Origin of the sequence: Autumnicola psychrophila, assembly GCF_031846645.1 — a bacterium.
Classification (GTDB): Bacteria; Bacteroidota; Bacteroidia; order Flavobacteriales; family Flavobacteriaceae; genus Autumnicola; species Autumnicola psychrophila.
Map to the genome: position 1 here is coordinate 173,015 of NZ_JAVRHN010000001.1, position 115,343 is coordinate 288,357.

A 115,343-nucleotide genomic window follows, 5' to 3' on the forward strand; every position below is an offset into this window, starting at 1 on the left:
ATCCCTTAGATATAGAATTTGCAGTTAAAGAGAAAGAATTGTTTATTCTGCAGGCACGCCCAATAACGCAGGAAATTCCGGAAGTAGTGGTTTATGATAATTCTAATATACAGGAGAGTTATTGTGGGGTGACCACTCCTCTAACTTTTAGCTTCGCCTCGCGTGCCTACGAAACTGTCTACAGGCAAACAATGCAAGTGCTGGGGTTATCCTCCCAAGAGATTGCGAAACACGATAAGGTGCTGTCCAATTTGTTGGGGCTGGTGAAGGGAAGGATTTACTACAACATAAATAACTGGTACCGCGGACTTCAACTCCTCCCCTCTTTTAAACAGAATAAGGCCGATATGGAATTGATGATGGGTCTCCAGGAACCGGTTGATTTTATTGGGGATGTGGAGAAACCTCTCAGGGAAAAGATAAGGCTTCTGCCGGGGCTCGTAAAGAATTATTACCGGCTTTGGCGAAAGTTCAGCAAACTGCATATTCTGGTACCGGAATTTCAGCAGAAATTCCAAAAACATTATTCCGGATTTTATAAGGAACTGTCACCTGTTTTAGAACCCTCAGAATTTCTTCAGAAGAAAAAAGCCCTGGATGAAAATCTTCTTAATTCCTGGTCAATTCCTATCATTAATGATTTTAATGTGATGATGCTCAATGGATCGGTGATCCGAAATTTGAAGAAAGCAGGTATAAATGAACCGGAAGAATTCCTTGGTAGGTACCTTTCGGGAGACCAGGAAATTGAAAGCACCCAACCTACTATTGCCATGATAGAACTGGCAGAGCAGGCGGCAAAAGTAGAAACCATCAAAAAAGTAATTCTGGCTCTTCACCCGGATTTGCATCAAAGCATAGAAAAGGATCATTTTAAATTTTTCCTTAAGGTGAAAAATTTTATTCATCACTATGGTGACCGTACTGTAGGAGAATTAAAGCTGGAGACCACTACTATGAGAGTAGATCCGCAGATATTTTACAAGTACCTGCGTAATTTTTTAGGTCGAGAAAATCCGGCAAAGATCAATTTGCAACAAATTTCTGAAGAGGCCAAAGCGGAGCTGGATAAGGCTCTAACCGGGAAATCCTTTTTCTTTAAAAGGAAATTGAGAAAAAAACTGAAAAAATTACAAATGGCGATAAGGTACCGTGAACGCATACGCCTGGAAAGAACGCGGCTTTTCGGCATGTACCGCTCCATCTACCGCGCTTATGGAAGTTACCTGGTGGAAAATAGTTTTCTGGAAAAGGTGGAAGACGTGTTTTACCTTGCAGAAGAAGAATTGCTGCATACTAAATTCAACGGTGAATTAAAAAGGAATATTACTGACAGACAAGCAGAATATGAAAGTTATCGAAAACAGGAAGTTCCTTCCCGCGTAACTATTCCCTCACCTCCTGTGGAAGAAGAGAAACGAGTGGAAGATCCATTTGTTTTACAAGGCCAGGGGTGCTATCCCGGGCAAATAAGTGGGGAGGTTGTGGTGATAAAAGATCCCGGAGATAACCTTGATGTGAACAACAAGATCATCTGCGCCCTTCGTACAGATCCCGGATGGGCAGCATTGTTGCCTACCAGTAAAGGAGTTCTCATTGAAAAAGGATCTGCCTTATCCCATTCTGTAATTTTACTCAGGGAATTGGGAATTCCAACAATCATTAACATTCCCAATCTTTGTAACAGATTAATATCTGGTGAGAAGGTCACAATGGATGGCGGTACCGGGGAGATCCTAAAGGAAAATGTAGACAAAGAAGCTTTGTAAAGGGAGACTCTATCAGATTTCCCAGAACATATTTAAAGGATAAAATGCCAAAAATCGAGAAAATAATATATCAAAGTAAAAAATCCCTCCCCAAAAGTTTTTTTTCGATCCCTTCGAAAATCTATTCTGGTCTGGGATTTACTCCGGAAGAAACCCGGGAGGAGGTGGAAGATCTTTTTGAACTGAAAAGTAAGGATCACGATATGGTTCTATATACAGATCATCAAAACCTTCGGCTGGTGGGGATTTTCCCAAAAGTAGGAGCCACTGCCCTATTTGGATACTGGGAAACTGTAGAAGCAGCAACAGAATTAAACAAAGAGGCCTTTTGGCTACTCCAAGCCGATGCAATAGCCTACGAGAAAACCTCACTTACCGGCCCCTTACACTTCAATACCTTTCACCGCTACAGGCTGCGCCTGGGAGAAACTCCTTCCTGGAAAATTTTTGACCGGGAACCTGTGAACCCCATCTATTATCCCCAAATCCTTGGAGATCTTGATTTCAGGAAAACCCTTACCTATGAAAGCCGCCGGATCCCTGCTTCAGAAATCAGAAATATTTATAGGGATAAAAAAAAGTTTGTACAGGGAATTGAAGAATTACCTTTTACTATCATCCCCTTGAACCCGGAGAATTGGAAAAATTATGAAGAAGAGATCTATGAACTTGTAGAGTCAATATTCAATGCAAATCCCGGGTACAAAACTATTGATCCGGCAGAATTTAAATTACTTTACAACCTTCAGTTTTCAGAAAAACTCTGTCCCTACACCGCAAGTTTATTTAAGGACAGCACAACCGGAAAACTTGTTGCACTTACTTTTTGCCACCCAAATTATAAGAGCATACAGGAAGAGATCACCGGCACCCCTTCATTCAAAAGGGATTTTCCTAAACTAAAAAATCCTACCATGCTTGCTAAATCATCGGGGGTTCACCCTGATTACCGCAAGATGAATTTAATGAACTACTCCGGTGCCTATGTAATGCTTTCTTTCCGGGAGCTATACGAGGATACCATTTTCTGCCTTATGAAAACAGATAATTATTCCAGGCATTTTACTGATGGAATAGCGTGTGAAAAAGCGTTTTATGGTTTATTTGAAAAACACTTAGGGCAGTAGGTATTTCAGCTGTTTTAATGTATCAAAATAACTGTGGATCACCCGCGGTAAAAATGGATATGGGCTTATACTATGTGCCATCATATACATTCCAAGCCGGTGTAATCCAAAATCCAGGGCGGCGTAGGCGAATATCCTCTGGAAGTCTTCCCCGTCTTCATATCTTCCGGTAAGTCGGTTCAGTTCCTCACGATAATACTCCATATACTTCAACCTTTGATCATAGTTTTCCGGAATTAAAACAAAGGATAAAAATTCAACAACATCATAGTGGGGCACGTGAAAAGTGGCCAACTCCCAATCGTAAAGACATAACTGAGGTGAACCACCGGTATTTTTAAAGCAAATGTTCCGTGGATTAAAATCGTTATGGATCAAAGTTTTTGGCTGCTGCTCCAGCACATCCCAATATGTTGGGATCTTTTCAATGGCATCTTCAAGTAACCCTGTATTCTCCTTCGTATAAACTTCCGGCAGATTCCTTGCAGCGCTTTTGAGCAGTGCCAACCAAAGAGGCTGCAACTTCATCATGTATTTCTTTGAAGGGACATCCCGGCTCCAGTAGTGTTTGTTTAAAGTGTTGTTATTATCTATATGAGCCACGTGCCACTGCGCAATTTTTAAAAGCGCTTCTTCAATATATTCTTCTGTCCATTTTCCCGGCTTCATAACGGAATTGAGCAAGTCTACCTCTTCCAGGGCTTCCATAAGTACCAGGAAAATATTGTTGGGCCGATCTTCCATTAACCCAAAAATCTCCGGCTGCAGCGAGGCCGGGAGTTTTTTATAAACTTTTAGTTCCCGCATATGGGTATTTTGAAATCCTGTGAGTTTGGTAAAGGGAGCGTAAATAGAAGTTAAAGGCTCTCCATTCATTTCGGCGAGTCCCCGGAGCATGCCGGAGGTTACGTCTCCATGAGGTTTCACCTTCATTACCATCCTCCGGGAGCAGGTTTTTCCATCTTTTAAAAAATTCACCTCCAGACCGAAATGACCAATTTCCTGTCCTGTAGTTCCTGCATTTAATGTGGAGAGTATGCTGGCCGAATTATCTACTGGAAATTGATTTACGCTTTGGACTTTTATCTCACTCTCCGGCGCCTGTTCCCGCATAAGCTTCTCAAGAAAATCCGGCTTAAAATAGTCTGAGGTTCTCATATTTATTTTCGGTTATTCGTTAAAACCGTATCCATTACCCTTACGTTCTGGAAATAAAAACAACCTTCGTTTGCTGTAAGATCTTCTGATAGTTTTTCTAAACGGTGTTCTTTGCAGTGTTTGTCCCCCTGGGATTGCAACAAATTCCAAAAGATGAACCTTAAAGGATTCTCCCTAAAGTTTAAAAGGTTTTGGCAAACTTCAGCAAATTGTTCTTCGGCAACGTATTCAAAGATATTTGAAAGTCCGGCTTTATTGATGTCATCTCCCTCCTGCGACAAAAGGTATTCTATGGCCTCTCCGGCAACAATTTCCAGTTTATGTAGTTGCTCCTTTAATATCTGGAAATTTTCTTTGCGATAGCAGGGCGGTAAAATTTCTTCCGGCATATTCTGCGGACCAAACATAAAGAACCGGAAATAGAAGTTATCCTTTAAAAGTTGCTTCCCTATAAATTTTTTAAGGCGGGAGTAAAAGATTTCCCCACCAGATTCTTTTACGTGTTTAAATAATTTGGGATCCCGGCCCTTACTCAAATTCTGTTGATCAAAATAATCAATAAATATTTTTTCAAACTCGGTGCTATTAAGTTCTTTCTGAAAAAAATCCTGCTGTTCCTGTATAGTTCCGAATGATATAAGCTGCCTTAATTTTTGCTGAAATTTTTCAGATAAACCAAGATAAAATCCGTGGATATAGGTTTCCAATTTTCCGGAAGAGAGAATACCATCAGGATTTTTCAGGAAAAAATCTACTCCATGTTCTTGCAGTACCGGCTCTAGGGAATTTACCACCTTCTCCCAGGCTTCTTTTACTGCACTCCTTCCGAAAAAACCTAAAAGAGCAGAAAAAATTTCGTGATCGTAATTCTCTATAACGTGTATTTTGAATAACAACAACCTGTTTTGCTCAGGGTTGAGATCAATAGCCGTAATGGCAGCGGGTTTTTTGAGCAGGGCATTAAGCACATTACATCCCGCAGAGGTGATCATGAGCAGGCGATCTTTTTCATCGATTTCAAGTCCGTTGTACAATGTATTAGCATCCTCCCATACAAGAGAATAACGTATGAGGTCAAGATCTACATTTTCAAATTCTGAGTGCATAGTTTCTGGTAGAGAATTTTAGAGTGATGCCGGTTGTCCATTGGCATTTTTTCGATAGGCTTAATTAAATTAAATACAGATTGCGGAAAAACTTCCAGGATTTTCCTGATCTTTTCCGGATCTACATCTCCTTCGTAATAAATATCAAAAGAATCCTTGTTTGCAATAGCAGCAACCTGTTTTGCATCGGTTAAAGTAGTCAAAAGATTTTCAATTTGATAGTGGCTGTAGCCCTGGATTAAAGTATTATTTCCCTGCCGACCTGTCAAAAATAGTTCTCCATTTTCGTTTAAATAACCATAATCCCCCGTCTTCAACCATTCTTCATCCTTTTGAAGGACAACATGCTTACCCTTTACTTCAATATGTCCTGCAGAATAAATTTTACTTCTCGCTTTTATTTTTTCTGAAGAAGTTAGCCTTAATGAAATATCCGGATGAATAGTTCCGACAAAATAGCCTAAAGCAGGTTCTTTACGTTCCTTAACCTCTCTTATTGCAATAGGTTCCGCCTGTGTTGACCCATAGATAAGATAAATAGTAGCGTTTATAAAATATTGCTTTAGTAGATGCGGAAGATATTCGGGTACAGGAGAACCTCCTATTCCCAATTCCTTAACATCGGGTAAAAGCACGTCGTTTTGTTGCAGGTAATTCAACAGCTTTTTAAAATAGAAAACGTTCCCGGTTAAACTGTCCACTTTTTCATTCAAGATCTGTTTCAGCAGCCTTTCCGGTTCCAGTTGTCTAACATCTAATTTCGGAATATCGGGAATGATCGTAGTAATCCCAAGAGCTAAATTGTGTAAGAGGATATTAGGAAATAGGGGAAAATCATTTTGATTGGGCACCGGAGGAAAACTTTCCTTTAAAGCTAAATGCTGGGACTGGAGAATTTTGTGTGTCCTGTAAACTGCCTTGGGTTTTCCGGTAGAACCTGAACTAAAAGAAATTAAAGCAGCCTGATCTTGTGCAACTTCCCGCGGCTGAAAATTTGGAAGATCTTTATTGCCGGAGACAGGGCAAATTATTTTTATACCAAAGATAACCAGCAATAACCGGATTCCAGTTGGAATATTACTATATACACCTTTTATTTTTTCCCGGTGGAGTAGCCTCAATAAACTTACCCGCGTACCGGCTACGGGAGGAAGAACAGGAATAGCTCCATAAGCCATTACACCTAAAACGGCAAAAATAAAATCAGGTGAAAAAGGAATGCCTATTACTACCTTTTCCTCTTCTTTGAGATTTTTTTGTTGTAAAGAGTTACCTACCGAAGCCACTTTATTAAGGATCACCTGCCCCGAAAAAGTGGAATTAGACTGCCCCTGGTTTGACCACTTTAAAAATTCCTTATTAGGATTATTAGAAAGATTTTTATGAATTGCTGAATAAAAGTTAGAAGTCATAACTAAAGGCAAAGGTGGCAAGAGCTAATTTATCGTTTTAATAATCATAAGCTCAAAAAATATTACTTTTTATAAAACATAGAGGTTTAGTGAATGATTCAGTAAATATATCCACTGGATAAAAAATGAAGTGGATGGCGACCGGCTTTTGAGGAGCTGCGAATTTGCTGCCAGCCCTAAGGACCTGAAAAAAATTATGGTATTACTAATCACTTCGGCTTCAGTTTTTTTCTCTTTACCCCCATCATATTAGCGGGTTCCGGAAGAGGATTGTGATCCCTCCGGGGAGCCAGTCTTAGATATCCTGCTAAATGTTTTAGACTGCTGAAGACTCTTGATCCCCAACTCTGGAATAATACTAAACTCCATATAAGAGCGCAACTGCATTATATGAGAATATTAATTTTGACTTTCAATTTATAAATGAGATAGCCAAATATCCCGTAAAATTAAATTTTTCAAAGCCCATTTTGTATGTGATTCTTTATTTTTGCTATGCATGAAAAAGCATCCCCATCATTAAGGTTCTAATTCAAAGCGAAATTTTTGAAACTCTCAATGAGAATGAAGTTTAAAAAACACTTTTTAATAATACTTTTTATTACTTACCAAATCAATGCTCAAAAAGATGCATCAACTGACGGAATAGAACTTAATTTAAGGCCACAATTTTCAGCAATATTTGTTCCTGTACAGGATTACTATAGTGGTATACTTCCGGATTATGAAATTGGAAATAATTCCATGATTTACGGCCGGGAAATATCCGCCTCCGTTAATTTTATTTATTTTGGGGTAGGAGCCGGAATTGGCACAGAAACCCTTCATTTGAAAAATGAAAAGATTGATTATTTTCCTGTTTATCTGGAATTGACTCCATTTCCTTCTAAAAACCCTAAGAACGGATTTGCTTCTTTCTCTGGAAGGATAGGTACACATTTTGGAAATTTAGATAGAAATGGATTTTATTCAAGAATAGAAATTGGATATTACATTCCAATATTCAACCATTTCTCTTTATTTATAAAGGGAATTTATACTCATCAAAGGCTATATAAAGCATTTCCAGAGTCCCATGAACCCGTTAATGTATACACTTTTGACGGTGCTGGTTTTGGCTTCGGAATAGAAATATATTAGCTTGTGCCAAAAAAAGACATTGTATATCATTTGCTGAAAAATCAAATTGAATGAAAAAATTTTTATTAAGCTTAACCCTTTGTGGGTTGACCTTTATCGTATCATCACAAAATGCAAGCGTGGAAGAATCTACTTACGGGATCCAAACTGGATTTTTAGGAATTTGGGTACATAATGAAACGAAACTATCTAATCAGATAGCTTTACGAAGCGAAATCGGATTTGATTCAGGATTTTGGGGCGGAGCTTTTTATGAAAAAACTGGCTATGCATTTGCACCAGTAATTACTTTAGAACCAAGATGGTATTATAATTTGAACAAAAGAGTTAAAAAAGACAGACGAATTGACGGAAATAGCGGAAATTCTATTTCTTTAAAAACAAGTTACCATCCAGATTGGTTCGTAATTTCTAACTATGACAACCTGAGCCTAGTAAGTGATATTTCAATTGTTCCAACTTGGGGTATTAGACGAAATTTAGGAAACCACTTTACTTACGAAACTGGAATTGGAATTGGATATGTGTATTATTTTGCAAAGAGTGCCGGATACTTAGAAAATGAAAGTGATGTTGCTGTCAACTTACATTTAAGAATTGGCTACAGATTTTAAAATAAAAAATGTGCTTCTTCGGGAGACAATAAAAGATTCTCTAGAGTATTTAAACGGATGCAAGTATTGCCATTGATTTTGTGGGTTTACAGTGCAAAAAAATTGAGCATCTTCATCCTTCCCAACATTAGCTGAGCAATGCATAGATAGGGCGTCACTTTCCACTGGTAGGATATTATTAAATACTGAAAAAATTCCTTTCTTGATCTCACCAGTATATATCCCCACCAATTAAATAGCTATTCTGTAAATTTATTTGGGAAGTTTGATTGCCTCATACCATGTACCTCTGAATCGGCTAAAAAGCCTAGAGCATCTATAACTACCCATTGCTTTTAAAAAATCTTAAGGAATGGATGAATTTTGAATTTCAATTACTCTGACTTTGAAATCACGAATTTCGCGCTCAGCAATTTCCCTAGAATAAGAAACCTTATCCTTTTTCAATTTTAAAGTGTACCTCATAATTAACTTTTTAAGCGAATGGTTTTTAATTTAGTCTTTGCTAATATTGATGACCACTTAAAAAATCATTCTTTTTAATATGATAAGAATTCTGACAAGTGGAATCTGGCTCCTGCTTATGACCTCACCTACCCATTAAACGTAGATTTGAATTATCATAAAGTCAGTCGTACGCTTTCCATAAATAATAAACATGAGAATATACAGTTGCAGGATTTGCTTAGCCTAGCAGAAGAATTTTCTGTAAAAAACCCGAAAGGAATAATAGAGAAAGTTCAGGAGCAAATTTCTAAATGGCCAGTGATCAAAAAGGAACTCAATATTTCTGAAAACGTAGTAGAAAAAATCTCCAGAGACTTCAAAATCTTTAATTAACTACAGGTTTCTCCATGTTTTTTGTAGGAAATTGTAATTATTTTTAGTAATTATGTTAATCTCTTTTGGCCTACCCTGCTACTCCAAAAAATAAAAGCGACCCGTTAAGGCCGCTTTAAATGTTTTCACAACGGAATAATCCTTATTGTGAATTGCTTCAAAATTGTCTAACAAGTATAAAACAAATATTTGAATTGTACAATGTGGATTTCCGTATAAAGATAACACTTACATTAATTAAGTTACCGAAAATCATAGTATATGAAACGAATATTAGGCCTGGACTTGGGTACGAATTCCATTGGGTGGGCACTTACAGAACAAGATTTTGAGAATAAAGCAGGTAGAATTCTAGGAATGGGCACCCGGGTAATTCCGATGAGCCAAGATATTTTAGGTAAGTTTGACAGTGGAAACTCTATTTCTCAAACTGCTGAAAGAACTGGATATCGAGGAATGCGTAGGCTAAATGAACGCTATCTTTTACGCCGCCAGCGTTTACATCGGATTTTGAACATCTTAGGTTTTCTTCCCAATCATTATTCAAAAGCTATTGATTTTCATAATAAATTAGGGCAATTTCTTCCTGAAAAAGAAGTAAAGCTCAATTACAGGTTAAACGGTGGCCCGAAACATCATTTTATTTTTCTGGATTCTTTTGAAGAAATGGCGAAGGAATTTGAAGCTAAACACCCTGACCTAAAAATTCCTTACGACTGGACTTTATATTATCTACGTCAAAAAGCATTGAAAGATAAAATATCGAAGGAAGAGTTAGCTTGGGTGCTTCTTAATTTTAATCAGAAACGAGGATACTATCAACTACGAGGAGAGGAAGAGGAAACAGATAAAAACCAGGAATACGTTTCGCTGAAAGTGAAAGAACTAATTAGTACCGGCGAAGCTATAAAAGGAAAAACCCTGTATAAAGTGATTTTTGAAAATGATTGGGAATACGATCGCGATATTACCAAAACTGAAGATTGGGAGAACCAGGAGCGGGAATTTATTGTTACTACAAAAACAAATAAAGATGGAAGTACCAAACGCACTTTTAAAAAAGTGGATTCTGAACAAGATTGGATCGCAATAAAAAAGAAAACCGAACAGAATATCGATGAATCCGATAAAACAGTAGGATCCTTTATTTATAAAAACTTACTCGAAAAACCTAATCAAAAAATTCGAGGGAGTTTGGTAAAAACTATCGAGCGGAAGTACTATAAAAAGGAACTGACAAAAATATTGGAAGCGCAAAAAGAGTTTCACCCAGAATTACGAAATAAAGACCTATACCAAAAGTGCTTAAATGAATTATACCCAAGAAATGAAGCACATCAATCTAATATAACAAACAAGGATTTTACATATTTAATTGTAGATGATATAATATTCTACCAACGTCCACTGAAAACAAAAAAGTCCACTATTTCCAATTGTGCGTATGAAAAAAGGTTTTTCAAAAAAGATGGGGAAATTCAGGAAAAACCTTTGAAAGGGATTCCAAAATCTAATCCATTTTATCAAGAATTTCGATTATGGCAGTTTATTCAAAACCTCAGAATTTATAAAAAAATTGCTTTAGATAAGGAAAAGGCCAAGATTGATGAAGATATTACAAACCAATTATTCCCCGACACTGAATCTATGGTTAAGCTATTTGATTTTTTGAACAATAAAAAAGAAATAGACCAAAACCAATTATTAAAATATTTCTCAGATTTAAAGTTAATCCCTAAACAAAAGAAAGACGCCTTATCATATCGATGGAATTATGTGGAAGACAGAAAGTACCCCTGCAATACAACGCGAGCCGAGTTTTTGTCAAGATTAAAAAAACTTAAAGATATACAAGAAAATTTCCTTGATGAAAAGACTGAAAAAGAATTATGGCATATTGTTTACTCCGTAAAAGACAAAAAAGATTTTGAAAAAGCTTTAGACACTTTTGCTAGCAAAAAGGAAATCTCAAAATCAGAATTTGTCGAAAATTTCAAGAAAATAGCTCCTTATCCAAATGAATACGGAGCTTATTCAGAAAAAGCTATTAAAAAACTTCTACCGCTAATGCGGATGGGAAAATATTGGAATGAGGAATCTTTAAAACCTGAAATTAAAAACCGGATAAAAGATATTCAGGAACGATTAAGGGCTATTAAGTTTAATAAAGATAAAATTGAAACGGTCGCCGATGATGCTTATAAAAAGCAAGTACTAAAAAGCTTTATCAAATTTGAAAATAAAAAAAATCCTTTTGAAGGCTTAAATACTTATCAAGCCTGTTATGCAGTTTACGAGCGGCATTCAGAAGTTTCTGAAATAATCAATTGGCAATCACCAAGAGACATTGAATTCTACTTAAACGAAACCTTTAAGCAACATCAACTTAAAAATCCGATTGTAGAGCAAGTAGTTACTGAAACTTTAAGAATTGTCAGGGATATTTGGAAGTATTACGGGAATAGTAAACCTAATTTTTTCTCTGAAATTCATCTGGAATTAGGGCGAGAAATGAGAAATTCAGCTGAAAAAAGGCAACGTCTAAGCAATCAAAATAGCGAACGTGAGAACACGAACCTGCGTATAAAAGCGGTTCTAGAAGAACTACAAGATGAAGGTCTTAAAGAAGTAAAGCCTTATTCGCCCAACCAACAAGAAATTCTAAAATTATATGAGGAAGGTGTTTATTTTAATGCCAAATATGATCAGGTAAGTGAAGATGAAATTGAAGCTATAAGAAAAAAGAACTCGCCAACTAAGAAAGATATTTTGCGTTATAAATTGTGGTTAGAACAGGGGTATCGTTCACCATATACGGGAAATATAATTCCAATGAGTAAACTATTCACTACAGATTATCAAATTGAACACATTATTCCACAATCACGCTTCTTTGATGACTCTTTTAATAATAAAGTTATTTGCGAAAGTGCTATTAACCCCTACCCTTATAAGGATAACCAGACGGCATTTGAATTTATAAATAACAGCCGAGGATGTGTCGTGCCGGAATTAGGGCTAAACGGCAAGGAATGCACAATTTTCACGGTGGAAGAATATGAAGCCCATTGCAAAAGCTACTATAGCAAAAATCGGACAAAGTTAAAATATCTATTAAGCGAGGATATTCCAGAAGGTTTCATCCACCGGCAATTAAATGATAGCCGATATATAAGCAAATTCATAAAAGGTCTATTAAGCAATATTTTAAGGGAATCCAATGAAAGGGAAGCTACAGTAAAAAATCTAGTACCGGTAAATGGAGCTATAACCAGTCAACTTAAGCAAGATTGGGGGCTAAACGATAAATGGAATGAAATTATCGCTCCACGTTTTAAACGTATGAACGAAATAACAAAATCTAATGACTACGGCTACTGGGATAATAAAATTAATGCTTTTAGAACACAAGTTCCTAAAGATATTGAAACAGGTTTCAGCAAAAAACGCATAGATCACCGCCACCACGCCTTAGACGCCTTAGTAATTGCCTGTACCACTAAAGATCATATTCATTATATCACCTCAATTAACACCGAACGTAAGAACCACAGTTTAGTAAAAAAATTACGCAAAACTAAAGATATAGAATTGGGTGGTAAAAAACGAACTGTGGCAAAATCTTACAAACAGCCCTGGGATGGTTTTACTATAGATGCTAAAAATGCTTTGGAAGAAATTGTCATTAGCTTTAAGAAAAATATTCGGGTAATAAATCGAACCAACAATAAAACATGGCATTGGGAAAAGAAAAATGGGCAATGGAAAAAAGCTTTACAATTACAAAAAGGACATAATTTTGCTGTTAGAAAGCCACTTCACAAAGAAACTGTTTCCGGATTAATAGATATCACCACTCCCAAAGGAAAAGTGGCTACTGCCACACGGGCGAATGTTTCAGATATAAAAAACCACAAACATATCGATAAAATTACTGACAAGAGCATACAAAAAATTCTAAGGAGCCATGTCAAAAACTATCTGGATCACAATGGAAAGGAAGATTTCGCAGAAGCATTCAGTCCCAAAGGAATGACTGATTTAAATCAAAATATAAAAGAATTAAACAACGGTAAAAATCACCAACCCATTTATAAGGTAAGACAATATGAAGTAGGTAGTAAATTTAGTGTAGGAGAACGAGGTAATAAAACAGATAAGTATGTAGAAGCTGCAAAAGGAACAAATCTTTACTTTGCGGTGTATTGGGACGATAAGAAGAAAAAGCGAAACTTTGAAACCATTCCTTTAAACGAGGTTGTAGAGCATCAAAAACAAATGGCTCACATCCCGATGAAAGACAAAGAACCAATACCTATAAATCATAATAAAGGCAAATTTTTATTCTTTCTCTCGCCAAATGATCTGGTTTATATTCCTGATAGAGAAGACATAGATTCTGACATCATTCCTGAGAATCTAAAAAAGGAGAACATCTATAAGATGGTGAGTAGTTCTGGTACCGAGTGCTACTTTGTTCAGCAGCATATTGCTTCACTGATTAAAAAATATGATACCAAATCTGGAATAGGAGAGTTTGCAAGCAAAAATAAACTTGAAGTGACAATCTGGGAAGACAGTCCACAAAGGATAAAAGAGACATGCTATAAACTAAAAGTTGACCGCTTGGGTAATATTCAAAAAAAAACTAAATGATAAAACGCAGCCTCTTTTTCTCCAATCCTGCCTACCTCAGCACCAAAAATGAACAGTTAGTGATTTCTTTTCCAGGAGAAGGAAAAGAAGATAAAACAGTTCCCATTGAGGATATTGGAATGTTAGTTTTGGAAAACCCTCAAATAACTATTACCAACGGGTTAATTACAAAACTCATTCAAAATAAAGCGGCGGTGGTAAATTGCGATAAACAGCACCTGCCCTGCTCTATTCTGCAACCCCTTGTGGGGCATACCGAACAAACCGAACGTTTTTCGACTCAACTCAGTGCCAGTTTACCTTTAAAGAAGAATTTATGGCAGCAAACCATTAGTGCTAAAATTAGTAATCAGGCGCAGCACCTTTTCCGCAGAAATAAAAACCATAAAAAACTGGTGCGTTGGGCAGGAGAGGTAAAAAGTGGCGATACCGAAAATCATGAAGCCGTTGCAGCCGCCCATTATTGGCAAAACCTTTTTAATATAGAAGGCTTTACAAGATATAGACATGGAGATCCACCAAACAACCTGCTTAACTACGGCTATGCTATTCTACGGGCAATAACCGCAAGAGCCCTTATAAGTTCCGGCTTATTACCGGGAGTGGGAATTTTCCACCATAACAAATATAATGCATTCGCCCTGGCCGATGATATTATGGAACCTTATCGCATTTATGTAGATGATTTAGTTTATGAAATGGTTGTTGCGGAAGAGAATATAGATGAGTTGACTATAGACCTGAAATCACAACTTCTAAGAATTCCTGCTTTAGATGTTTTTATTGATGGAAAATGGAGCCCATTAATGGTAGCCCTCAGTAGGACGACTAATTCACTTTACGAGTGTTTTGCAAATCTAAGCCGAAAGGTTCTTTATCCGGTTTACCAGTAATATTATGTATGAAGTAGGGAATTCAACATTAATAATATGGATGAAAAATTTTCACGCCTAAATCAATATCGAAGCATGTGGGTATTAGTTTTTTTTGATCTTCCAACTGAAACCAGGATAGAACGAAAAGCGGCAGCCCGTTTTAGAAAAGACCTTCTTGATGATGGTTTCGGGATGTTTCAGTTTTCAATTTATACCAGGTTCTGCGCGAGCCGTGAAAACGCCGATGTACATACCAAACGGACCAAAGGAAACCTTCCAAAAAAAGGAAAAGTTTGCATCATGCAAATAACTGATAAGCAGTTCGGAATGATCGAACTTTTTCACGGAAGAAAAGAAACCGCCCCGGAAACTCTTACCCAGCAACTCGAACTTTTCTAGGAATTTAAAATTCCGCTTGAGTTCAAACTTGATGTTTCAAAACCATTTGAATTTTAAATCCTAAATTAACACATAAAAAACAGGATACCAGCACTTTATAGCGGGTATCCTGTGAATCCTGATTAAAAATACAATTCTGAAAGCAATTCACAACGACCAAGTTTGATAGAATCGCCAGAAGCTTCCTGTGAATCCTGATTAAAAATACAATTCTGAAAGCAATTCACAACAAAGCGGTTCTGATTTGGTCTTATACTCAGCCTGTGAATCCTGATTAAAAATACAATTCTGAAAGCAATTCACAACACCAACTACCTTGAATTGCTTTCCAGCGTCCTGTGAATCCTGATTAAAAATACAATTCTGAAAGCAATTCACAACAGGTTGTACAGCCCAAATGATAATACTGAACCTGTGAATCCTGATTAAAAATACAATTCTGAAAGCAATTCACAACTTGGATAAGCCTTAAAATAACACTCTCTACCCTGTGAATCCTGATTAAAAATACAATTCTGAAAGCAATTCACAACAAACTTTTGCCCTACCTCTGGCGGCTCTTTCCTGTGAATCCTGATTAAAAATACAATTCTGAAAGCAATTCACAACATAGCGCTTATTCGGCCTTTTCTTCGCTACCCTGTGAATCCTGATTAAAAATACAATTCTGAAAGCAATTCACAACGATCTTCAGCATGTTAGAAGTATCAGTAAGCCTGTGAATCCTGATTAAAAATACAATTCTGAAAGCAATTCACAACCACCGACACAAAAAACTCTAACGATCACACCCTGTGAATCCTGATTAAAAATACAATTCTGAAAGCAATTCACAACACCTTGCGCACTTAGTCTTTCTTCATGGTACCTGTGAATCCTGATTAAAAATACAATTCTGAAAGCAATTCACAACATTGGCCGCCGGGACAGGAATGTACTTTTCCTGTGAATCCTGATTAAAAATACAATTCTGAAAGCAATTCACAACTTGGTTTGTACCAATACCCGTACACACAACCCTGTGAATCCTGATTAAAAATACAATTCTGAAAGCAATTCACAACCATATTTCATAGTAACATTTCCGCCCGCAGCCTGTGAATCCTGATTAAAAATACAATTCTGAAAGCAATTCACAACAATACCGTCTTTGAGCATATTGTAATTGTCCTGTGAATCCTGATTAAAAATACAATTCTGAAAGCAATTCACAACGCATCCGTATAGAGAGATCAATTGTAAAGCCCTGTGAATCCTGATTAAAAATACAATTCTGAAAGCAATTCACAACCAAGTACCTCAAGGTTAGATGTGGCGATGACCTGTGAATCCTGATTAAAAATACAATTCTGAAAGCAATTCACAACGCTTTTTACTGCAGAGGATCCTGCATAAACCTGTGAATCCTGATTAAAAATACAATTCTGAAAGCAATTCACAACACACCTTGTCTTATAAATCAAGTTCATTAACCTGTGAATCCTGATTAAAAATACAATTCTGAAAGCAATTCACAACGCCGGGAAGGCGATGGTATGTCTATTTCTACCTGTGAATCCTGATTAAAAATACAATTCTGAAAGCAATTCACAACACTATCCTTTCTTTGCTATGTTCTGGGATACCTGTGAATCCTGATTAAAAATACAATTCTGAAAGCAATTCACAACGCCGCGGGCGTTTACCCGTTCCAAACTTTACCTGTGAATCCTGATTAAAAATACAATTCTGAAAGCAATTCACAACGATAGATCCGTTTTACATTTTTACTGATTGCCTGTGAATCCTGATTAAAAATACAATTCTGAAAGCAATTCACAACACTTGCTCACTTAATAGGAAAGATTTACTTCCTGTGAATCCTGATTAAAAATACAATTCTGAAAGCAATTCACAACGAGGTTTTGACAGACGTTACGGGCGGGCTTCCTGTGAATCCTGATTAAAAATACAATTCTGAAAGCAATTCACAACCCTCGGTAAGGGAAACTCCATAGGCAGAAACCTGTGAATCCTGATTAAAAATACAATTCTGAAAGCAATTCACAACTTGTGTGTAATGCTTATGTATTGCTTTGATCCTGTGAATCCTGATTAAAAATACAATTCTGAAAGCAATTCACAACTTCCAGGTAGAAGATGCCAACGGAAATGTACCTGTGAATCCTGATTAAAAATACAATTCTGAAAGCAATTCACAACTATCAAAGTCTCTTTGTGCCAGTCAAGTTTCCTGTGAATCCTGATTAAAAATACAATTCTGAAAGCAATTCACAACACTTGGACTAAACGGGTTTCGGGACTAAATCCTGTGAATCCTGATTAAAAATACAATTCTGAAAGCAATTCACAACCAGCTTTTAAATCCGTTAGTTATCCCATACTCCTGTGAATCCTGATTAAAAATACAATTCTGAAAGCAATTCACAACGTCCCAAAACCTCGTTAGTCCTTATTTCCTCCTGTGAATCCTGATTAAAAATACAATTCTGAAAGCAATTCACAACGGTATAGCTTGCATATAACATACAAATAAACCTGTGAATCCTGATTAAAAATACAATTCTGAAAGCAATTCACAACCAGGTTTTCGACTTAAAAGATATTGAGAACCTGTGAATCCTGATTAAAAATACAATTCTGAAAGCAATTCACAACTCTTTACGTAGTTAAACGTAACTCTGTCCACCTGTGAATCCTGATTAAAAATACAATTCTGAAAGCAATTCACAACACAAGGCGCAATTATTACAAAGGCCACGCACCTGTGAATCCTGATTAAAAATACAATTCTGAAAGCAATTCGCAACCTCACTAACGCAAAGAATAGAATGAAGTAAAATCACGAATTATTTAAATTCGTCTATCACTATATGTTTTTATTTATTGTAATATAATGTTCTTTGGCAGTATTTATAGGATAACTTAAATTAAAAGAAGCTTTAGGTCAATCTCACAAGAGAAACGTAATAGTAAATCTGGTATTTAACTTATGGCTTGCGTACAATTTAGCGTACAAATCTGATGTCTAAAACCAAAAAAGCCTTGATAATCAAATGATTAACAAGGCCTTAAGTACTCGGGACGGGACTTGAACCCGTACGGACGCATTGTCCATTGGATTTTAAGTCCAACGTGTCTACCAATTCCACCACCCGAGCGTGGAAATGTGGATGAAGAGCGAAAAACGGGATTCGAACCCGCGACCTCCACCTTGGCAAGGTGGCGCTCTACCAACTGAGCTATTTTCGCGTTTTATTTAAGAACATTCCTTGTTTTCACAAGGCTACAACTGTTTATTGCGGATGCAAATTTAATACAATTCCAATAATAGCAAAGAACTTTTTCAGAAAAATGACCAAAAAAAGTTAAGCCCCGAATTGGACAATTTTCGTCCCTAAGATAACCACCTTCTGCTCAACAAATTGTTGTTATTATTTCTTGATCACCGTCAACTGTTCAGGCTTTGGTTTTCTGCTTGCTACTCAGCATCCTTTTTATCTCAGCCAGTTTCATTAAAGCTTCAACAGGCGTGAGTGTGTCAATATCTATATGTAAAAGCTCTTCTTTTAGCTCTTCCAGTAAAGGATCATCCAGATTGAAAAAACTCAGTTGCATTTCATCTTCTGCAGATTTCTTCAGGATTTCACCGGAATCTTCCATAGAATGGGATTTCTCCAGTTTCTTCAGGATTTTATTTGCCCGGTGCAATACCTGCTGTGGCATTCCGGCCATTTTGGCTACATGAATTCCAAAACTGTGCTCACTGCCTCCAGGCACCAGTTTCCGAAGAAAAAGGACGTTGTCTTTTAATTCCTTTACCGAAACATTGAAATTCTTGATCCTGGTAAAGGTTTCGCACATTTCATTTAGTTCATGATAATGCGTCGCAAATAAGGTCTTAGGCCTTGCTGGATGTTCGTGCAAATATTCGCTAATGGCCCAGGCAATGGAAATCCCGTCATAGGTACTGGTTCCGCGGCCAATTTCATCCAGAAGCACCAGGCTTCGCTTGGAAATATTATTCAGGATATTCGCCGTTTCATTCATCTCCACCATAAAAGTAGATTCGCCCATAGAAATATTATCGCTCGCTCCTACCCTGGTGAAAATCTTATCTACAAGCCCGATATTAGCAGCTTTTGCGGGTACAAAACTTCCCATTTGTGCCATAAGAACAATAAGTGCCGTCTGTCGCAAAATAGCCGATTTACCACTCATATTAGGCCCGGTAATCATAATAATCTGCTGATTTCCCCTATCCAGCTGCACATTATTCGTGACATAATTTTCACCGATTGGCAGCTGCTTTTCAATTACAGGATGCCTGCCTTCCTGGATGTCCAGCTCAAATTCCTCTTCAATCACCGGCCTGCAATACTGCTCTACCTTTGCCTGTTGCGCGAAAGAGCATAAACAGTCCAGATGCGCCACCAGTTGCGCATTTTGCTGTACCGGCTGAATATATTCGCTCATCCACAACACTAGCTTCCCAAAAAGTTCCTGCTCTAACTGAAGGATTTTTTCTTCAGCTCCAAGAATTTTTGCTTCGTATTCCTTTAGCTCTTCGGTAATATACCTTTCGGCATTTACCAGCGTTTGCTTACGCACCCAGGATTCCGGAACTTTATCTTTATGCGAATTGCGGACTTCAATATAATAGCCAAACACGTTATTGCTGGCAATTTTAAGCGAAGTAATGCCCGTGGCTTTAGTCTCGCGCTCCAGCATATTGTTTAAATAATCTTTATCCGAAAATGCCAAATTTCGCAGTTCATCCAATTCTTCGGAAAAACCTTCAGCAATAACATTTCCTTTCTGAATATTTACCGGCGCGTTTTCTGATAGACTTTCTTTAATTTTGGACCGAAGTAGATCGCAGCTCTGCAGGTTATCACCAATAATTTTCAGCGCCTCATTATCACAGTTCGTCGCCAGTTTTTTAATCGGAATTACGGCATCCAGGGAATGCTTTAACTGGTTTACTTCCCGTGGCGAAACTTTTCCTGTCGCCACTTTGGAAATCAACCTTTCCAGATCACTAATCTCTTTGATATGCTGCTGAACTTCAGCTAAAACTGTAGAATTCTGAATAAAAAACTCCACCACTTCGTGACGTTTCCTAATTTTTTCGGCATTTTTAAGCGGAAGGGCCAGCCAACGCTTCAGGAGTCTTCCTCCCATAGGAGAAATTGTTTTATCGATCACGTCCAGCAAAGTCACCGCGTTCATGGCGGTAGAATGGTATAACTCCAGGTTTCGGATAGTAAAACGGTCCATCCAAACATATTCTTCTTCAGCAATACGGCTAATGGCGGTTATATGCTGAAGTTTATGATGCTGGGTTTCGGCTAAATAATGCAAAATGGCTCCGGCAGAAATCACGCCTTCTTCCAAATGTTCCACCCCAAAGCCTTTTAAAGATTTGGTCTGAAAATGGGAATTGAGTGTTTCCAAAGCGAAATCCTGCTTAAAAAGCCAGTCTTCCATATAGAAACAATGATAATCTTCACCAAATTCCTTCGCAAAATCTTTTCTAAATTTCTTCTGAATAAGCACCTCACTCGGCCCAAAATTCTGAAGCAATTTATCTATATATTCTGAAGTTCCCTGGGCGGTAAGAAATTCCCCCGTTGAAACATCCAGAAAAGAAATCCCGATAGTTTTTTTTCCGAAGTGGATCGCGCAGAGAAAATTATTTGATTTGCTGCTCAGCACCTCATCGCTTAGTGCCACGCCGGGAGTCACCAATTCTGTCACTCCGCGCTTCACTATTTTTTTGGTCAATTTAGGATCTTCCAACTGGTCGCAAATCGCCACCCGCTGCCCCGCTTTTACCAACTTTGGCAGGTAATTATTCAGGGAATGGTGCGGGAAACCGGCAAGTTCTGTACGTTCCCCGCCGTTGTTACGGTTAGTAAGCACGATATTTAAAATGCGTGCAGCTTTTACCGCGTCTTCGCCAAAAGTCTCGTAGAAATCCCCCACGCGAAACAACAACAAAGCATCAGGGTATTTTGCCTTTATGGCATTATACTGCTTCATTAAAGGGGTAACTTGCTGTGCTTTTTTGGCTGCCAAAATCGGGAATTTTAATTTCAGCTAAAATAAAGAATCGCAGGATTGATTAGAAAAGAATGCTTTGGAAGTTATTTATTTTTATTCACAGTTACCGACCAGTTATTTTAAATGAAAAATTTAAAATATTGAATTTCTGTGAACGACGAACCACAGACTAAGAACTAACAGAAACTTTTCCAACAGAGCCATTTTCTGAAGGAATCAGCTTAAATTCAAATTCCGGTTTTAAGCCCTTTTCCTTTCTGTGCGATACATAAACCACTGCGGTTTCCGTTTCAGCTGAAATAATATTGATAAGATTAGTGAATTTAAGAGCACTCTTATCGTCCAATGCTGAAGTTGGTTCATCCAGAATAAGCAACGGCGGATGCTTGATCATTGCCCTTGCAATAAGCAGCATACGTTGTTGCAGCAAAGGTAAATCTAAAAACACTTTTTTTTCCTGATGCTCCAGTTGAAGCGTTTTTATCCACTCCTTCGCCAATGCCAATTGCTTAAAACCCGGTCTTTGGTAAAGTCCGATGCTGTCCATTAATCCGGAAACTACCATTTCCAGTACTGTATTTCTCCTATTGAACAATTCGGTTAATGCCGGGGAGAAATAGCCAATTTTCTTCTTGATTTCCCAAACACTTTCCCCGCTGCCCTTTTTATTTCCGAATAAATACACATTTTCACCATAAGCCTTTGGATTGTCTCCGTAGATCATGCTCAAAATGGTGGTTTTTCCAGACCCGTTTGGGCCGGTAAGTTTCCAGAACTGCCCTTTTTTAATCTCCCAGCTGATATTTGCCAAAATTGGTCGCTCTTCATAATTAACGGAAACCTTCTCCAGTTTCACCAGGACTTCAAGAATATTCTCAAATTCTGAAGGCGCTTCCGGAATGCTCTTTATCTTCGGAAATCTTTCTTCGGAAGGTTTTTCAGCTAAGAATTCATCTAATGTTATCGTTTTTTGCACTTTTCCGCCTTTCATAAGCAGAATTTCATCTATAAATGGTAAAATATCCTCTTTCCGCTTAAAGATCTGGATGATTTGAATAGTTTCAGATACTTTTTGGAGTCTGATCTTCAATTCTGCGACCGATTCCTTATCTAGATTATCAAACGGACTATCCAAAATGAGAAATTCGGGGTTTTGCTTCAGCAGAAAGTTAAGCAAAGCCTTGCGTTTTTCTCCGCTGGAAAACGTGCGCAAAGACCGACATTTAAAAATGGCAATTTTCGACCTCCCGTGTTTGTAGTCTTCCTCTATGAACTTATCCAGGACAGCTTCAGAAAAAACCACGCCGTTTGTAGAGTTTAAGTTAGGCAGGATCGCTTCAGCGTCTCCACTTAACAACTTCTGAAACCATTTTTGATTCCCTGAATCCTCCCCGCCATAAAGGGCGTAGTGTTTTATGCGCTTCATATTATTTATTCTCCAAATTCTCTTCATTTAAAGCCTGCAGCCAATCGGCAAGCCTGTCTGTCCAGGATGACAAATAGCCTTTGCCAAGACCAAAAGAAAATCCGTGGCCACCTTCAGGATAAATATGCATTTCCACCGGAATATTTTTCGCTTTTAATGCTTCATAAAATCTCAGGCTGTTCTCCACCGGCACTGATTCATCATCTGTGGCATGAAGCAAAAAAGTTGGCGGCGTATTGGGTTTTACCTGTAATTCATTTGAAAAATTCTCAACTAAATCTTCGGAAGGATTTTCTCCGAGCAGCGCGTTTTTAGAACCCTGATGTGTAAACTTTTCATCCATCGTAATTACCGGATAAATAAGCGCCATAAAATCTGGGCGTGCGCTTAAAGCGTCTACGGAATCTTTGTCAAAAGAATCCTCGTGGTCAAAATGAGTCCCCAAAGTTGAAGCAAGATGTCCGCCGGCCGAAAACCCCATAATACCGACTTTATTTTGATCGATGTTCCAATTATTAGCATGGGAACGCACCAGCCGCATTGCCCGTTGCACATCCTGCAAAGGAGCTTCGTGTCCAACTTTAACCGATTTTGAGCCGGGCAGCCTGTATTTTAGAACAATCCCGGCAATGCCTTTGGAATTTAGCCATTTCGCAAAATCTGTACCTTCCCAGTCGTAGGCCAGGCCGGCATATCCACCGCCGGGAGCAATGACCACAGCCTGCCCGGTGGCTGTTTGCTTTGCAGGCAAATACACCGCAATATTTGGCTCCTGAACCTTAGTAACCCAGTTAAAGCCTTCTTTTTCAGATTTTTCCTTTTCTTCAGACTTCTGACTGTTAGGAATATTATTCGGCCATAAAGGAAGTATTACATCTTGCGCCATAACAGAGGTTGTTGTTAAAATTAAAATTAATAAAAGAATATTTTTTTTCATATTTTTTGGTTGTTTGTTGTCTGTTGTTTGTTGTCTGTTGTTTGTTGTCTGTTGTTTGTTGTCTGTTGTCTGTTGTTTGTTGTCTGTTGTTTGTTGTCTGTTGTTTGTTGTCTGTTGTCTGTTGTTTGTTGTCTGTTGTTTGTTGCGCCAGAGGCTCACAAATTTGAATTAAAAAAGATATTCAAACTCCCTCAAATCTTTCCTCTTTTTTTGAACTCTTCACTTTCCACTCTCCACTTCCTTTACACTTTTAAACTTTAAAACCTTGAACTCTTTTCGGACTTAAAGATTTTCAAAAAATGTCCAGATAAAGAGTAAAGACCAGAGGCCGGTTCGCCACCAATTTTTGGAAACAAGATTATTAGTAATTCTTTCGCATGATTTATCAGGCCCAATAGCATTATGCAATGGCACAAAAATCAGGAAAGTGAGTAGCCAAATAATTATGATGAAAATAATACTGCCCGCGGTATAAATATCTATCCGATTAAAAAATTGAACCACCGAAACCAGCACCTGGACGATCATTAAAGGTGCTACAATTACTGCAATGCGCTTTGTGTAGATCTTATGCCAGCTATTTAAATCTTCAGTTTTGTAGTGGCACATCCCCGGATACACTACCAACTGCACCATCCAAATGAGCACTAACATTCCAAAGTCTACCAATAGCCTTATCAGGTCAATATTCATTAAATTTTGTCTTTACTTGAGATAGGGCCGCCTTTATTGATATCCCGCTGCCTGTAAATTAAACAATTCCGCATATAGTTTATCGTTTTTCATCAGTTCCTGGTGCGTTCCAATTTCCAGCACGGCGCCATCTTTTAAAACCATAATCCTATCGGCGATCCTTACGGTACTAAACCTGTGGGAAATAATTACGGCGGTTTTTCCTTCGGTTAATTTAATAAATCTATCAAAAGCTTCAGTTTCTGCACGGGCATCTAAAGCTGACGTTGGTTCATCCAGGATTAAAACCTCAGCGTCTTTCATGTACGCCCTGGCGATAGCGATTTTTTGCCACTGCCCTCCGGAAAGGTCTTTTCCGTTCTTAAATCGTTTCCCAAGCTGCTGATTGTAACCCATAGGAAATTCTGAGACCACCTCTAGGGCCAGGCTTTTTTCTGCGGCGCCATCTAATCTTTCCTGGTTATGGATTTCTTCAATAGCACCCATGGCGATATTTTCCCGCAGGGTTAATTCAAACTTTACAAAATCCTGAAAGATCACTCCAAAATACTGCTGATATTCGCTCTGTATATATTGTTTCACCGGAATGCCATCCAGCAGGATTTCTCCTTCGGTAGGTTCATAAAACCTCAACAGTAACTTAATAAGCGTTGTTTTTCCGGCGCCGTTTTCCCCGACAAAAGCAAGTTTTTCGCCAGCCTTCAGTTGAAAATTAATATTTCGGACCACCCACATTTCAGATTTAGGATATTTGAAGCCGACATTTTTAAATTCGAATCCGTTGTTGATTTTCTTCGGCAAAGGCAGTTTCCCTTCCGGAGAATTTTCCGCATAAGTAAGATCAAGAAATTCAAAGTAATCCTGAAGGTATAAAGCGCTCTCGGTAATTGCCGTAAAGCGGGTGAAAAACCCCTGTAGTTTGGAACGCAGCCGGTTAAATGATCCGGAAAGGAAAGTAAGGTCGCCGAGCGTAAACACACCTGCCACCGTTCTAAAAATGATAAAAATATAAGCTCCATAATAGGCAGAAGTGCCGATAACATTAAAAAAAGAACCCCAGCCGGCACGTTCTTTTGCCAGTTTTTTACTCTGTGTATAATACGTATCAGATAAGTTTTTAAACCGGTTCGCGAGATAATCTGAAAGTCCGAACAACTTCACCTCTTTCGCGGTAACATCGCTGGCACCGGCATAGCGCAGGTAATCCAGCTCCCGCCGCTCCTGCGTCCAGCTGCGGGCAAGGGAATAGCTGGTGCCACTAAACTTAATTTCGTTAATAATAGTGGGAATAATGGAAACGACCAGCAAAATAATCAGCCAGGGCTCAAAGGCCACCACTCCGCCAAGCAAAGACAGAATTACAACCACATCTTCGCCTTGTGTAAGAATGTTAGACATCAAGCCAACGCGGCCGGTGGTTTGCTGCCTCGCCCGCTCCAGTTTGTCGTAAAATTCTGAATCTTCGAGCTGGTCAAGATTTAATTCCGAAGTTTTTTTGATGATTTTAACCGAAGTATTAATGGAATATTGATCTCCCAGAAGTCCGTCACTCAAACTTATTCCGCGACTGATCAAATCTGAAATTACCGCCAGTCCGAATTCGACTGCGACCAAAATCCACAGCTGGTCGAGATCCTTTTCTTCCGCAGCGATCTGCAGTACAACTTCATCTATAATAAGTTTCCCAACATAGAGAATAAGTACCGGCAAAAAGGCATTAACCACGCGACATAGCAGGTTTGCATAGAAAAGCGCCGGATTCACTTTCCTGATTTCTTTAAAAAACCTGGGAACGAATTTTAAGGAAGCAAAACTCTCCCTGAAATTAATTTTGTTAGGTTCTAATGATTTTTTCTTTGGCGGCAAAAGCTGATTTTTATTTGCAAGTTAAGGAGGAAAAATGATTTTTTGCAGGTGGTGAAGGTGCCTTCAAATTAAAAAGCTGAAAATAATAATTCTTATTTTCGCAAAATGGAAAACCGAAAGCTTAAGAATAGCGAACTGGATCGCAAATCTGTTGAAGAATTTAAAGAGGCCTCCAAAACGCCAATTATCGTCATCCTGGACAATATAAGAAGCCTTAACAACATTGGTTCTGTGTTTAGAACTGCAGATGCTTTTTTGATTCAGAAGATTTATCTCTGTGGAATTACCGCTCAGCCACCTCATAAAGATATCCAAAAAACCGCTTTAGGCGCTACGGAAACTGTTGCGTGGGAATATGCGGAAGATGTTTTGGAGTTGGTGGAGCAACTGCAAAAAGACAATATTAAAATCTTTTCTATTGAACAGGCTGAAGGCTCGATAATGCTAAACGATTTCCAGCCACAACAGGAAGAAACTATGGCCGTAGTCTTTGGAAATGAAGTAAAAGGTGTACAGCAGTCGGTTGTTTCTGCAAGCGACGGGATTATTGAAATTCCGCAGCTGGGTAGCAAGCATTCTTTAAATATTGCAGTGAGTACAGGGGTTGTTCTTTGGGACTTATTTGTAAAAATTTCTTCTATTAGAGAATGATTTGTGTATCTAAAACCTACAAGGTTGTAAAAACCTTGCAGGAGAGAATCTTTTATTCCCCCTTTGGGGGTTAGGGGCTTTAGGAGAATTCAATTTCATCTAAAAGGGTCAGGTAATCTTTCCGGTTATTCACAAAATCCTTATCGGAAATGTCAATGATCTGCACCTTCATTCCCGTCTGCGATTTAATAAACGAGAGGTAAGATTTATTGATTTCCAGTAAATATTCTGGCTGGATATTCTGTTCGTAATCGCGGCCACGTTTTTTAATGTTTTCAAGCAACCTGTCGGTATTCTGATATAGATAAATATATAATTCCGGCTTTACCAGTTCCTTGTACATGAGATGAAACAGCTTGTTGTAAAGAGAATACTCATCTTCCTGAAGCGTGATTTTGGCAAATATCAGCGATTTAAATACATCGTAGTCTGAAATTACAAAATCTTTAAAAAGGTCGTACTGCGAAATATCATCAGAAAGTTGCTGGTAGCGATCAGCCAAAAACGACATTTCCAGCGAAAAAGCATAACGCTCCTTATCTTCGTAAAATTTTGGTAAAAACGGATTGTCTTTAAAACGTTCCAGAATCAATTTTGCATTAAAATCCTGGGAGATCATTGTGGAAAAACTGGTTTTTCCTGCCCCAATATTTCCTTCTACCGCGATATACCTGTAGTTTTTAAAGCTGTAATTCTTCTGCGGAAGTTTTAATCCTTCAGAAATCTGGTTAATTTCAGTTTTGTCGCTTGTTTGCTCAAGTAGTTCACCAATCGTTTTCTTCAGAAGCGGATGCACCTCTTTGCCCGCAATGTCTTGTAAAGGCTGAAGTACAAATTTACGGTTCTGCATTTCAGGATGCGGAATCTTCAAGTTTTCAGTTTCCACAACCTCACCCTCAAAAAGCAAAATATCGAGATCCAGCGTACGATTCTGGTAATTCTTAGAGTCTGTTCTGCTACGGCCGGCTTCAGTTTCTATCTGCAGTAATTTTTGCAGCACTTCTTCCGAAGAAAAACGTGTTGCAACAGTAACACAGGCATTAAGAAAAGAATTTCCGCTAAAACCCCAGGCCGGAGTTTCATATACTTTAGAAACATCTTTGACCTCCCCTACTTCTTCAAAAAGACGATCTACAGCATCCTGTAAAAAGAGAAAACGCTCGCCAACGTTGCTTCCCAGCGCGATATATACTAATTTAGGGGAATTCAATTGAGAAAAAATTTAATAAGACCCGGTGAAAAATTTCACGGCAAATTAAGCAAAACAAAATCACATCTCCTTAATTTCGCCTCAAGTCTTTAAAAAAATAATGTGACGCAACTTTATATTAAGGACCAGCTTTCAGCACAAAAGATCTATCTTATTTTAGGGGCTTTGTTTATCGCTTCCCTGGTGGTTTCGAACCTTATTTTTCAGAAATTTTTTTACTGGGATTTCTTCGGAATCTACACTTTTGAAATTTCTGTAGGAATTTTACCTTATCCTGTCACGTTTCTTATAACTGACATTATTAGTGAAATCTATGGACAACGCAAAGCCAACCAGATTGTTACTGCCGGAATTTTCGCTTCCTTTTTCTCGCTGCTTATCGTCTTTTTAGCAGACGCTGTTCCTGCCACAGCATGGTCTCCTGTTGGCGACAAACTTTTTAAAACTGTCTTTGGCGCCACCACCATCGCGGTTTTTGCTTCTATGTTGGCCTATCTACTCGCCCAATACATCGACATACAATTGTTCCATTTCTGGAAAAAACTAACTAAAGGAAAACATTTATGGCTGCGGAACAATTTCTCCACTTTCCTGTCACAATTTGTAGATACGTTTTCGGTCTTATTTTTGCTCTGTAGTTTCAATAGAATTGAATGGGACCTATTTGGCGGATTATTGCTTAGCGGATTCCTTTTCAAGTTTATAGTTGCCGCGATAGACACTCCGTTTTTGTACCTGGGTGTCTATGCGCTTAGAAGAAAGTTTGGCCTGAAGCAAGGCGAAGAATTAAAAGATCCCGGACAGGATTTAAAAGTATAGTTTATGAAAAAAGCACTTAAGATATTCGGAATTTTCATTTTAGTGGTGGTTATTATTTTAATCGCCGCTCCCTTTGTTTTTGAAACACAGATTGAAAATTTTGTGAAAAAGACAATTAACAAAAATGTAAATGCGCAGGTTGAATTCAGTGAAATTGATCTGAGTTTTTTCAGAAGTTTCCCGCAGGCCACTGTGGTTCTAAAAGATGTGAGCGTACTTAATAATGCTCCTTTTCAAGGAGATACGCTGGCGTTAAGCGAAGAAGTGCTACTGGAAATGTCTGTAAAAGAACTTTTTAAAGGCAGTGAAGAACCAAAAAGTATAGATGAATTCCGCCTGAATAATGCTTATGTAAACATAAAAGTGGACTCCCTTGGAAATGCCAATTATGATATTGCTATTGAAGATAGCACGGCTACTACCGCTACAGACACTACTACTTCGAGCGGTTTTAGTTTTGACCTGAAGCATTACGAAATAAACAATTCCCGGTTAAAATATTTAGATGAAGGTTCTAAAATGGCCCTTCACCTGGAAGACCTTAATCACAATGGAACCGGAGACTTCTCTTTGGACGAAAGTGAGTTGGATACTGAAACCACGGCCCTGGTAACTTTCGATTTTGACGGCACTAATTATTTAAACCGAAACAAAGTGGCCCTGGATGCTGTGATACAGATAGACCTTGAAAATATGAGGTACACTTTCCTGGAAAACGAGGCGATGATCAACCAGTTACAGCTAACTTTTGATGGTTATGTTCAGGTAAATGAAGACAACAATGAAATTGACCTCAGTTTTAAAACGCCATCTTCAGATTTTAAAAATTTTCTTGCTGTTATTCCTGAAGAGTACGCAAAGAACATAGAAAATGTTGAAACTAATGGAGATTTTGTGGTAAACGGAATAATCCGTGGGGTTGTTGACGAAACCTATATCCCAAAGATGGATATCAAAGTAAGTTCAAATAATGCATCCTTCAAATATCCAGATTTACCAAAAAGTGTTCAGGATATTAACATTGATCTAAAGATTATCAATGAAACCGGACTTGTAGATGACACCTATATCACATTTGACAATGTCACCTTCCAGATCGATCAGGACAGGTTTGCCGCCAACGGAAGTGTGCGCAATCTGATGGAAAATATGCTGGTAAACATGAACGTAGACGGCACCATAAATTTGGCAAATATCGAGCAGGCGTATCCGCTGGACATGGATTTAGACCTCAACGGAATTTTAACCGCCGATCTTACTACCAGTTTTGATATGAATTCCATTGAAAAGGAACAATATCAAAATGTAAACAGTAAGGGTACTGCCAGCATCAGGAATTTTAGCTACAGCTCTCCTGAAATCCCCAACGAAGTGCAAATATCCAGCGCAAACCTCAACTTTAATCAGGGAAATGTGACAGTGCCGGAATTAAAAATGACTACGGGACAAACCGATATTACTGCTTCGGGAAATATTCAGAATTTGATGGGTTATCTTTTTACAGATCAGGCTTTAAAAGGAAACTTTCAGGTGAATTCAAACACTTTTGCTGTAAACGATTTTATGGTTGCTGAAACTGAAGAATCTGCTACAGAAAATTCTGAAGTGACTTCAGAAGAAAACACTCCTGTTCAAACAGGCGAAGAAGCTGTAAAAATTCCTTCTTTCCTTGATGTGGTAATTGCATTTAACGCTAACCGGGTTTTATATGACAATCTGGAGCTGAAAAATACCACAGGAACAATTATTCTGAAGGATGAAACTGCAACACTTCAAAACGTTACCAGTTCAATTTTCGACGGAACAATAGCGCTGGAAGGAAATGTTTCTACAAAAGATCCTACATCTACATTCCAGATGGACCTGAACCTGAATGCCCTGAATATCGCCCAATCTTTTAACAGCATGGAAATGTTGCAGGCGCTTGCTCCAATTGCCAATGCTTTGGAGGGAAAGCTACAAACCACTCTTAATCTTCAGGGAGATTTAAATAATGACCTTACTCCGCAACTACAGAGCCTTGCCGGTACTGCTTTGGCACAGATTTTAACTGCGGAAGTAAATCCTGACAATATGCCGTTATTAAGCAAACTGGATGAGCAGCTAAATTTTATAAACCTGGAAAATATTAACCTGGATAATCTAAAAACCAATCTTACTTTCAATAACGGAAATGTGGAAATTTCACCTTTTAATTTTGATGTGGAAGGCGTGAATGTAGAAGTTTCAGGTTCACACGGCTTTGATATGAACATGAATTATAATTTAAACCTGAATGTACCGGCGAGATACCTGGGAAGTCAGGTTGGAGGCGCACTTGGGCAGTTAAGCGGAGAGAATCTTCAGAATATGATGGTAGCTCTTCCGGTAGGTCTAAGCGGAACATTTAATAATCCGCAGATCAACCTAAACATGCAGCAGGCTGTTACCAATTTGACGCAGAAAATCGCACAGCAACAAAAGGAGAAACTGCAGCAAAAAGGTCTGGATGCAATTAATGACATTTTAAAAGGCAACAGAAATCCTAATACGCCAACGCCACAAGATACAACCGCAGTAGATACAACAGGAACTCCGCAACAAACTCCTCCAAAAAGCAACGAGAAAAAGGTAGAGGAAGCGGCACGAAATATCCTTGGCGGAATTTTAAACAACAGGAATAAAAAACAGGATACTACTGGGAATTAGTGACTGGTGAGTAGTAAAGGGTGAAAGAGTGAAGGGTCAAAAAAAATTAAAAGTGAAGAGATCCTGCAAGGTTTTTGAAACCTTGTAGGTGTAAATTGAAAAATGGAGTTGTGAGTTTTGGATTACTGAAACTTTAATTATCCACTTTCCACTGAAAAGTCTTCTTCAAAAAAAGGTAATTTTCATCCTGTAGTTTAAATAATGTTTGGTAATTAAAAGAATACAGGTACGGTTATAAATCAAACCACACAGGTTCTGAGAACCTGTGTGGTTTTACTTCCGTTAAAATAATTTCTAAGCCTAAATTTGCCAATTATCGACCTTTATTTCACTCTGGAAAGCTAATGAAGAGTTTAAAAAAAGAATTTTCCTCTCTCCCCTCTCCACTAAAAAATTACGAAACATTCAACTCTACCACATAACCTTCATGCGCTCGCACGTTAAAAGCGGTTCCATCTTCGAAGATCAGGTATTGTCCTTTTATTCCCTTCAGAATTCCTTCATAAAACGGACTTTTTTTAAGGCTGAGCGTTTTAATTTTCTTCGGGAATTCCAGTACGGGGAATTGGATTTCAGTTTCTTTGTTACTGGACAGGAAATATTGTTTGGCTTCTTCAGGAATAAAATCCTTCAGCTTTTCTCTTTCTTCAGCTAAATCCAGATCCAGAATATCGTTAGTGAGCATTTTGCGCCAGTTGGTTTTATCTGAAACATGGTTTTTTAAAGCTACTTCAGTAATTCCTGCAAGGTACCTGTTGGGCACTTCAACAATTTCTATAGCCTCGTGCGCTCCCTGATCGATCCAGCGGGTAAGCACCTGGCTCCTGCGCGTCACTCCTACCTTCACATTGCTGGAATTAGCGAGATAAACAACGTGAGGCTGGAGTTGTGATTGCTTTTCATACTCCAGGTCACGATCTTCTTCATCTAAATGCGCTTTACTTAATTCCGGACGCATAATCCAGTCGCCTGCCTGGGGAATACTGCTCCAGCAGTCATAGCAAAAGCCGCTTCGAAATACCTTTTTCTGTTTTGAACAATTAATACATTGAAATCGCAGAAAATTTATACTTAATTTCTTATTTAGAACCTGGTTTAAATTAAGAAAGTCCGATTCAAAAAGCAGGTAATATTGTACGGTATCTGTAAGTTCCGTTTTCATTTTGGTGAGCACACCTTCATACTTCATAAAAATTGGTATTATTTTTTGATGAAATGATTTTTTTTGCAGGCTGTAAAGTTTAGTTTATTTTTAGCCAACCAACCATTTTATGCCCCTACAAATATGGCGCATAAAGTTAAAAATAAATAATGCCAATTCCATTAGTAAATTCTGTTGCCTCCTGGTTCCTGAAAAAGCGGATCCACCAGATGGAGTTATTTATAAAATATCCTCACGAGGTTCAACACGAACTTTTAAAAAATCTCATTTCCACAGCAAAGAATACGGAAGTTGGCAGGAAGTACGATTTTGCTTCCATGCAAAATTATCAGGCTTTTGCAGATCGCATTCCTGTGCAAAAATATGAAGATTACGAGCCTGACATTGAAAGAAGCAGGCGTGGTGAAAATAACATTTTCTGGCCCACTCCTATTAAATGGTTTGCAAAATCCAGCGGAACCACTAACGCCAAAAGTAAATTTATACCCGTAAGCGACGATTCCCTTGAAAATTGCCATTATGCGGCGGGCAAGGATATGTTGTGCATGTATTTGAATAATAATCCGCAGTCGCAAATGTTTGCCGGCAAAAATTTAAGACTTGGAGGAAGTAAGGAAATCTACAGGGATAACGGAACGGCATATGGAGATTTGTCGGCAATTTTAATAGATAATATGCCTTTTTGGGCAGAATTTAGCAGCACTCCCAGCAATGAAGTTTCTTTGATGAACAACTGGGAAGTGAAAATGCAGGCTATTGTAGATGAAACTATTAAGGAGAGAGTTACCAGCCTTGCCGGAGTGCCTTCGTGGATGCTGGTTTTACTGAATAATGTCCTGGAAACTACCGGAAAAAACAACTTATTTGAAGTCTGGCCGCACCTGGAGGTCTATTTTCACGGGGGGGTGAGCTTTAACCCTTATGCATCGCAATATCAGAAAATCCTGCCTAAAGAAGACTTCCGGTTCTACGAAATTTATAATGCGAGCGAGGGATTTTTTGCGTGTCAGGATCAAAATGATTCCAAAGAATTATTGCTGATGCTGGACTACGGAATTTTCTATGAATTTATTCCGATGGATACTTATAACACTTCAGAAGAGAAGATTATTCCGTTAAGTGAGGTCGAAATTGGTAAAAATTACGCGGTGGTTATAACTACAAATGCCGGGTTATGGCGTTATAAAATAGGTGATACTGTTCGCTTTACTTCAGTAAATCCTTACAGAATAAAAGTTTCCGGCAGGACAAAACATCATATTAACGTGTTTGGAGAAGAGTTGATCATTGAAAATGCCGAAGAAGCATTGAAAAAAGTTTCCCTTGTCACAAATTGCGAAATTATGGACTACACCGTGGCACCCATTTTTATGGAAGGCAAAGAAAAAGGGTCCCATGAATGGATCATTGAATTTATCACGCCTCCACGGGATCTGGAAACATTTAAAATTCAGCTGGACAAAGCCCTTCAGGAAATAAACAGCGATTACGAAGCGAAACGCTTTAATAATATGACCTTGAATATGCCAACTATTCATGAAGCGCGTAAGAATCTGTTTTACGACTGGCTGAAAAAGAATGACAAACTGGGCGGGCAGCATAAAATTCCAAGACTTTCTAATTCGAGACAGTATGTTGAAGAGTTGCTTAGCATGATGTAAAAAGAGCCAGCCGAAATTTGGCAATTATCGTGCTTTATATTCCTTCTCTTTGCCAGGAATAAAGTTTGAAGATTTCCGTTTATACGTATCTTTGGCCTCTATGAGCACCCTGGTACAAATTTCAGTTTTACCCAACCAACAGGAAGACGAATCTGTTATTCTCCCATTGGCATTGGAAAAAGCCAAAATTAAAAAGAAAGATATTCGGGAGTGGCGGATTCGGAAACGATCTATTGATGCCCGAAGAAAGCCGGTCAAGATTAATCTTCAGGTGGAATTCTGGAAGAAGGATGAGGTGCGCAAAGCCATTCCGGCATTTATTCCGCAGCAGGTTTCAGGTTCTAAAGAAATTGCCATTATTGGTGCCGGCCCGGCAGGTTTATATGCTGCACTGCGCGCCATTGAAGCCGGACTAAAACCAATTGTTTTTGAACGCGGAAAAGATGTTCGCGCACGCAGGCACGATCTCGCGAAGATCAATAAAGAGCAAATCGTAAATCCCGAATCGAATTACTGTTTTGGAGAAGGCGGCGCCGGAACCTATTCTGACGGAAAACTCTACACACGTTCTAAAAAGCGCGGCAATGTACTAAAGGCGCTGGAGTGGTTTGTTCATTTTGGTGCAGATCCTGAAATTCTCGTGGATGCACATCCACATATCGGGACCAATAAACTTCCAAAGATTATTACTTCCATGCGGGAAGCAATAGTCGAAGCCGGCGGGGAAGTTCATTTCAACTCTAAACTCACCGACCTAAAGCTTAAAAACAACAAGATTGAAGCAATTCAAATTAATGAAAATCAGTGGCTTTCTTTTGATGAAGTAATTCTTGCAACGGGTCATTCTGCCAGGGATATTTTTTACCTCCTGCACGAGAAAAACATTAAAATTGAAGCAAAACCCTTTGCGCTGGGCGTTAGAATAGAGCATCAGCAAAAACTAATAGACACCATTCAGTATCATGGGGATGATGAAAATCCTTATTTACCCCCTGCATCCTACAGCCTTGTGGAGCAGGTGGAGGGTCTTGGCGTTTATTCCTTCTGTATGTGCCCCGGTGGTATTATTGCCCCTTGCGCCACAGCTCAGGAAGAAGTAGTTACTAACGGCTGGAGCCCCAGCAAACGGAATAATCCTTACGCAAACTCCGGAATTGTGGTAAGCGTTAACCCTGAAGATTTGCCTAATTTCGACCCTAATGATCCATTTGTGTCGCTGAATTTTCAGAAAAATGTAGAACATGCATGCTGGGAAGCAGCCGGAAAAACTCAGCAGGTCCCTGCGCAGCGAATGAAAGATTTTGTTGAAGGAAAAGTCTCTGTGGATTTTCCAAAAACGTCCTATCAACCCGGAATTGTAAGTGTGGATTTAAACAAGGTTTTGCCTCCGTTAATTGCCACCCGATTGCGAAAAGCATTTGTTCTCTTCGGAAAAAAACTAAAAGGATATTATACGAATGAAGCAGTTTTACATGCGCCGGAAAGTAGAACCTCCTCCCCCGTTTCGATTCCGCGTCATCCCGAAAGTCTGGAACATATCGAAGTGAGCGGACTTTATCCCTGCGGGGAAGGAGCCGGTTATGCGGGAGGAATAATCTCTGCCGCCATAGACGGGATTAATTGTGTGGATGCTATTGCTAAAAAATATGTTGAAAGCAATTCTTAGAAACCGGTTCGGTTTCATACAAAGGTCGATAATTGCCATTTTTGAGTCATCATCATAAAAAACTGGCAAACCCTTGAGGTTTCAGTCTCTCCCGATGGAGCAAAAATAAACAACAAAAAACCCTAGCATTTCTGAAGGGGTGCGTTTTGAGCGGGAGACCGGGTTCCCTTCGATTCGTTTTTTTTAAAGCTCACTCAGGACAGGCTTCTCACCGATTAATTTTCAGCAAAATTTGGGACAACAAAAACCCCCAACATTTCTGAAGGGGTTCGTTTTGAGCGGGAGACCGGGTTCCCTTCGATTCGCTTTTTTCAAAGCTCACTCAGGACAAGCTTCTCACCCGGTGGTTTTTCAGCAAAAGTTGGGACAACAAAAAACCCCAACATTTCTGAAGGGGTTCGTTTTGAGCGGGAGACCGGGTTCGAACCGGCGACATTCAGCTTGGAAGGCTGACGCTCTACCAACTGAGCTACTCCCGCAATAGCACTGCAAATATAATCTTTAAGTTTTTCAACTTCCAAAAAAATTTAGAGCTTTTTTAGAAAATGATATCCCTTAATCACGTAACCTTCGTTCATATAAAACTTGTGAGAACGGTAATTCTGGACGTAACTATTTAATTCTGAAGTTTCACAGCCTTTTTCCCTAGCATAATCATAGATGAATTCGAATAATTTTTTCCCTATTCCTTTCCCCTGAACTTCTTCAGAAATATAAATATGATCGGGCTCGCAACTCCTTCCGGCGTAATGTCTCGTCATAAACCAGAGTCCAAAAACTCCAATTATCTTACCATCGTGAAAAATTCCGAAGCATTCATAATTCTGATCCAGCATTTCAGTAAATCTCTCCAAAAGAATTTCATCAGAAAATTCAGCTTTCGACAGCTTCTGAATGAACGGAATTATGGTTTCTATATCTTCTTTTAAAATCTTGTTAAATGCAGGTTCCATACGGGAGTTTTCTGCTAAAATAATCATATTTTTAGCCTTAACTAGATTAGATAATTTTTACAAGCAATATGAAAGATAAAACCGGAAAAATACAGGATTTAATAGATGCAAAATTTCTCAAAGAACGTAAAGTTTTTCTTTGGGGAATGGTGAACGACAAAACTGCTAAACATGTCATTGACCGGTTGTTGTATCTTGATCTTGACGGCGACGAAGAAATACAATTTTTTATAAATAGCCCAGGTGGTTATGTGACAGACGGTTTTGCGATTTATGATACCATACAATCCCTTAACAGCCCTGTTTCTACAATCTGTACCGGTCTCGCAGCTTCTATGGGCTCTATTTTACTTTCTGTAGGAACAAAAGGAAGAAGATTTATACAGCCTCACGCCAAGGTAATGATTCATCAACCAAGCGGTGGTGCCCGTGGTCAGGCTTCCAATATTGAAATCCAGGCAAAAGAAATTTTAAAAACAAAAGAGTTAAGTGCCAAAATTTTAGCGGAAAACTGTGGTCAGGACTTTGACAGGGTGATGAAAGATTTTAATCGTGACTATTGGATGGATGCCAACGAATCTATAGATTACGGTATTGTGGATGGAGTTTTAAAAAAATAGCTTATGAACATCAAACATAAAGAAAGCGAGACACGCGGAATGTTTTATATAGAGGGTGACAAAGGTATTATTGCTGAACTCACCTATAAAAGACAGGACAATAATATAATCCTTATAGATCATACTAAAGTAGATCGAAAGTTCGAAGGCCAGGGTCTGGCTACAGAACTTTTAAAAAAGAGCGTTGAACACGCCCGGGAGAACAATTTGAAAATTGATCCCCTCTGTCCCTTTGCAGAGGTTCAATTTGAGAGAAATAAATCTTATGAAGATGTAAGAGCCACACGATAGACTAAAAAGCCCTGCTCTCAGGGCTTTTTCTTTTTTAGTGCTCATGATCTGCATCAACTCAAAATCTTAAATATTGCTTTCTATGTTGAAATTGAAAGCTCAAATCTTTTGCTTTTTTTTATTTTTCACGCTGATTTTCACATCATGTCGAGATAATAAGGAACAATCAGGAATTGAAACATCAAACAATTCAGAAACAACAGGAATTTTAACTGATTCTGAAACCATTTCGGAGTTTTTTGCGGATTCTATTGCTGCCAAAGATTTATTCCTGCAACGTTCAGAAGAAGTTGCAGCCTTTTACAGTAAACGGAAATTTGAGCCGGTTTGGGTAAATCCTAAACTGCGGGAAAGTTTGTTTGAAAATATTCAAAATATCGACAAAGAGGGACTGGATCCTGAAGACTACAACATTAAGTATTTTGAAGAGTCCTTATCCAACCTTGAGAATTTGAATCAGGAAGATAAATCCAGACTTGAAATTTCGCTAACAGATAATTTCCTTCAGCTTGCACATCATCTCTATTACGGAAAGCTGGATCCAATTAAAATTTTCGAAATCTGGGATCTTAAAAAGGATGATGTGGACCTGGTGAGGCTTTTGGACAAAGCCATAAATCAGGATGATATTGATAAAACCTTGAATTCTATTAAACCAGATCATCCGGTTTACCTTGGTTTAAAAAAATCTCTTGCTGAATACGCTAAACTTAGTACTGAGGAAGAAAATATTGCGACCATAACCTCAGGAAGAACTATAAAGCCAGATGAAAATGACCCAAGAATTCCAGCTATCGCAAAGCGCCTGGAAGAACTCGGTTTTTCTATAAAGTACGACTCTCTAGCAAACAAAAATAATAAAGAGATACAGGAAACTATAAAAGAATTTCAACTTCAATATGGAATTCATGTAGACGGCGTTATTGGTCCCGGCACTATTTCCAGTCTTAATAAAGGCAGTAAAGACCGTTATCATCAAATTTTGGCAAATATGGAACGTTGGCGATGGTTTCCAAGGGATTTTGGAGATCATTACATCCTCGTAAATATTCCTAATTACAAGCTCACGGTTGTAAAGAATAAAGACACAATTTCTACTCACAAAGTAATGGTTGGCACCCAGGCACGAAAAACTCCTGTCTTTTCTGATGAAATTCAATACGTGGTATATAATCCCACCTGGACTATCCCTCCTACCATTAAGAAAAAAGATGTTATTCCCGGGGCAGCCAGTAATATTTCCTATTTAAAAAACAGAAATTTAACTGTTTATGATGCCAATGGAAATGAGGTAGACCCATCTACCATTAACTTTGGTTCTGGCGAAGGAATGAATTATACATACCGGCAGAAAGCAGGAAGTTCCAACCCTTTGGGACAGGTTAAAATAATTTATCCTAACAAATATTTGATTTATCTTCACGACACTCCTTCCAAAGCTTTATTCGAAAGAAATTCCAGAGCAGAAAGCTCAGGCTGCGTAAGGGTGCAGGATGCTATTGAATTATCTAAGTATCTTTTAAAGAACAGGTCAGAATACTCTCCTGAAAGAATAGATGAAATCATCGCTTCGGGTAAAACGAAGCAGATTGAGGTAACTCAGAAGGTAAAAGTTCATCATTTATACTGGACCGCATGGCGGGAAAACGGAGAAGCACGTTTTACTGCAGATATTTACGGAACCGATAAAAAAATCTACGATTTACTTAACGAGTAGAGCCTTGATAAAAAAAAATCCCACTTTCGACGGGATTTTTTTTTATTCTGTTTCTGTTTTACTAGGCTGTAGGATAATTAAGGTAAGAAGACTTTTTTAGGTAATCTGAAGAATTCTTATGAATGTAAACCACAGATTCCCCTTTTATAGTATTTATAAGTTCCTTAGCCAAAGAATTAGGAACCGCAGGACAACCATAACTTCTGCCCAGTCTTCCATGTTTTTTTATAAAATTGGGAGTTGCATAATCTGCACCGTGAATTACCACATAACGCTTTCTGGCATTGCTGTTAAATCCTTTTTCCTTTCCGTCGATAAATAAAGAAAGTCCGTTTCTACCATAATATGTTTCTCCGGTAACATAAAAACCAAGTGAACTTTGAAGGGAGTTTAAAGTATTAGAGAATTTTTTTGCGAATTCACCTCCGGTGTTTTTTCCATGTGAGGTATACGTGTGGAATAGCACTTCTTTATTCTCCATATCCAGAATCCACATTCTTTTTTTACTGGAAGATAGATTAAAATCTACTATAGTCAGTATTTTTTTGGTTACTGCACCTTCTTCTTTAAGTTTGTAGTACCCCTTCATCCCCTTCTCAAAAACATCGAGAGTTGGAAGGTTGAGATTATTTTTCGAAAAATTTTCATAGGTAATTGCTACTTCCTCTTTAAAACTTAAAGCTTCAGTAACCACAAGTTCATTTATCGTATTATTTTTTTCATTTTCATTTAGATTTTCCGTGCTCTTAAAAGCAAAAGAAAACACCATTACCGCCATCACAGTCAAAATTCTATACGTCATATTTTAATCTCGATTTTTAAAGTACTGTTAATATATTCCAAACGCTATGCCAACATACAAAATAATCTCCTTATTTGCTTTTGATAAGGTTTAAATCCCAAACTTTAACACTTTTAGCCTATTTATTTAGTATTAAAGCAATTAGCAGCTTTAGCGAGTTGTAAAAATAACTTCGAAACAGGTTCTTTAGTATTCAGATCTTTATAGAAAAAGTTAAAATTTGAATAAACAAATTTTGAAGAATCAGAGTTTCCTATTTCAGATTTCTCTTGAGCGAAGTAATTTTCCGGATCTGATTTCTAAAAGGAATAAGATATATTGAGATTTAGGAAAACATTTTTGCGCCTTATTTAGCAGGCGAAAATATTGTTTTTTATATTTGAAATTAAATCTAAAATACAAGATGGATAAAAAAGTCTTACTAATGATTCTGGATGGCTGGGGTATAACCCAGGATTCGGAAGTATCGGCAATCGCAAAAGCAAAAACACCATTCGTAGATTCCATTCTAAAGAAGTATCCAAATGCTCAACTCAGGACAGATGGGCTAAATGTTGGACTTCCAGAAGGGCAAATGGGCAACAGCGAAGTAGGACATATGAACTTGGGTGCAGGTCGCATTGTTTACCAGGATCTGGTAAAAATCAACATGGCTGTAGAAAATAATTCTCTTATTCAGGAACCTGTCCTTGAACAGGCTTTCAATTATGCTATAAAAAATAACAAGCCAATCCATTTTATGGGACTGCTAAGTGACGGAGGAGTTCACTCCCATATCAACCATTTAAAAGGTTTGTTGACTGCAGCAGAAGAATTTGGGGTTAAAGATAAATATGTACACGCATTTACTGATGGACGTGATGTAGATCCTCACTCCGGAAAAGATTTCTTAAGTGATCTGGAGGAGCATCTGACAAAGACAAACGCCAAACTTGCATCGGTCATTGGCCGTTATTTTGCAATGGACCGTGATAACAGGTGGGAAAGGGTTAAGAAAGCTTATGATCTTATTACTGAAGGTAAAGGCATGAAAACGACAAATGCGGTTGAAGCTCTTCAGAAAAGCTATAATAATGATATTAGTGACGAATTTATAGAGCCTATTCTAATGACAGATGCTGCAGGAAATCCTGTAGCCACTCTTAAAGAAAAAGAAGTAGTTATTTTCTTTAATTTTAGAACAGACCGGGGACGCCAGCTTACAGAAGCCCTAACGCAAAAGGATTTTCCTGAGTACAACATGAAAAAGCTTCCGCTTTATTATGTTACCCTTACTAAATATGACGACAATTTCACTAATGTAAACGTGGTCTTTAAAAAGGACAATATCAGCACTACACTGGGTGAAGTACTGGAATACACTGGCAAGAAACAGATTAGAATTGCAGAGACAGAAAAATATCCTCATGTAACATTTTTCTTTTCAGGAGGTCGGGAAAAGCCATTTAGAGGAGAAAGCAGGATTATGTGCAACTCTCCCAAAGTAGCTACTTATGATCTTCAACCAGAAATGAGTGCTTACGAAATTCGGGATAAAATAATTCCTGAGCTTAAAAGTGAATCGGCAGATTTTATATGCCTTAACTTTGCGAACCCCGATATGGTAGGTCACACAGGTGTCTTTGATGCCGCGGTTAAAGCCGTTGAAACTGTTGATTCCTGTGCCAAAGATGTGGCTGAAACCGCCTTGGAAAATGGCTATTCTGTATTGGTTATTGCAGATCACGGAAATAGTGAGACTATGATAAATCCAGATGGCAGTCCAAATACTGCGCATACCACAAACCCCGTTCCTTTGGTTCTTCTGGACAAAGACATCAAATCGATAAAGAGCGGTAATTTAGGAAACATTGCACCCACGATTTTGAAGTTAATGGGAATAGAGAAACCAGATTTAATGACTCAGGATTCCCTTATTTAAAAATTATAATGAATAAATTTCTCGGTGTTATTATAGTCATTTTTTTTAGTTGCGGAAGCAGTCATTCTGTTGCTAAAAATGAAAAATCATCAGAGAATACACCATCTTTCTCTCTAGGTCCCCACAGAGAACCTCCCACCGGAGTTTATCAGAAGGATATGTTGTTGGGAGAATTCCAAAGAGAGGAACTTGAGAAAGAACCTTTTTTGAGCTGGTTTGAATCTGGCTACTCAGATTATGATCCGAAGGAAAAGGCAATGCAAATCATAAAAGAGAATATTTCAGATTATGAAATAACTCTTGTAATGGTAACCTGGTGCAGAGACAGTAAAAGAGAAACTCCAAAGTTTTTCAAGATATTAGATATGGCTAACTACAACGTAGAAAAGTTAACTACCATCGCTGTAGACACGAATAAAAAAAATCCCGGAAATATCCAGGAAGGTTTAAATGTTGAAATGGTACCTACCATTATTTTTTATAAAGACGGAAAAGAGGTTAACAGGTTTGTAGAGTATCCGCAGGAGAGTATAGAAGAAGATATTGCAAAAATTGTTAGTGGTGAGGAATATAATCATCCTTACGCACAATAAATTCAGATAATCTGGGTTAGGACTTATTGAAATTTTCATGTTACAATCATTAATAATTGCGGTAGATTTTGACGGAACAATTGTCGAGAACCGGTATCCGGAAATAGGAAAACCTATGTTGTTTGCTTTTGAAACCCTTAAAAAGTTTCAGGAGGAAGGCCACCGGCTTATTTTATGGACCTATCGATATGGAGATAAACTTGATGAGGCTGTAGATTTCTGTAAATCAAGGGGTATCGAATTTTATGCAGTAAATAAGAGCTATCCGGAAGAAGAATTTGATAATAAGATTAGCAGAAAAATACTTGCAGATATTTTTATAGATGATCGTAATTTGGGTGGTATGATTGGATGGGGAGAAATTTACCAGAAATTATCTACTAAGAAACCTACGAAAACAAAGGAAAAAAAGAAAAAACCTGGTCTTTTTGACCGGCTGAAAAACAAGTCATGATAATACCTAAAACAAGAGAAGAGATTGAATTAATGCGTGAAAGCGCGCTTATTGTTTCTAAAACTCTTGGAATACTTGCCCCGGAAATTAAACCGGGAGTCACCACTTTACAACTGGACAAAATAGCGGAAGAATTTATTCGTGATCATGGAGCAGAACCCGGTTTCCTGGGAATGTACGACTTTCCGAATTCTCTTTGTATGAGTCCTAATGCGCAGGTAGTACATGGTATTCCTAATGAAACTCCGCTACAGGACGGAGATATTATTTCTATTGATTGTGGAGCGTTGAAAAATGGTTTCTATGGAGACCATGCTTACACTTTTGAAGTGGGAGAAGTTGCTCCAGAGACTAAGAAATTGCTTCAGGTTACCAAAGAATCTCTTTATGAAGGTATTCGGGAGTTTAAAATCGGAAATCGTGTGGGTGATGTTGCTTTTGCTATTCAAAATTACACTGAAAATCACGGTTATGGTGTAGTGCGGGAATTGGTAGGCCACGGCCTTGGAAAGAAGATGCACGAAGATCCAGAAATGCCAAACTATGGCAAACGCGGGAAGGGAAAGAAATTTGTAGAAGGTATGGTTGTGGCAATTGAGCCAATGATAAATCTTGGTACTAAAAGAATCAAACAATTACCGGATGGCTGGACGATATTGACGGCAGACGATAAACCAAGCGCACATTTTGAACATGATGTTGCTCTATTGGACGGGAGACCGGAATTGCTTTCTACTTTTAAATATATTTATGAAGCTTTAGGTATAGAAAGTACAGAAGAAGACGAATTTAGATCAAAGATATGATCAAGAACTATAGGAACGAGAAATGGTTAGACCTGCACAAAGAAGAATGGCAGGAAAGATTTGTTTACCGGCTTTCCAACTTTGGAAGGATTGTTAGCTTTCTGAAAAATCCGGAAGGAGAATTAATGAAAGGTGGCCGGGTTGGTGGATATCTTAATTTTGCCGTGAAGCTCAAAACCGGAAAGCATAAAACCTATTACATTCATAGAATGGTCGCCGAACTTTTTCTGAAGAAAAATGAGGACGACAAGTACGTAATCCACAAGAATTTTGAAAAGGACGACAACAGGGCAGAAAATCTGGCCTGGGCAACAAAAGAAGAGTGGGTGCAACATCAATACAATAGTCCTAAAGTCAAAGAAAACAAGCACAAGAGAAAGCTACGTAAAGTAGTCTCATACTCCAAGCTTTCTTATGCGCAGGCGGTTATCCTTAAAAAGAAATTGCTTGATCCGGATAGAAAGACCAGGATCAAAGTTCTCGCCAAGCAATTCGGCGTTTCAGAAATGCAGTTGTACAGAATCAAATCCGGAGAAAACTGGGGAGACATTGAAGTATAGAAATCTGTCTTCAAAAAAAGCAACCTTCAGCTAAAATCTTAACTTCCAAAGTGAATGAAAAGAGTTTTTAAGTTCTTCCTCAACACCATTCCACGTCCTCTTCTTATTCGTTTCAGTTATTTAATTCGTCCGGCATTAAGAACTGCTCTACGCGGCACCCGCTATACAGATCCTATAGACGGCAGGAGTTTTTCTAAGTTTTTGCCTTATGGTTACGGCAAGCAGAGAGAAAACGTTCTTTCTCCCTCTACGCTATCTTTAGAGCGTCACCGGCTCCTTTGGATATATTTGGAGCGAAAAACGTCATTTTTTACTGAAGACTTAAAAGTACTTCACTTCGCCCCGGAGCAGGCTTTTTACAGCCGCTTCCGAAAATTGGCAAATATCGACTATACCACTACAGATTTAAATTCTCCACTGGCTGATGTAAAAGCAGATATCAATAATTTGCCTTTTGATGATAATGCTTATGATTTTATCTTCTGTAATCACGTTTTGGAGCATATTCCAGACGATACACAGGCCATGAAGGAGCTTTACAGAGTTTTAAAGCCCGGCGGAACCGCTATTCTACAAATTCCGCAGGATTTAAATCGAAAAAATACCTTTGAAGACGATTCTATTACTGACCGAAAAGAGCGGGCACGTATTTTTGGCCAATATGATCATGTTAGAATCTACGGAAGGGATTATTTTGACAAATTAAGAAATATCGGGTTCAAAGTTGAAGAAGTAGATATGACCGCAAATCTGTCACCTTCTGAAATTGACAAATATCGACTTGCTAAGGGAGAGATTATCCCAGTGTGCACCAAATGATCTCACTTCTGAAGTTGTTCTTTGAAACCCTCAGAAGCATAGACAGCCATTTCATTATTATTTTCAGCATAAATAAAATATACATCCACACCTTCTATTCTCTCCAGCATCTCTTGTGACTTTTCCAATCCAAGTGCCATAAAAGCAGTGGCGTAACCATCTGCAAGCGTACAATTTTCTGCCAGGACAGAGGCACTGAGCAAATTACTCTGCTGAGCCTTTCCTGTTAAAGGGTTTATAGTATGCACATAAGCCTCACCTGTAAGCGTATCTTCCCTAAACTTCCTATAATTACCCGAAGTTGCCAGAGCACGATTTTCCAGTGCCAAAACGGTCTGAAAAGTACGCTCTCCCTTTTCCTGCCCAGGATCATCTATTGCAACCCTCCAGGGGTTGTTGCTCTCGATATTACGACCTTTTGCTACCAGTTCACCACCCAATTCAATAAGATAGTTATCAATATTCTTATTATCGAAATAAAGAGCAATAACATCTATAGCATAGCCTTTGGCAATTGCATTAAAATCCAGATAAACTTCGGGATGTTCTTTTTCGATCCTGTGGCCCGGTGTAAGCTTTAGTTTATTAAAGCCAACATATTGCATGATGGAATCAATTTCGCTGTCCTGAAGATCCTCTAAATAACCTTCCGGGCCAAAACCATATGCATTCACAAGAAGCCCGACAGTTGGATCGAAATAGCCTTTACTTTCTCTAAATATTTTTTTTGAAGAATTAAACACTTCCACAAAATTGCTATCTACAACAATTGAAGTCACCCCATCATTAATTCGTGAAATATCAGAATCCTCCTGATACGTACTCATGGATTTATTTATAACCCGAAAAATGGAATCGAGAGAAGTCTCTACATAGAGCTCTTCATCTGAAAAAAAGGAAATATGAAATGTTGTCCCGAGTGCAGCTCCTGAAGCAGTATACATTTCGGGATGATCTTCAGAACAACTAACAAAGCCAACAATAAGGAACAGAAAAAGAAAGCTTCTTTTTATAATACTAGACTTCCTGCCATCCTTGATAATTAACAACATAATCTTCTTCACTGGTAATAGGTTTTTCATAATCTGCTGAATTTGCCAATCCTACGCCTGCATAGAAGGTGCGCGCATTAAATTTGAGTGCATGTTCTTTGATAGTCTCCATAAAGATCCGATCAAAGTTTTTCGGATCATCGGGATATTGTATGGCACGGACAATTACAAAATGTAACTTAGTATTTTTAAGCGCTACAAACTGCGGATTTCTCTTAAGCTTAGAATTCACCCCGAGAAAATCATATCCATTATCCTCAAGATCTTTTCCCACAATATTCATTGCCAGGTTATGTAATTCCTGTTCATTTAATTTAGGCATAGCTAAAGATAAAAAAATCCCGCCGAAGCGGGATTATATTTTAACCTCCAAAGTCATCAAATCTAATATTCTCTGGTGGCATTCCGAAGTCTTCACCCATTTTCTGAACAGCTTTGTTCATTAATGGAGGACCACAGAAGTATAACTCAATTTCTTCCGGTTCTTCGTGGTGTGACAAATAATTATCGATTACCACCTGGTGAATAAATCCTACAAAGCCATCTCCTTCATCATCAAGACTTTCTTTTACTTTCCAGTTATCTTCTTCAGCTGGTTCAGAAAGCGCCAGGTAGAATTTAAAATTAGGGAAATCTCGCTCTAATGCCCTAAAGTGTTCTGTATAAAATAATTCTCTTTTAGACCTACCTCCATACCAGTAAGTTACTTTTCTACCGGTTTTTAATGTTCTGAAAAGGTGGTAAAGATGTGATCGCATTGGCGCCATTCCGGCTCCACCACCTACATATAACATTTCAGATTCACTCTCATTAATAAAGAATTCACCATAAGGTCCTGAAATAACAACCTTGTCACCTTTCTTTAAACTAAAAATATATGAAGAAGCAACTCCGGGATTTACATCCATCCAACCTTCTTTTGCACGATCAAACGGTGGCGTGGCAATACGTACGTTTAGCATGATCTCACGTCCTTCAGCAGGGTAAGAAGCCATTGAATAGGCTCTTTCCACTGTCTCCGGGTTCTTCATGACTAATGGCCATAATTTAAATTTATCCCACTCATCTTTAAACTTATCCGGAGTTTCATGTTCTTCAGGGTGAGCTGTAATATCCATATCTTCAAATTTCACTTCCGTCTTAGGAATTTCTATTTGAATATATCCACCAGCTTTATAATCCATCACTTCAGGAATTTCAACAACGAATTCCTTAATGAAAGAAGCAACATTATAATTTCTTACAACTGTAGCATCCCATTTTTTAATTCCGAAAACTTCTTCAGGAATGGTAATCTTCATGTCGTTCTTCACCTTTACCTGGCAACCAAGCCGCCAACCGTCGGCAATTTCTTTCCTGGTAAAGTGGGGTTCTTCAGTAGGAAGAATCGCCCCGCCCCCTTCTTTGACAATACATTTACACTGGATACAGGTTCCGCCACCACCACAGGCAGAAGGAAGGAACAGTTTACTTTCTCCCAAAGTAGACAGCAGCGTACCACCTGAGCCTACTTCTATGTCCTTTTCATTATTTACATTAATACTAACAGGACCGGAAGGCATTAATTTGGCCTTAGCGCCCAATAAAACGGAAACCAGTAAAAGTATTAATACTAAAAATACAACTACACTTGCGATTATAACTGTCATTGTCCTTGTTTTGCGATTATAATTTAATTCCCATAAAGCTCATAAAGCCTATAGCCATTAATCCCGTAATAATAAATGTAATCCCGAGGCCTTTAAGCGGTGCAGGTACGTTTGAATAGGCAATTTTCTCACGAATAGCAGCGATAGCAAGGATTGCCAAAAACCAACCAATTCCACTTCCGAAGCCATACGTTATTGCCTCTGTTACGTAGCTAAATTCTTTTTGCTGCATAAAAAGAGCTCCTCCCAAAATTGCACAGTTTACAGCAATTAGCGGAAGGAAAATACCTAAAGCACCATATAATGCCGGAGCGAATTTCTCAACTATCATCTCCACAAGCTGAACCATAGATGCGATTACCGCGATAAACATAATAAAACTAAGGAAACTTAGGTCTACACTTATAAAATCATCTCCAAGCCATTTTAAAGCTCCAGCCTGAAGCAGGTAATTATCAAGTAAGTAGTTAATAGGCACTGTAATAGTTAAAACAAAAATTACCGCTGCACCTAATCCAACAGCTGTTTTTACCGTTTTCGATACTGCCAGATAGGAACACATCCCAAGGAAGTAGGCGAAAATCATATTTTCTATGAAAATACTTCGTACAAATAAATTTACATATTCCATAATATCTTTCTTTAAGCTCTAGCGCTCTGATTTTACTCTTCAATAAGTTTACGGTTACGTGCTCTCTGAACCCAGATTATAAGCCCCACAACAATTAAAGCCATAGGTGAAAGCAACATCAATCCATTATTCTCATAACCCATTGCATAAAGCCCTGTGGAATCTGCCGCACTTGTTCCCTGGTGTCCCAGAATTTCGTATCCAAAGAGTTTCCCAGAACCAAGCAACTCCCTGAAGAAAGCAACAATAATAAGAATTAATCCATATCCAGCAGCGTTACCAATACCATCAAGAAAAGATTTATAAACTCCGTTTCCAAGTGCAAACGCCTCGAGACGTCCCATTACAATACAGTTTGTAATAATTAAACCGATAAATACGGATAATTGTTTACTAACATCATAGGCATATGCACGTAAGACCTGGTCTACAAGCGCCACAAGAGATGCCACAACTACCAGCTGAACAATAATCCTGATCCGGCTGGGAATCATATTACGCAGCATCGATATTATGATGTTACTAAATGCCATTACTGCCATTACTGCAATAGCCATAACCACCGCCGGCTCCAATTGCACCGTAATCGCCAATGCTGAACATATACCAAGTACCTGTACGGTAATTGGATTATCATCATCCAGAGGATCGGTTAATAATTTTCTGTTGTTTTTAGACAAGAAACTTTCTTTCTCCTCAGAATCTGACAGGAATAAGATCATTTCTTGTTTTTTCGCTTCCTTCTCTTCGGAAGTAAGGTTATTGTCTTTAGCCATAATTACTCTGTAATATTAATGTCTCTCTGCTCTTCGAAAAATGGTAAATAGTGCTCTAACCTTTCGGAAATCATATCAGAAACCCCATCTCCTGTAATTGTCGCACCTGAGATAGCATCTACCTCATGATCTGTAGAAGCACCTCCTTTTACTACCGAAACTCCTTCTAGCATTCCCGCTTCATTATAAATTTTCTTTCCTGCGAAGCTTTCCCTAAACCAGGCTTTGGTAATTTGAGCTCCTAATCCCGGAGTTTCCCCAAGGTGATCAAAAGTTGCACCTTTTATAGTATTTATATCATCCTGTAATGAGATGTACCCAAAAATTGCATTCCACAATCCATTCCCTCTTAAAGGTATGATGTAATACTTCTCTCCTTCATAATTTGCAATATAAAGCGGAAAAACCTGCTCTGATCCGTCTTTTTTAATCTCTTTAGCAAGATCTACGGCAAAAGCATCCACCCCTTCATCTATGGAACCATCCGGCTGTAGCGCGACGGTTTCTGTAATATACTGGTTATACAATTCCTCGGCTCCGGCGCGGTCTGTTTCCACACCAATGGTGTTAAGGATACTTTGCATTTTTTCCTGGCGCACATTTTCGTATTGCGTAGGCTGTAACGAGGTGGCAGTAAAGGCCAGAACCGATGCCACAACCAATACCATTATTATAGCAAAAAGAAAGGTATAGCCGTTACTATTCGTTTTATTTACTGATTTTTCTTCCATAACTAAACTGCTGTTTCAACTTGAGCGTTAGTAGTATTTATTCTTTTCTTTCGTCGCTTCACATTAGATTGAATTACATAGTGGTCTATTGTAGGAGCAAAAACGTTCATCAATAAAATCCCCAACATCACCCCTTCAGGATAAGCAGGGTTGAACACCCGTATCATGATGGAGAGAAAACCAATCAGGAATCCGTAAATCCACATCCCTTTCAGAGTTTGCGCACCAGAAACCGGATCTGTCGCCATAAAAACAATTCCGAAGGCAAGTCCACCTACAATAAGATGTTGATACCATGGAAAGTTAGTCAGTTCATTTCCTTCCAGTCCCATAGCAGGCAAGGCATTAAATATTATTCCCATTATTGCAGCTCCTATAAAAGCACTGAGGATAATCCTCCAGCTTCCCACTTTCGTCAACACAAGAAGCAAAGCTCCGGCCAGGATACAGAGCGTAGAAGTCTCTGCAATAGAACCTGGGATCACACCGGTAAACATACTCATTGCATTATAAGCAACCTCTTCACCTGCCGCAAGTGTCCCAAGAATAGTTTCTCCTGAAATAGCATCTATTGTATAAGCATCACTAACCCAAACTTCGTTACCAGACATATATGTGGGATAAGCAAAGAATGCAAATGCTCTCGCTGTAAGTGCGGGATTAAGAATATTCATCCCTGTCCCACCAAACGCTTCTTTCCCAATCAAAACTGCAAAAATAACAGACAATGCAACCATCCAAAGCGGAATATCCACAGGCATGATCATTGGTATTAAAAGTCCCGTAACCAGATAACCCTCGTTAACTTCGTGGCCTCTAAAAACTGCAAAAGCAAATTCAATTCCCAGTCCTACACCGTAAGATACAGCCACCATAGGTAGAACTTTTAAAGCACCATGACCCAAAGCTTCCCAGAAGGTGAAGTCCGCGATCACACCTGCCTCTACCAGTTGATAATAATGCTGGTAACCTGTATTCCACATTCCGAAAATTAATGCAGGAATAAGTGCCAGCACCACTGTGATCATTATCCTCTTTAAGTCTACAGCATCCCTTATATGAGCCCCTTTTTGAGTAGTGTGATTAGGTGTAAAAAGAAAAGTGTCCAGCGCATTAATTGCAGGAGCAAACTTCTCATATTTACGACCTTTTGCAAATGGTTCTTTAATCTTATCTAATCTCTGTCTAATCCATTCCATAGTTGAAATTCTTTTTATCCTACTTCCGTAATCATTAAATCTAACCCTAAACGAATAACTTCCTGAATCTCAATTTTGGAAGTATTAACATATTCCACAAGAGCGAAATCTTCAGGAGCGACTTCGTATATCCCAAGCGTTTCCATTTTTTCAATATCACCTGCAAGACAGGCTTTCACTAACTGCATAGGAAAAATATCCATAGGAAGAACTTTTTCCATTTCACCGGTAACTACCAGCGCACGCTCTTCTCCGTTTAAATTGGTGGTAGGCTCAAATTTCTTACTACTTAACCACGAAAGGGATGTACGGGAATTGGAATGGATACTATTATAAGTAAATGGAAGCCATCCAAACATCCTGTAATTGTTACCTTCAGGAATCAAGGTAACTTCATTATCATAAAAACCAATGTATTGATGATTTGACAGCTTTTGACCTGTGAGTACGTCTCCGGAAATAATCCTGACACCATCAGGAACCTCTCCAATAAGGTCGGCAACATTAGCCCCGATTTTGGTTTTGAAGTACTTCCTGTTTTCAGCTTCACTCCCGGTAACAGCTATAGTACGGTCTGCAATATATCTTCCTGTAAGAAAAACGTTTCCTATTATAGCAACATCCTCTGGAGAAACCGTCCACACCCTTTCACCTATGTTTATAGGATCTATTTTATGGATTTGAACACCCACATTACCGGCGGGATGAGGACCTTTTACATGATGCAATTCAACACCTTTTATATCTTTGAGATAAGCAGCAGAGCTCTCATCTACCGAAAGATGAACAACACCGTTTGTTAATTTCGCAAGCGCATTGACACCTTCCTGAAAAGCAGCCACCTTGTCTTTAATTATAAAGCCTTTGTCGGCAGCTAAAGGAGCAGTAGAAACTGCTGAAATAAACACAGCTTTTGGTGTATCCTTAGGATCAGCGATTATATCATAAGGTCTCTGATTAATAAAGGCGCCGCAACCGCTTCCAAGAATTCTCTCTCTCACATCGTCGGCACTAGCTGAAGAAGCATCCATCTTACCGAACTCCCTATAAGAATCCTGTGAATCTGCTTCTATGATGACCTCCATAATCTTCCGTTTAGCACCACGTTTAATTTCTTTGATGGTACCACTAACCGGACTGGTAAAGCGAACTTCGCCGGTATACTTCGAGAAGAAAATTTCGTCACCAGCTAGAAGTTTAGCCCCTTCTTTTACAACCGTTTTTGGTACAACTGTGTGAAAATCTGGTGGCTTAATAGCGTAGGTCTTCGACCTTGGAGCCTCTAAAAGTTCCTTTTCCGCCTCTCCTACTAATTTAAGAGATAAACCTCTTTTAATTCGAATGTCTTTTGACATAGGATGGGGTGTATGTTAAAAAATTTTGTTTTTAAGTGGTGCAAATTTAGGAATTTTAACCTCACTTTTCCCAACAAATAAAAGATTTTTACCGCGAGTAACTGTTAAAAAAGATGCCGAAAAACTTCCTGATCATCAGTTGCAAATTTGTCTTTATATTTAAACCATGAAAATTTTTCTTATTCTATACCTTTTTTTTGGCCTTAACTGCTATTTGTATTCCCAGGAAGCGCTGGAAATCCTCCCGCCAAACTACATTCGAAGTATCCGTTTAAGCGGCAGCAATGGCATCCAGAGTGGTAATCCTATTTTGCAGCTGGGAGAAGAACTCCACCTCAGTTTTGACGATATAATTGGGGATGAGGCAGATTACTATTATATAATAGAACATTATAATTACGACTGGACCTTATCACAACTTACCAAATCTGAGTATCTGGAAGGTTTTGACGATATTAGGATTTTTAATTATCAAAATTCTCTGAACACCCTTCAGCCTTTCTCTCATTACGAATTACAAATCCCTAACAGTGACACCGGGAATTTTAAGGTTACCGGAAACTACATGATCAAAATTTTTAGCGCTGAAAGGGAACTGGTTTTCTCCAGGAAGTTTATAGTGTACCAGCCTATTGCGCAGGTGGAAGTCGCCATTAAAAGGTCCAGAAACATAAAATTTATTGATCAAAAGCAGGTGGTTAACTTTAGCATCAATTCTCCAGATCTGCTGCTCAAGAATCCGGAGCAGAATGTAAAAGTACTAATTCTCCAAAATCAAAATCTAAAAACAGCCATTAAAAATGTACCTCCGCAATACACCATAGGAAATGAACTGGTATACAAATATGATGAGGAAACTTCTTTTTGGGGCGGTAATGAATATATTCAGTTTGATAATAAAGAATTAAGAGCAACCACAGCCGACATTAATTTTGTTGAAGTTAACGAACTATATCACCATTATTTATTTCCGGATTTTACAAGGGCTGGTGAACCCTACACCTTTAATCCAGACATTAACGGAGGTTTTGTTATTAGAAATCTCAGGGGAAACAATTCAGATATCGAAGCGGAATACGTTTGGGTACATTTTCAGCTAAAAAATTATGACGCGCTGGACGATGGTGAAATACATCTCTACGGAAAATTTAATAATTTCGTTTTAGATGAGACTACAAGGCTTAGTTTTAATGAAGAAACAGGTTTGTATGAAGGAGTGCGTTTGTTTAAGCAGGGTTTTTACAATTATAAGTATGTTCTACTTGAACCCAATGGGATTTTAAATGAAGGATTTATTAGCGGAAATTTTGATGAAACAGAAAATGAATATCAGGTAATTGTTTATTACCGGATGCCCGGGGCACGATACGACCGGGTTATAGGCCTGGGCACTGCAAATTCAGTAAATATCAGCAACTAATTTTTTAGCAATACATGAAAAATAATCGTGCTCTGCGGAAGTATCGCGGTGAAGAATGCCTTAACTGCAGTCAACCTCTGGACCTTAGTGATGTTTACTGTTCTAACTGCGGACAACTAAATAGCACGAAAAAACTAAACTTCGACGATTTCTTTTCTGAATTTTTCTCCGGAATATTTGCCTACGACTCAAGATTCCAACGCACACTGAAGGCCTTGCTTTTTCAGCCCGGTAAAATTTCCAAGGATTACATCCAGGGCAAAAGAGTACGCTACGCCAATCCTTTCCGGTTTTACCTGAGTGCTTCTATTATTTTCTTCCTGATTATGAGTTTTACAAGCTCCCTGGAAGACATGGATTTTAATAATAACAAAACAGATCTACAGGAAGAGCTGGCACGTGTGCCGCAGGACAGTCTTAATAAGATTAATGAAAACTTCAGAAAAATTCCTGGTTTAAAAGATCAAAAGCTAAATACAGATTCTCTTGCCGTAGCCTTACAAAGAGCACCATCTTATAAAGAAGTTTACGTTTCACAGGAAGTACTCGACACGATGAGTCTGAATAACTCCAGTTCAAAAAAGTTCAATATTTTTTCAGAATTCTATAAAGAAACAAATATTGCTAATGCTACAAGAGCAATGGACAGCCTTAATTACGTTCATTCAAATTACAATCAGTGGCTTTACAAAAAAGCTGTAGACTGGAACCTATTAACGGACAATCCACAGGTTTTTATCACTTATTTTATTAATAAGTTACCTTTTATAATTTTCTTCTACCTGCCGATATTTGCCCTTTTTATCTGGCTGCTTTATATACGAAGACCTTTTAACTATATGGAGCATCTTATTTTTGCTTTTCATGTACAAACCACCTTTTTCGTCTTATATTCCCTTGCATTATTTTTCGATTATTTAATTTCCGGAGACTGGGGAACCACTATTGCCGGAATCACTTTTGTTATCTACCTCTACAAAGCTTTAAGAAAATTTTATAACCAGGGACGTGTTAAAACCGTTCTAAAGTTCGTATTGCTAACTACAATATTCTTTATTTTAGCGTTAGTAACAACAGGATTAGCTTTGCTTGCATCTTTTGCTATCTATTAGATATGACCCAACAGGTAACACGTGGTATAAAAATTTCGGTTGAAACAGACTTCGAAGGAGTATTCTTTAAGGAGTACAAAATGCGTTTTGCCTTTGGTTATCGTATTACTATTGAAAATCAAAGCAATGATTCTGTGCAGCTCACTTCCCGTTTCTGGAAAATTAAGGATGCTTTAAATAAAACCGAAATTGTGCAGGGTGAAGGAGTAATTGGTGAAAAACCTATCTTAAAACCCGGAGAAAGCCATTCTTACCAAAGCGGATGCCTCCTTAATGGCCCTTTTGGAGCCATGAGCGGACATTACAACATGGTAAATTTCACTTCTACCCGAAATTTTAGAGTAAAAATTCCTATATTCAAGCTAAGCGCTCCTTTTGCCTTAAATTAATTGGAAATCTACTTCCTTTTCGGTTATTAGTGATTCACTTAAATCTTTGTACCAGAAGCGTGCCTTAAAATGGCAATTTTCGACCTGCATAGACTCAGAAAAATTCTGATGACTCAAAAAATTTTTCTATTATCCTATTTCTTTGCAGTAAATTGTAGCTTAAAAAGTTGTAGGTACTTTCCACATTGAGCTCTTCTTTGTCCCGAAATTCTATTAGTTATTCGGGAAGTTTCCGGGTTACAGCCACTGAATTTCAACTAAAGAATAGAGATCAAGTAATCTTTACTCGTGGGGAAATCGAAAAACGACTGTTAAGCTTACGAAATTAAAGATGTACTAACATAAATGAAGGTGAAACTAATTAATCCTTACATTTCCAGTAAGTCTAGAATACCCTTTACTTTTTCCTTATTAATTGGCTTCATGAGAAGTGCCTTCACATAAGGATGCTTTGCTGCTGCTGCCCTCTCTGTCGGATCTTTGGAAAAAGTAAGTATAAAAATAACAGGAGGTTGATTGAAGTTTATTTTATCAATTTCATCAAGCACATCCAATGCAGACATTACAGGCATGTTCAGGTCCAGGAAGATCAACAATTTTTCATTATTTTCATTTTTTTCCTTAATAATACGAATAGCTTCTTCAGGGAAATCAAATTTCATCATTTCGGTATCTGGAAAATACTCTTTTACAGAAGCCGTTTGGATAGCATTTATAAACGTTTCATCATCAATCATTAATATTTTATCAAATCCCATGTAAACTTTGTTTTAATTTACCACTTCTTCAAGAAGCCTTTTCAGGGTTTTCATTGTCACCGGCTTGACGATGTAATTACTTACCTCTTTATACTTCTTAGCACGCTCCATATCTCTTTTATCAATACTACTGGTAAGAATAAAAATCGTGATTTTTTTATCAACAGGAATTGTGGTGAATTCATCCAAAAATTGCCACCCGTCCCAAATAGGCATATTTAAATCCAGCAGTACAACTTCAGGCAAAGACTGACCCGATAAAAAGATAGCTTTAAATTTCTCATAAGCTTCTTTACCATCCCGAAGAATCATAATATTCTCTATTAATCCGCTCATTTTAAGGTAATTTTCACAAAGAAATACCTGTATGGGATCATCGTCTACTATGCAGGCAAGATTAATTTTTTTCATCAGGCAGAAATACTTTAAAAATGGTTCCTTTGTTTACTTCACTTTCCACCTCTACAGAACCATTCATAGCTTCTATTTGATTTTTAGTGATGAACAGACCAATTCCACGGGCATCTTCATGTTTATGAAATGTCTTGTACATTTTAAAGAGGCGATCCTTGTGACGCTCCAGGTCAATTCCAAGACCGTTGTCCTTAAAAGTGAGCACCGTAAATTTACCAACTTTCTTCCCGGTAATTTTCACAAAACTCTTACGGTCCAAGGAACTGTATTTTATACCATTCGTCAGGAAATTAAGAATAATACTCTCCAGGTAAGGCCTTACTCCCACCACTTTTAAATCTGGTTCAAGATCAATAATTATTGAAGTCTTATTTGTTTTAGCCAGAGCATGAACACTTTCAATGGTCTTTTTTACTACCGCCTCTACGCTGATCGTGGTGACATTCGTACCTTCTGATAAATTTATTTCAACAATTTCATTCAAATCCCTGATTGTTCCTTCCAAATTTAGAGAAGCGTTTTGAAGATGCGTAAAAGTTTCATTTTCTTTAAGTAAGACATGCTCATTTTCTAAAAAGCCTACTAATAAACCTATTGCGCTGGAATGCGATCTAAGGTTATGAGAAACAATATGGGCAAAATTTTTCAGCCTTTCATTTTGTCCATTCGTCACACTTAAAAGCTCTTCAATACGTTTAAGCCAGTTAGCTTTTATCTGCTCATCCTGTTTACGTTCAGAAATGTCTTCTACAAAACTCCAGATCCTTTTATTCCCGTCAATATCTTTTACTAAAATTCCATTTAAGAGAACAGGATACCGCTCCCCGTTCTTCTTTATGTATTCTTTTTCGTAAGGGCCATAGAAGCCTACTTGATTGAGGGAGCTGATTTGCTCGCTCTCTTTCACCTCGTAATCTTTAGGAGTCACGTCCCAATAGCTAAGATCTAAGAATTCTTCCCTGGAATAACCTGTAGGCTCCAACAGTTTATTATTTACCTCGAGGAAGGCTCCAGTTTCAAAATCATTAAGCGCCAGGCCTATAGGAGATAACTCATAAAGAGCATCTAAAAGCTTTTTTCTATAAAATATTTCATATTCTTTCTTCTTATTTTCGGTAATTTCTTGTAAAATCCCGTACATACGGGCAGGCTTTTCAAGATCTTTATGTGAAAAAAAACGACCCTTTATGTTAATCCAGATGTAATGACCTTTTAAATGTTTTAATCTAAATTGAAATTTGAACCGTTTCCTGCTTTCAAAATGCTGCGCAAGGTGATTGTAAAAATTTTCAAGGTCATCATGGTGAACCAGATTTTTCCAAAAATTCAATTTTTTTTCCTCGGTACTATCGGAATATCCTGTTATCTTCCACCACTCCTTATTGAAGCTAACTTCATCGCTACGGGTATCCCATTCGAAAATACCTGTTTCTGTTCCCTCTGTAACATATCGAAAACGGTTATTAATAGTATTTAGGCTTCTATTAGCATCCTCAAGAGTGCGGGATTTCCTACGCAATTCAAGCAATTTCATGACTTGCCTGCTGAGCATCTGTAATTTTCCCTCTTGATCTTTGCTCAAATTTTTCGACTTACTATCTATAGCACAAATTGTACCCAGTGCATAACCATTGCTGTTTACTAAAGGAACTCCCGCGTAAAAGATAACCGGCTCTTCACCAGTCACAAAAGGATTATTTTTAAAACGATCATCCTTACTCGCATCGGGAACAACAGTAACTTTATTGGGATTATTTATAGTATGTGCGCAAAAGGTGAACTCCCTGGGGAACTCCCGTACTTCCAGCTCTATTCCATAAGAAGATTTAATCCATTGTTTATCCCTCGCAATAAGCGTAATAAGTGCAGTGTTAGTATTGCAAATTTCGGCTGCCATAGCACTTAGAAAGTCCAGATCTGATTCCTCTAACGTATTATTGGGATCATATTTATAGACTTCATGAACACGCTCCAGATCGTTTACCGGAATACTAGGCTTTATCATTTCAAAAGGATTTGGATTGTAAAATACCATCAAATTTTATTTTGAACAAGTTTAAGTTCGAGTTAAAATCGTACTCTGGACTTTTTAAATTATTCTTGATCCCTTACCCGAAAGAATAATAAAGCTACTCTATATAACGAGGCATACCCGCAGAGCATCTTAATAATAAACGTTTCCAAACTTTATAGTATTTATTAAAGAGACCAGCCTTGGGGTATCACCTTTTAGAACAAAAAAAGCCAACTCGTAAAAGTCAGCTTTTGCTTTTGGTTATCGTATTACTATTGAAAATCAAAGCAATGATTCTGTCCAGCTCACTTCCCGTTTCTGGAAAATTAAGGATGCTTTAAATAAAACCGAAATTGTGCAGGGTGAAGGAGTAATTGGTGAAAAACCTATCTTGAAACCCGGAGAAAGCCATTCTTACCAAAGCGGATGCCTCCTTAATGGCCCTTTTGGAGCCATGAGCGGACATTACAACATGGTAAATTTCACTTCTACCCGAAATTTTAGAGTAAAAATTCCCATATTCAAGCTAAGCGCTCCTTTTGCCTTAAATTAATTGAAAATCTACTTCCTTTTCGGTTATTAGTGATTCACTTAAATCTTCGTACCAGAAGCGTGCCTTAAAATGGCAATTTCGACCTGTGTGATGCTCTGCGTCTTCAGAAAACCTCTATCCATTATAAGATCTACGTTTTTATCACCAATCCCGGCGGTGTGATGCCACTTCAGCAGCTTTTCTGCGCTTAAATCTCCATTATCTTGAATTTTAGAAAACCACTGCTGCCTTAAAGCTTTCATTTCTTCAGAATAAAGCGGCGAAGAGGACCAGATATGGGCTGTCAACGGCAAATCCCTGAAATGTTTATGATTTCCATCCCACACAAATTCCAGAAACTTCAATTTCTCATTCCAGTCTGTAATAATCATCGTAAAAGGCTCAATACCTTCAAAATTGTTATTTTTAATAGTAGATTCTACATCTTCAGCAGCAAGAAAATCTTTGACCACTACTCCCCTGCTTTTGCGGTACGATTCTTTCCTGATGTGAGTACGAAAACCGCCATTTATAAGACATACTGACCTTTTCCTTTCACTTAATCCAATCCAGGTTCCACCGGCAACAGCATCTTTCGGAAAAAACAGCTTAACATCTTCATAAATTTCCCAATCGGGAGCGAGGGTTTCTCTTTTCACGACCTCATCCCTGTTTGAGGTCAAAATAAAACCACTGGTTATTTCAGGATTAGCAACAAGAGTAACCGTGCACATTTTTCTTTAATTTTCATTTTTCAAAACTACATAAAAAGTTAAGCTTTCGTGAATAGCCATCCAGCATACCTCAAAGCCGCTGAAATTTTTTATCTTTAGAATTCTAGTATAATTAAATAAAAAATTAGAATATAATATGGGAAAAGGATTTTTTCACGTTCCTGTTGCGACAAACGAACCAGTAAAATCGTATGCGCCAGGAACTCCGGAGAGAGAAGAAGTATTGAAAACATATAAAGAATTATATAATACCAGGATGGAAGTGCCGCTTTATATTGGTTCTGAAGAAATCAAAACCGGCGACACAAGTACCATGCACCCACCGCACGACCACAAACATGATTTAGGCGTCTATCATAAAGCCAATAAGAATCATATTGAAAAAGCCATTGAAGAATCTTTAAAGGCCCGAAAAAAGTGGGCAGATTTGGATTGGGAACATCGTGCAGCTGTATTTCTTAAAGCTGCCGACTTAATTGCGGGGCCTTACCGGGCAAGAATAAATGCAGCCACCATGATTGGCCAGTCAAAGAACATTTACCAGGCCGAAATTGATTCAGCTTGTGAACTTTGTGATTTTCTGCGTTTTAATGTAGAATATATGTCACAAATCTACGACGAGCAGCCGGAATCTTCTGAAGGAAACTGGAATCGCATAGAATACCGCCCTCTTGAAGGTTTTGTTTATGCTGTAACACCATTTAATTTTACCGCAATTGCAGGAAACCTTCCGTCAAGTGCTGCTTTAATGGGGAACGTAGCCATTTGGAAACCAAGTGATAGTCAGATATTTTCTGCACAGGTCATCATGGAAGTATTTAAAGAAGCAGGAGTCCCCGATGGTGTAATTAACATGGTGATGGGTGACCCGCAAATGATTACAGATGTGGTGCTGGATAGCCCTGATTTTGCCGGTATCCACTATACCGGAAGCACCACCGTATTTAAAAATATTTGGGCCGAGATCGGAAAGAATATCCATAAATACAAATCCTACCCAAGAATTGTTGGAGAAACAGGAGGAAAAGATTTTATAATCGCCCACCCCACTTCAAATGCAAAACAAGTCGCTACCGCAATTTCCAGGGGAGCTTTTGAATTCCAGGGACAAAAATGCAGCGCGGCTTCCAGAGTTTATCTTCCGAAGAACCTTTGGCCAGAGATTAAAGACTTTGTTATAGAAGATGTGAAATCCTTTAAAATGGGATCGCCGGAAGATATGTCGAACTTCATCACAGCGGTGATTCACGAAGCTTCTTTTGACAAACTGGCAAAGTATATAGATCAGGCTAAAGAAGACAAAGACTCTGAAATTATCGTAGGAGGTAATTATGATAAATCTGAAGGTTATTTTATAGAGCCAACGGTAATTGTGACTTCCAACCCAACCTACGAAACTATGTGTACCGAGTTATTCGGACCCGTAGTCACCATCTATGTCTATGAAGAAAATAAATGGGAGGAAACCCTGGATTTGGTTGATCAAAATATGTATGGGTTAACAGGAGCAATATTTTCCGGAGACCGTTATGAGGCTGAAAAAGCTACAAAACGACTTCAAAATTCCGCAGGTAATTTTTATATTAATGACAAACCTACTGGAGCTGTTGTAGGACAACAACCTTTTGGTGGAGCACGTGCAAGCGGAACCAATGATAAAGCAGGATCAAAACTGAATCTTTTACGTTGGATTTCTCCAAGGCTTATAAAAGAAACTTTTGTTCCGGCAACAGATTACAGATATCCTTTTATGGGAGAATAAAAACTAAAGAAATACCATTATAATATCAACCCCGGAGAATTTTCCGGGGTTTTTTTATGGCCAAAGTTTATTGTCTTTTGCTGAAGCACTTACAGGAAAAATAGTTCAGAAGTCCCTTACCTACAAAAAATAACACAAAAATTGGAGCTCTTTCTCTGGTAATTGCGCTGAACGAGTAATTAGGAGCTTCATCGAAAACTTCCGTCGATCCCCTAAATATACTGTACTTTAGATTATTAAAACTCTTGGCCTCAGAGTTTTACCACCCCGACCTAACAGCACCTAACGGCATCGAATATGGTAAAAAATCTACTTTTTCTTCCTATCTGGATTGTATTCTTTTTCCTGGCTCCGATGGAGGGGGTTGGGCAATGCGTAATACCTACTGTTACCATTCAAAACGTTTCAGGGTCCTCTGTTTGTGAGGATGAGACTATTTCCTTCAATGGATCTGTCACCTCTTCTAGCTCAGATATCTTGTCCTATCAATGGCAGGTAAGTTATAATAACGGAGCTTATACTGACATTGCTGGTGCAACAAACGAAGATCTTTCCGGATATGATGCCGCTATAGGAAGTAACAGATTTAAACTGCTTGTAACCTACAACTGTACCGAAAATCAAGTTTCTCAGGCGGTATTGAGTCAGCCCTCGAGTACGGTCACAGTGCTTGAAAAAAGAACAGGATCTGTGACTATGACCGCCAGTAACACCAATATTTGTCCCGGAGAGAATGTTACTTTTAACACTACGGCTCCTGCAAATTTAGGAGCTTCCCCAGATTATGACTGGCAGTTAACAAGAAATGAAAATACCACTTCAATTAGTTCCCTTAAAACCTTCACAATAGGCTCACTTGTGGCAGGAGATGTGGTTCGTCTTTACGTTACCTCCAGCGTGCCTTGCGTTGACCCTGTTTATAGCACAAACACGTTCACTATTACTGAAAAACCCGGAATTCCGTCGACTCCAGGTGCTTTCACGAGCGGAGAAGCAGAAGTGTGCCCCGAACTTACAAAAACATATACTGTTCCGAACGACAATACTGCATCAGAGTATATCTGGACTTTACCTTCCGGATGGACCGGATCAAGTAACAACAATACCATTACCGTTACCACAGGAAATTCCGGTGGAAGCATAACAGTAAAGGCAAAAAACAGCTGCGGAACCAGTGAAGCCAGAACTTTAGGTGTTTCAGTAAAAGCAGGTATTCCTGCTCAACCTGCAGCAATTTCAGGCACTGCTGCGGTTTGCCCGGGGATAGCACAGACTTTTTCAGTCACTAATGTTTCCAGTGTCAGTTACACCTGGCAAATACCTGCCGGATGGGATGGAACCAGCACCACAAATTCAATAACCTTAACTCCTTCAACAACTGCTCAAAATGGTAATCTTTCGGTTACTGCAACTAATGACTGCGGAACCAGTTCTGCCAGAACATTGGCTCTTTCGGTGAAACCAGGAATTCCTGCCCAGCCCTTAGTATTTACCGCAGGCTCAGCCACTCTTTGCCCTGGCACCCAAGGCACTTATAAAGTGCCAGGAGTAACAGGTGCAACTAATTATATCTGGACATTACCCTCGGGTTTTTCTGCAACGAATTTGACTACGACCACGCCTTCATTGGTAGTTACTGCCGGCACTTCCGGATCGGGAAATATTACAGTTAAGGCTTCGAATGACTGTGGAACAGGTGAGGAACGAATTTTTGCAGTAGCAATTAATGATCCTGTTCCAGTGATGAACGAGAATATTCAAGGTTCTCCTGCAGTTTGTGCCGGTACTCAGGGGCTAACCTATTCGATTCCATTAATAACAAATGCCACGAGCTATGAATGGAGTGCAAGCTCCGGATGGGCAGTCACTGCTGGTCAGGGATCTAATTCCATCACTCTTACCTCAGGTACATCTGCCGGAACTATTTCTGTTAAGGCAATAAATAGTTGTGGAGAAAGTGCTTCTAGAAATTTACTCATCAATTTAAATCCACCCCCGCCTGCTATACCAGGCGCTATTACTTTCTCTGATGGTACAGATAAAGCCTGCAGTAATACAGCAGAAACTTATTCTTTTGCAGCTGTACCCAATGCCTCCAGTTATTTATGGACTCTTCCAAATGGTTCTACACAGAGCACTACAGTACCATCCTTATCATTTACTGCGACAGCTTCAGGAACACAAACTTTAAAAGTTGCAGCCGTGAATTCCTGTGGAACAAGTAATGAAAAATCTTTTCAAATTAATGTTGCAGGCGGAAAACCTGCAAAGCCTGAAACTATTACAGCAAGCAAGTACACCGTTTGTCCTCCAGAAACAGGTTTTCTACTTAGTGTACCGGAAGTAAGCAATGCAGATAGTTATCAATGGTTTTTACCAGCAGGTTGGGAAATTACCAATGGAGCTGGAACTAATGCAATCACAGTCAAAATCAACGCCTCTTCCACTTATCAAAATCCTACTGTTGTTGGTGTAGAAGCTAAGAATCATTGTGGGAATAGTACAAGACAGACAACCTCTTCCAACATTAATGATGCAAATGCAATTGCCGTAAGTGACTTCGTGTTTGTAGATTTAGGTGAAGATCGCGTATTATGTAATTCAAATTCTCCAGTCACGATTAATGCAGCATTAAACTTTGGTGGAAAAAAATTAAAAATAGCTAGTATAAAATCATCTTCTGGAGTAACTATAAACGATTTAGGAAATGGCGCCGTCGACAGTCATACATTTAGTTACCCCCCTACATTAACAGATTTAAATAATGGCAGTGTAACAATAACTATGATTACCGCAAATCCTGGTGGGGCATGTAACGCTGGCAAAGACGAAATGACAATTTTTTTTCGCCCCACCCCCACGTCCACAATTGCCACACCAGATCCAATTTGCGCAGGCTCTTCAACCTCTCTCACGTTTACAGGAACACCAAATACAAGGCTCACCTATAGAATTGGAACAGGATCAGACAAAACTATTGACATAGGAGCAACAGGAACTGCTATATTAAATACAGGGGCATTAAATTCTAACACCACTTATAATCTGCGCAGTATTCAATATCTTGACACCCCCTCCTGTTCCAATCCGCTTTCCGGATCTGCCACAGTTACAGTTACTCCAAAACCAACAGCAACCATATCATATAGCACACCCTTCTGCACTTCCCCAGGAAGTACAGAATCAGTAACTTTAAATACTACGGGGACTGTAACAGGAGCTCAATTTTCAGCTCCCTCTGGACTGACAATTAATCCAACCACAGGAGCAATTACACCAAGCTCAAGTACACCCGGAAGTTACACCGTCACCTACACAGTACCGGCATTAGGAGGTTGTGATGTTGTAGTTGCTACTACCGAAGTAGAAATTTTTGAAAAAGTAGTTATAACCACACCACCAACAGGAGATAGAATTTGCGAAGGAGAAAATGTACAATTCGAAGTAAGTGCAACCGGCGACGATCTTACCTATCAATGGTATAAAGGAACGCCGGGTTCAGGAACTGCCGTTAATGGAGGAACTTCTGACCTTCTGAACCTGAACAGCGCTCCAACTTCAGATGCAGGAGACTATTTTGTAGAAATTACCGGAGCTTCTCCTTGTGAGATGGTTAGATCATCAGCGGTAAACCTTCAGGTGGATTCTACAATATCTATCACAGAACAACCTATTGATACAGAAGTGTGCGTTGGAGATACTGTAAACTTATCTGTTACAGCATCCGCAGGTAACGAAACTTTAAACTATCAATGGTATAAAGGCACTCCCGGCTCTGGTACTGCAATAGGAAGTACCAATTTAACAGGGGAACTTGAAATATCCGGAACAACCACTGCATCAGGTGGTGATTATTATGTAATGATCATTGGTACAACAGGGTATCGATGCGAACCGGTAATTTCTGAAGCTGCTACACTAACAGTAAGGGAAATTCCTTCAATAACTATTACTGGTTCCGCCGAGATTTGTGACGGATTAAGTGCTGATATTTCTTTTGCCGGCACCCCTAATACAGCTGTTACGTATACTATTAACGGCGGCAACAGCCAGACCATTGCCCTTGATGCTTCAGGAGAAGCTACTTTATCAACCGGTGCCCTCAGTGTGGTTAATAACGATATCACTGATTACGAGTATACAGTTTCCAGCGTACAATATTCAAATGGCTCTCCTTGTGCTGCTACGGTAACAGGATCTGCAACTATTACTGTAAATCCTACTCCTGACGTTAATGTTTCCTTTGAAAACTCTCAGGTCACCTTTTGTAACGACACTTTCCAGGGAACTTTTACACCTTCCTTAACCGGTTCTGGTGCCTTTACAGGCGGAGTCTTCTCTGCCGAAGGTTTAAACGTGAATGAAGAAACCGGAGCTTTTACTCCCGCAAATGCGACTGCCGGTGACTATAAATTAAACTATTATCTGGAAGAAGCAGGAGGTTGTTCTGAACTTGCTGCTACTCTCGATATAACAATTTTCACCAGCGTGGAAATAACTTCTGAACCTTTCCCTGTGGCCGTATGTACAGCCAACGATACGCAGCTGGAGATTGCAGCTTCAGGAGATAATCTTAGTTATCAATGGTTCAAGGTTGTAGCAACATCCGATTCTGAAGTTGGAGCAGATTCTCCAATCCTGGAACTTAACAATGCAACTGCAACTACTGCAGGAGATTATTACGTCGTGGTTAGCGGAGATAATGCCTGTGAACCGGCCATATCTGAAACAGTTACTGTTACGGTGGACGAGAATATTGAGGTGACACAGCAACCCAATGATCAGGATGCTTGTATAGAAAGTAACGTAACACTTACAGTAGATGCAATAGCCTCCGGAAGTAACGAGAATATACAATATCGCTGGATGTTTCGCTCTGCAAACAGTAACAATGTAAACGACTGGACCTATGTGAGCGGTGGAGAGACAGCGACTCTTATATTGAGTGAAGTAAACCTCTCTCAGGCTGGACAATATCGTGCAGAGATTGACGGACCTGATTTTTACAGTTGTAGTATTGGTTATTCTGAAATAGCTGTTGTTACTGTCTATGAACAACCTACAGCCGATGCCGGAGTAGCAACATTAGAGGTCTGCAGTACTACCAACCCTATCAGCCTTGGAATAGGTGCAAATGTTACAAACCACAGCTCGGTGCAATGGACTACCAGCAATGGCCATGGCGCAATTATAAATCCTGGAGATTTAAACGGAGTTACATACATTCCTGCAGAAGCGGATTATGGTGAGACATTAGAATTTTCTCTTACTGCAATCCTGGAAGTGGACGGAGTTGAACTTTGTGCCGAAACAATTGCCTCAGATGTGAAGGTAATCACTATTATTCCTCAACCTGCTATTACCGGGTTTAGTTATACCGATCAAATAACCAATACTCAATCCGAATATTGTGAAACTGATATGTTGGAACAGTCACCAGACATTACCGGAAATTTCCTTACAGGCGGAGAGGGTGAATTTTCTGTTGCGTTCAGTGGAAATCCTACAAATCCTTTAGTTGTTAATGCCGCATCAGGAGTCTTTACACCCAATGGAACAAATCCCGGAACTTATGTGATCACCTATACATATAGCGCCGCATCCCAAACCGGAGTATGTAATAATGCTTCAGCGGAATTTTCTGTAGTAATAGGAGAAAAACCTGTTGCTGAATTTACTTATGGAGACAATCCATTTTGTAGTGATGCTGCAAATCCTCTCCCCGTTTCGCTTAATGAGGGTATTCTCGGAACTTTTACATCTGATGAGGGATTGGTATTCCTTGAAGGAGGGGAGCCAGGTCAAATCGACTTGAATGCCAGCACTCCGGGAACATACACTGTAATCAATACAGTTGATTATGAAGGCGATGGTTGCCAGCCTGTTCAATTTGAAGCAAACATCACTATTAATGCAAAACCTGCAGCTCCACAGATCGCAGATTTAAAATACTGCCTTAATGAAGAAGATGTCGCTGGTTTCGTTGCCAACCCAGCCGAAGGAGGAGAAATTAACTGGTATACAAGTGTGGATTCCTCTATAGAAATGGAGTCTGCACCGGTAGTAAACACTGCCGTAGCAACAACCACTCCCTTCTGGGCAAGCCAAACCTCAGCTGAAGGATGCGAGAGTGAAAGAGTAGAGGTAACTATTACTATAAACGCCTTACCGGAAGTTAGCATTTCTGTAGATGAAAATTTAACAGTATCTGATGATGGGAATCCTGTGATTTGCTTTGGAAGCAATATTATTTTAACTGGAAATGGAGCTGCAGGATATTCCTGGAGTACAGAATCAGAAAATTTAGGAGTTGGGTCTACAATGGCTGTTTCTCCTGAAGTTACTACTACATATTATGCTTTAGGCATAGACGGAAATGAATGTAGCAACACAGCCGAAGTAACAGTCGAAGTAAGTCCAACTACTGAAGCGGGTATTATAGATGCTCCCGCAAGTGTATGTGCTGATAATCCGGCCGGGATTTTGGAATTATCTGGATACACGGGGGAAATAATGATATGGGAATACCAGACATCAGGAGAAAACAGCTGGAACCTACTAAACTCAGGTAGTATTGATGCAACGCAGTCGTTCTCTGGTTTAACCGGAACTACTACTTTTCGTGCAACCATTAAAAGTGGTGTTTGTATTGAAAAAACAACAGAAAAAACTGTGACCGTAGATCCTTTACCTTTCGGAGGAGAATTAGCTTTTGCTGACATAGTTACAACAGATTATAATGGTAGAATTTTTACTATATGTGAAGGTGCTTCAACGGGCTATTCATCCTTATCTCTAAACGAGCATGCGGGAAATATTATAGCCTGGAAATACAGGATCAACGGTGGTGCCTGGACAACTGTTTCTGAAAATAATAGTCCTTTTACGGGTTCAAGCCTTACGGGTGCACAAATTCAGGCTCTTAACCTTACCCAAACTACTGTATTCAGAGTTGAAATAGCCAGCGGTGCATGCACTCCAAATGTTTTTTCTCAAACTGCAATACTAAGTATAATTCCTACAGATATTGAACCTCAACCAGTAACTGTGAGTAAGGATGTTGTCTGTTTGGGCGAGGAGGTAATTCTAAGCTCTGAAACAGGTTATAGCAGCTCAATTCCTATAGTTGAAGGTGGAGCTTTTGATAACGCAGGTATAAAAAATCATGGATGGCGGTTTTTAAGACCTAATGGGACAGCATTTAATTTTGAAACTAATGCCAACAATGTAAATCCGGATGTTTGGTCCAGAGCTACTCCAAGGGATTTTCCAACTGCAGGTCTCACAAGTCCTTATACCAGAACAAATCAAAGATGGGATTCGGGAGTTGAAGACGGCAATAAAGGTTTTGCAATAGTCTCAGGAACAAACTCTTCTTCTATGGAAACTTCTGTTTTTGGAATAGGATCTATGGATCAGGCAATCATGACATTTGACCAAGCCTATAATCTTACGCCGGGAGCCTCAATAAGTGTAGAAATTTCTACAAATGGTGGCGCATCTTACGATACCGTTCTTTTTTCAAGAAGTGGCGCTACTGCCAGCGGAAATCCTTCAAACTTTGGAACTGGTAGCCCCGAGAGCCGGCCAGATAACAAAATAGTAGTTGATCTGGGCAATTATCTTGGGCAAAATAATCTTAGAATACGCTTTAATTATACCGGAGCAAGAGCAGGGGATATTTGGGCTGTAGATGCAGTGAATGTACCTGAAGGCCCCAGAAACGTTTCGATAGAGTGGAATGATTATACAAATCCCGAGCAAATCATACAAATTGGCACCACCAATTCAGTTACTTACGCTCCAAAACAAATAGGACTTAATGTTTTTGAAGTAAAAACAAGTTTAATATTTGATTCTACCGGAAACGCCTGTGACGTAGCAGAAAATTCTGAAAATATTGAAGTTTTCGTTTTTGATAAATATACAACCAGCACTACAGCAGAATATGGAAGCTGTGGTGTATTTGAAGCAAAATTAACAGCTAAGATTTTAAACGGCTCTGGAATTGAAATATCTACGGTAGCTAACGGAGAAATTGTTCCGACTCCCGATGGATACGTAGGTGAATGGAAAATCGAGGGACCTGCAGGGTATCAACTAGTCGATCCTAATCCGGCAGACAATGTTCCTGCAGCAAACGAACCATTAGCTACTCTTACTACTAATTCAACAGGAACCTATAAAGTTTCCTGGTCACTGGTTCCTACGGCAAGAAATCTAGCAGGAGAGCTGTACACAAATCCGGAAGCATGCCCTCCTGTAGAAACTCAATCGGACGTTATTATAGTGGGATGTACTGCTTTGGATTTTGACGGATTAAACGACAGAGTCTTAATAGACCATACCTACCCGGGTGTAATGAGTTTTGAAGCCTGGATTCGTCCCAAAGAAAATGGAGGCACAATAATCTCGGGGCCAAATTTCCGTATAACTACTCCAGCCGATGTTGTTCCAAATTCCAGGTGGTATCATATTGCTGTTTCTAATGGAAAGCTATACATAGATGGTATTAAAAGGTCTGATTTAACCTTGGGAAACAGTGCCGGTACAAAGACAGTTATTGGAGCTGAAATTATTAACGGCGAAGCCACCAATTTCTTTCACGGCTGGATTGAAGAAGTAAGGTTATGGAAGAGAGCATTAACTGTAGATCAAATCCGGTTTATGATGAACCAACGGCTTATTAATAATGGTGCACAAATGGGAGAGCAAATTCCTATGAACGTACCTGGTGGATTAACTTATGCTGATCTTGCGGGCTATTACAGGTTAATTTCTGCAAATCCTGATCCGGCAGGATTAGTAGCATTTGATGGTGCTTTAATGCCTTTAAATGGTGAAACCCCTAATCTGGCTAACGCTGCAATTCCGGGTCGACTGGTAAACATGGAAACCAATCAGGAGAATACTGCTCCTCTCCCCTATTTTTCTGCAAATCCGAAAGTATGGGCAAATGACGACACCTGGGCAAGACCAGAGGTTTGGGATCCACCTCATACTGGTCCTATAGAATGGAATATTGCGAATATATCACACAACATTAATTCTGGCTCTAAAGACATAACTGTTCTAGGCTTGCTCTCCGATTCAGGCGAACTAACCATTGCTAATCCATCCGGAGCAGAAAACGAGAATAACAGCGGACAATTTTTAAATATTACCCATTATCTTCTGCTTAACGGCAATATAGACTTAGTAGGTGAATCTCAACTATTGCAGGGCGAAGTAGGCATACTGGATGAAAGTAGCGCCGGATGGCTGGAAAGAGATCAGCAAGGCACACGTAGTAGTTTTAATTACAACTATTGGTCTAGCCCTGTAAGTTTACAGGGAGAAGCCAATAATTCCACCTACACTATTGCCCAGGTTCTTAGAGACGGAACAGACAGCAACAATCCCCAGATCATAAATTTCAGGCCCGGACATAATGCTGCAGACAATGCAAGGACAAATGCTGTTACAGTTAGCGAATATTGGCTTTGGAGATTTAATGGTACTTCTGATGTTTATGAAGAATGGATTCATATTGGTTCCTCCGGAACCCTACGAACAGGGGAAGGGTTTACCATGAAGGGAACAGATGGAAATGCCGACATTGAAACCCGACAGAACTATGTCTTTATAGGAAAACCACATAACGGTGATTTCACCCTTCCTGTAGGAATGGACAAAAATTATCTTATAGGGAATCCGTACCCATCTGCAATAGATGCACGGGAATTCATTCTCGATAACCTAAACGGAGATGATGTAATAGGAGCCCGAAACACCCGTAATGTTTTTAATGGGGTTGTTTATTTCTGGGACCACTTTGCAGGACATACCCACATCCTGAGGGAATATGTAGGAGGTTATGCGGCATTAACTCTGGCAGGAGCTGTTCCGGCAGTTTCCATAGATGAAAGAATAAATGCCAATGAAGAATCGGGAACAAAAACTCCGCAGCAATATATTCCTGTTGGCCAGGGGTTCTTCATCAACACAGGGCTGGAAATCACCTCAGAAGGTGAGGCTGGAAACGCTATTAGCGTTGATGCAGGGAATATTGAATTTAAAAACAGCCAGAGAGAAGCTGTACGGGAGACTCCGGATAATTCCATTTTCCTTAAACCAATTTATCCTTCAAAGAAAGCTACAAAAGCACAAGATGAACGCGCAAAAATAAGGCTAAGATTTGACTCTCCTAAAGGTTATCACCGGCAGATCTTAGTCGCTGCAGATCCTATAACTACAGATAATGTCGATCTGGGATACGATGCTCCTTTAATCGAATACAACCTGGATGACATGTACTGGATTATTAATCAAAGAGAATATATTATACAAGCCGTTCCTGACTTCGGAAAGGAAAGGATACTGCCACTTGGCGTTCAATTGGAAGAAAAAGGAAATTTCACGATAGCCATAGATTCAAGGGAAAACCTGGGGGAAGATCATAAAATCTATCTTCAAGATAAACTGAGGGATAGTATCCATGATTTTAAAGATGGTCCCTACAAAGAAGAATCTGAAAGCGGCTTTATAGATGACAGGTTTAGTATTATTTTCCATAAAAAAGAAGTTCCTGTTCCCGGTAATGGAGAAGCAGAGGAAGAGGAAGAAGAATCTATTTTTGACGCAATTACTATAGCCTTTAAACATTCTTCAAGGGAATTAAAAGTGTACAATCCAGATCTTATAAATATTTCTCATGTTATATTATTTGACCTCACAGGAAAAAAAATACAGGAATTTGGTGACATTGCAACTGAGAAAGAAGTGACTCTGCCCGTGGTGCAATTTCCTTCTTCAGTGTATATAGTAAAACTGTTCAGTGATAAAAGAACTCACAACAAAAAGATTCTCATGAAATAAATAGCTCCCATCAGGTAAGCTTAGCCGCTAATATAGTTTTAGCTGAAATTTACATCATCAACCTGCATGGATTACAAAATTCTTACAAATCAAACTTCCAAAGTGTGTTTTTAACCGTAAAGTAACACCCTTTGCCGTTTTTTGTATAAATTTGCCACTCAAGTATTTATCAACTTGTGTATGGGCAAAATTACTTTTGTGGTAAAAGCCGTAGGGATTTCATTTTTTCTTGCTGTTTTTACAATTTATATTTTATCGGCTTCCAAAACCAATTCTACCGAAGTTTCTTTTAATATTTTAAAAGAAGCAGGAACTTCACTGCCGGAAAAGAAAATTGCAGATCCCCTAATTACCGCTTCAAATGTTCAAAACCCCACCTGTAATGATGCTTCAGATGGAAGTATAAGTATATCTATAACAAACGGAGTCACACCCTATAAGTACTCCTGGACGGGACCGGGAAACTTTTCGAAAACAAGTAAAAACATCGACAATCTTTCCGCCGGAAGCTACTCTCTAACTGTCACCGATGCTGAAAATACTCCATCCACCAAAAGCTTCACTTTAGAAGTTGAGGATAATATCGCGCCCACAGTTCAAACTCAGAATATCACTGTTGAACTTGACGCAAATGGAAACGCAGCAATTTCAGCAGAAGATATTGACGATGGTTCTACCGATAACTGCCAAATTCAAAGCCTCTCCTTATACAAAGAAAATTTTGATTGTGGCGATATTGGCCAAAATACGGTTACCCTTACCGCAGTTGATGTAAATGGAAATTCAGCAACGGGAACAGCAACGGTTACTGTCGATGATAATATCGCGCCCATAGTTCAAACTCAGAATATTACTATTAAACTTGACGCGAATGGTTCCGCCACAATTTCAGCGGAAGACATCGACAATAATTCAACCGATAATTGTCAAATTGATGACCTCTCTTTAAGTAAGACAAATTTCGACTGTAACGACATTGGCCACAATTCCGTAGAACTCACGGTGACAGATGTGAACGGAAATTCAGCAACGGGAACAGCAACGGTTACTGTCGATGATAATATCGCGCCCATAGTTCAAACTCAGAATATTACTATTAAACTTGACGCAAATGGTTCCGCCACAATTTCAGCGGAAGACATCGACAATAATTCAACCGATAATTGTCAAATTCAGAGCCGCTCCTTAAATATTACAAATTTCGACTGTGACGACATTGGTAGTAATTCTGTAGAACTTACGGTGACAGATGTTAATGGAAATTCAGCAACGGGAACAGCAACGGTTACTATTAAAGACGAGGTTGATCCAATAGTTAAAACTCAGAATATCACTGTTGAACTTGACGCGAATGGTTCCGCCACAATTTCAGCGGAAGACATCGACAATAATTCAACCGATAATTGTCAAATTGATGACCTCTCTTTAAGTAAGACAAATTTCGACTGTAACGACATTGGCGACAATTCCGTAGAACTCACGGTGACAGATGTTAATGGAAATTCAGCAACGGGAACAGCAACGGTTACTGTCGAAGATAATATCACGCCCATTGTTCAAACTCAGAATATCACTGTTGAACTTGACGCGAATGGTTCCGTCACTATTTCAGCGGAAGACATCGACAATAATTCAACCGATAATTGCCAAATTCAGAGCCGCTCCTTAAATATTACAAATTTCGACTGCAGCGATCTTGGAGAAAACACAGTGACACTTAGGGTCACTGATGTAAATAATAATTCCGCTACGGAGACGGCCAAGGTTACTGTTAAAGACGAGATTGGTCCCAATGACCCCAATTTGGAACAATTTATTACCTGGAGTTGCGGAGAACCTGTTGAAATTCCAACTACGACAGACAATTGTTCGGCAGAAGTAACTGCAACTACCGAAGATCCTATAGAATTTGACAGTTTTGGAGAAAAAACCATCACTTGGATTTTTGAAGATACTTCTGGAAATAAACTCGAATTTGAACAAAAAATCATTGTCCCAGAACCTACTGTAAATCCGGTAGAAAATATTGAAGTATGCAACGGGGAAGCCATTCCGGCTATAACTTTTGCCGGAAGTACAGTTGACGGCACTACTTACCAATGGACGAGTGACAACAGCAGTATTGGCACCTCAGCAAGGGGCAGCAACCAAATTCCTTCTTTTGAAGCCAAGAATAATACCAGCGAAATTACTACGGCTACGATCACTGTTACGCCGGTAGCAAATAACTGCGAAGGCGAAAGTACCAGCTTCACAATTACCGTAAATCCCACGCCTTCCATTGCAACCCCGGCAGATATTGTGGTTTGCGACGGCGAACAAATTAGCGGAGTTACTTTCTCCGGAATCGCGGTCGCCGGAACCACGATTAGCTGGAGTAATGACAATACAAATACCGGCCTTGGAGCATCGGGTAACGGAAATATTCCTTCATTTACGGCCACCAATACTATTAACGAGAGTATTTTTTCTACCATTAGCGCTACGCCCAGTGCACATGATTGCGACGGAATTGTAGAAACTTTTACGATCGAAGTAAAACCCAATCCCACGGTTACCGCTCCCGATCCTCAGATATATTGCAACGGAAATACTGCCGATGCGATTCCCCTCACCGGCTCTCCTGAAGGAGTTACCTATGCGATCACCGGCGGCGCACAAATCGGACTGTCGAACAGAAGTGCAGCTTCAGAAATTCCTTCTTTTACTCCTGTAAACAATACAAACAATCCAGTAACTGCAGAAATCTCCATCACTCCAAAAGCAAACGGCTGTACCGGAGATCCTGTAAGTTATTCGGTTACCGTCAATCCCACTCCGAATGTAAGCATCTCCCCTTCTACCCAGGCGATCTGTTCTAAAGGTACCACAGCTATTTCTTTATCGGGGAACGTCACAGGAACGGATTTTAACTGGACAGTTGCAGAAATCTCGCCGGCAGGGAGTGTAACAGGGGCTGAAGATGGAAGTGGCGACAGAATTTCGCAGACGCTCATAAACACTACTACAAGTCCTGCAACAGTAAAATACAAAGTACTTCCAATAGCCAACAATTGCTCCGGAACGCCGATTACCGTTACGGTTACAGTAAACCCAACACCGGAACTACAAATTACAAATCCGGAGGCCGTTTGTTCTCCTGCTGAAGTAGATTTAACAGCTCCGGAAATTACCGCAGGTTCTACTTCAGGATTAAATTTTACCTATTGGACAAATGAAACTGCAACCACTCCTTTAAGCAATCCCACAACAGCAGGGCCGGGAACTTATTATATTAAAGGAACCACAGGTAGCGGTTGTTCTATGATCGAACCGGTAACAGTTACCGAAAATCCTACTCCGGAATTGACCAGTCCGACCGAGGTCGCAGGATTCTGTTCAGAAACTGCCTTTATTTACGAATTTACGAGTAACGTCTCGGAAACCCAATTTTACTGGAGCAGGAATGCAATGAACGGAATCTCCACCCCTGCAAATAATTCCAGTGGGGATATTGGCGAGGTACTGGTAAACACCACCACAAATCCTATCGATGTGGTTTATGAGGTAACTCTGGTAAGTCCGGAAGGTTGTGTAAGCACTACAGAAATCAGCACTACCGTAACCCCTACTCCGCTTTTAACCAGTACTCTTTCTCCTCCATCAGTTTGTAGTGGTATTGAATTCCAGTACACTCCCACAAGTGAAACCGGAGGAACAATTTTTAGCTGGTCTCGGGAAGAAGTTGCGGGAATCAGCAATCCCACTGCCATAGGAACAGGTGCAATAAATGAAGTGCTGGAAAATACCACCAACCAGACTTTGGGCGTAACCTATAAATACACGCTGAGTTCGAATAACTGTGAAAATCCGAAAATCTTCAACGTCACCGTTCCGATCACTCCTTCACCGGATACTGAAGTATTTGTTTCTAAAGACGGAGGCACTCTGTTTCCCGATCAAATAGAAATTTGCCCTGGTGAAGATGTAGATCTATTCTCTTCGACTTCCTTTCCCACTGATTCGTCGTTGCCTTCAGAACTTCTTAACGGAGATTTCAACAATGGTCGGCAGGGCTGGACTACACAATCTGGCAGTGGTAGCAGGAGATGGAATTTAGCGTCTGATGGCACACGTGCTTACACCAATGAATGCCAATGGTGGGAGGAGCTTTTCTATGACTGCGCCGAAGAAGATGTTAATTTCCATTCCAATGACAACAGCCAGTTTTTTCTGGTAAACAGTAGTACAACAAATGGTAATTTTGATGACGTTCAACTAATTAGTCCAGTATTTAGCACAGAAGGTTACAGTTCCCTTGAATTAATATTTTGGCATCATTACAGAGATGGTTCAAATAGCCGTAATAACTATCGTGATGTTGGATACTTGGAGTATTCAATTAACAATGGTAGCTGGCGTGAACTAGACAGCTATACATCAGATGAGGGAAGCCCTGGCAATTTTGCGCAAAGAACCTATCCCGTAAACCAATTAATAGGTTACCGTAACGTCAGGTTAAGATTTAGATACAATAACGCCAATCGTGACTGGTACTGGGCTATAGATAATGTGAACATTACAGGGGATGGTACTGTTGCCCCCACTGTAAAATGGACTGCAGATGTGAGCGACTGGACCTCTACTGAACAAACTCCTGAGAACATTACACCATCTGAAACCACAGTTTACACTGCGACCTACACAGACCCAGGGACAGGTTGTCCTGGCAGCGCCTCAGTTAAAGTAATAGTTAGAGATCCACTGCAGCCAAGGATTGTAGCAAATTATTGCGCATTTGACGGAGTTGTGGGTAAAGAAAACACCATTCTTCTTTCTGTAGAAGGCGTGGATAATATTGTTGACTATGATTGGTCGGGACAGGGAATCCAGTTTAGCGATAACGATGCAGACAATGTTCCTTCAACAGTAGAGATCAATCTGGCCACGACCTACACGGTTGTGGTGAAAGACAGCTTTGGTTGTTCTGCTTCAGCATCAATTACTCCTTCTGAAAATCTAATCGAAAATGGCGATTTTGAGCAGGGAAGAACAAATGGTTTTAACACCCAGTACAATTTCGTTACAGATAATGCTAATAGAGAAGATGAAATGGTTCCGGAAGGGACTTATGCCATAGACGAAAATGCGCACTATTATCATTACAATTTTTACGGTTTAGGTCACGGAGGCAGCGGTAACTTTATGATTGTAAACGGGGATCGATCCATAGGAAATGTTGTTTGGCAGTCTAACCAAATTGAAATCACTCCAAACACCGAATATTATTTTAGTGCATGGACCACCAATGTGAATCCTGCAAGCCCGGCACGATTAAGACTTCAGGTGCTAATTCCCGGAAGTTCCAATCCTGCTGAAGAAAGTAACCTGGGAGATCTTACAAATATACCCGTGGGAACCTGGATCAATTTTTACAATCCAGAACTATGGAACTCAGGTTCAAACACCGAAGTTGTTTTGAGAATCATCAATGAGAATCCCACTGCGGGAGGTAATGATTTTGGTATTGACGATATTTCTTTTTCTGCATTTAAATCCATTGATTTTGACTTTACGCCTGAAAATAACGGCCCTTTATGTGAAGGTGATGAACTACAATTATTTACCAATCTGGAAGGCGGAAGGGAACCCATTACCTATAAATGGACGGGTCCCAACAATTTTTCCTCGGAAGAAGAAAATCCGATAATTCCCGCTGTCACCCCAGAAAATGCGGGAATCTATGAACTAACGGTGAGCGATTTTTACGGTTGTACTCCGCGTACCTTAAGCACAGAGGTTTTCATCTCCCCGGAAACAGTTGTTAATGCCGGTGAGGATCAAATAGTTTGTGCCGAAAGTCCGGAAGTTCAACTAAACGGAATAATTGAAGGTTCTGTAAGTACAGGTACATGGACTGGTGGAAATGGCAGTTTTCATCCTGATGCTACCGCTTTAGACGCTGTTTACACCCCTTCTGCTGGAGAAATTGAAAACGGAAATCTGTCTCTGATTTTGACTTCAGACGACCCGGAGATTTGTGCACCGGCTCAGGATACCCTTACTATTACCATAAACCCAACACCGGTTATTGAGGAGATTACAGTAACAAATCCTTTGTGTTTCGAAGGATCTGATGCCTCTGTCAAAGTAAAAATTACTAACGGGACTGCACCATATACAATTGAATGGAGCGATGGACAAACAGGAGAAATAGCTTCAGGATTAACAGCTTTACAGGAAGAAGATAACTTTTTTGTTACTGTTACAGATGCCAACGGCTGCTCGGTCACTTCAGAAAATATTATAATAGCAGAACCTACCCTGCTGGAAATTCTATCCTTTTCGGCTACAGATGTCACCTGCTATAACGGGAACGACGCAACTGCTTCAATCGAAATACAGGGTGGAATTCTTGAGGGAACCACTCCTAACTACAACTATCAGTTACTTAATAGCGAAGGAGATTTGGTTTTTTCCGAAGAAACCTCAGAAAATACGCTTACGGTAACAGAACTTTTCTCCGGAAACTATACGTTCCTGGTGAACTCCAATGCGAACTGTGCGGCACTTACTCAAAACATTACAATCATTCAACCGCCGGAAATTATTGTAGATGCAGGGGAAGTAAATATGCCTGAACAATGCGGAATCGCCAGCATATCCCTTAATGCTGTACCTGTAGATGCTAATCTTGGTTCCGGGATGTGGAGCATTGTCTCCGGCGAAGGTGGAAGGTTTGAAGATCCTTCCCTTCCTAATACTCTCTTTAGTGGAGCACCAAATACTACTTACGAACTGCAATGGACGGTCACACCTGCCACGGGTTGTGAGAATCTCCTGCAAACAGTAACGTTGCAATTCCCGCAAACCTGTAGCAAATTAGATTATGATGGCGTGGACGACTATGTTGATTTCAGGAACAGCAGCAATTTTAAGCAATCTGCTTTTACACTGGAAGCTTGGGTCAAACCTTCTTCTCTAAGCGGTATTCGTACAATTATTTCAAAACGAGATCCTGAGAATGCAAATATAGGTTATCACTTAATCCTTAAGAACGGCTCTCCTTCTTTTTCTGTGGGAAATAAAAGTGCGGTCTCTTCTTTTAGGCTAAACACGAACAGGTGGTTTCATCTTGCGGGTGTCTACACTCCCGGTTCAGCATTAACATTATATGTAGATGGCGTACCGATACAAACAAATAATAAAGGAATCCCTCCTGGAAGTGGGGACCTAGAAACTTCACTTTTAATAGGAGCATCTTCCGCTACCGGTAGTGGCGAGGCTACTAAAGATCATTTCCACGGTTGGATTGAAGAGGTCAGAATCTGGAACAAAGTAATTTCTGAAGAGCAAACAAGGTTTATGATGAACCAGCGCCTGGAAAAAGTGGGCAGCAATGGCATTCAGGGTGCAATTCTAAGGGATCAGGTAGCCATCCCCGGCAGCCTTAGTTGGAGTAACCTTTCAGGATATTATCAATTATGGGCAGATCCTGATCGTTTTGTAGATGGGAGAACAGAAGACCTTTCTAACAACGCCATTCACGGAGATCTAAAAAATATTCAAAGTCTTCAGCAAAACACAGCTCCCCTGCCGTACATCTCGAACAAAAACGGGGAATGGTTTTCTGAAAGCACCTGGTTACATCCCGATGTATGGGAAGCACCTAATAGTACAGGAATAGATCGTAAAACCAAAATTGACTGGAATATTGTAAAAGTTGCTCATAATGTGGAAAATCCAGCTACCACTAACAACAAGAACAGTATTACAGCCCTCGGACTTCTTTCCGATAGCGGAACGTTAAATATGCAAGGCGATTATGGTGCAGGAAATAATGGAAAGGGCATCGGTACTGGAAATGCGCTAACCATCACGCACTACCTAAAACTTGACGGGAATATTGATCTAAATGGGGAATCACAACTCATACAGACAGAAGGTAGTATCCTCGATGCCGATAGTAAAGGTTTTATTGAGAAAGACCAAAGAGGTACTAAAAACAGCTATAATTATAATTACTGGAGTTCGCCGGTTAGCACTACGGGCACCGTCAATAATTCCGGATTTACCATTTTTTCAGTACTCAGGGACGGTAGTAATACAGGTTCTCCCGGAGGAATTGCTTTTGGTGGCAGCCATACTTTTGCAGATGGCAGTTATTCCGGAGATCTAAGGATCAGTTCCTATTGGCTTAATATTTTCCATGGCACTGCAGATGCTTACGGAGAATGGAAATCCATAAACGCCAATACACATCTTGATCCCGGAATAGGTTATACCATGAAAGGACCTTCAGGAACAGCCGATATCAGCGATCTGCAGAATTATATTTTTCAGGGAAAACCGAATAATGGTACTGTAAAAATTGCAATTTCAGATTATGAAAACCGCCTTATCGGAAACCCGTATCCTTCGGCCATAAGTGCAAGGGAATTTATTTTAGATAATCTGAAAGATGTTAACGGCGGCCGGAACGATAGAAATATCTTCAACGGTACACTTTACTTTTGGGACCATTTTGGGCAGGAAAATACCCACGTATTGGCAGAATATGTTGGTGGATATGCGGCATACAACCTTTCCGGAGGCGTGCCGGGAGTTTCCAATGACAGACGAATTAATAACAGTGGGAATCGCGGAGGTTCCAAAAAGCCTAAAAGCGCAATTCCGGCGGCACAGGGCTTTTTCGTGAACACTATACTAGATCAAACTGTAGCACAGGATATCACCGTACACGGCGGAAATATCTTATTTAAAAACAGCCAGCGCATATACGGGAGAATGAATCCCTCCAACGGGAATTCCCAGTTTTTGCGTCCGGTTTACCCGCAGAAGCAATTAAAAGGGAGTGATTCCGGTGATGACAGGTATAAAATCAGGCTGAAATTTACTTCCCCCACAGGATATTATCGCCAGATACTGGTAACTGCAGACGATTTTACCACAAACGCATTCGATCTTGGTTATGACGCCCCTATGATGGATTATAATGCCGAAGATATGTTCTGGGTGATCAATGGAGGAGAATTTGTAATACAGGCTGTGCCTAATTTTGGACTTCAGCAAGTCCTCCCATTGGGTCTTGTAACTGCTGAAGAAGGAGATTTTGAAATTGAAATTGAAGAGCTGGAAAATATACCTGAAGAAATGCAAATTTATCTTCGGAATAAGGAGGACAGCACCTATCACGATTTACGAACCGAAGCCTACAAGTCCACTATAGGAGCCGGATATTTTCCTGAAAAGTATGAAATTGTCTTTCAGAAGGAGGTAACAGAAGAAACTCCTGAAAATGAAAACCCTGATGAGGAATTTCCTGAAGAAGGAAACGAATATCCCGACAAAGGAAATCCCTCGGGAGCTCCAGGTGCCGAAAATGGTCAAAATCAGCAGGGAATTTCAGCCGAGTACTTGACGAACACAAAGCAACTGGTAATTTTTAATCCGGAATCTAAGACAATTGATCAGGTACGGATTTTTACCATAAACGGTCGTCAAGTTGAAACCTTCAGTGAAACCTCTACAGAAAAAGAGATCTATTTAGATATCCTGAGGCCCGTTAGTACCGCCATTTATGTAGTGAAAATCCATTCCGGAGAGCAGGTTTACAACAAGAAAATAGTTGTAAAAAAATAAGTCATTCTTAAAACAGATGCCGAAAATGGCCATTTTGGATGGTGTCTCTAAAATGACCATTATTGGTAATTATACTTATGGGCCGAAATTTTAAAATTAAATTTCTCTACAAGACTACAGGTATTAACTCAAGTAAGAATTTCCAGTAAAGAGCTTCAGAAGAATAATTTCCCTAAATATCCAATTATAGTCTTACGTTAATAACTCAAAAAGCGTTATGTTTTTTCTTTCTTAAAAATCTAATTTTTTCAATATCAGCTATTAAGAAGCACTTTTAGCTATAGAAGTAGTCATTTTATCGGTTTTATGTGTAACTTTGTCGATCAGCATCTAATCAAATTGCGCATGGGTGAAATTACTCCGCGGCTTAACGCCCTTATTTTACTAGCCTTTCTTTTTCTTTCTGTAGGAATGTTCTCCTCTACAGAAGGAGAAACCTATGTCGCCATCAGCATTAGTTCTAATACCCAGGATGTCACCTGTATTGGTGGTTCTGATGGAGCTATAGATATTGCAGTTTCCGGAGGATCTAATGGTTACAATTTCAGCTGGAGCGGCCCAGATGGGTTTTCGAGTTCCAGTGAAGATATTTCAGGTTTAAGCGCAGGAACATATAATCTTACAGTTACTGATAACTCAAGCCCTACTCCACAGGAAAGCAGTACCTCTGTAACTATTTCTGAAGATGATGATGTAAACCCCACAATTTCTGCCCCTGCTGATATTACAGTAAATACAGATCCTGATAAATGTACAGCATCAAACGTTACGTTGGGAACACCAGATGCAAATGACAACTGCGCGATAAAAGGCATTACCAATAATGCGCCCTCAGTTTTCCCTATCGGAAACACTGTAATTACATGGACAGTGATTGACGATTACAACAATACCGAAACAGCTACACAAAATGTAACTGTTGAAGATAATCAATATCCCACAATTTCTGCTCCTGCCGACATTACAGTAAATACAGATACTGATAAATGTACAGCATCAAACATTACATTGGGAACACCAGATGCAAATGACAACTGTGGGATACAAAGTATTACGAATGATGCGCCTTCAGTTTTCCCGATCGGAAACACTGTTATTACCTGGACAGTGACCGATGATTCCAACAATACCCAAACAGCTACACAAAATGTAATTGTTGAAGATAATCAAAATCCCGGTATTTCTCCTCCTGCTGACATTACAGTAAACACAGATACTGATAAATGTACAGCATCAAACGTTACATTGGGAACACCAGATGCAAATGACAACTGTGGGATACAAAGCATTACAAATGATGCGCCTTCAGTTTTCCCTATCGGAAACACTGTTATTACCTGGACAGTGACCGATGATTCCAACAATACCCAAACAGCGACGCAAAACGTAACTGTTGAAGATAATCAAAAACCTGTTATCATCCACAATGGAAATCAAATCATAGAAAATGACACAGGTGAATGTAGTGCTTTCGTAGAAGTTAGTGCTGATGCTGCTGATAATTGCGGTGTACCCGCTCCTACCGGGACCCGAAACGACGGAATGTCTTTAACAGACCCTTATCCTGTGGGAACCACGATTATTACCTGGCAAGTTCTGGATAACAACGAAAATTCCGCAACTGCTGTTGAACAGCATGTGACAGTACAGGATAAAGAAGCACCAGCATTACCAGAAATTCAGGACATAATCTCAGGCTGCGAATATACTGTCACCGCACCTGTAACATCAGATAATTGTTCCGGCGAAATTACAGGAACCACATCAGATCCATTATCTTATTCTACTGAAGGGACGCATACCATAACCTGGAAATTCCAGGACGATGCAGGAAATACTTCATCCTTAAATCAGGAAATCACAATAAGTCCGTTAGGAGCTGAAATTGAATTTGAAAATATTTCCTGTCATGGAGCCAATGACGGTAGCATTGAAGTAATGTTTGCTTATGGTGGACATAATAGTTTTGAGTACAGCATTGATGGAGCGAATTGGCAAACCGATAATAGTTTTTCCGCACTTGTACCTGGCATTTATAATATACAACTGAGGGATAGCAAAAAACCGGACTGTGTTCTAGTACTTGATGCTGATTTAGAAATAACCCAACCAGAAGTGCTTACCTCTTCAATATATTCTAAAACTGACGTGCTCTGTAAAGGACTTGCTACAGGTGAAATAACAGCTTTGGCTACTGGAGGAACAGCACCATACACCTTTTCCTGGGGTTCTTTGGGGTTTGGCGAAAGGAAACAGAACCTGCCCGCAGGAGAATATACGCTTATCGTAATTGATGCTAATGGTTGTGAAACCGCTCCTATAACTGTGGAAATTACTGAGCCAGAAAGTTTCATAGAAATTACCGAAGTCACTTCCACCTCGGGTTGTTTTGGGGAAAACAATGGTACAGCAACGGTTAGCGCTACAGGCGGGACCGGAAATTACTCCTATTTATGGGATAACGGACAAATAACCCAAACGGCAACTGGATTGGCACCAGGTGAACATACTGTAATAGTTACAGATGAAAATGACTGCCAGAAAGAAAGAACTATAACCGTCTCAGCCCCTGCAAAATTAGAAATTAGTGGCTTTCTCACTACAGAAACCACCTCTTATGGGTCTGCCACAGGTAGTGCTACAGTACAGGTAACAGGCGGAACCCCTACATATAATTTTGAATGGTCTAACGGGCATGTGGGGCAAACAGCAAGCAACCTTCTTGCAGGAACGTACTCTGTTACTGTTACCGACAAAAACGGGTGTACTACCACAAAAGACGTAGTGGTGGTAGATAGTCTGGATGCAGAAATCCTGCCTACCTCAATTTGCGATAATAAGGAAGATATTATCCGTACTTCTTCATTCTCCATTGTGGATGGTGGGGCACGGGGAGGAACTGCTCCTTATAAATATGAATGGACATTTAAGGGAGATGCTTCAATATCAAATTATACCGGTATTGAAACTCCAAAAATTAAATATGGATCAATTGGAGATAAGGAAATTAGCGTAAAAATCACAGATGTAAATGGTCTAACACTTACTAAAACCATAATCCAGTATGTTGGAGGCTGTTTCTCTACAGATTGTGGCTCTAATGACTTAACTGCAGATGATTACTACATTGGGGATAGTAGCGGCACTCCAATTACTGCAGAAAATTGTGGAAGTGCAGAGGACAGATTTATATATATTTACATCCCATCCAATCCAAGCCGTTACTCTTTAAGCGTGGAATTTATATTTTCCATTGAAAATATTGAATCAGGAAATATCCAGAACTTTAAGGAGCTGGGTTGTTTCTATGAAAAAGATGTTATTCCAGACAGAGCAAAGACTTTTAAAATAGATTACTCCTGTGGGGACATTGTTAAAATTGAAGGTATCCGTTTTACCTTCAGTAATAAAAAAAATGATGAATGTGGTGAGGGAAACAAGCCTAAATGCTATTCCACAAACAACGAAACAACCGTGTTTTCTCCTTTGTATGCTGTGGCCTTTGCCAACGAGTTGTTATGTAACGGCTCAGAAGATGGAAAAATCACCATCAGGGCTTCGGGAGGAGTTCTACCTTATCGATACTATCTTAATGGAGAACTTCAGCCCGACAACATAATAGAAGGACTTGCCGGGGGTACTTACAATATTGAAGTGAGGGATGCCGAAAATAAAAGTCATTTTCTCACCACAGAAATAAAACAACCTACTACTCCTCTTCAGCTTAAATTGATTGAACAAACTGATATTACTTGCTTTGGCGGTACAGACGGTACGGCCACTGTGGCTGCACAAGGAGGCACTCCTGCAACTTCAGGAGAACCTTATATTTATGTTTGGGATAATGGACAGACCGGACCTACCGCGACGAATCTTGAAGCAGGAGATTATAATGTTAATGTAATAGATACCAATGGATGTACAACCTGGCTCACTGTGACTATAATCCAGCCAGATAAACTAGTTGCTGATGCAGGCCCCGACCAGGTTCTTAATTGCGGAATTACAACAACCTTCTTAGCTGCAAGTCTTTTAGCTGAAGATTCAGAAGAGTTTACAGGAGAGTGGACCATTATTAATGGTCCTGCCGGTGGTGGTTTTACAGATGCAACTAATCCTCTAACTAATTTTACAGGGGCACAGGGTACTTATACATTAAGATGGAGCATTGACTGTGGTATGTCTGATGATGTCAAAATCACATTCAGCAACTGCAACACGATTGATTTTGATGGCACAAATGACTACATTGTCTTTGGAGACAATTTCAATCGTAGTACCTATTTCTCACTGGAAGCCTGGACCAAGCTATCGACTGAAGCTTCTTCGGGTGTAAAGACAGTTCTCTCAAAGCGAAACATGTCAAATTATAGCAGCAGCGGCTATGATCTTGTAGTTGATAACAGAACTCCTAAATTCCGATGGAACGGGAATGTTATTTCATCATCAGACCCTATAAGCACAGATCGATGGTATCATCTGGCTGTAATAACAAATAATGATAGCACTTATCTCTTCGTGGATGGGATACAGGTGGCACAGGGAGATGCTGCTGCACCAACAGCAAATAATTTTCCGTTTATAATAGGTGCTATATATAATAGTGAAACCCCGGCTGTTCCTTCAAATTATTTTCACGGCTGGATTGAGGAAGTAAGAATTTGGAATACTGCACTAACCACTAACCAGTTGCATTTTATGATGAATCAAAAATTGCAGAAAAATGGAGATAACGTAAAAGGTCAAATAATTCCTCTTGATGTTCCTGAAAATCTCGCCTGGGAAAACTTAGAAGGGTATTATCAACTCGAAAAAATTGCAAACGGTTACACCACGAGTGAGAATTCTTCAGGCATAAATGGTAGAATGGTAAACATCACTACAAGCCAACAAAGAACTGCACCACTACCCTACATTTCAGCCAGAACAGGATATTGGTTCACAGATAATACCTGGACGAGACCTCAGGTATGGGACCCGCCAAACAGCAGAGGAATTACTGGAGAATTTATTAACTGGAACATTGCACAAATTTCGCATAAAATCAATTCCAATTTTCAGAATATCCACCTTCTGGGGTTAATTTCAAAAGAAGGAGCTCCACAGCGTGAAAACAGTACATTGAAAATGGAAGGTTCTGTAAACAATGCCTCAGGAAACGGACTGACCATTAGCCATTACCTGGAACTTAATGGGGTAATAGATTTAAACGGGGAGTCACAACTCATCCAAAGTGAAGGGAGTATACTTGCTGAAACCAGCAGTGGCTATATTGATCGTGAGCAACAGGGAACTGCCAGCAGCTATAACTACAACTACTGGAGTTCGCCGGTAGTTCCCCAGGGAGAAGCAAATAATTCCGGCTATACTGTGTTTGGTGTCATGAAGGACGGATCGCCTGAAAGTTTTGGTCAAAATTTAAACTTTGGAAATTCACACACTCATGCCGATAAAGAGTTTACAACCCCAAGAAAAGTGAGCAACTACTGGATAAATGCCTTCCGTGCACGTACTGCAGACGCTTATAGTTCATGGGAGCAGATCGGTAGCAATGCGCAGTTAAAGGTGGGAGAAGGATATACTATGAAGGGAACTTCAGGTGAAGCCAACCTTACAACTTTGCAGAATTATGTTTTCAGAGGAAAACCAAATAACGGTACGATTACTTTGAATATCGGTCCAAATCAGAATTATCTGATTGGAAATCCTTACCCTTCAGCTTTAAGCGTAAACGAATTTTTCCTGGACAACCTGAAGGATATTAATGGTGGTAGAAATGACCAAAACGCTTTTAACGGTGCTCTGTATTTCTGGGATCATTTCTCCGGTAAAACACACGTATTATCTGAATATGTTGGAGGTTATGCAGTACTTAATTTGGTAGGGGCCGTTGCGGCAATTGCTACAGATGAAAGAATTAATGCCACAGGCGACAGCAGTGACAGAGAACCGGGAGATTTTATTCCTGTGGGACAGGGATTCTTTATTAATACTGAAATTAATCAGTCCTCTGGAGCTGAACTGGAAGGAAACGGTGGTGTCGTTAAATTTAAAAACAATCAGAGAAGGTTCAGAAAAGAAGGATCAAATTCGCAGTTCCTTAAGCCGGAAACCAGGCAGAAAACAGCAAAAACTGAAGAAGACAGGTCTAAAATAAGATTGAACTTCCAGTCTCCTTTAGGATACCACAGGCAAATCCTTCTTGGAGTGGACCAGAACGCCTCAAATGATTTCGACCTTGGCTATGATGCACTACTTAACGATTATAACCTGGAGGACATGTTCTGGCTTATTGATGGCTGGGAATATGTGATCCAGGGAGTAGGGCATATAAATCCAGAACAGGTGTTGCCGATTGGTCTTCGGATAGAAAAAGCAGGAGAGCTTAAAATTTTAATCGCCGAATTGGAAAATATTTCTGAAAATGTGGAAATTTACATCAGGGATAAATCTACTGAAACCTATCACGATCTTCGGAATTCTGAATATAACTTAGAAATTGAACCGGGAGATTACTACGAGCGCTTCGAAATTGTATTCCAAAAACCTGCAATTCCTGAAGAGGAAGAGGAAGACAATCCTAAAGAAAATCCGGGCGATGGTGAATCTCCTGAAGAAGGAGAAGGAGAAACACCTGGCGAAGACGAAAACCCTGAAGAGGGCAGTGAAAATCCTGATACCGAAAATCCAAAGGAGAATCCGGAGGATGAAAATGGGCAAAATTCAGCAGGGATCTCTTTAGAGTACTTAATGGACAGGAAACAACTGGTAATTTACAACCCGGGAGCACAAAAAATTGATGAAGTGCGGATTTTCACCCTTAATGGGCAGCAACTAGAGACTTTTACCGAATCCACAACAGAAAAAGAGATCTATCTCCACCTGATGCGGCCGGTAAGTACTTCAGTCTATATTGTAAAAGTGCATACTGCTGAAAAAGTCTACAACAAAAAAATTATTGTAGACAAATAAATGATTAATGTAAAGACTGGATGCCGAAAATTGCCATTTTAGAGCTGGCTCTAATATGGCAATTTTCAGCCTTTATATTTTAACGGAAGGTGTACCACTTTTTTGGTCTCGTAGAAATCTTCTTCAAAATAATCTGTGAGATTATAAATTTTAGCCGTTTTATAGTCCTGAAGTTCTTCAGAAAGATCACCACCTTTAAGATAAAGGATTCCGTTTTTTAGTTCGTGATTACTTTTTTTGGCTATTTTACCTTTTGTCCAATGCACAAATGTAGGCATGGCTGCCACTGCCCTGCTCACTATAAAATCGAAATGGCCTTTTATCTCTTCTACCCTCGCATTGGTGGTTTTTACATTTTGAAGCTGTAAACCTTCAGAAACTTCTTCCACCACTTTTATTTTTTTTCCGATGGAATCGACGAGATGAAATTCCGTTTCGGGAAAAAGAATAGCCAGGGGTATTCCAGGAAAACCGCCACCAGTACCCACATCAAGAATTTTCGCACCGGGATTAAATTGCTGGATCTTCGCAATTCCCAGCGAGTGTAGCACATGCCTTAGATATAATTCATCAATATCCTTACGACTTACTACATTTATCTTTAGATTCCAGTCCTTGTAAAGTTCTTCAAGTTTTCTGAATTTTGTTTGCTGATCTTCAGATAAATCGGGAAAATATTTGAGTATTAATTCCAATTATTTTTGCTTTTTGGCAAAAGTAGCAATTTGCGGCTTAAAAGTTGCACATTTAATTCATTCACAAAATTTAATATTTTACCTTTGAACATTAAAGCAAAAACAATGGAAGTACCCCAAGATGATAATATCCGATTCTCCCGGGTCGATTCAGCAAAATTTTTCAGAACACTTAATAAGCGGGTAAATTCCTATTTTAAAGAAAATAACTTAAGGAAAACAGGAAACTGGAAGCTTCACTTAAAGGCTTTGGTAATGTTTTCTATATTCCTGATGCCGTACTTCCTTATCCTGACTTTGGATATTTCCCAATGGTGGATGTTACTTTTAACCGTAGTAATGGGAGCCGGAATGGCCGGTGTGGGGATGAACATCATGCACGATGGTAACCACGGATCTTATTCTTCAAAGAAGTGGGTCAACAAATTTATGGGAGGCACCATCTATGTTTTAGCGGGAAATGTCTACAACTGGCAGGTCCAGCACAATGTTTTGCATCATACTTATACGAATATTCATGGACATGACGAAGATCTTGATGCAGGACGTATTATTCGATTCTCAAAACATGCGGAATGGCTAAAAATCCACAGGTTTCAGCATTATTATTCTGTTTTTCTTTATGGACTACTAACTTTTAACTGGGCTCTAACTACAGATTTCAAGCAAACCAAGAGATACTTAAAGAAAAAGTTATCCTATGGGAAACTTCCCAATCCTGTGACGCAATGGAGCATAATTGCTATCACTAAACTTATTTATGTAGCTATTTGGATTGTTATCCCTATGCTGTTTTTATCTGTGGCATGGTGGAAAATACTAATAGGTTTCTTTGTAATGCACTACACCGCAGGGCTTATTTTAAGTATTGTATTTCAACTTGCCCATGTAGTGAAGGAAACCGATATGCCGCTACCGGATAATACCGGTTCTATGAAAAATACCTGGGCAATTCATCAGTTATTTACAACAGTTAATTTTTCTACTAAAAATAAAATTGTGAATTGGTTTACGGGCGGATTAAACCACCAGGTTGAACATCATATTTTTCCAAATATCAGCCATATTCACTACTCTAATATTTCAAAAATCGTAAAGCAGACGGCACAGGAATGTAACCTGCCTTACAACGAATATAAAACCACACGCGCAGCTATAAAAGCCCATTTTCAGTTTTTAAAAGAGATGGGTTCAAAACCTGCAATTTCAAGTTAAACAACCTTTTTTAATCAACTAAGATGCAAGAAAAATTATCAAACAGGATTAACAATTTAGCAACGTCCCAAACCCTGGCAATGGCGGCAAAAGCGCGTGAATTAAGAGCCGAAGGAAAGGACATCATTGGATTAAGCTTGGGGGAACCCGATTTTAACACACCAGACTTTATTAAAGAAGCTGCCATACAGGCAATTAATGATAATTATAACTCCTACTCTCCCGTAGATGGTTACGTTGAGCTGAAAGATGCTATAATTACCAAGTTTAAAAGAGATAATAATTTAACTTACAATCATTCACAGATCGTTGTTTCTACCGGAGCCAAGCAATCGCTTGCCAACGTTGCATTGGTTCTACTAAATGAAGGAGATGAGGTTCTTCTGCCCTGCCCTTATTGGGTAAGTTATGCCGAGATAGTGAAACTGGCTGAAGGAGTTCCTGTTGAGGTTCCAACTTCTGTAGAGACTGATTTTAAAATGACGCCGGAGCAACTTGAAAAAGCCATTACTCCAAAAACAAAAATGATTTGGTACAGCTCTCCCTGTAACCCTAGCGGAATGGTGTACAGCAAAGAAGAACTAAGAGCTTTAGCTGATGTATTGGCGAAATACCCCGATATTATCGTGGTTAGCGACGAAATTTATGAGCACATTAACTACGGGGACGGGCATGCCTCTATGGCCGAATTTGAAGATATGTATGAGCGCACCGTTACTGTAAACGGAGTAGCAAAAGCCTTTGCAATGACTGGGTGGCGTATAGGTTATATAGGTGCTCCTGCATGGATTGCCCGCGCCTGCAATAAACTACAGGGGCAGGTAACAAGTGGAGCAAACTGTATTGCGCAACGTGCCGTTATAACTGCGCTCGAGGCTCCTGTTAGCAAGATTAGTTATATGGTGGATAAATTTAAATCCAGACGTAAACTAATTATTGATCTTTTAAATGAAATAGAGGGCTTTATTACAACCGAGCCGCAAGGTGCTTTTTATGTATTCCCAAATATTTCTTCCTTCTTCGGAAAAACAATAAAAGGCCACAAAATTGAAAACGCTACAGATTTTTCAATGTTTCTATTAGAAGAAGCTTTAGTGGCGACAGTTACAGGAGACGCTTTTGGAAATGCGGATTGTATAAGAATTTCCTATGCAGCCAGTGAAGAACAAATTGAAGAAGCTTTAAAAAGAATAAAAGCTGCTGTTTCTGAAGCATAAAAATCAAGATTTTGATATTTAAACCTCACAGTTCTCCGGGATCTGTGAGGTTTTTTTATTTTGATTAAACGCTATTGAACCGGACATTTAGTTCACCTCCCCCTGCAAGGTATAGAAACCTTGAGGCCTTTTAAGATGCTACCGGAAAAATGGCCAATATCGGCTTCTAACAAAATATCCGCGTGAGGGATAGGAGCGGCTACCGTGTAGCGCGGATAGCCCGGCCCGCAGGGCACGCCCAATCAAAAACCTCATTAAAAACGTTTCAGGAATAGGATGATGTTTTTTCACCCTTCCGTCTTTATCAGCCTGCGGCGGGAAGCTACCTTTCCTTGAAAAAAGGGAAAAAACTTTGGTAATATCCGGTTAGTCCTGCAAGGCCTTTTCACTCTTCACTTTTTTCCTCAACAATTACCTGTTTCTCCAGAAGAAAGGAGTGAGAATTATAAGTACTGTAAAGAGCTCAAGCCTCCCGATAAGCATTAAAAAAGCGCACCACCACTTTCCGAAATCGGGTAGCATATCAAAATTATTCACAGGGCTAAGGCCGCCAAAAGCAGGACCAATATTACCAAGGGAAGAAGCAGCACCACCAATAGCAGTTTCGAAGTCAAGATCCAAAGAAGCAAGTACCACCGCTCCTATGATGAAAGACAGCATATAAAGAATAAAGAAACCAAGAATGTTAAATACGATTTCTTTACTAATCGATTTTTTATTGAAACGTACCGGAAGAATGGCGTTTGGGTGAAGCGCCCTTTTAAATTCGATTATTCCATTTTTGATCATAATAATATGCCGCATCACTTTAACACCCCCTGCTGTAGAACCTGCAGAACCTCCCAGGAAAAACATCCCGAAGAAGAAAATCGTTAGGAACGGAGTCCACATTGTATAATCGGCTGAAACAAATCCTGTGGTTGTTATTACCGCCAAAACCTGAAATAGCGAATGTCTGAAGGCACTTTCTGCCTCTCCCCAAACCATGGGATGATCTATGGAAGACAAGCCTACATCTGCCTGGAAATAAATGATAAGAGCAGCAATAATTGTAAACGAAGCTATGAAATAAAAGTACCACCTGAATTCATCATCATGCAGCACCCGCTGAACTTTTCCTTTAAAACTAAAGTAACTCATAACGAAGTTACTTCCAGCGAGGAACATAAATAATATGATAATATACTGAATGATGGGCTGATCGTTCCAATAAGCTACGCTGGCATTTTTTGTCGAAAAACCTCCAGTTGAAAGGGTACTGAGAGCATGATTTGCCGCATCAAAGAGATTCATTCCTGCTACTTTCAGCAAAATAGTTTCAGCTATTGTATAGCTAACATAAATAAGCCACAGTCGTTTAGCTGTATCTGTAATCCGTGGTTTCAGTTTATCAGCACTAGGGCCGGGAGCTTCCGCTGCAAAAAGCTGCATTCCTCCAATACCAAGTAAAGGTAATATAGCTATAGCCAGAACGATAATTCCCATTCCTCCTATCCAGTGCGTAAGACTGCGCCAAAAGAGAATACCTTTAGGAACTACTTCAATATCGTTGAGAATAGAAGCACCGGTTGTGGTATAGCCCGACATAGTTTCAAAAAAAGCATTGGTAAACCTTGGAATAGATTCACTTATCACATACGGAAGCGTACCACTCAAGGCCATAAAAATCCAGCCAAAAGTTACAATTATATAACCTTCTCTCTGCTTCATGTCCTTGTTGTGCCCCCGGGTAGAAAACATTAATAAGGTTCCAACAAAAAGTGTAATTAATGCTGATGTGGATATTTCCATGGTCACACCGTCTTCGTAGTACCAACTTACGAGAACGGCGGTTAACATAAAGCCTCCATTGCAAATTAGCAACAGGCCCATGACATGCATAATAATCTGGTAGTTAAGTCTTGGCATTACAAGAATAATTTTTCGACTTTACCTATAGAACGGGGAAGACAACAGACCACAATCCTGTCACCAGATTTTATATGAAATTCCCCTAATGCGATAACACCTACTCCATTTCTAATAATGCCTCCAATAATAGCTGAACGGGGAAACTCTATATCTTTAATTTTTTTGTCACAAACCTGAGAGTTTGGTTTTACAATAAATTCCAGCAACTCTGCATTCATGTTGTTAAGCTTTGTCATCGCCACAACCTCTCCTTTTCTAATATACCTGAAGATATTATTTGCAGCCAGGAGTTTTTTATTGATAAGGGTATCTATTCCAATAGAATGACTTAACTGAAAATAATCCATATTCTCTACGAGGGAAATTGTCTTTTTGACACTCTTCGATTTGGCAACCAAGCAGGACATGATATTCGTTTCAGAATTCCCGGTAACAGCTATAAAAGCATCCATATCATGGATATTCTCCTCTTCTAAAAGCTCTACGTTTCTACCATCACCATTAATAATTAGGGTATTTGGAAGCTCATCTGCAAGATCGTAAGCTTTTTCTTTATTACTTTCTACTAATTTTACATGAAAATTATTGCGACATAGATCCCTGGCAGTTTTACGTCCAATCTTACTCCCTCCCAGGATCATTACATTTTTTATTTCCTGTTTAACTTTTCCTGTGAGTTTGTAAAGTTCCTCCACGCCATTCTCTACGGTGACAAAATAAACCTGATCACCTTCTTTAAATTGCGTGTCACCCCTGGGGATGAGTGTATATTGAGTACCATATCTTTGTATAGCTATAGGAACAAAGTTAAGTTGAGGAAAAATTTCAGCTGCTTCTTTTACGGTCTTCCCCACGAAAAGTGCAGTCCGGGAAAGATTTAAGCCAATCATTGTTAATGCTCCATCTTCAAATTCGTAGCTATCATTAAAGGCAGACTGGTTTAAAAGAAGTTCTATTTCCCTGGCTGCTAAAGCCTCTGGTGAAATTAATTCATCTATACCAAATTTCACAAACCCAATTTCTTCTTTATTCTCCAGGAATTCAGTATTGGAAATTCGGGCAATAGTCCTTTTTGCTCCCAGTTGCTTCGCAAGTACACATACGGTGATATTAGTAGCTTCGCTGGAAGTAACAGCTATTACCATATCTGAGTATTTAACCTGGGCATCTTTTAAAATACTTATGGAGGTAGCATTACCTTTAATGGTTCTAATATCCAGATGAGTGTCGGCGTATTGTAGATGGTCGCGGCTGGTGTCAATAAGCGTAATATCCTGCGATTCAAACGACAATAATTTTGCCAAATGAAATCCAACTTCACCCGCTCCAGCAATAACTATTTTCATATAAAAGCTTGAAATTGTACGAAACAACAAAGGTAAGTTATTATCGTGAAATTCAACATTCTGAATGTTAAGAACAAAATATTACTCTAAGATGAGACATTTATACCATAACATGTATCTTTGAAAAAAAATTAGAAGTGAGTAAGAAAGTTACTTCATATAAAGGATCCAGACTTAAGAAAAAACAAGTTGAAGAGATGTTTGATAATATCTCTGGTAATTACGACGGGCTTAACCGTGTCATATCCCTGGGAACTGATGAGAAATGGAGACGTAAGGTCGTGGCTCTTGTTACAGCCCGTAAGCCAAAAACAATTTTGGATATAGCAACAGGCACAGGTGATTTGGCTATAAAAATGGTCGATTCAGGAGCAGAAAAAATTGTTGGCCTGGATCTTTCTGAAGGAATGTTGGCTGTAGGACGAAAGAAAATCAGCAAAAAGGATCTGGGGCAAAAAATAGAAATGATACAGGGTGATTCTGAAGCACTTCCTTTTGAAGACAATTCTTTTGATGCTATTACTGTAGCTTTTGGAGTGAGAAATTTTGAAAATCTTGAAAAAGGCCTAAAGGAGATATTTCGGGTTTTGAGTCCGGATGGAATTTTTGTGGTTCTTGAGACATCGGTTCCGACAAAGTTTCCTTTTAAACAAGGCTATAAACTGTATTCCAGCCTGATTCTGCCCCTGGTAGGAAAAATTTTTTCCAAAGATCAGAACGCATATTCCTATTTAAGTCAAAGCGCTGCAAGCTTTCCTTATGGTCAGGCATTCAACAATATTTTAAAGAAATCAGGGTTTACTAATATAGAAGATAAACCTCAAACCTTTGGGGTCGCCACGATATATCTGGCTACAAAATAATTATATGAAAAGAATTCTTGCCATTTTCCTTTTTCTACTATATTCTCAATTATCTAATGCTCAGTTATTTGGAGATCAAATATTAAATAATCAAAATTTTGATGAACAACGTTTGTCGTGGGGATATTTCCTGGGATTTAATAGCTATGATTTCCATTTTGATTATAAGGATTATGATCCCAGTCCGGTAACAGGGCAGGATTTCAGGGTAGAGTCCAGAACAGGTTTTAACGTGGGACTTATAGGAAATCTCAAACTGGGTAGTAACCTGGATTTGAGACTTGAACCTGGGGTAAGCTTTAACACAAGGGGCTTTCAAGCCCTTAAAGCTGACGCCAGTACTTTCCGGGAAGTTAGTTCAACCTATGTACATATACCTTTGTTACTGAAATTTTCCACCGACAGGCTGAATAATTTTAAACCTTTTGTGGTTGGAGGGCTTTCTACTTCAATAAATCTTTCCAGTAACGAAAATAATCCGGATGGCTATAGCGAAGGGCAGTTTCGAATGAAGACCAACACCTACTATTATGAGATAGGTTTTGGTATAGATCTTTATTTGTACTACTTCAAACTCAGCCCGAGCTTAAGAGGTGTTTTTGCAATTAATGACGAGCTGGTGCAGGATGAGGACCCTGGTAATCCTTTTACCGGGAATGTAGATAAAATGACTTCCCGCGCAATCTTTTTAAACTTCACCTTTCAATAAAACCTGATCCTCTTTTAAACTCGCTCAGGATAATGGCTGTAGCTGTAGCTACATTAAGACTTTCTGTTGAAGCTGTTTTTCCAAATTGAGGTATTCCAATTTTATGCGTCACATACTTTTCAATTTCAGGAGAAATACCATTAGCCTCGTTTCCCATTACGATGATGCCACTATGCGGTAAGCTGGTTTGATAAATATTTTCAGCCTCCATAAAAGTTCCAACTACAGGGCAGCTTTCTGGTCGATTACGTAAATAGAGTGGCAAGTCCACATAAGAAATAGCAATTCTCGCTATAGACCCCATTGTAGCCTGTATTACTTTAGGATTATAACAGTCCACAGAATCTTTTGAACACACTAATTTATCTATCCCAAACCAGTCGCACAACCGGATAATTGTGCCCAAATTTCCGGGATCCCTTAATCCATCAAGAGCAATAATTAAACCGCTGTAGTCAGGAAGTAGAATTTTCGGAATCTTAAAAATTCCTACGGCCGTCTGGGGTGTTTTAAGCAAACTGATTTTTTTAAGTTCTGTAGCCCCTACTTCAACAAATTTATCATCAGCGGCATCAAAAATCCTCTCTTCTGAAAAAAGCAAATGAACCTCAGTTCCGGAATTTAATAATTCTGAAATTGTCTTTTTACCCTCGGCTACAAAAAGCCCGCTATCCCTGCGGTTCTTTTTTTGCCCCAGGCTTTTAATTAACTTTATTTGGTTTTTACTAACCATGCAAAAGACGTATTTTTGAAGCTTTAATGAACTCTATTTGAAACGTATCCTCGCAAAAATATCATTATTTTTTCTAACCCTGGTTTTATTTACTTCCTGTAATGCTGTAAAAAGGCTCGAGCCTGGAGAATCTCTACTTACAGAAAATGATATCTTCTTAAATGGCGAAAGAATTAATGAAAACCGAATCTACAATCAACTTTATCAAAAACCTAATTCCAGGCTTTTGGGAGTACCTCTCCAACTACACTTCTACAATCTAGCCAGACCAAATATTGACAGTATTTTAAGCGAAAAATTTCTTCAGAATGATCAAAAAAGGGAGAGATTAATAATTTTATTATCCCGAAAGCAGCTTGACAGCTATATAAAATCGAGAATAACCTTTAACCAGTGGATCAAAAGAACAGGAGAAGCCCCTGTAATTATTAATCAGGAAGACACCCAGAAATCTATGAACCGCCTCAAATCCTGGTACTGGAACAATGGCTGGTTTAACGTTGAAACAGATTACGAAATTATACCGTTAAAGAAAAAAGAAAATAAAGCGAGGATTGAATACTATGTTGAAACAAAAACACCTTATAAGGTAGATTCTATTAGTACAGATATAGATTCTCGTGTACTGGATTCTATCTATAAAAAACATCAAAATGACGCTGTTATTATACCGGGAACTCAGTATCGCACTCTAGATTTTAATGCAGAAAGAGACAGACTCACAAGCCTCTTCCGAAACAATGGCGTGTATAATTTTGACCAGGAATATATTACTTTTGACGCAGACACTATTAATACCGATTTTAAAGTAAACACCACAATTATAATCCCCAATCGGCAAGTACCAGACGAAGATTCCACTTATCGCGTTCCCTTTAAAGTCCATGAAATAAGCAAGGTCAATGTTTTTACAGATTACAAACAGTCTAATCGCTACGAACCTGTAACAGATAGTGCACAACTTGGCAACTTTACTATTTACAGCTTTGATGAAATGGAATATAAACCTGAAGCTATTATAGATGCAGTGTTTATAAGACCTGGAAGAACTTTTAGCGATATTGCCCGAACACGTACTTACAATCGACTGAATTCTCTTCGGAACTTCAAATATCCCAACATCCAGTATACACAGGACCCCGAGGATACGACCAGCACAGATTTAATAGCTAATATCTTTTTAACTCCGCAACCAAAATACTCCCTTGGGTTTGATTTTGATGTCTCCCAAAGCAATATTCAGAAGTTTGGAATCGGTTTTGGAGGCTCTCTTTTGATTAGAAATATTTTTGGGGGTGCAGAAAACCTCGAGCTTTCGGGACGGGGTAGCGTGGGATCTTCCACAGATGCTGCAGCCAGTAAAGACGATGATCGTTTTTTTGATATTTCAGAAATTGGCGCAGACCTTCAACTTATCTTCCCGAGAATATTTCTTCCTTTTGAAACAGAAAGATTTATTCCCAAGTATATGTCTCCGTTTACTTCTCTTAGCCTGGGTGTGAGTACACAGAATAATATCGGGCTGGACAAGCAGAACCTCTCTTCTATTCTTAATTACAGATGGACTCCCTCGCGTCTTCTTACAAACCGGTTAGATTTAATTAACCTTCAATATGTAAGAAACCTCAATACAGATAATTACTTTAATGTATATCAGAACTCGTACAGCGAATTAAATAATATTGTTCAATCTGCAAATGTGGTGACAAATCCCGCATTTTTAAACAATAATGGTCGCTTAATTATTCCACGAGGTGCCGAAGGTTTTATTGAATCTGTCAATAGTAACGATAATGCCACAAGCGGCCTTACTCCAGGTCAGCGGCAAAATGTAATTAACATCAGAGAGCGTAAAAACAGGTTGACCGAGAATAATTTGATCTTAGCATCTAATTACACTTATTTGTGGAACACCAAAGATAATTTGTATGACGAGGAGTTCACGCGGTTCAGGTTTAAAATAGAAATTGCAGGAAATACTCTATTCGCCATATCTGAACTTGCTAATTTTGAAGAAAACTTAAGTGGAAATCAGGAAATTTGGGGAGTAGCTTTTTCCCAATACGTCAAACCTGAATTTGATTTCATTAAACACTGGGATCTGGGAAGCAATAACATCTTTGCTTTTCGCGCGTTTACAGGTATTGCTATTCCGTACGGTAATGCCAACAGCATTCCTTTCACAAGAAGTTTTTTTGCAGGTGGACCTAACGACAATCGCGCATGGCAGGCTTACGATCTTGGGCCAGGGAGCAGTGGTGGCCGTAACGAGTTTAATGAGGCTAACATGAAACTTGCATTTAATCTAGAATATCGCTACAATCTCTTCGGTGCACTCAACAGCGCTTTTTTTGTCGATATTGGTAATATTTGGAACGTCCTTGATATTGTTGAAGACGAAGCCTCAACCTTTACCTCGTTTTCAGATTTAAAGGATATTGCCGTTGGAAGCGGAATAGGCTTGAGATACGATTTTAATTTCTTTGTTTTACGTTTTGATGTTGGTTTCAAAACCTACGATCCTGCTAAGCCAACAGGAGATAGATGGTTTAAAGAATACAATTTTAACCATGCTGTATACAATGTGGGGATCAATTATCCTTTCTAAGCCAACAAATTTTCTTATTTTTGTAAGCCTAATTAACTAAAAATATGAGTCATAACATTAAACCCGGCGTAGCCACAGGAAAAGAAGTACAGGAAATCTTTAAATATGCAAAGGAAAAGGGTTTCGCTCTTCCTGCTGTGAACGTGATTGGTTCCAGTAGCGCCAATGCTGTAATGGAAACAGCGGCAGAGTTAAATTCTCCCGTTATCATTCAATTCTCTAATGGTGGGGCACAATTTAACGCAGGTAAAGGTCTCTCTAATGAAAATGAGAAAGCTGCAATTGCCGGTGGCGTTGCAGGCGCACAACACATACATGCTTTAGCAGAAGCTTACGGTGCAACGGTAATCCTCCATACAGATCACTGTGCTAAAAAACTTCTTCCATGGATCGACGGATTATTGGATGCCAGTGAAAAGCATTTCGAACAATTCGGAAAACCACTGTACAGCTCTCACATGATCGATCTTTCTGAAGAGCCTATTGAAGAAAACATCGAACTTTGCAAAAAGTATCTTGAAAGAATGAGCAAGATGGGGATGACACTGGAAATTGAACTTGGAGTTACCGGAGGTGAAGAAGATGGCGTGGACAACACAGATATCGATTCTTCAAAATTATATACACAGCCAGAAGAAGTGGCATATGCTTATGAAGAGCTGAGTAAAGTAAGCGAGCAATTCACCATTGCTGCCGCTTTTGGGAACGTACATGGAGTTTATAAGCCAGGAAACGTAAAACTTACACCAATCATTCTTAAGAACTCCCAGGAATTTGTATCAAAAAAATACGGACTAAAAGAAAATCATATTGATTTTGTTTTCCATGGCGGGAGTGGTTCTACTGTTGAAGAAATTCGTGAAGGAATTGGATACGGTGTTATCAAAATGAATATTGACACCGACCTTCAATACGCTTATCTGGAAGGAATTCGCGATTACATGAGCAGCAAAAAAGATTATCTCTCTGCACAAATTGGTAATCCTGAAGGATCTGATGTACCAAATAAAAAACATTACGATCCAAGAAAATGGGTTCGTGAAGGTGAAGTTACTTTTAAGGCCCGACTTAAAAAAGCCTTTGAAGATCTAAACAACGTAAATACTTTATAACTGAATTTTCATAGAATAGCTGGAGTGATAAGATTGCTTCAGCTATTTTTTTGATTAATTTTTTCCGGTAAAAATTTGTAGTTCCGGAGAAATAAAAATTAATTGCTATGGCCTGGTTTAAAAGAACGCAAAAAGGGATTCAAACCCCTACAGAAGAGAAGAAAGATGTACCTAAAGGTTTATGGTACAAATCCCCAACAGGAAAGATTGTAGATGCAGAACAACTGGAAAGCAATTTTTATGTAAGTCCAGAGGATGGTTACCATGTAAGAATTGGAAGCAACGAGTATTTTAAGATTCTTTTTGATGATAATGAATTTGAGGAACTTGATAAGAATATTACTTCCAAGGATCCTTTAGAATTTACAGACACTAAGAAATATACCGAGAGATTAAAAGCTGCCCAGGATAAAACAGGACTTAAAGACGCTGTTCGAACTGCTGTTGGAAAATCAAAAGGTAAAGACCTGGTGATTGCCTGTATGGATTTTCAATTTATTGGGGGTTCTATGGGATCTGTGGTTGGGGAGAAAATTGCCCGTGCTGCAGAATACTCTTTAAAAAACAGAGTTCCTTTTATGATGATTTCAAAATCTGGAGGAGCCAGGATGATGGAAGCTGCACTATCCTTAATGCAAATGGCCAAGACTTCTGTAAGACTGGCTCAACTTGCAGATGCCAAAATCCCGTATATTTCACTAGCCACAGACCCTACCACAGGTGGAACGACCGCATCCTTTGCCATGTTAGGGGATATAAATATTTCTGAACCCGGAGCATTAATTGGCTTTGCAGGACCAAGAGTGGTAAAAGATACTACAGGAAAGGACCTTCCAAAAGACTTCCAAACTGCAGAGTTTTTAAAAGAACATGGCTTCCTTGACTTTATAGTAAAACGCTCTGAACTTAAGAATCAGGTAAATTTGTATCTGGATTTAATCAGTAATCAGCCGGTAAGGGCATAGTTCCATAATTTTTACTGCTAAGTTTTTATTATTAACTAGTAGCATAATTATAATTTAATAATAGTATATTTGCCGCCTGGTAGAAAAACTGCCAATACATAAAAATCATTAAAATTAATATTGGAATGTATTTAAGCAAAGAGAAAAAAGAAGAAATCTTCGAAAAACACGGTCAAAGTAAAAATGATACGGGTTCTGCAGAAGGTCAGATTGCATTGTTCACTTACAGAATTGCTCACCTTTCTGAGCACCTGAAGAAAAATCGTAAAGATTACAATTCAGAACGCTCACTTGTTATGCTGGTTGGTAAAAGAAGAAGTTTACTGGATTACTTAATGAAGAAGGATATCATGAGATATCGAGCCATCATTAAAGAATTAGGATTAAGAAAATAAATTTCAAGGGGGCTTTATGCCCCCTTTTTTATATATTTAAAAGTAAATTAGCTTTTAGATTAAAAATTGTTACCTCGAGCATCGTCAAGAGGTAGTTTTTCATTGGTCTACCTTACTTCACACACAACAACACACACCGGCCGTCCGGCAAAGGCGGAGACCATTGTTTAACAAATAATTCCGGAACAGTTCCGGTTAAGAATTCAAACACATTATGATTCCACAAACATTTAAAGAGGTTATCGATTTAGGAGACGGTAGAACTATCTCCCTCGAAACCGGAAAATTAGCAAAACAGGCTCATGGGTCGGTTGAGCTAAGAATGGGAAATGCAGTACTTCTTTGTACTGTAGTATCTTCCCACACACCAACAACTATGGATTTTTTCCCGTTAACATTAGATTATCGTGAAAAATTTGCAGCCGCAGGACGTTATCCCGGTGGTTTCTTTAAAAGAGAAGCACGACCAAGTACAGAAGAAATTCTGGTAATGAGATTGGTAGACAGGGTTCTAAGACCTTTATTCCCTTCAGATTATAAGTTTGAGACTCAGGTAATGATTCAGCTAATGTCTCATGATGAAGAAGTTATGCCAGATGCGTTGGCTGGTTTGGCAGCATCTGCCGCTATTCAGTTGTCTGATATTCCTTTTGAGGCTCCTATTTCTGAAGCAAGAGTTGCCCGTATTAATGGTGAATTTGTTATTAACCCGAGCCGATCACAATTGGCAGAATCAGATATCGACATGATCGTTGGTGCTTCTGCAGATTCTGTAATGATGGTAGAAGGTGAAATGAAGGAGTGCAGCGAAGAAGAAATGGCAGAAGCCATTAAATTTGCCCACGAAGCTATCAAAAAACAAGTTGAGGCCCAGGTGAAACTGGCAGAAGCTTTCGGAAAGAAAGCAACACGTGAATACGAAACTGCAAGAGAAGATGAAAGTATTCAGCAGAAAGTACACGAAGCTGCGTATCAGAAAATTTATGATACTGCCAAAGAAGCTAAGGCTAAACACGACCGTAGCGCTGCATTTTCAGAAATAAAAGAAGAAGTAAAAGCACTATTTTCTGAAGAAGAACAGGAAGAAAACGGAGCTCTTATCTCTAAATATTACAAAGCGACTCATAAAGCCGCTATCCGGGATTTAACCCTGAAAGAAGGAATTCGTTTAGACGGTAGAAAAACTGACGAAATTCGTCCTATCTGGACAGAAGTAGATTATCTACCTTCCACGCACGGTTCGGCGATTTTCACAAGGGGAGAAACTCAGGCGCTGGCAACGGTAACTTTGGGAACTTCAAGAGAAGCTAACCAGGTAGATCTTCCAACACACCAGGGCGAAGAAACTTTTTACCTGCATTATAACTTCCCTCCTTTTTCCACTGGAGAAGCTTACCCTTTAAGAGGAACTTCAAGAAGGGAAATAGGACACGGTAACCTGGCACAACGTGCACTTAAAAACATGATCCCTGCAGATTGCCCTTATACAGTGAGAGTAGTTTCTGAAGTTTTAGAATCTAACGGTTCTTCTTCTATGGCAACGGTATGTGCCGGAACAATGGCACTTATGGACGCCGGAATTAATCTTAAAAAGCCGGTTTCAGGAATCGCAATGGGATTAATTTCCCAGGGAGATGACTACGCCGTACTTTCTGATATTTTAGGAGATGAGGATGCTTTAGGTGATATGGACTTTAAAGTAACCGGTACCGAAGATGGAATTACCGCCTGCCAGATGGACATTAAAGTAAAAGGACTTTCTTATGAAATCCTTGTTAATGCACTAAAACAGGCAAGAGCCGGAAGATTACATATTCTTGATAAACTTGCAGAAAGCATTTCTGAACCAAGCAAGAGTGTTAAAGCTCACGCCCCAAAAATTATTACCAGAACTATACCTGGTGAATTTATTGGAGCACTTATTGGGCCTGGAGGAAAAGTTATTCAGGAACTTCAGAAATCTACAGGAACTGAGATAGTAATTAACGAAGTAGACGAACAGGGAGTTGTTGAAATTCTGGGAACTAACCAGGAAGGAATAGATAAAGTTCTTGCAAAAATAGATTCTATTCTATTTAAACCAGAAAAAGGAAGCGTTTACGAAGTAAAAGTGATTAAAATCCTTGATTTTGGTGCAGTTGTAGAATATGTTGATGCTCCGGGTAACGAAGTATTACTACATATTTCTGAATTGGCGTGGGATCGTACAGACAATGTTACTGATGTTGTAAACCTTGGTGATGTTATAGACGTTAAATATTTTGGAGTTGATCCTAAGACCCGTAAGGAAAAAGTATCGCGTAAAGCTTTACTTAACAAACCTGAAGGATACCAGGCAAGACCTCCAAGAGATAATGACCGTAACGACAGAGGTCGTGACAACAGAGGTTCTCGTGACAACCGTGGACGTGATGACCGCAGCAGAGGAAGAGATCGTAGAAAAGACGATTAATTCTTTCTGAATTATATAGAATAAATGCCCCTGAAGAAATTCAGGGGCATTTTTTTTTGCTAAACTGCATTTCTAAACAAAGCAGTAAATAATAAAGGTTTTAACTTCATATTTTACCTGATTTTATCTGGAAGTAGCTCCATTTCCTCCTGGAAATCCTAAGAAAGGATTTGCTTCTTTCTCTGGTAGAATCGGGAAACATTTGGGAAATTTAGATAGAAATGGATTTTACTTAAGGGGCGATATTGGATATTACATTCCCATTTTCAACCATTTCTCTTTATTTTTAAAAGGAATCTATACTCATCAAAGGCTATATAAAGCATTCTCTGAGTTTAAAGAACCAGTAAATCTATGCACTTTTAATGGTGTCGGCTTTGGCTTCGGAATTGAAATATATTAGCTTGTGCAACAAATAAAAGACATTACATATCATTTGATGAAAAAATTAAGCTTAATGAAAAAGTTTCTCTTGACCTTAACCCTTTGCGGACTGGCCTTTATCGCCAAATCACAAAATGCAAGTGTAGAAGAATCTACTTATGGAATCCAAACCGGAGTATTGGGAATTTGGGTACATAATGAAGCCAAATTGTCAAATCAGATAGCTTTACGAAGCGAGATTGGATTCGATAGCGGTATTTTTGGCGGAATGTTTTATGAAGATATTGGTTTTTTAATGGCACCTGTAATTACCTTAGAACCAAGATGGTATTATAATCTAGACAAACGAATTTCAAAATCGCGAAATATTGCCGGAAACAGCGGAAATTTTGTATCATTAAAAACAAGTTATAATACTGATTGGTTTGTAATTTCTAATTATGACCATATAAATATTATTAATCAGGTTTCCATCGTTCCAACCTGGGGCATAAAACGAAATTTAGGACGGCATTTCACCTATGAAGCCGGTTTCGGGCTTGGATATAGATATTCATTTGCTAAAAGTGCCGGTTATAGAGAAAATGAAGGAGAAGCTGCTGTCAACCTGCATTTAAGAATTGGTTACAGATTCTAATGTTTTGAATTATTGAGTAAATGAAGACTGAAAAATGGCAATTATCGTCCTGAAAGAGGATTAAAGAGCGCGGCGCTGCAAGAGTCAAGAAGCAAGATGAAAATTTGAACTTGAACTATTTTAAATTTTTTGTTCTGAGTGGTTGTGTTAAAATGGCAATTATCGTCCTACTTTGAGATATTTTGAATTTTCCAAAACTCACAAATCACAATTAAATTGCACGACTTAACAACAAACAATAAACAACAAACGATTTAAAACGATGCTCCAAAATGCCAATTTTCGACCTGCATGAGTTAAGAATATGAACTGGTGTTACAACCCCGGGAAGAATTTGATAAAAGCTCAATTTTAAATCTTGAATGAGGCTTCTAAAATGGCAATTATTGACATGAATGTCAGGAGGGATAGTTCCTCCCCTCTTTTCAAGGGGAGGTGGCCGTAGGCCGGAGGGGTAAAAGCTGCATATACTGAGTATTACTGAAGTTCAACTTCTACTAAATAAAATAAATAATAAAACTCCCTAAGTTCTATTGTTTGATTATTATAAGCAACACCAGTAGGAATATAATAATTTCCACCACAAGGAATTTCTGTGTATTCTGCAGTAAATTTTAATGCAATAGTTTCGTTTTCGTTCAACTGGATAACATATTCAGCTAATTCCTCTTGAATATATAATTGAATTGTATTATCGAATTCTCTAATTTCTGAAGTGGGATTTATATCTTCATTTGCTGGATTGAACCTAAAACCTTCTCCCTGTTGGATAACTATCTCACTTGGATCAATCATTCCATTTTCAATTAAATTGTTACCATTGGAATCTATCAACTTGATATATAAAGCAGGAAACGCCATATCAAATTGAAGTGGGCAGTCTATTCCTTCATCATCCTCATTTGAACAACTTATAAGTAATATTCCAAATATCATTAAACTGATATTTTTTTTCATGATGTTGTTTTCTTTTAGATGCTGAAATACTGAAATGGTTGCGTGTAAATATCTGCAACCTTTTAATAAATGTAAATTAAACATTATTTTTTGCAGAAATTTTTGCGTTAGGGATTGCAGCGGAAAGCCCACAGCGACTGGAAGGAGCGAGGACTTGTAGCGGAAAGCCCGGCCCGAAGGGCAACGTCCACAAAAAAGTTTTTAAGGTTTTTTGTAACATTTCGACTACTCTTTACGTATAAACTAATACAAGAGCTATTCACATTATAAATCCAAGGAGAAGATAGATGAGACAACTTAAGATTACGAAGCAGGTTACTAACCGTGAAACTGCTTCGCTGGATAAGTATTTGCAAGAAATTGGTAAGGTTGATTTAATTACTGCCGACGAAGAGGTAGAATTGGCTCAGCGAATTAAAGCGGGTGATGACCGTGCTTTGGAAAAATTGACTAAAGCGAATTTACGTTTTGTGGTTTCGGTTGCAAAACAGTATCAAAACCAGGGATTAACACTTCCCGATTTAATTAATGAAGGAAATTTAGGGCTTATAAAAGCTGCGAAACGTTTTGATGAAACGCGTGGTTTTAAGTTTATTTCCTATGCTGTATGGTGGATTCGCCAGTCTATTTTACAAGCATTGGCCGAGCAGTCGCGTATTGTGCGTTTGCCGCTAAACAAAATTGGTTCTATTAACAAGATCAACAAAACTTTTGCTTTTCTTGAACAATCTCATGAGCGCCCACCGAGTGCTGAAGAGATCGCCAAAGAACTGGACATGACGATTAATGATGTTAAGGAATCTATGAAAAATTCCGGACGTCATGTATCTATGGACGCGCCTTTGGTTGAAGGGGAAGATTCCAACCTGTACGATGTACTTCGGAGTGGTGAGTCACCAAACCCAGACAAAGAGTTGCTGCATGAGTCACTTAGAACTGAAATTGAGCGTGCTTTGGAAACATTGACTCCGCGTGAGGCTGATGTGATTCGTCTTTATTTTGGATTGGGAGACCAACATCCTATGACGCTTGAAGAAATTGGCGAGACTTTTGATTTAACACGTGAGAGAGTTAGACAGATTAAAGAAAAAGCAATTAGAAGATTGAAACACACTTCCAGGAGTAAGATTCTAAAGACTTACTTAGGATAAGATATTTAAGATGACAACAGTTTAGCTGCGGAGTGATGACCGTGGCAGAAATAACTGTTCGTTTTTTGATTGATGAATGACCCCGGAGTGATGACCGGGGTTTTTTATGCTTAATGTGTACCTGGAACTCATGGTTCTACTGCTTCTTTTAGAAACTAAACTTTTGTTAATCCTTCTTTACAGTATTCCTATTCTGCGTAATTTATCTTTAAAAAAGTATGGAAAAGCAGCAAAAAGTTTTAGTCGCAGGAGCATCTGGGTCTTTGGGACTGGAGATAGTAAAAGTGCTGAATGCACAGGGGCGACCTATTCGGGCACTCACAAGTTCGGATGAGGGAAAAGAAAAACTTATTCCGTACACCAACGACATTTGGAAAGCCGACGCCAGTAAAGGTGGTGACGCAATAGCGAACATCACAGAAGGTGTGGACACGGTGATTTCGGCATTAGGAAACAGCATAAGCCTCTTTACTCCCAATGAAAAGTCTTTTTACAAAATTGACTATCAATCCAACCAAAACATCTTACGGGACGCAGAAAAACATGGTGTAAAAAGATTTGTTTATACCTCTATTAAAGGTGCTGATGTAGAGGAAGATTACACCGTAGCCCGTGCTCATAAATTATTTGAACAGGCGCTGCGTGCCACAGACATTAATTCTACTATTATAAGACCTGTGGGATTTTTCTCCGGACTGCATGACCTTGTGATAATGGCAAAGAGAAAAGTTATTCCACTAATTGGAGATGGAAGCGCCAAAACCAATAGTATCCATCATGCAGACCTCGCCAAGGTGGTTTGCCGGTATGTGGATGAAGGGCCGGAAGTAACGGAAGTAGGAGGACCAGAAATCCATACCCGCCTGGAAATGGCAGAAATGATCCAGGAAACTATAGGCGGAAAAATTGTAAAAGTCCCTGAAGTTATCGCAGAAATCGGCTTGAAACTTCCCAATTTCTTTGAAGACATTCATGAGAAACTGGACTATTTTAAGTTTGTCACTACCAATGATATGATCGGCGAAAAAAACGGTAATATCACCTTTAAAGAATACTTAGCTAATTTAGACAAAAATCAATTACCTTAATGTCACAAAAGTATGACGCGATTATAATAGGAAGTGGTTCCAATGGATTGGCTGCGGCTATTCATCTTCAACAAAAGGGGCTGAAAACAGCCATTTTTGAGCAGGCTTCTTCCCCTGGTGGTTCCACCCGAACGGAAGAAGTTACACTGCCGGGCTTTAAGCACGATATTGGCTCTGCAATTTTGCCGATGGGCGTTGCGTCTCCTTTTTTTAGAACTCTACCCCTTGACGAACATGGGTTGGAATGGATTTATCCCGATATTCCTTATGCTCATCCATTTGATGATGGTACTGCCCTCGCTTGTTTTCAGGATATTGACAGGACAGCTGCGCAGCTGTATAAGGATGAGAACTCCTATAAAAAACTTTTTAAGCCCATTGTAGAGAAATGGACTCAAATAGAAAACAACCTCCTGGGACCATTGTCATTTCCAGATCACCCTGTTGAATTGGTGAAATTTGGATTAAAAGCACTGCCATCTGCAAAAATGTTAGCTAACCATTATTTTAAAGAAGATAAAAGCAAAGTCTTTTTCTATGGCTCTGCGGCTCATTCCACTTTACCGCTAAACACAATTGCTTCGGCCTCTTTCGGACTTGTGCTCACTACAATGGCACACAAATTTGGATGGCCTTTCCCTAAGGGTGGCGCAGGAAAATTTGTTGAAGCACTCCTCTCCTACTATAAATCTATGGGAGGTAAAATTTTTCTGAATAAAAAGGTGGAGGATGTAAACGAACTTCCTAAAGCAAAAGCATATCTTTTTGATGTTACCCCGGAACAACTCCTAAAAATAAAAGGAACCGAATTCCCTTCGCTATACCGTAAAAGGATGGGGAATTATAACTATGGCGCAGGAGTTTTTAAAATCGACTGGGCTTTAAGCGAACCTATTCCTTTTACGAGCGAAAAATGCCGAAAAGCAGGTACAATACATCTCGGTTTTACAAAAAAGGAAATGGAAGAATCTGAAGATTCCGTTCATAACAATCGCGCGAGTGATACTCCTTATGTATTAATCGCACAACATTCAGTTTTTGATAATACCCGCGCCCCAGATGGCAAACACACTGCCTGGGCCTACTGTCATGTCGAAAATGGAAGCACCAAAGATTTTACAAAACAAATAGAAGACCAAATAGAAAGAGCCGCTCCCGGATTTAAAGATTGCATCCTTGCTAAATCTACAATGAATACTCATCAACTGGAAGTGTTTAATCCCAACATCATAGGTGGGGATATCAATGGCGGAAAACAAGATATCACTCAGCTCTTTACCCGGCCAATAGCAAAAATATCTCCTTATTCGACTCCTAATTCCAGTATTTATATCTGCTCTTCTTCAACTCCACCGGGTGGTGGCGTACATGGGATGAGCGGATTTAATGCTGCAAAAAAGGTGATTTCAGATCATTTTAATGAATTGAAGCAGAAATAAACTCGATCAAGGCAAAATTAAGGTATAAACAGTTCTTAATTTTTCGGTATTTTTGGCATCAAGTCTAACCAAATTAACAACCCATATGCGCTATGCCATTAGCTATGTAAGCACTGTTAATCCAGAGCTTTCAGAAACAGAAATTCAGAAAGCTTTAGATTTCAGTAAAAATTGGAACAACGATAATAATATAACTGGGATTCTTTTATATTCTCAAGGAAACTTTTTCCAGGTCCTGGAGGGCGAGGAAAATTTATTAAAATCTTTATTTAGCAGAATAAAAGCTGACCAACGCCATCATAATGTCATCACTATTTTTCAGAAAAAAGTACCAAATATTCAGTTTGATGATTACGAAGTGGATTTTATTTCCCTGGATGACAGTTATAACGCTGCTCAAATAGACACGTATCTTTCTCAAATAGATCTTCTAAACCCTTCTATTCAAGGCTCCGTCAGGTACATTTTAAATAAGTTCACAGAAGGCATAAAATAAGTATAATCTTGTTATTTTTGTGTCCATCCTTACAACAGCACAATTATGACAACGAAACGTATTGCCCCTTCCCTTCTTGCTGCAGATTTTGGTAACCTTCAGCGGGATATCGAAATGGTAAATTCGAGTGAGGCAGATTGGTTTCATATCGATATTATGGACGGGGTTTTTGTTCCGAATATTTCCTACGGAATGCCTGTATTGGAAGCCATTAACAAGCATGCCAAAAAAACTCTTGATGTACACCTAATGATTGTTGATCCCGACAGGTATATTAAAGATTTTGCGAGACTTGGCGCACATATTCTTACGGTGCATTTCGAGGCCTGTACTCACCTGCACAGAACGCTACAGGTAATAAAAGCTGAAGGAATGAAAGCCGGTGTTGCAATTAATCCCCATACTAATATCGATTTGCTGAAAGATATTATAAATGATATCGACTTAGTGCTTATAATGAGTGTAAATCCCGGATTTGGAGGACAAAGCTTTATAGAAAACACCTATAAAAAAATCAGGCAGCTCAAGGAGCTGATTATCCAAAATAATGCTGAAACGCTTATTGAAATTGACGGAGGTGTTTCAGACCAAAATGCTGCTGAACTTTGTAAAGCCGGTGCTGACATCCTGGTAGCAGGAAGTTTCGTTTTTAAAGCAGAACATCCTTTAGATACCATTCAAAATTTAAGAAAACTTGCAAATTCCTGATAAACCTTACGATGTAGTAATAATTGGAGCAGGCCCTATAGGTATAGCCTGTGGACTGGAAGCCGAGAAAAAGAACCTCTCCTACGTGATCCTTGAAAAAGGCTGCCTGGTAAATTCTCTTTATTACTACCCTACAAACATGACCTTCTTTTCTACTTCAGAAAAGCTGGAACTTGATAATATTCCGTTTATAAGTACTAATCCCAAGCCAAGAAAAGCAGAAGCATTAGAATATTATCGTAGGATCGCCACTTCCAACCAGTTAAACATCAATCTTTTTGAAAAGGTGGCTTCCGTAGAAAAACAGGAGGATAAAAAAATCGTTGTTGAGACTCAAAAAGCTGCTTACCAAACGCGGAATGTCATTGTAGCTACTGGTTTTTATGATATTCCGAATAAAATAAATATTCCGGGAGAGGATCTGCCAAAGGTATTTCATTACTACGGGGATCCGCACTACTACGCGACAAGAAAAACTGTCGTGGTAGGAGCCAGTAACTCTGCTGTAGATGCTGCGCTGGAAATTTACAGAAAAGGTGGTGAGGTCACCATGATAGTGAGAAAGCCTGAAATTGGAAGGCGGGTTAAATATTGGGTAAGGCCAGATATTGATAATCGCATAAATGAAGGCAGTATTAAAGCACATTTTAATGCAAAACTTACAGAAATAAGGGAGAATGAGGTGGTGATTGAAACTCCACAAGGAACAGAAGTTATCGAAAATGACTTCGTTCTACTAATGACAGGTTATCGTCCCAACTTTAAATTTCTTCAGGATATGGGAATTGCGTTATCTGATGATGGTAAACGAATTCCAAATTACAACCCACATACAATGGAAACAAATGTTTCAAACATCTATCTTGCAGGTGTTGTTTGTGGTGGTATAGAAACCCATAAATGGTTTATTGAAAACTCAAGGGTTCATGCAAAAATGATCCTGGAAAATATTGTTACAAAAAGTTAGGCACCACCTTGAAAAAGATGATGCCCTAAATTTGGCAATTATCATGCAAAAGGAGTGAAATCCCTTGGCTCATGCTGCACGGTCACCCATTGCAGCCTTGTAAACTCTTCCAGGACAAAATCCCCATTAAATCGACCAATACCGGAGCCTTTTTCACCTCCAAAAGGAGCATTTGGCTCATCATTTACCGTCTGATCGTTTACATGGATCATTCCGGTTTCAACTTTTCGTGCAAAAGCTACTCCACGGGCGATATTTTTAGTAAATACAGCTCCACTTAACCCATGTTCTTTGGAATTTGCAATTTTTAGCGCTTCTTCTTCCGAAGAAACCCTTATAATTGGTGCCACAGGTCCAAAGATCTCATTATCGGCAATTGGCATATCATCCCTTACATTATCCAGGATTGTTGGCTCCAGGACATTGCCTTTCGCCTTGCCTCCAATTCTAAGAATGGCGCCATCACTTGTACTTTCGTTTACATCTTTAAGAATTCGCTCTACCTGATCGTGATCTATTAAAGGCCCCACAGTAGTTTCTTTATCTGAAGGATCTCCGAATTTAAGTTGTTTGGTTTTTTCGACAAACTTCTCTACAAATTCATCTGCAACTTTATTGTCGACAATAATTCGGTTTATCGACATACAAATCTGACCCTGATGCATGAATTTACCAAAAACAGCTGCATCTACAGCATCGTCTATATTGGCATCGTCCAGAACAACAAATGCATTATTACCTCCCAGCTCCAGAGAAGTTTTCTTTATGGCTTCCCCTGCCAACTTCCCTATATTTTTTCCTACAGGAGTAGAACCGGTAAAGGAAATAAGTTTAGAATCGGGATGAGAAACAAAATGATCTCCTATAGAAGACCCCTTTCCAATCACCACATTAAAAACGCCTTTTGGCAAGCCTGCCTCTTCGAAAATTTTGGCCGGAAGAATTGCGCCCGTTACAGGTGTGTCTGATGATGGCTTTAATACAATGGCATTACCAGTGGCGAGAGCCGGAGCAATAGAACGCATAGAAAGGTTTAAAGGGAAATTCCACGGGCTTATGATTCCTATGACACCCAAAGGTTTTCTATAAGCCCTGCTTTCTTTTCCCGGCGTGATAGAATCGAAAATAAAGCCGTGCATTCTTGTAGGGAACGATGCAGCTTCTTTCATAATCCCAAGAGTAATTTGGATTTCCGTCTCCGCCTTTACCCGGGTACTACCGGCTTCTTTTATTAGCCATTCCACAATTTCTTCCTGACGTTGGGTGAGAATTTGTACTGCTTTTTGAATCACTTCTGCCCTTTTCTGCGGAAGGGCCTTTCCCCATTCTTCGCCCGCTTTCTTTGCTGCAGCATGCGCAGCATCTACATCATCTGCATTTGCTCCTTTAATCGTATTGATTCCCGAATTATCATATGGATTAATGTTTTTGATAGTGGCATCATCATTTCCTTCCTGCCAGTTACCACCTATATATTGTTGATTAAGATTAGCGTACTTTTCCATAATTTTTTATTTTTAAAATATGGAAATGAATATGCAATGCCCGTTAAAGAACTTATAAATAAAAAATGAATTTCCAGAAGATTCAACAAATTCTTATTTTTCAGAAGAAGGTTCAGAGGATTCCTTTACATAAAAACAACATCAGAATCTTTTGAAGATGTACTGCCACTCAAAATTCTCCCATAGAATTCAAGGTCGCATTTCCTGCTTTTGTAAGAATCCTCAAGCCAATTCAGCACCTCTTTTTCAGGAATAGTGTGTACAGTAATATTGGGATATATTGAATCTGGTGAGGACATATTAACTCCCACTTCCAGCACTTTTTTATAATAATC

76 protein-coding genes, 3 tRNA genes, 1 pseudogene and 1 CRISPR repeat array (2 of these 81 running past the window's edge) are annotated in these 115,343 nt (G+C 39.1%); of the genes and pseudogenes, 45 read left to right on the forward strand and 35 right to left on the reverse strand.

All coding sequences use genetic code 11. The features are described from left to right. Positions 1 to 1,769: the 3' portion of a PEP/pyruvate-binding domain-containing protein gene (locus RM541_RS00795; protein WP_311498334.1), read on the forward strand. The gene continues 793 nt to the left of window position 1, outside the view; 1,769 of the gene's 2,562 nt are visible here — the last part of the coding sequence; its start codon lies beyond the left edge, outside the window; it ends in the stop codon at positions 1,767 to 1,769. A 44-nt stretch (positions 1,770 to 1,813) separates the two neighbouring features. Next, positions 1,814 to 2,896: a hypothetical protein gene (locus RM541_RS00800; RefSeq protein ID WP_311498335.1), complete on the forward strand. Its 1,083-nt coding sequence runs from the start codon at positions 1,814 to 1,816 to the stop codon at positions 2,894 to 2,896. On the opposite strand, the gene RM541_RS00805 is transcribed toward RM541_RS00800, so the two are convergent. From RM541_RS00805 to RM541_RS00815, 3 genes are read right to left on the reverse strand one after another with little or no spacing between them, the layout of a single operon-like run. Then, positions 2,885 to 4,054 carry a phosphotransferase gene (locus tag RM541_RS00805; RefSeq protein WP_311498336.1) on the reverse strand — a complete coding sequence of 390 codons (1,170 nt, stop codon included), beginning with the start codon at positions 4,052 to 4,054 and terminating at the stop codon, positions 2,885 to 2,887. The genes RM541_RS00800 and RM541_RS00805 overlap by 12 nt on opposite strands. A 2-nt stretch (positions 4,055 to 4,056) precedes the next feature. Next, positions 4,057 to 5,160: a DUF3419 family protein gene (locus RM541_RS00810; RefSeq protein WP_311498337.1), complete on the reverse strand. Its 1,104-nt coding sequence runs from the start codon at positions 5,158 to 5,160 to the stop codon at positions 4,057 to 4,059. Further along, positions 5,136 to 6,572 (reverse strand): AMP-binding protein, encoded by a 1,437-nt coding sequence (locus RM541_RS00815; RefSeq protein WP_311498338.1) that lies wholly within the window; start codon positions 6,570 to 6,572, stop codon positions 5,136 to 5,138. Before RM541_RS00815 ends, RM541_RS00810 begins: the two co-directional genes overlap by 25 nt. A 564-nt stretch (positions 6,573 to 7,136) precedes the next feature. Here RM541_RS00815 and RM541_RS00820 point away from each other — a divergent pair. Continuing rightward, a complete protein-coding gene (locus tag RM541_RS00820) occupies positions 7,137 to 7,712 on the forward strand; it encodes a hypothetical protein (protein ID WP_311498339.1) in 576 nt (191 codons plus the stop codon). A 50-nt stretch (positions 7,713 to 7,762) separates the two neighbouring features. Beyond that, the gene (locus RM541_RS00825) at positions 7,763 to 8,326 is read left to right on the forward strand and encodes a hypothetical protein (RefSeq protein WP_311498340.1); all 564 of its coding nucleotides are present in this window, start codon (positions 7,763 to 7,765) and stop codon (positions 8,324 to 8,326) included. Here RM541_RS00825 and RM541_RS17440 read toward each other — a convergent pair. After that, positions 8,303 to 8,554, reverse strand: coding sequence for a phosphoenolpyruvate carboxykinase (ATP) (locus RM541_RS17440; protein WP_349254607.1), 252 nt, complete (start codon positions 8,552 to 8,554; stop codon positions 8,303 to 8,305). The genes RM541_RS00825 and RM541_RS17440 overlap by 24 nt on opposite strands. 873 nt (positions 8,555 to 9,427) lie before the next feature. Here RM541_RS17440 and cas9 point away from each other — a divergent pair. Genes cas9 through cas2 form a run of 3 tightly spaced genes read left to right on the forward strand, consistent with a single transcriptional unit; the run spans position 9,428 to position 15,096 of the window. Next, positions 9,428 to 13,822 carry a type II CRISPR RNA-guided endonuclease Cas9 gene (gene cas9, locus RM541_RS00830; RefSeq protein ID WP_311498341.1) on the forward strand — a complete coding sequence of 1,465 codons (4,395 nt, stop codon included), beginning with the start codon at positions 9,428 to 9,430 and terminating at the stop codon, positions 13,820 to 13,822. Beyond that, positions 13,819 to 14,715 (forward strand): type II CRISPR-associated endonuclease Cas1, encoded by an 897-nt coding sequence (cas1, locus tag RM541_RS00835; protein WP_311498342.1) that lies wholly within the window; start codon positions 13,819 to 13,821, stop codon positions 14,713 to 14,715. Before cas9 ends, cas1 begins: the two co-directional genes overlap by 4 nt. Positions 14,716 to 14,751: 36 nt before the next feature. Beyond that, a complete protein-coding gene (gene cas2 / locus RM541_RS00840) occupies positions 14,752 to 15,096 on the forward strand; it encodes a CRISPR-associated endonuclease Cas2 (protein ID WP_311498343.1) in 345 nt (114 codons plus the stop codon). Between the two features lie 108 nt (positions 15,097 to 15,204). Continuing rightward, positions 15,205 to 17,906: a CRISPR direct-repeat array (repeat unit 46 nt; unit sequence CCTGTGAATCCTGATTAAAAATACAATTCTGAAAGCAATTCACAAC). 266 nt (positions 17,907 to 18,172) lie between these two features. Here cas2 and RM541_RS00845 read toward each other — a convergent pair. The 7 genes from RM541_RS00845 to RM541_RS00875 all read right to left on the reverse strand — a co-directional run bounded on the left by RM541_RS00845 (position 18,173) and on the right by RM541_RS00875 (position 26,084). Then, positions 18,173 to 18,257 (reverse strand) — tRNA-Leu (locus tag RM541_RS00845). 18 nt (positions 18,258 to 18,275) lie between these two features. Continuing rightward, positions 18,276 to 18,348, reverse strand: a tRNA-Gly gene (locus tag RM541_RS00850). A gap of 207 nt (positions 18,349 to 18,555) precedes the next feature. Then, a complete protein-coding gene (gene mutS / locus RM541_RS00855; RefSeq protein WP_311498651.1) occupies positions 18,556 to 21,141 on the reverse strand; it encodes a DNA mismatch repair protein MutS in 2,586 nt (861 codons plus the stop codon). Positions 21,142 to 21,331: 190 nt separating this feature from the next. Beyond that, positions 21,332 to 22,588 carry an ATP-binding cassette domain-containing protein gene (locus tag RM541_RS00860; protein WP_311498344.1) on the reverse strand — a complete coding sequence of 419 codons (1,257 nt, stop codon included), beginning with the start codon at positions 22,586 to 22,588 and terminating at the stop codon, positions 21,332 to 21,334. A gap of 1 nt (position 22,589) precedes the next feature. After that, on the reverse strand, positions 22,590 to 23,525 hold the full coding sequence (locus RM541_RS00865) for an alpha/beta hydrolase (protein WP_311498345.1): 936 nt from the start codon (positions 23,523 to 23,525) through the stop codon (positions 22,590 to 22,592). 282 nt (positions 23,526 to 23,807) lie between these two features. After that, positions 23,808 to 24,218, reverse strand: a complete 411-nt coding sequence (locus RM541_RS00870; RefSeq protein WP_311498346.1) for a hypothetical protein — start codon at positions 24,216 to 24,218, stop codon at positions 23,808 to 23,810. Positions 24,219 to 24,251: 33 nt separating this feature from the next. Then, positions 24,252 to 26,084 (reverse strand): ABC transporter ATP-binding protein, encoded by a 1,833-nt coding sequence (locus tag RM541_RS00875; protein WP_311498347.1) that lies wholly within the window; start codon positions 26,082 to 26,084, stop codon positions 24,252 to 24,254. 105 nt (positions 26,085 to 26,189) lie between these two features. On the opposite strand from RM541_RS00875, the gene RM541_RS00880 reads away from it, so the two are divergent. Continuing rightward, positions 26,190 to 26,735: an RNA methyltransferase gene (locus tag RM541_RS00880; RefSeq protein ID WP_311498348.1), complete on the forward strand. Its 546-nt coding sequence runs from the start codon at positions 26,190 to 26,192 to the stop codon at positions 26,733 to 26,735. A gap of 79 nt (positions 26,736 to 26,814) precedes the next feature. Here RM541_RS00880 and folK read toward each other — a convergent pair whose 3' ends face one another. Beyond that, the gene (gene folK / locus RM541_RS00885; protein ID WP_311498349.1) at positions 26,815 to 27,945 is read right to left on the reverse strand and encodes a 2-amino-4-hydroxy-6-hydroxymethyldihydropteridine diphosphokinase; all 1,131 of its coding nucleotides are present in this window, start codon (positions 27,943 to 27,945) and stop codon (positions 26,815 to 26,817) included. A 102-nt stretch (positions 27,946 to 28,047) separates the two neighbouring features. On the opposite strand from folK, the gene RM541_RS00890 reads away from it, so the two are divergent. Together RM541_RS00890 and RM541_RS00895 are read left to right on the forward strand one after the other, a co-directional pair. Beyond that, positions 28,048 to 28,764, forward strand: a complete 717-nt coding sequence (locus RM541_RS00890; RefSeq protein ID WP_311498350.1) for a queuosine precursor transporter — start codon at positions 28,048 to 28,050, stop codon at positions 28,762 to 28,764. 3 nt (positions 28,765 to 28,767) lie between these two features. Continuing rightward, the gene (locus RM541_RS00895) at positions 28,768 to 31,452 is read left to right on the forward strand and encodes an AsmA family protein (protein WP_311498351.1); all 2,685 of its coding nucleotides are present in this window, start codon (positions 28,768 to 28,770) and stop codon (positions 31,450 to 31,452) included. 394 nt (positions 31,453 to 31,846) lie between these two features. Here RM541_RS00895 and RM541_RS00900 read toward each other — a convergent pair whose 3' ends face one another. Then, positions 31,847 to 32,641 (reverse strand): DUF2797 domain-containing protein, encoded by a 795-nt coding sequence (locus tag RM541_RS00900; protein WP_311498352.1) that lies wholly within the window; start codon positions 32,639 to 32,641, stop codon positions 31,847 to 31,849. A 122-nt stretch (positions 32,642 to 32,763) separates the two neighbouring features. Here RM541_RS00900 and RM541_RS00905 point away from each other — a divergent pair, with 122 nt between their 5' ends. Both RM541_RS00905 and RM541_RS00910 read left to right on the forward strand, forming a co-directional pair. Then, positions 32,764 to 34,275, forward strand: coding sequence for a GH3 auxin-responsive promoter family protein (locus RM541_RS00905; protein WP_311498353.1), 1,512 nt, complete (start codon positions 32,764 to 32,766; stop codon positions 34,273 to 34,275). Positions 34,276 to 34,375: 100 nt separating this feature from the next. Next, a complete protein-coding gene (locus RM541_RS00910) occupies positions 34,376 to 35,941 on the forward strand; it encodes an NAD(P)/FAD-dependent oxidoreductase (protein ID WP_311498652.1) in 1,566 nt (521 codons plus the stop codon). A 406-nt stretch (positions 35,942 to 36,347) separates the two neighbouring features. Here RM541_RS00910 and RM541_RS00915 read toward each other — a convergent pair. Together RM541_RS00915 and RM541_RS00920 are read right to left on the reverse strand one after the other, a co-directional pair. Then, positions 36,348 to 36,420, reverse strand: a tRNA-Gly gene (locus RM541_RS00915). Between the two features lie 48 nt (positions 36,421 to 36,468). Continuing rightward, the gene (locus RM541_RS00920) at positions 36,469 to 36,921 is read right to left on the reverse strand and encodes a GNAT family N-acetyltransferase (protein WP_311498354.1); all 453 of its coding nucleotides are present in this window, start codon (positions 36,919 to 36,921) and stop codon (positions 36,469 to 36,471) included. Between the two features lie 41 nt (positions 36,922 to 36,962). On the opposite strand from RM541_RS00920, the gene RM541_RS00925 reads away from it, so the two are divergent. The 3 genes from RM541_RS00925 (at position 36,963) to RM541_RS00935 (ending at position 39,522) form a co-directional block, all read left to right on the forward strand. Further along, positions 36,963 to 37,514 carry a ClpP family protease gene (locus tag RM541_RS00925; RefSeq protein WP_311498355.1) on the forward strand — a complete coding sequence of 184 codons (552 nt, stop codon included), beginning with the start codon at positions 36,963 to 36,965 and terminating at the stop codon, positions 37,512 to 37,514. 3 nt (positions 37,515 to 37,517) lie between these two features. Continuing rightward, a complete protein-coding gene (locus RM541_RS00930; protein ID WP_311498356.1) occupies positions 37,518 to 37,805 on the forward strand; it encodes a GNAT family N-acetyltransferase in 288 nt (95 codons plus the stop codon). 82 nt (positions 37,806 to 37,887) lie between these two features. Further along, positions 37,888 to 39,522, forward strand: a complete 1,635-nt coding sequence (locus RM541_RS00935) for a L,D-transpeptidase family protein (protein ID WP_311498357.1) — start codon at positions 37,888 to 37,890, stop codon at positions 39,520 to 39,522. Between the two features lie 61 nt (positions 39,523 to 39,583). Here the strand turns inward: RM541_RS00935 and RM541_RS00940 are convergent, their stop codons facing one another. Further along, positions 39,584 to 40,324 (reverse strand): murein L,D-transpeptidase catalytic domain family protein, encoded by a 741-nt coding sequence (locus tag RM541_RS00940; protein ID WP_311498358.1) that lies wholly within the window; start codon positions 40,322 to 40,324, stop codon positions 39,584 to 39,586. A 403-nt stretch (positions 40,325 to 40,727) separates the two neighbouring features. On the opposite strand from RM541_RS00940, the gene gpmI reads away from it, so the two are divergent. From gpmI to RM541_RS00970, 6 genes are read left to right on the forward strand one after another with little or no spacing between them, the layout of a single operon-like run. Beyond that, positions 40,728 to 42,245 carry a 2,3-bisphosphoglycerate-independent phosphoglycerate mutase gene (gpmI, locus tag RM541_RS00945; protein WP_311498359.1) on the forward strand — a complete coding sequence of 506 codons (1,518 nt, stop codon included), beginning with the start codon at positions 40,728 to 40,730 and terminating at the stop codon, positions 42,243 to 42,245. 8 nt (positions 42,246 to 42,253) lie between these two features. Further along, positions 42,254 to 42,838 (forward strand): thioredoxin family protein, encoded by a 585-nt coding sequence (locus RM541_RS00950; RefSeq protein WP_311498360.1) that lies wholly within the window; start codon positions 42,254 to 42,256, stop codon positions 42,836 to 42,838. Positions 42,839 to 42,875: 37 nt separating this feature from the next. Next, a complete protein-coding gene (locus tag RM541_RS00955; protein WP_311498361.1) occupies positions 42,876 to 43,292 on the forward strand; it encodes a BT0820 family HAD-type phosphatase in 417 nt (138 codons plus the stop codon). Continuing rightward, a complete protein-coding gene (gene map, locus RM541_RS00960; protein WP_311498362.1) occupies positions 43,289 to 44,098 on the forward strand; it encodes a type I methionyl aminopeptidase in 810 nt (269 codons plus the stop codon). The genes RM541_RS00955 and map overlap by 4 nt, the downstream gene beginning before the upstream one ends. Continuing rightward, the gene (locus RM541_RS00965) at positions 44,095 to 44,658 is read left to right on the forward strand and encodes an HNH endonuclease signature motif containing protein (RefSeq protein ID WP_311498363.1); all 564 of its coding nucleotides are present in this window, start codon (positions 44,095 to 44,097) and stop codon (positions 44,656 to 44,658) included. Before map ends, RM541_RS00965 begins: the two co-directional genes overlap by 4 nt. Positions 44,659 to 44,712: 54 nt before the next feature. Next, complete coding sequence (locus RM541_RS00970) at positions 44,713 to 45,477, forward strand: class I SAM-dependent methyltransferase (RefSeq protein ID WP_311498364.1); 765 nt, start codon at positions 44,713 to 44,715, stop codon at positions 45,475 to 45,477. Positions 45,478 to 45,479: 2 nt separating this feature from the next. Here RM541_RS00970 and RM541_RS00975 read toward each other — a convergent pair whose 3' ends face one another. From RM541_RS00975 to RM541_RS01010, 8 genes are read right to left on the reverse strand one after another with little or no spacing between them, the layout of a single operon-like run. Further along, complete coding sequence (locus tag RM541_RS00975) at positions 45,480 to 46,559, reverse strand: FAD:protein FMN transferase (RefSeq protein WP_311498365.1); 1,080 nt, start codon at positions 46,557 to 46,559, stop codon at positions 45,480 to 45,482. Next, a complete protein-coding gene (locus tag RM541_RS00980) occupies positions 46,495 to 46,851 on the reverse strand; it encodes a DUF8840 domain-containing protein (protein ID WP_311495611.1) in 357 nt (118 codons plus the stop codon). The genes RM541_RS00975 and RM541_RS00980 overlap by 65 nt, the downstream gene beginning before the upstream one ends. 40 nt (positions 46,852 to 46,891) lie before the next feature. Then, on the reverse strand, positions 46,892 to 48,178 hold the full coding sequence (gene nqrF, locus RM541_RS00985) for an NADH:ubiquinone reductase (Na(+)-transporting) subunit F (RefSeq protein WP_311495612.1): 1,287 nt from the start codon (positions 48,176 to 48,178) through the stop codon (positions 46,892 to 46,894). A 16-nt stretch (positions 48,179 to 48,194) separates the two neighbouring features. Further along, positions 48,195 to 48,809: an NADH:ubiquinone reductase (Na(+)-transporting) subunit E gene (gene nqrE, locus RM541_RS00990; protein ID WP_311495613.1), complete on the reverse strand. Its 615-nt coding sequence runs from the start codon at positions 48,807 to 48,809 to the stop codon at positions 48,195 to 48,197. Between the two features lie 32 nt (positions 48,810 to 48,841). Continuing rightward, positions 48,842 to 49,585 (reverse strand): NADH:ubiquinone reductase (Na(+)-transporting) subunit D, encoded by a 744-nt coding sequence (locus RM541_RS00995; RefSeq protein ID WP_311495614.1) that lies wholly within the window; start codon positions 49,583 to 49,585, stop codon positions 48,842 to 48,844. A 2-nt stretch (positions 49,586 to 49,587) separates the two neighbouring features. Next, entirely contained in the window at positions 49,588 to 50,316 is a 729-nt protein-coding gene (gene nqrC, locus RM541_RS01000) for an NADH:ubiquinone reductase (Na(+)-transporting) subunit C (RefSeq protein WP_311498366.1), read from the reverse strand. A 2-nt stretch (positions 50,317 to 50,318) separates the two neighbouring features. Beyond that, positions 50,319 to 51,515, reverse strand: a complete 1,197-nt coding sequence (locus tag RM541_RS01005; RefSeq protein WP_311498367.1) for an NADH:ubiquinone reductase (Na(+)-transporting) subunit B — start codon at positions 51,513 to 51,515, stop codon at positions 50,319 to 50,321. Between the two features lie 14 nt (positions 51,516 to 51,529). Beyond that, positions 51,530 to 52,870 (reverse strand): Na(+)-translocating NADH-quinone reductase subunit A, encoded by a 1,341-nt coding sequence (locus tag RM541_RS01010; protein ID WP_311498368.1) that lies wholly within the window; start codon positions 52,868 to 52,870, stop codon positions 51,530 to 51,532. A 166-nt stretch (positions 52,871 to 53,036) separates the two neighbouring features. On the opposite strand from RM541_RS01010, the gene RM541_RS01015 reads away from it, so the two are divergent. The 3 genes from RM541_RS01015 to apaG (RM541_RS01025) are packed head-to-tail and all read left to right on the forward strand — an operon-like array spanning position 53,037 to position 55,791. Further along, entirely contained in the window at positions 53,037 to 54,290 is a 1,254-nt protein-coding gene (locus RM541_RS01015) for a type IX secretion system plug protein (RefSeq protein ID WP_311498369.1), read from the forward strand. Between the two features lie 14 nt (positions 54,291 to 54,304). After that, complete coding sequence (locus RM541_RS01020; RefSeq protein ID WP_311498370.1) at positions 54,305 to 55,402, forward strand: DUF3667 domain-containing protein; 1,098 nt, start codon at positions 54,305 to 54,307, stop codon at positions 55,400 to 55,402. Between the two features lie 2 nt (positions 55,403 to 55,404). Next, on the forward strand, positions 55,405 to 55,791 hold the full coding sequence (apaG, locus tag RM541_RS01025; protein ID WP_311495620.1) for a Co2+/Mg2+ efflux protein ApaG: 387 nt from the start codon (positions 55,405 to 55,407) through the stop codon (positions 55,789 to 55,791). Between the two features lie 368 nt (positions 55,792 to 56,159). Here the strand turns inward: apaG (RM541_RS01025) and RM541_RS01030 are convergent, their stop codons facing one another. Genes RM541_RS01030 through RM541_RS01040 form a run of 3 tightly spaced genes read right to left on the reverse strand, consistent with a single transcriptional unit; the run spans position 56,160 to position 58,968 of the window. Next, positions 56,160 to 56,549 carry a response regulator gene (locus RM541_RS01030; RefSeq protein WP_311498371.1) on the reverse strand — a complete coding sequence of 130 codons (390 nt, stop codon included), beginning with the start codon at positions 56,547 to 56,549 and terminating at the stop codon, positions 56,160 to 56,162. Between the two features lie 12 nt (positions 56,550 to 56,561). After that, positions 56,562 to 56,960 (reverse strand): response regulator, encoded by a 399-nt coding sequence (locus RM541_RS01035; protein WP_311498372.1) that lies wholly within the window; start codon positions 56,958 to 56,960, stop codon positions 56,562 to 56,564. Further along, positions 56,947 to 58,968, reverse strand: coding sequence for a PAS domain S-box protein (locus tag RM541_RS01040; RefSeq protein ID WP_311498373.1), 2,022 nt, complete (start codon positions 58,966 to 58,968; stop codon positions 56,947 to 56,949). Before RM541_RS01040 ends, RM541_RS01035 begins: the two co-directional genes overlap by 14 nt. 250 nt (positions 58,969 to 59,218) lie before the next feature. Here RM541_RS01040 and apaG (RM541_RS01045) point away from each other — a divergent pair. Next, positions 59,219 to 59,530 (forward strand): annotated as a pseudogene (gene apaG, locus RM541_RS01045) (Co2+/Mg2+ efflux protein ApaG); the annotation flags it as partial. A gap of 38 nt (positions 59,531 to 59,568) precedes the next feature. Here the strand turns inward: apaG (RM541_RS01045) and RM541_RS01050 are convergent. Continuing rightward, entirely contained in the window at positions 59,569 to 60,243 is a 675-nt protein-coding gene (locus RM541_RS01050; RefSeq protein WP_311498374.1) for an NRDE family protein, read from the reverse strand. 136 nt (positions 60,244 to 60,379) lie between these two features. Here RM541_RS01050 and pruA point away from each other — a divergent pair, with 136 nt between their 5' ends. The 4 genes from pruA to RM541_RS01070 all read left to right on the forward strand — a co-directional run bounded on the left by pruA (position 60,380) and on the right by RM541_RS01070 (position 89,455). After that, complete coding sequence (gene pruA / locus RM541_RS01055; protein WP_311498375.1) at positions 60,380 to 62,005, forward strand: L-glutamate gamma-semialdehyde dehydrogenase; 1,626 nt, start codon at positions 60,380 to 60,382, stop codon at positions 62,003 to 62,005. Positions 62,006 to 62,302: 297 nt separating this feature from the next. Beyond that, positions 62,303 to 72,862 carry a DUF8693 domain-containing protein gene (locus RM541_RS01060; protein ID WP_311498376.1) on the forward strand — a complete coding sequence of 3,520 codons (10,560 nt, stop codon included), beginning with the start codon at positions 62,303 to 62,305 and terminating at the stop codon, positions 72,860 to 72,862. Between the two features lie 180 nt (positions 72,863 to 73,042). Beyond that, positions 73,043 to 82,483 carry a DUF8693 domain-containing protein gene (locus RM541_RS01065; RefSeq protein WP_311498377.1) on the forward strand — a complete coding sequence of 3,147 codons (9,441 nt, stop codon included), beginning with the start codon at positions 73,043 to 73,045 and terminating at the stop codon, positions 82,481 to 82,483. 345 nt (positions 82,484 to 82,828) lie between these two features. Beyond that, a complete protein-coding gene (locus RM541_RS01070) occupies positions 82,829 to 89,455 on the forward strand; it encodes a DUF8693 domain-containing protein (protein WP_311498378.1) in 6,627 nt (2,208 codons plus the stop codon). Between the two features lie 65 nt (positions 89,456 to 89,520). On the opposite strand, the gene rsmG is transcribed toward RM541_RS01070, so the two are convergent. After that, the gene (gene rsmG / locus RM541_RS01075) at positions 89,521 to 90,150 is read right to left on the reverse strand and encodes a 16S rRNA (guanine(527)-N(7))-methyltransferase RsmG (RefSeq protein ID WP_311498379.1); all 630 of its coding nucleotides are present in this window, start codon (positions 90,148 to 90,150) and stop codon (positions 89,521 to 89,523) included. Positions 90,151 to 90,255: 105 nt separating this feature from the next. Here rsmG and RM541_RS01080 point away from each other — a divergent pair, with 105 nt between their 5' ends. Continuing rightward, positions 90,256 to 91,365, forward strand: coding sequence for a fatty acid desaturase family protein (locus RM541_RS01080; RefSeq protein ID WP_311498380.1), 1,110 nt, complete (start codon positions 90,256 to 90,258; stop codon positions 91,363 to 91,365). Positions 91,366 to 91,388: 23 nt separating this feature from the next. Then, on the forward strand, positions 91,389 to 92,582 hold the full coding sequence (locus tag RM541_RS01085; RefSeq protein WP_311498381.1) for a pyridoxal phosphate-dependent aminotransferase: 1,194 nt from the start codon (positions 91,389 to 91,391) through the stop codon (positions 92,580 to 92,582). A 411-nt stretch (positions 92,583 to 92,993) separates the two neighbouring features. On the opposite strand, the gene RM541_RS01090 is transcribed toward RM541_RS01085, so the two are convergent. Both RM541_RS01090 and trkA read right to left on the reverse strand, forming a co-directional pair. Beyond that, positions 92,994 to 94,490 carry a TrkH family potassium uptake protein gene (locus tag RM541_RS01090; protein WP_311498382.1) on the reverse strand — a complete coding sequence of 499 codons (1,497 nt, stop codon included), beginning with the start codon at positions 94,488 to 94,490 and terminating at the stop codon, positions 92,994 to 92,996. After that, entirely contained in the window at positions 94,490 to 95,839 is a 1,350-nt protein-coding gene (gene trkA, locus RM541_RS01095; RefSeq protein WP_311493490.1) for a Trk system potassium transporter TrkA, read from the reverse strand. Before trkA ends, RM541_RS01090 begins: the two co-directional genes overlap by 1 nt. Before the next feature lie 137 nt (positions 95,840 to 95,976). Between trkA and ubiE the strand changes: the two genes are divergently transcribed. Then, on the forward strand, positions 95,977 to 96,702 hold the full coding sequence (gene ubiE, locus RM541_RS01100; RefSeq protein WP_311498383.1) for a bifunctional demethylmenaquinone methyltransferase/2-methoxy-6-polyprenyl-1,4-benzoquinol methylase UbiE: 726 nt from the start codon (positions 95,977 to 95,979) through the stop codon (positions 96,700 to 96,702). A gap of 4 nt (positions 96,703 to 96,706) precedes the next feature. Continuing rightward, positions 96,707 to 97,411, forward strand: coding sequence for a type IX secretion/gliding motility protein PorT/SprT (gene porT / locus RM541_RS01105; protein ID WP_311498384.1), 705 nt, complete (start codon positions 96,707 to 96,709; stop codon positions 97,409 to 97,411). Here the strand turns inward: porT and RM541_RS01110 are convergent. Beyond that, positions 97,398 to 98,144, reverse strand: a complete 747-nt coding sequence (locus RM541_RS01110; RefSeq protein WP_311498385.1) for a TrmH family RNA methyltransferase — start codon at positions 98,142 to 98,144, stop codon at positions 97,398 to 97,400. The genes porT and RM541_RS01110 overlap by 14 nt on opposite strands. A gap of 37 nt (positions 98,145 to 98,181) precedes the next feature. On the opposite strand from RM541_RS01110, the gene tamL reads away from it, so the two are divergent. From tamL to RM541_RS01140, 6 genes are all read left to right on the forward strand, one after another. Then, the gene (gene tamL / locus RM541_RS01115; protein WP_311498386.1) at positions 98,182 to 100,752 is read left to right on the forward strand and encodes a translocation and assembly module lipoprotein TamL; all 2,571 of its coding nucleotides are present in this window, start codon (positions 98,182 to 98,184) and stop codon (positions 100,750 to 100,752) included. 44 nt (positions 100,753 to 100,796) lie between these two features. Beyond that, positions 100,797 to 101,864, forward strand: coding sequence for a class II fructose-bisphosphate aldolase (gene fbaA / locus RM541_RS01120; protein WP_311498387.1), 1,068 nt, complete (start codon positions 100,797 to 100,799; stop codon positions 101,862 to 101,864). 107 nt (positions 101,865 to 101,971) lie between these two features. Beyond that, entirely contained in the window at positions 101,972 to 102,829 is an 858-nt protein-coding gene (gene accD, locus RM541_RS01125) for an acetyl-CoA carboxylase, carboxyltransferase subunit beta (RefSeq protein WP_311498388.1), read from the forward strand. Between the two features lie 125 nt (positions 102,830 to 102,954). After that, positions 102,955 to 103,224 (forward strand): 30S ribosomal protein S15, encoded by a 270-nt coding sequence (rpsO, locus tag RM541_RS01130; protein ID WP_311498389.1) that lies wholly within the window; start codon positions 102,955 to 102,957, stop codon positions 103,222 to 103,224. 214 nt (positions 103,225 to 103,438) lie between these two features. Beyond that, positions 103,439 to 105,676: a polyribonucleotide nucleotidyltransferase gene (locus RM541_RS01135; RefSeq protein ID WP_311498390.1), complete on the forward strand. Its 2,238-nt coding sequence runs from the start codon at positions 103,439 to 103,441 to the stop codon at positions 105,674 to 105,676. A 457-nt stretch (positions 105,677 to 106,133) separates the two neighbouring features. Then, a complete protein-coding gene (locus RM541_RS01140) occupies positions 106,134 to 106,697 on the forward strand; it encodes a hypothetical protein (protein WP_311498391.1) in 564 nt (187 codons plus the stop codon). 477 nt (positions 106,698 to 107,174) lie between these two features. Here RM541_RS01140 and RM541_RS01145 read toward each other — a convergent pair whose 3' ends face one another. Further along, positions 107,175 to 107,654 carry a hypothetical protein gene (locus RM541_RS01145; RefSeq protein WP_311498392.1) on the reverse strand — a complete coding sequence of 160 codons (480 nt, stop codon included), beginning with the start codon at positions 107,652 to 107,654 and terminating at the stop codon, positions 107,175 to 107,177. A 287-nt stretch (positions 107,655 to 107,941) separates the two neighbouring features. Here RM541_RS01145 and RM541_RS01150 point away from each other — a divergent pair, with 287 nt between their 5' ends. The 6 genes from RM541_RS01150 to RM541_RS01175 all read left to right on the forward strand — a co-directional run bounded on the left by RM541_RS01150 (position 107,942) and on the right by RM541_RS01175 (position 113,503). Then, the gene (locus RM541_RS01150) at positions 107,942 to 108,805 is read left to right on the forward strand and encodes a sigma-70 family RNA polymerase sigma factor (protein WP_011708302.1); all 864 of its coding nucleotides are present in this window, start codon (positions 107,942 to 107,944) and stop codon (positions 108,803 to 108,805) included. 218 nt (positions 108,806 to 109,023) lie between these two features. Further along, positions 109,024 to 109,893, forward strand: coding sequence for an SDR family oxidoreductase (locus tag RM541_RS01155; RefSeq protein WP_311498393.1), 870 nt, complete (start codon positions 109,024 to 109,026; stop codon positions 109,891 to 109,893). Beyond that, on the forward strand, positions 109,893 to 111,332 hold the full coding sequence (locus RM541_RS01160; RefSeq protein WP_311498394.1) for a phytoene desaturase family protein: 1,440 nt from the start codon (positions 109,893 to 109,895) through the stop codon (positions 111,330 to 111,332). Before RM541_RS01155 ends, RM541_RS01160 begins: the two co-directional genes overlap by 1 nt. Positions 111,333 to 111,384: 52 nt before the next feature. Beyond that, positions 111,385 to 111,828, forward strand: a complete 444-nt coding sequence (locus tag RM541_RS01165) for a BLUF domain-containing protein (protein ID WP_311498395.1) — start codon at positions 111,385 to 111,387, stop codon at positions 111,826 to 111,828. A 45-nt stretch (positions 111,829 to 111,873) separates the two neighbouring features. Then, positions 111,874 to 112,536 carry a ribulose-phosphate 3-epimerase gene (gene rpe, locus RM541_RS01170; protein WP_311498396.1) on the forward strand — a complete coding sequence of 221 codons (663 nt, stop codon included), beginning with the start codon at positions 111,874 to 111,876 and terminating at the stop codon, positions 112,534 to 112,536. Continuing rightward, positions 112,523 to 113,503 carry a YpdA family putative bacillithiol disulfide reductase gene (locus RM541_RS01175; protein ID WP_311498397.1) on the forward strand — a complete coding sequence of 327 codons (981 nt, stop codon included), beginning with the start codon at positions 112,523 to 112,525 and terminating at the stop codon, positions 113,501 to 113,503. The genes rpe and RM541_RS01175 overlap by 14 nt, the downstream gene beginning before the upstream one ends. Before the next feature lie 41 nt (positions 113,504 to 113,544). Here RM541_RS01175 and RM541_RS01180 read toward each other — a convergent pair whose 3' ends face one another. Beyond that, positions 113,545 to 115,008 carry an aldehyde dehydrogenase family protein gene (locus RM541_RS01180; protein WP_311498398.1) on the reverse strand — a complete coding sequence of 488 codons (1,464 nt, stop codon included), beginning with the start codon at positions 115,006 to 115,008 and terminating at the stop codon, positions 113,545 to 113,547. A 125-nt stretch (positions 115,009 to 115,133) separates the two neighbouring features. After that, positions 115,134 to 115,343, reverse strand: the 3' portion of a protein-coding gene (locus tag RM541_RS01185; RefSeq protein ID WP_311498399.1) for a hypothetical protein. Its footprint extends 150 nt past the window's final position; the window shows 210 of its 360 coding nt (coding positions 151–360); the start codon falls outside the window, past its right edge — the gene reads right to left on this strand; its stop codon occupies positions 115,134 to 115,136.

Excerpts from the sequence above, each read along its gene's own strand:
- RM541_RS00800 (WP_311498335.1), top strand. The coding sequence starts at position 1,814 with ATGCCAAAAATCGAGAAAATAATATATCAAAGTAAAAAATCCCTCCCC.
- RM541_RS00805 (WP_311498336.1), bottom strand. The coding sequence starts at position 4,054 with ATGAGAACCTCAGACTATTTTAAGCCGGATTTTCTTGAGAAGCTTATG.
- RM541_RS00810 (WP_311498337.1), bottom strand. The coding sequence starts at position 5,160 with ATGCACTCAGAATTTGAAAATGTAGATCTTGACCTCATACGTTATTCT.
- RM541_RS00815 (WP_311498338.1), bottom strand. The coding sequence starts at position 6,572 with ATGACTTCTAACTTTTATTCAGCAATTCATAAAAATCTTTCTAATAAT.
- RM541_RS00820 (WP_311498339.1), top strand. The coding sequence starts at position 7,137 with ATGAAGTTTAAAAAACACTTTTTAATAATACTTTTTATTACTTACCAA.
- RM541_RS00825 (WP_311498340.1), top strand. The coding sequence starts at position 7,763 with ATGAAAAAATTTTTATTAAGCTTAACCCTTTGTGGGTTGACCTTTATC.
- cas9 (WP_311498341.1), top strand. The coding sequence starts at position 9,428 with ATGAAACGAATATTAGGCCTGGACTTGGGTACGAATTCCATTGGGTGG.
- cas1 (WP_311498342.1), top strand. The coding sequence starts at position 13,819 with ATGATAAAACGCAGCCTCTTTTTCTCCAATCCTGCCTACCTCAGCACC.
- cas2 (WP_311498343.1), top strand. The coding sequence starts at position 14,752 with ATGGATGAAAAATTTTCACGCCTAAATCAATATCGAAGCATGTGGGTA.
- mutS (WP_311498651.1), bottom strand. The coding sequence starts at position 21,141 with ATGAAGCAGTATAATGCCATAAAGGCAAAATACCCTGATGCTTTGTTG.
- RM541_RS00860 (WP_311498344.1), bottom strand. The coding sequence starts at position 22,588 with ATGAAGCGCATAAAACACTACGCCCTTTATGGCGGGGAGGATTCAGGG.
- RM541_RS00865 (WP_311498345.1), bottom strand. The coding sequence starts at position 23,525 with ATGAAAAAAAATATTCTTTTATTAATTTTAATTTTAACAACAACCTCT.
- RM541_RS00870 (WP_311498346.1), bottom strand. The coding sequence starts at position 24,218 with ATGAATATTGACCTGATAAGGCTATTGGTAGACTTTGGAATGTTAGTG.
- RM541_RS00880 (WP_311498348.1), top strand. The coding sequence starts at position 26,190 with ATGGAAAACCGAAAGCTTAAGAATAGCGAACTGGATCGCAAATCTGTT.
- RM541_RS00895 (WP_311498351.1), top strand. The coding sequence starts at position 28,768 with ATGAAAAAAGCACTTAAGATATTCGGAATTTTCATTTTAGTGGTGGTT.
- RM541_RS00900 (WP_311498352.1), bottom strand. The coding sequence starts at position 32,641 with ATGAAGTATGAAGGTGTGCTCACCAAAATGAAAACGGAACTTACAGAT.
- RM541_RS00905 (WP_311498353.1), top strand. The coding sequence starts at position 32,764 with ATGCCAATTCCATTAGTAAATTCTGTTGCCTCCTGGTTCCTGAAAAAG.
- RM541_RS00910 (WP_311498652.1), top strand. The coding sequence starts at position 34,376 with ATGAGCACCCTGGTACAAATTTCAGTTTTACCCAACCAACAGGAAGAC.
- RM541_RS00920 (WP_311498354.1), bottom strand. The coding sequence starts at position 36,921 with ATGATTATTTTAGCAGAAAACTCCCGTATGGAACCTGCATTTAACAAG.
- RM541_RS00925 (WP_311498355.1), top strand. The coding sequence starts at position 36,963 with ATGAAAGATAAAACCGGAAAAATACAGGATTTAATAGATGCAAAATTT.
- RM541_RS00930 (WP_311498356.1), top strand. The coding sequence starts at position 37,518 with ATGAACATCAAACATAAAGAAAGCGAGACACGCGGAATGTTTTATATA.
- RM541_RS00935 (WP_311498357.1), top strand. The coding sequence starts at position 37,888 with ATGTTGAAATTGAAAGCTCAAATCTTTTGCTTTTTTTTATTTTTCACG.
- RM541_RS00940 (WP_311498358.1), bottom strand. The coding sequence starts at position 40,324 with ATGACGTATAGAATTTTGACTGTGATGGCGGTAATGGTGTTTTCTTTT.
- gpmI (WP_311498359.1), top strand. The coding sequence starts at position 40,728 with ATGGATAAAAAAGTCTTACTAATGATTCTGGATGGCTGGGGTATAACC.
- RM541_RS00950 (WP_311498360.1), top strand. The coding sequence starts at position 42,254 with ATGAATAAATTTCTCGGTGTTATTATAGTCATTTTTTTTAGTTGCGGA.
- RM541_RS00955 (WP_311498361.1), top strand. The coding sequence starts at position 42,876 with ATGTTACAATCATTAATAATTGCGGTAGATTTTGACGGAACAATTGTC.
- map (WP_311498362.1), top strand. The coding sequence starts at position 43,289 with ATGATAATACCTAAAACAAGAGAAGAGATTGAATTAATGCGTGAAAGC.
- RM541_RS00965 (WP_311498363.1), top strand. The coding sequence starts at position 44,095 with ATGATCAAGAACTATAGGAACGAGAAATGGTTAGACCTGCACAAAGAA.
- RM541_RS00970 (WP_311498364.1), top strand. The coding sequence starts at position 44,713 with ATGAAAAGAGTTTTTAAGTTCTTCCTCAACACCATTCCACGTCCTCTT.
- RM541_RS00975 (WP_311498365.1), bottom strand. The coding sequence starts at position 46,559 with ATGAAAAACCTATTACCAGTGAAGAAGATTATGTTGTTAATTATCAAG.
- RM541_RS00980 (WP_311495611.1), bottom strand. The coding sequence starts at position 46,851 with ATGCCTAAATTAAATGAACAGGAATTACATAACCTGGCAATGAATATT.
- nqrF (WP_311495612.1), bottom strand. The coding sequence starts at position 48,178 with ATGACAGTTATAATCGCAAGTGTAGTTGTATTTTTAGTATTAATACTT.
- nqrE (WP_311495613.1), bottom strand. The coding sequence starts at position 48,809 with ATGGAATATGTAAATTTATTTGTACGAAGTATTTTCATAGAAAATATG.
- RM541_RS00995 (WP_311495614.1), bottom strand. The coding sequence starts at position 49,585 with ATGGCTAAAGACAATAACCTTACTTCCGAAGAGAAGGAAGCGAAAAAA.
- nqrC (WP_311498366.1), bottom strand. The coding sequence starts at position 50,316 with ATGGAAGAAAAATCAGTAAATAAAACGAATAGTAACGGCTATACCTTT.
- RM541_RS01005 (WP_311498367.1), bottom strand. The coding sequence starts at position 51,515 with ATGGAATGGATTAGACAGAGATTAGATAAGATTAAAGAACCATTTGCA.
- RM541_RS01010 (WP_311498368.1), bottom strand. The coding sequence starts at position 52,870 with ATGTCAAAAGACATTCGAATTAAAAGAGGTTTATCTCTTAAATTAGTA.
- RM541_RS01015 (WP_311498369.1), top strand. The coding sequence starts at position 53,037 with ATGAAAATTTTTCTTATTCTATACCTTTTTTTTGGCCTTAACTGCTAT.
- RM541_RS01020 (WP_311498370.1), top strand. The coding sequence starts at position 54,305 with ATGAAAAATAATCGTGCTCTGCGGAAGTATCGCGGTGAAGAATGCCTT.
- apaG (WP_311495620.1), top strand. The coding sequence starts at position 55,405 with ATGACCCAACAGGTAACACGTGGTATAAAAATTTCGGTTGAAACAGAC.
- RM541_RS01030 (WP_311498371.1), bottom strand. The coding sequence starts at position 56,549 with ATGGGATTTGATAAAATATTAATGATTGATGATGAAACGTTTATAAAT.
- RM541_RS01035 (WP_311498372.1), bottom strand. The coding sequence starts at position 56,960 with ATGAAAAAAATTAATCTTGCCTGCATAGTAGACGATGATCCCATACAG.
- RM541_RS01040 (WP_311498373.1), bottom strand. The coding sequence starts at position 58,968 with ATGATAAAGCCTAGTATTCCGGTAAACGATCTGGAGCGTGTTCATGAA.
- RM541_RS01050 (WP_311498374.1), bottom strand. The coding sequence starts at position 60,243 with ATGTGCACGGTTACTCTTGTTGCTAATCCTGAAATAACCAGTGGTTTT.
- pruA (WP_311498375.1), top strand. The coding sequence starts at position 60,380 with ATGGGAAAAGGATTTTTTCACGTTCCTGTTGCGACAAACGAACCAGTA.
- RM541_RS01060 (WP_311498376.1), top strand. The coding sequence starts at position 62,303 with ATGGTAAAAAATCTACTTTTTCTTCCTATCTGGATTGTATTCTTTTTC.
- RM541_RS01065 (WP_311498377.1), top strand. The coding sequence starts at position 73,043 with ATGGGCAAAATTACTTTTGTGGTAAAAGCCGTAGGGATTTCATTTTTT.
- RM541_RS01070 (WP_311498378.1), top strand. The coding sequence starts at position 82,829 with ATGGGTGAAATTACTCCGCGGCTTAACGCCCTTATTTTACTAGCCTTT.
- RM541_RS01080 (WP_311498380.1), top strand. The coding sequence starts at position 90,256 with ATGGAAGTACCCCAAGATGATAATATCCGATTCTCCCGGGTCGATTCA.
- RM541_RS01085 (WP_311498381.1), top strand. The coding sequence starts at position 91,389 with ATGCAAGAAAAATTATCAAACAGGATTAACAATTTAGCAACGTCCCAA.
- RM541_RS01090 (WP_311498382.1), bottom strand. The coding sequence starts at position 94,490 with ATGCCAAGACTTAACTACCAGATTATTATGCATGTCATGGGCCTGTTG.
- trkA (WP_311493490.1), bottom strand. The coding sequence starts at position 95,839 with ATGAAAATAGTTATTGCTGGAGCGGGTGAAGTTGGATTTCATTTGGCA.
- porT (WP_311498384.1), top strand. The coding sequence starts at position 96,707 with ATGAAAAGAATTCTTGCCATTTTCCTTTTTCTACTATATTCTCAATTA.
- RM541_RS01110 (WP_311498385.1), bottom strand. The coding sequence starts at position 98,144 with ATGGTTAGTAAAAACCAAATAAAGTTAATTAAAAGCCTGGGGCAAAAA.
- fbaA (WP_311498387.1), top strand. The coding sequence starts at position 100,797 with ATGAGTCATAACATTAAACCCGGCGTAGCCACAGGAAAAGAAGTACAG.
- accD (WP_311498388.1), top strand. The coding sequence starts at position 101,972 with ATGGCCTGGTTTAAAAGAACGCAAAAAGGGATTCAAACCCCTACAGAA.
- rpsO (WP_311498389.1), top strand. The coding sequence starts at position 102,955 with ATGTATTTAAGCAAAGAGAAAAAAGAAGAAATCTTCGAAAAACACGGT.
- RM541_RS01135 (WP_311498390.1), top strand. The coding sequence starts at position 103,439 with ATGATTCCACAAACATTTAAAGAGGTTATCGATTTAGGAGACGGTAGA.
- RM541_RS01140 (WP_311498391.1), top strand. The coding sequence starts at position 106,134 with ATGAAAAAGTTTCTCTTGACCTTAACCCTTTGCGGACTGGCCTTTATC.
- RM541_RS01145 (WP_311498392.1), bottom strand. The coding sequence starts at position 107,654 with ATGAAAAAAAATATCAGTTTAATGATATTTGGAATATTACTTATAAGT.
- RM541_RS01150 (WP_011708302.1), top strand. The coding sequence starts at position 107,942 with ATGAGACAACTTAAGATTACGAAGCAGGTTACTAACCGTGAAACTGCT.
- RM541_RS01155 (WP_311498393.1), top strand. The coding sequence starts at position 109,024 with ATGGAAAAGCAGCAAAAAGTTTTAGTCGCAGGAGCATCTGGGTCTTTG.
- RM541_RS01160 (WP_311498394.1), top strand. The coding sequence starts at position 109,893 with ATGTCACAAAAGTATGACGCGATTATAATAGGAAGTGGTTCCAATGGA.
- rpe (WP_311498396.1), top strand. The coding sequence starts at position 111,874 with ATGACAACGAAACGTATTGCCCCTTCCCTTCTTGCTGCAGATTTTGGT.
- RM541_RS01180 (WP_311498398.1), bottom strand. The coding sequence starts at position 115,008 with ATGGAAAAGTACGCTAATCTTAATCAACAATATATAGGTGGTAACTGG.